This window comes from Flavobacterium ginsengisoli, assembly GCF_029625315.1.
Lineage (GTDB): Bacteria > Bacteroidota > Bacteroidia > Flavobacteriales > Flavobacteriaceae > Flavobacterium > Flavobacterium ginsengisoli.
On the sequence record NZ_CP121110.1, the window covers coordinates 519,043 to 634,385 of the forward strand.

The window sequence follows — 115,343 nt, forward strand, 5'->3', positions numbered from 1 at the left end:
ATGAAAAAACATTTATTGTTTCTTCTGTTGATATGCACATCTGTTTTTGCACAGAAGGATATTGACATTAACAATCTAAATTGGTCGCCTAATTCTCATTCCTTTTGGGTAAACAAAGATAATAATGTGGTGGTTTACGATGTTGATAAGCTTGATAAACAAACCGCAATTTTGTCTAAGGCACAATTGGATCTTGCCGGATTTACAGGAGAAATTGAGAATTTAGTCTGGAATGACTCAAAAACAAAAGTTTTGGTTTACACCAATTCTAAAAAAGTATGGAGAGACAATACCAAAGGTGACTATTGGTTTTTTGACTTGGCTACAGGTAAAGGAAAACAATTAGGGAAAAACTTAGATGCATCGTCGTTAATGTTTGCAAAATTTTCAAGTGATAGTGAAAATGTAGCTTATGTTTCCAACCATAACATTTATGTGGAGAATGTAAATTCAGGTAAAATTACGCCTTTAACTACAGACGGTACAGATAAAATCATTAACGGAACTTTTGATTGGGTTTATGAAGAAGAGCTAGCGGCACGTGATGGATTTAGATGGAGTCCAGACGGAAAAAGTATTGCTTTTTGGAGAGTAGACGCAACTTTGACTAAATTTCATTTCATGATCAATAATACCGATTCCTTGTATCCGGTGATTATTCCTGTAGAATACCCAAAAGCTGGCGAAAAACCATCGTCGGTTAAAATTGGAATTGTAAATATTGATTCGCTTCAAACCAATTGGTTGAATATTCCAGGAGAACCAGATAACAATTATTTGGTCCGAATGAAATGGCTAAGTAACGAATCTGTGATGGTGATTCAGTTAAACCGAAATCAGAATCAGGTTACAATGTACGATTGCAATACAAAATCTGGAGCAACTAGAGTTATTTATAAAGAAGAATCTAGTGCTTGGATAGATGTTTTTGATATTTCTTCGGGAGAATACGATACTTTTCCTTGCCAATTTGTAGACAACGGAAAAGCCTTTTTATGGAGTTCTGATGCTGATGGATGGATGCATATTTATAAAATAAGTTTAGACGGAAAATCAAAAGAATTAATAACCAAAACTAATTTTGATGCTTATTATAAAGCTTATAATGAAAAAACAAAAACAATTTATTTCATTGCTAGTCCAACTGATGCTACACAGCGTTATTTGTATGAAACGAATTTAGGTTCTAAAAAAACAAAAAGAGTAACTCCAGATATTTTTGATGGTTCAAACAGATATATTTTTTCTACAGATGCAGCTTACGCACAACATGCCAACGCAAGTATTTCGAGAGATTACAACCAGAGATTAATCGCTTTGTCTGGACATCAAAAAGTTTATCCAAAAGAAGCAGATGTTTTTACTGCTCCTGATAGAAATTATACTTTAGAAAAATTTAAAGTAAAAACAGTTGATGGTATTGATATTGACGGAATAATGGCAAAACCGTTAGATTTTAATCCTTCAAAAAAATATCCTGTTTTCTTTTACGTGTACGGTGAGCCAATGGCTACAGTGGCTAATGACAAACCTTATTTTAATGAATTTATTAGTGAATTGATTCCAAAAGGATATATCGGAATTGCAATGGACAATAGAGGAACTCCAGCAATGAAAGGAACGCAATGGAGAAAATCGATTTATAAAAACATCGGAATTATCAATACACGAGATCAGGCAATGGCTGCCAAAGAAGTTTTAAAATGGAATTTTATTGATTCTGATCGAGTAGCAATTCACGGATGGAGTGGCGGAGGTGCTGTAACTTTAAATTTAATGTTCCAATATCCAGACATATACAAAACAGGAATTGCCATTGCAGCGGTGACAGATCAGCATTTTTATGACAATATCTATACCGAACGCTATATGGGATTGCCAGACGAAAATGAAGCAACTTATGTTAAAGCTTCTCCAGTAACTCATGCCAAGAACTTAAAAGGAAATTTACTGTACATTCATGGAACAGGCGATGATAATGTGCATTATAAAAACGCTGAAGTTTTAATTAATGAATTAATTAAATACGATAAAATGTTTGATTTAATGATTTATCCAAATCGTTCGCATAGTATTTATGAAGGCGAAGGAACAACCAAACATTTAGTAGATACTTTTGTTCATTACATAGAAAAAAATTGTCCGCCTGGCGCGAAATAGAAAAAAAATATTTATAGAAAAAAGGAGGGTTTCATTAATTTGAAATCCTCTTTTTTGTTTTATAAAATTAGAATTTAAATGCACTTGAATTTAAAGTTTAAGATATTGTGCTTAGTTTATTGATTTTTAAATGATTATTTGTTTTTGTGAAGATGTTTTTTAAAATGTGAATTTGATAATTATAGGGTAATATAAGCAGGTTTTTCGGTAATATATTATCAGAAAAATTATCTAAAAAGCAAAATATTTGCCTCATTAATTATAAAACCATTTTATGAAATTGAAGATTAATTTTAGAAAAATTGCAGTACTCTTTTTTGTACTGTTGACCAAACTGACATTTGCGCAAGAACGGATAGTGTCAGGAATTGTATCAGATGAGAATGGAATACCTCTACCAGGTGTGGGTGTTCTAGTTAAAGGAACTCAAACTGGCTCTCAGACTGATTTTGACGGGAAATATTCAATAAAAGCTGATGCAAACGCTGTGTTAGTGTTTACTTTTATTGGAATGCAAACGAGAGAAGTTCAAGCGCGAGATAAAAGCATTAATATAAAAATGACTGCTGGTTCTACACAATTGCAAGAAATTGTTGTTACCGCATTAGGTCTTAAAAGAGAGAAAAAATCGCTGGGTTATGCTACCCAAGAAATAAGTGGCGACCAGCTTACAAAGATAAATACAGGAAACGTCTCTAATAATATTTCAGGAAAAATTGCAGGTGTAGAGGTTAGAAGAAATAATAATATAGGCGGTTCAACCAATGTTGTGATTCGTGGTACCACTTCATTAACAGGAAATAATCAAGCTTTATGGGTTGTTGACGGAATTGTATTGAATAATGACAACACCAATAAAGAAGATCAAAAATCTGGTGGAAATGTAGGCGGTTATGATTACGGAAATGCAGCGTCTGATATTAATCCTGATGATATCGAAACCATGAACGTTTTAAAAGGGGCGGCAGCTACGGCATTGTACGGTTCTAGAGCATCAAACGGAGTTATTATTGTTACGCTAAAAAAAGGAAGTAAATCTAAAGGCGGATTAGGATTTAGTTTTAGTTCGGGAGTTAATGTTGGGGTAGTAGATAAAAAAACATTGCCAGAATATCAAAATCAATATGGTGGAGGTTATGGTGATTTTTACGGAACAGTTGATCTAGGAAGCGGAGTTCACCCTTACGTAGCGACAGATGACGCAGCGTGGGGACCAAAATTTGATCCTTCATTACTGGTTTACAACTGGAACTCATTTTATCCAGAATTACCAACTTATGGAAAAGCAACTCCATATAAAGCGGTAAGAAACAATCCGAACAGTTTTTACCAAAACAGTCTTACTTATATAAATAATATCGCTTTTTCGGGAGGAAATGATCAGGGAGATTTTAGATTTGGTTATACCAATTACAATCAGCAACAAGGAATTTTGCCAAACAGTAATAACAGAAAAGACAATTTTAACTTTTCTGGAAGTTTTAAGGTTACGCCAAAAACTAGAATTTCGACTACAGCTAATTATCTAACATCAGATGCTATCGGAATGAACGAAACAGGATATGGAGATGGCGGAAATAACTATTTGAGTAGTGTGAGACAATGGTATACAACTAATGCCGATTTTAGAGATCTTAAAGAGGCTTATGAATTGACTGGTAATAATACAACATGGAATGTTGGTTCTCCAGATGATTTAAAAGTTCAATTTCATGACAACCCGTATTTTCAGCGTTACAACAATTATAACTCTCTAAAAAGAGATCGCTTCTTTGGTAATGTAGTCGTAAAAACCGATGTTACGAACTGGTTTGATATTATGGGAAGAGGTGCAGTAGATTTTTACCACCAATTGCAAGAAGAGCGTATTGCTGTTGGATCTAAAAGAACTCCAAACGCTCTTGGACAATATTCGAGATTTGATAAAAATTTTAGAGAAATCAACTTAGATTTAGTCCTGAACTTTAAAACTGGTATTGCAGAAGGAATTAGTTTTAATGGTATGTTAGGAGGTAATACAAGACGTTCTGTTAACAATTCGATTTACGCAGTAACAAATGGAGGATTGGTCGTGCCTGGAATTTATGCCTTAACCAACTCAATTGATCAAATTAATAGTCCAGACGAGATACAGCAGACTTTAGGTACAAATAGTGTTTATGGTATGGCAAGTTTCAATTTCCTTGACACTTATTTTCTTGAAGGAACTTATAGAATAGATCAGTCGTCTACTTTACCAAAAGACAATAATACCTATTCTTATCCATCAGTTACAGCTACTTATATTTTTAGCAATCACATTAAAAAAGAATGGCTGTCATTCGGAAAATTACGTTTGAATTATGCTGAAACCGGAAACGATGCACCATTTGCGGTGACTTCGGCACTTTATCCTAAAAACAGCAATTTTGGACCTGGCGGAATTCGTTTTTCTACAGAAAACAGCAGAAGTAATTCTGACTTGAAGAGTGAGTTGACAAAAGGAGTTGAAGCAGGTGTTGAACTTAAATTCTTTAAAAACAGATTAGGACTTGATTTTTCTTATTATAAAACCAATACCACAAATCAAATCCTTTCTATCGAAACACCAACTCAGACAGGATATACAAGAGCTTGGATTAATGCAGGAAATGTTCAGAATAAAGGTTATGAGTTAACCTTAAATGCAACACCAATAAAAACAACCAATTTTTCTTGGCAGGCAACAGTAAACTGGTCAACGAATAAAAACGAAGTAATTTCTTTAGGAGGAGCCAATCAAATTTCGTTAGGATCTTTTCAGGGAGTTAATTATGTAGCAGAAGTTGGCAAACCAGTTGGACAGTTAGTTGGTTCTGGTTATACCTATTTAAACGGAGAAAAAGTAATTCGTTCAAACGGAAGATATCTGCAAGCTGCGGGAGCTGTAATAGGCAATGTTGCTCCAGATTGGATTGGTGGTTTTAATAACGTTTTGACGTACAAAAATATCGCTTTCAATTTTTTAATAGATGTTAAAAAAGGCGGAGATGTCTATTCTCTAGATCAGCAATTTGGTCATGCGACTGGAATTTATGAAAGTACTGTTTCAAAAAACCATAATGGAGTTCCTCAGCGTGAGCCAGTTTCTCAAGGTGGTGGAGTGTTGTTAGATGGTGTTAAACAAGACGGTTCACGTAACGATGTTGTAGCAAGCGTGACAGGAACAGATGGTTATTATTTTTATAATTCTATGCCACAGCAAGAATATGTTTATGATGCTTCTTATGTAAAACTTCGTGAAGTAGGATTGAGCTATAGACTTCCAAAAAGATTTTTAGAGAATACATTTATCAGCAATATGGTTTTTGCTGTAAACGGAAGCAATCTTTGGATAATCCACAAAAACTTGCCTTATGCAGATCCTGAGGCAGGAGCTTCTTCAGGTAATTTGCAAGGTTTTCAAACCGGAGTGTTGCCAACAACAAAGGAGTATAGTTTTACTCTGAAAGTTCAATTCTAAAAAATTAAAGACATGAGAATTATAAAAACAATATTTTTTGCAGGCGCAGTTTTGTGTGCAATTGCTTCATGTGACAATCTAGATAACATGAATAAGAATGAAAAAGGTTATGAAACCGCTTTGCCAAGCGCATTAATGACTAGTGCACAAGTAAATTATGCTTATTTTTTAACGAATGCTTCCGTAAATTCAAACAACTTTAGAGCCTATGCACAGCATTGGTCTACATCTACTTATACAGATGAAGCCAATTATAATCAGGCAAAAAGAAATTTAGGAAGTTCGCATTCGGTGTTATTGTACAGAGATGTATTACAGGATTTGATCAATTCGCAAAAGCAGATTAAAGATAGCAAAGCATTAGGACCTATTGAAGAGGGAATCAAGAAAAACCGACTTGCTATTTTAGAAGTACAAATTGTAATGGCGTACCAAACGCTGGTTGATTTGTTTGGAAATGTAGCTTATTCTGAAGCTTTAGATATCAAAAAATTTCCGCTTCCTAAATACGATGATGCAAAAACAATCTATTTTGATTTGGCTACCCGTTTAGATGCGACCATTTTAGATTTAAATGATCAATATGATAGTTTCGGAAATGCTGATTTAATTTTTCATGGCGATGTGGCTAAATGGAAAACTTTAGCAAATAGTGTAAAACTAAAAATGGGATTGCATTTGGCAGATGTTGACGCTGCAAAAGCAAAAACAATGGTGGAAAGCGCTTTCAATTCAGGAGTTATGAGTAAAGAAACTGATACTGCTTTGTTTCAGTATTTTTCTTCAATAACAGACATGAATCCATTATATGATGATTTGGTTAACTCAAGCCAGATTAATATTGCCGCATTTTTTGTGAATGAATTAAACGGAAAAGAAGATCCAAGACGTGATTTTTTCTTCAATCCAAATTCAAAAATAAATGGAGAATACAAAGGCGCTCCATATGCGCAGACAAGTTAATTATGCTGATTATAGCAATACAGGTTTAAGACTTAGACAGAAAACAAATCCAGGTGTTATATTCGATTACACAGAAACTTGTTTTTTATTGGCCGACGCGGCAAACCGAGGCTTTAACGTAGGAGCAAATGCAGCAACGTATTATACAAAAGGAATTGAAGCTAGTATGAAATTTTGGGGAGTTTCAGACACTGATATCCAAACGTATTTGAATAGACCAGATGTCGCTTTTGCAACAGCTGCAGGAACAGACAAACAAAAAATCGCTTATCAGCTTTGGATTGCGTATTACAATCGTGGTTTTGAAGCTTGGACAGAATATAGAAGATTAGATTATCCTATACTTACAGCGCCTGTTACAGCAGTTCAAGAAGCTGAAGGCAAAGTTCCTGTTAGAAATATTTATTCTACATCTGATAAAACGCTTAATACAGCAAATTACGAAGCAGACTTCATCGGCTATTGGAGGAGATTTAATGACAACAAGAATTTTTTGGGACAAATTTTAATTTTGAGTTAGTTTAATTTGTTTTTTGAGACCAGCACTTTTAAGTGCTGGTTTTTTTGCTTGAAGTTTTTAGATTAATATTCTTATAAAGTTAAATGCGTGTTGTTATCTGTATTTTAAAATTGGTATTTTTTGATAGTATATTTTTTAAGGTTAAAAACATGATAATTATGTATTAATTCTGATTAAAATAATATCAGAAACATATAAACATGTAAGGTAATTTTGATTATTACTAATTATAAAACCTAAATAGATGAAATTAAAATTACTAATCTGCTTACTGATTTTCAGTGTATTGAAAGTTAGTGCGCAAGTTTTGCCCTGCAGAACAAGCGAAGAAAATGCCAAAGTGTATCGGAATAATCCACATGCACTTGAAGAAAAAAAGAACTTTGATGTTTTTAGTAAAAACTTTGTCGCACAACGCAAATCTCAAACCTCAAAAACGGCTGCCGTCACTTATACAATCCCGGTAGTTTTCCATATTTATGGCGATGTGCAAGGAGGTAAAACCGTAACCTACGAAAAAATTGTAAATCACCTTGCCCAACTTAATGATGATTTTAATGGACGCAATGCCGACTATCAAACCGTAGAACCATTCTTTCAGTCACGACGCGGAACTTTAAATATCGAATTTAAGTTAGCTAAAAAAGATCCTAATGGCGGTTGTACAACAGGAGTTGTATTTCATCCAACAAAAAACGGATATGGAAATGGCGGCGGTTACGACGATCAAATTGCCGCTGACGCTTGGGATAATACTAAATACATGAATGTTTATATTCAGAATGATTTGTATAATGATGGAGCTACAAATAATTCGGGTGTTGCTTGGTATCCAAGTTCAGATATGACAGCAAGCAATACTGCTCGTGTTGTTTTTAACGGAGCTTACTTATATGATAACTCCTATAGTAAAGAATTCTCGGCAACCTTAACGCATGAGTTTGGCCACTTTCTTAACCTGATTCATACTTTTGAAGGAGGATGCTCTGGCACAGATGAGGTTGCAGATACTCCAGCTGAAGACGGAAATCACACCTTAGGCTGTACTCCGGGGACAAACTGCAGCGGTGACAAAGTAAATTTTGAAAACTATATGGGATATAACGGCGCTCAAGGTTGTTATAAAATGTATACACAAGGTCAGATCGACAGAATGCTGGCGGCTTTAGAGCATCCTGCTCGAAAATCTTTATGGCAACCTCAAAATTTAATTGATACTGGTGTTAATTCAACAGGAAGTACACTAGTTGCTTCGGCAGTAACTTTTAAAGAAGCTATTATAAATGATGGTTCTTTTGATACTTCTTCTATCATAAACTTAAACGGAACAAAAACTTTTGCGGTATCTTCAGGAACTTTAACAGCTGGTACTCATTTTACACATACTTTTCCAGCAGGAATAACTCCTGTACTTACTGTAAATTCAAACAATCAAATTACGGTTACATTAACTGGAAAAGCCACTAATCATGCAGACAAGTAATAATGCTTCAGGAGGAATTAGTTTTTTACCTGCGGCTTTTACAGGCGGAACAAGTGGTTTATCATGTAGCTCTCTTTATTTTAACTTTAAATTTTCAGATCCTTACGGAATCTTTTTTGTAGATATGCCTGATGTTACTGTATCATCTGCACTGACATGGAAATATTTTGAAATTGCAAAAGGAGACGATAAAGCATTTGGAGGTTGGCGTTATGCGGCCAATGCTTTAAAAATAGAAACTTATGCAAAGAAACTAGTTTGTGAAACAGGCACTAGAAATATCTCATTATTAAATTCAAACACAGCTGTTGGTCCAACGAGTAATATGACTGCTCCAGGCGCATATCCAAACCAGTTAGATTTAAGAACGGCAAGTTACACAGCTTGGGATGGAAAAACAGGGTATGTTGGATTTGATTATTTAATGGATGGTCTTACTTGTTATGGATGGTTCAAAGTAAAAGTAAATGCTGATGGTGACGGATATACTATCTTGGAATATGCTTATAATACCAAGCCAAATACTCCAATTTATACAGGAATGACCGATAAGACTGCTACAACTTTATCAGCAGATACCTTATACGAAGCTGAAACTAATGACGGAAGCATTACATCTACTGCAATAATTGCATTGACGACTAATAATGGAACATTCACGAAAAGCAGTGGAACTTTTACTGCAGGAACAGATTATACCATTACAGGCGTTCCAGCTGGATTAACAGCAGTTTTAACTTTAGAAAGCAATACCAAAACAGTACTTTCTTTTACAGGAAAAGCAACTGCACATAATACAACAAATGATGCTGTTGTCACGCTTACTTTTAAAGATGCGGCAATTACAGGCGGTATAGCGACTTTAGATACTGCAACCAAAACAATCAATATGAAATTTGATGCTCCTTATGGTGTATTTTACGTAAATAATCCAGATTATACTGCCAACGCAAGCATCGACTTGGCAATATTTTGATTTGGGCATTGGAGATAATACAGAATATGGTGCATGGCAATATGCCGCCGCGGCTTTAAAAATAGAGACGTACGGAAAAAGGCTAGTTGCTGAATCTGGAACAAGAAATATTTCATTCTTAGCACAAGGAACTTCTATTGGCGCTTCGAGTAATTTTGTTGCTCCAGGAAATTATCCGAATCAGTTGGATTTGCGAACAGCCACTTATACTACTTGGGACAATAAAACAGGTTATGTTGGTTTTGAATATACTAGCAGAGGTCGTATTTGTTACGGATGGATGCATATTAAAGTAGAGGCTGGAGGAGTAGGCTATACCGTTTTGGACTATGCTTATAATACTAAACCAAACGAGCCGATTTTGGCAGGAATACAAACTGCAAATGTAGTATTGGCTCCAACAAGCTTGACAGCAACAGTTACTAATTTAGAAGCTTCTCTTACTTGGACAAATAATGCTACTAATGCCACAAATGTAATAATAGAAAGAGCAGGTTCAGATGATGTATATGCCGAAATTGTTACTTTGGCCAATACAGCATCTACTTATACCAATACAGCTTTAACAGCGGGCAGCACTTATAAATATAGAGTTAGGGCAAAATCAGGGACAGATTATTCGGCTTATTCGAATGTGGCTACGGTTACGATTCCCGCAGCTTCGCTATGCAGTGCGCAAGGAGCAAATAGTTACGAGTATATAAGCTCGATTGCGGTAGGAAGCTTTGTAAACACATCAGGAAAAGAAACAAATGGTTATGCCGATTATACTTCAAAAGTAATTACACTGACTCCAAATGCAAATACGAGTATTACTTTGACACCAGGTTTTACAGGATCTGCTTACACCGAATATTGGGGAGTTTGGATTGATTACAATAAAAACAATCAGTTTGAAGAATCTGAAAAAGTAGTTAATAATATTTCGTCAAATGGTGCTGTAACAGCAAGTTTTACTCCTGCATCATTTACAGGAACGACAAGAATGAGAATTGTAATGAAGTATAATGCCAATCCATCTTCAACTTGTGGAAATCTAGGAGATGGTGAAATCGAAGATTATACTGTTAGTGCAGGAACTTCTGTACCACCAAATCCAGCAACTTTAACAATTCCTGCTAATCTTGGTAATGCAGGTGTATACACATCAGGATTTTATGCTTCGTGGGCAACATCAACAGATGCGACATCTTATGAAGTGCAATTGAATACTTCTTCAGGATGGACATTAGCTGGAACTTCGACAACATATTATCTATGGATTCCAAAACAAGGAACTCAAACGGTATATGAATTTAGAGTGAAAGCAAAAAATGGCAATGCTTTTAGCGATTGGAGCGCATCGCATACTATTGATTTACAATCTGGAAGTTTAGGTTTGCCTGGCTCAGATATCAATACAGCAAAAACATTCACTATGTATCCAAATCCAGCTTCTGATGTGGTAAACTTTACTTTTGAAAATATTGATATAAATAAAGTTAAAGTATCAATTTACGATAGTACAGGACATTTAATTGCTACAATGCATAATACAACAGTTTATTCTCTTAAATATTTAAATAAAGGAGTTTATATTGTTGTAGCTACAGATGGTAAGTTTGTGGAAAAGAAAAAATTATTGGTTGAATAATAGTTAATTTACTCAAAAAGAAAGGGATGCTTGTTTTAGCATCCCTTTTTTATTAAAAAAATAAAGTGTTTAAAAACCTATAGCCCAAAAGGATTTTCAATACTCTGCATAGGTTCAGTAAACCATTTAGGACCATTTGCAGTCATATAAAAATGATCTTCATGACGAATACCGAATTGTCCTGGCATGCATATCATTGGTTCGTTGCTAACAACCATTCCTTCTTTTAGAACAGTTTGATTGCCTCTTACCAAATAAGGATATTCATGAATATCAAGTCCTGTTCCGTGTCCAACACGATGAGGTAGACCCGAATTTCATAATCACCGCTTAGTCCGGCTTGTGCCAGAACTTTTCGAGTCGCATCATCAACAGAACCACATGTTGCTCCAATTTGCGCAAGCATCAAAAGCGACTTTTTGAGTTGCCTTTTCAAGATTCCATATTCTTCGGTGCTCTTCATTTGGAGTTCCATAAACATAAGTTCTTGTAATATCAGACAAATAACCTTCTAAACGACATCCTGTATCAATTAATACAATATCATTATCCACTAAATTTTGTGGAGATGTAACACCATGCGGATATTGAGAATCTTCTCCAAAAAGAACAATGCAGAAATAAGAACCCGATGAAACACCAGCCTTAATATGCGCTCTATGAATAAAGTCGACAACAGTGCTTACTTCAATGCCTGGATATAAAATGCTTGCCGCCGCTTTTTGAACCGTCATGGTTATATTTTTAGCCTGCTGAATTATAGCAATTTCGTTAGCCGATTTATGCATTCTGCATCCTGCTGTAATAGGCTGTGCATTTACAAAACTAAATTTTGGATTCGCTTTTGCAACTTCATCAATCAGGAAAAAAGAAGCCGATTCGTCTAGTGCAATATTTCCATCAATGACATTTTTGTTTTGCAAAATGCTTCCAAATAGCTCGTAGGGACTTTCATGTTCTTCCCAGAAATTTAAGTTTCCTTCAACTTTCATAAAAGTCTTAAAAGTTCCTTCTTCAAATTTCGGAACAATATATTCAATCGTTTCATCGTCAAAAAGCACCGCTCCAACCATACGTTCAGAAGCATTCCATTTTGTCCCTGTAAAATAATACAGATTCGTTCCCGCATTTACATAAAGCGCTTTACAGTTATGCTCTTTCATTAATTCGACCGCATTTTTGATACGCTGTTTGTATTCTGATAAAGCAATTGGCACAACACCAAGTGTCATGTTTTGTATTTTTCCCAATTCGATATCTATAGTTGATCCGCCAACTCCAATTGTCATTTTTTATTTTTTAGTTAATATTAAATCGCTGTATGCTTCAATTTTTCAATAAAATTAAGGCATTATTTCGATTTTGTCTTATGTTGATGCAAACTAGATAAAATATTACATTTTAAGGGTAATATAATATCAGTTTCAGCTTAACATTGCGCTTACTTTTAAAAACTTAAATAATTAAGATTAAAATGAATTCAAAAACCTTTATTACCTCATTGTTTTTTCTTTTGTTGAACTATTTTACAATAGCTGCGCAAAAGATAGAAGAATCATCAGAGAATTTACAGCAAAGATTGAATGAATTATTTCCAAAAGCGATTGTAACTCGAATTGAAAATTTGGAAAATTATACCGAATCATATCAGATAATTTTAGATGAACCTTTAGATCATAAACATCCTGAGAAGGGAACTTTTCAGCATTATATTTATCTTTCTCATCTTGGTTTTGACAGACCAACGGTAATTGAAACTCATGGTTATAATACTGAAAATATAAAGAGTGAAGTAAGCAGTCTTTTGCAAGCAAATCAGGTTGCGGTTGAATATCGTTTTTACGGAAAATCAAGACCAAATCCGATTCAATGGGAATATTTAACCAATGATCAGGCTATTGCAGATTATCATGATATTGTAACTAAGTTGAAAAAAATATATTCTGGCAAATGGATTTCTACAGGAATTAGTAAAGGAGGAGAAACAGCTCTGATTTATAAATCTATTTATCCGAATGATGTAGATGTTGCAATGCCATATGTGGCTCCGTTAATTAATTCTTGTGAAGATCCTAGAACGATAAATCATACGAGAACAATTGGAACAGCAGAATGCAGAGCAAAAATAACCGCTTTTCAGAGAACTGTTTTGAAAGAAAAAGAAGCCGTTTTGGCCGTTTTTCAGGATTATGCAACTACAAAAAAAATGCAATTTACAGAAGTTCCTTTCGCTGAATCTTTAGAATATGCCGTTTTAGAATTTCCTTTTTCTTTTTGGCAATGGGGAGGAAAATGCGATGAGATTCCGCCAGCAAATGCTTCTGCAAAAGAATTATTTGATTATTTGAATAAAATTGTTGGAGTGGGAACTTACAGTGATAAAATGTCTTTTGTGTATTTACCGTCTTATTATCAGCATTTAAGTGAATTGGGTTACTACGGATTTGATCTAGAGCCTGTTGCCGATTTACTGACTATTGTAAAAAGCACTTCGAATGCAAGATTCGCGCCTAAAGATGTTGCAATTAAATACAACCCAAAATACATTAAAAAAGTTCGTAAATATGTTGAAAACAAAGGAGATAAAATTTTATACATCTACGGAGGTTATGATACTTGGTTCTCCTGTTCTCCAACTCCTAAACCAAATGTTGATGCTCTTAAAATGGTGCTTCCTAATGGAAGTCACTCTACCAGAGTAAGAGATTTTTCTGAAAATGATAGAACTTTAATTATGAATACTTTGAACAAATGGTTGAATTAGAAATCTAGATTGTATCGTACTAAAGTCTATTATAGTATTAAAGCCTGAGAATATACTTCTCGGGCTTTTTTTATTTATAGAATATATTTATAGGCTATTTTTCTTTTAAAAGATTAGTTTTTTCAATCTACGCGAGAATGCTTATTTTTACAGTCATAATATTATTTACTTCGTGTGTTATGAGAAAGAGAAACAAGTCACTACAGTATAAAATCAGAAAAAGATTTTTATTTTATCTGTTGCTGTTTTCCGTATTATCTTTCGGGAATATGCAGGCGCAACAGAAATTTACAATTGTGGCGGCGGCGAATTTAAAAGTCGCTTTAGATTCTATAAATAATGTTTTTAAAATTCAAAACCCAGATATAAATCCTCAGATTACTTATGGTGCTTCTGGAAAATTTTATGAGCAGATTTCTAGTGGAGCACCATTTGATTTATTCTTTTCAGCAGATATGGATTATGCTAATAAACTGGCAAATAAAAAAATGACAGCCTCAAAAGTAAAAATGTATGCTGTGGGTAAACTGGTTATTTGGAGCAAAAAAATGGATCCGAATAAAGCAAAAATGAATAGCCTTTTAGATGCTTCTATTCGAAAAATAGCTATCGGAAATCCTTCAACTGCGCCATACGGAGAAAAAGCAGTGGAGTGCTTAAAATTCTACAAAATATATGATAAAGTAAAAAACAAATTGGTCTTTGGCGATAATATTACACAAGCCACTCAGTTTGTAACTACCGGAAATGCTGATATTGGAATTACAGCCTTGTCTCTTGTGCTAACTCCTAATATGCAAAAAGAAGGAGGAAAGTATTATATTATTCCAGAAAAAAGCCATTCTTCGTTAGAACAAGGATGTGTAGTATTGAAACATGGAAAAGACAATGCAAATGCTGTAAAGTTTTATAATTTTATATCTTCTAAAAAAGCAATTGCTATTTTAAAATATTACGGATACGATACAAAGGCAAAATGAATGTACTAAAAGGAATTATAACTGAAATTCAATCGCATGAAGGCATTTCATTAGTTAAGCTGAAATCGAATGAAAATATCTTTACTTCGATCATTCTAGACGTGCCAGATTATTTAAAAGAAAATAATACAGTTAAAATCATTTTTAAGGAAACAGAAGTAATTATATCTAAAGATTTAAATCCTTCTATTAGTGTTCAGAATCAGATATGCGGCCGTATAGAATCTATAAAAAAAGGAGTAATTCTGAGTCAAATTACGTTATCGATTGGAGAAGATAAAATACAATCTATTATTACTACGAATGCCTGCGAACAATTAGATCTAAAAGAAAACCAAAACATATTGGCTTTAATAAAAACGAACGAAGTAAGCTTATCTGCCTATGATTAATCTAGACCCTTTATGGCTTACTGCAAAATTGGCTTTGATTACCACATTGATTCTTTTTATAGTCTCAATTCCGCTATGTTATTGGTTGTGCTACAGTCGATTTCGATTAAAAGCCATTATTGAGGCTCTAATTAGTTTGCCTTTGGTTTTACCGCCATCTGTTTTAGGTTTTTATCTTTTAATAGCTTTTAGTCCAGAAAACGCTTTTGGCAAGTTTCTCTCAGATTATTTTGATGTGAGATTGGTTTTTACTTTCGAAGGATTAATTCTGGCTTCAGTCTTATACAGTTTGCCTTTTATGGTGAACCCGATTTTATCAGGATTAAAAAATCTTTCTCCAACTTTGCAAGAGGCTTCTTTTACTTTAGGAAAATCAAGATTTACTACGATTACCAAAATTTTACTTCCAAATATTAGCGCTTCATTGTTTACTGGAATTATAATGACATTTGCCCATACTTTGGGAGAATTTGGAGTTGTTTTAATGGTTGGCGGGAGTATTCCAGAAGAAACAAAAGTAGTTTCTATAGCGATTTATGAAGAAGTAGAATCCATGAATTATCATAATGCCAATATATATGCTGGAATATTGTTTGCGTTTTCTTTTTCAATTTTGTTAGCAGTTCATTTAATCAATAATAAATCTAGAAAAACAACTCTTTATTAATGATACAGTTAGATGCTTATAAAATGTTGCAGACAGCAGATGGCGAATTGCCATTAGATATCTCTCTGACGATAAAAAAAGGAGAGTTTGTTTCTGTTTACGGAAATTCGGGAGCCGGTAAGACAACCATTTTGAGAATTTTGGCAGGACTTACTCGAGCAGAGAAAGCAGTTATAAAAGTAGGGGAATCAGTTTGGGATGATTCTATAAAAAAAATCCATTTCCCTGTTCAAAATCGTTCTATTGGCTTTGTATTTCAAGATTTTGCTTTGTTTCCAAATTTAACTGTAAAAGAGAATCTTGAGTTTGCTTTATCTAAAAATGATTCCAAAGAAATTATTCCAGAGTTGATAGAACTTATGGAATTGCAATCACTCCAGAATAGTAAACCGCAGAATTTATCGGGAGGACAAAAACAACGTGCAGCACTGGCAAGAGCAATTGTACGTATGCCTGAGATTCTTTTATTAGACGAACCTTTATCTGCATTAGACGATGAAATGCGATTTAAACTTCAAGATTATATTTTAAAAATTCATCAAAAATATAAATTGACTACTCTGATGGTCAGTCATTCTATTTCTGAGATTTTTAAACTTTCAGACAAAGTAATTGTTGTTGATAAAGGTAAAATCGTAAAAGAAGGAACTCCAGAAAATGTATTTTCTGAACAGAAAATTAGCAGTAAATTTCAATTAACGGGAGAAATTATCAGCATTACTAAAAGTGATATTATTTATATAGTTCAGATTTCTTCTGGTAACACTATTGTAAAAGTTGTTGCTACAGAAGAAGAGGGAAGGGAATATAAGATTGGGCAAAAGGTACTGATCGCTTCTAAAGCATTCAATCCTGTAATTCAGATTTTGAAGTGATCTTAAAAAGACCGATTAAAAACATCTTTTTTAAGTATTAATACTTATTTTAGCAATGTAAAAAAACTAAGTACTTAGGATTTTTCTAATCAGCAGTATTCATTTAAAAACATAATGAGGATATTGTGAATTACTAAACGGGCTCTTTTAAAAAAAGATAATGCAAATTAAATCGCATCATAAAAAAATTACATTATTTTTTATGTTGGCAACAGCTGTATTGTTTATGGCTGTTACCGATGTAGAACCTCCATATACAGATCCTTACAAGTTGGAATATCCAGATTATTTTGGAAACAGAATTAGTATTCCAGAAGATAATTTGACCACAAAACAAGGTGTTTTTCTAGGCAGAATGTTGTTTTATGAAACAAAATTATCTTCAAATAAAACAATTTCCTGTGCAAGCTGCCATCAGCAGAAACTTGCTTTTACAGACGGAAAAGCTTTTAGTCTAGGCGTGAATAATGTGCCAACTAAGCGCAGTTCAATGTCATTAGCCAATTTGCTTTGGGTTCGAAATTTTTTCTGGGACGGAAGAGCGAAAGGCCTGGAAGAACAAGCAAATTTTCCGCTTAATGATCCGCACGAAATGGGTGCTTATTTGGATAAAGCGACTAAGGAGCTTCAGAAAACAAAAGAATATCCGCCACTTTTTAGAGATGCGTTTGGCACAGCAGAAATTACATCAGATAAAATAACCAAGGCAATTGCACAATTTGAACGCACTTTAATATCTGCGAATTCAAATTATGATAAATATCTTAGAGGTGAATATAAACCTACTAAACAAGAATTAAATGGCATGGAACTCTTTATGAATTCGCCACAGCCAGAAAAAAATAGTCGAGGAGCCAATTGTGCGCAATGTCACGGAACACCCAAAATGTACATGGAATTGTTTCATAACAACGGCCTTGATGAAGAGCCAAAAGACATAGGACGTGAGGAGCAGACAGGAATGGCAAATGATAGAGGAAGATTTAGGGTGGCAACGCTCCGCAATATTGCACTTACTGCACCTTATATGCATGATGGCAGGTTTAAAAGCCTTGAGGAAGTATTAGATCATTATAATGAACATATTAAGCCAAGTAAATCGTTAAGCATATCTTTGAAAGGTAGTTCTAACAATTTGAATGGAAAAAATCTGGGACTAACGGCAAATGAAAAATCAGATGTTATCGCTTTTCTCGAAATGCTGACAGATTCTACTTTTATTAATGATCCAAAATTTTCTAATCCGCATTTAAAGAGAATTAAATAAATTAAAAACAACTAAAAATGAGAGAACGTTTTTTAGCTATTATTTTTTTAGCAACACTATTTTTTGCTAACATTTCAGACAGTTTGTATGCACAAAATTCTTCTAAAGAACCTGTCGTAAAAATTGAAGGAGAAGTTTTAAAAACACTTTCGATTAGTATTTCTGACTTCGGAAAAATGCCACATGTAGAACAAAACATGAAAGATCGCGATGGAAAAATACAGCATTATTCGGGAGTTCCTGTCATTGAATTGTTAAAAGAAGCTGGAGTAACACTTGGAAAAGAACTCAAAGGAGAAAACTTGACGAAATATATGCTAGTACGAGCAAGTGATGGCTACGAAGTTATTTTTTCGTTAGCAGAATTAGATCCAGCTTTTACAAACAGAGTAATTATTCTAGCAGATAAAAAAGACGGAAAACCACTAGAAGATGGGATAGGACCATTTCGTTTGGTTGTACCTGATGAAAATAGACCTGCACGTTCTGTTCATGAAGTTTCAAATTTAATTATTCGCTTTGCGAAGGAATAAATTAGGAATTATGCGTCTCCTTTTTGAATGACATTCAATTCTTTATTAAAAGAATTTCTATATTTTTTAATGTATTCTGAAGGTTTCATTCCAAACAGCTTTACAAACTGCTGACGGAAATAGCGCTGATCTTCTATGCCAACTTGAGGTCCAACCTGAGCGATATTTATATTTTCGGTAAGCATAATTACTGCAGCTCTGCGAATTCTTATCGATCTGATAAAAACATTTACGGTTTGTCCAGAAATGGCTTTAATCTTTTTGTAAAGGCTTGAATGGCTCATACCCATTGCAACAGAAAAACTCTTTAGATTAAACTCACTATTTTCAAGATTGGCTTCGACGATTTCGATACATTTATCAAGGAATTCTTTGTACTCAAGCGGAACTTTATTTATGTTTTCGCGAAGCGTTATGCTGTCTAGAAAATATTTGCGAAGCTGGCCTCTGTTTCGAAGAACAGAATCAACTCTTGCCAGAAGAATATCACTATCAAAAGGTTTGGTAACATAATCATCTGCACCTTCTGTAATACTTTGCAAATGAATGTCGTTACTGGTTGTAGCGGTAAGAAGTATTACGGTAATATGGCTCAAATCATCATTTTGCTTGATTTTTTTGCATAAATCTAAACCATTCATGCCTTCCATAGAAATATCGCTTAGTACAATATCTGGCATATGTTTTTCTACAAGTTTTAATCCTTCAAGACCATTAAAAGCAGAATAAACTATATAATTTTTAGAAAAAGTCGCACAAGATAGTGATTCATTTCAGGATTATCTTCAACGATTAGAAGTACTTTTTTTGTACTAATTAATTCTTCCTGAATATTTTCTGGCTGTAGCGGTTTGTTTCCTTTATCATACATATTTTGAGCTGGTAATCCTTCTAGAAGTTCTCCTACAAGAGGTGACATATGCGGATAATTTTCGTTTATGTTCATTTCTGCAAAATGGCTATTTCCTTTAGGAAGAGTAATGATAAAAGAAGTACCTTCTCCAACTTTACTTTTACAAGTTAATTGTCCATGATGCTTATTTACAAAATATTTTGCAACATAAAGCCCTATTCCAAAACCATTGCTGCTTTTAGACTGTATTTGTTTGAATTTTTCAAAAATAGTATCAATATCATTTTCATTAATACCGCTTCCTGTATCTGATATAATTATGGAAACGTCATTAACGTTTTCTGTTATTTCAATAGTTATCGATCCTTTATTAGGAGTAAATTTAAAAGCGTTCGAGATTAGATTAAAAAGAGTAATTTCTATTTTTTCGTAATCGCCATATATTTCGGTAGGTGCTTTTTCTTCGATAAAATTATAATTTAAGCTTTTTGCCGCCGCCATTTGTGTAAAGCTTTCGTAGATTTCACGGCAAAGTGCATTCAGATTAATTCTCGAAATTTTAAGTTCATCAAGATCAGTCTCTGCTTTTCTGAATAGTAATAATTGATCTGTAAGACTTAATAATCGTTTAGCATTTTTATAAGCGAGATTTAGATCTAGATCATCTTCAGACTGTTTTTTTCTTTCAATTGCGCTTTTAAGCGGATTTATAATTAAAGATAATGGAGTACGCAATTCATGAGCCATATAAGTGAACATAGAAAACTGCTTTTCAGCATGTTCCTTATCTTTTTTATGTTCCATTCGGGCAAGTTTTATTTCATAGCGAAGTCTTTCTTTATTTTTATGGTAATTTACATAAACATAAATCGCTGCTATTGCACAAATTAAATAGAATGTATAAGCCCACCACGTTCTGTACCAAGGTGGAAGAATTTTTATTGTTGCCAATGTCACTTCATTAGTCCAATTTCCAAAAACATCTGTTGTTTTAACTTTAAAGAAATAAGTTCCCTCCGTTAATCTGGAATAGTTTGCTCTATTGTCTTTTGTGGTATAATTCCAGTTTTTATCCCAGCCTTCAAGAAAATAAGCGGTACTGATTTTTTCGGAATTAACATAATCAAGATAAACAAAATCAAAACTTAGCGCCGACTTTTCATAAGGAAGTTCGGCAGCAGTTATCATTTCTAGTTTTTTTCCTGTTACATAAGGACTGCTTAAAGGCAAAGATTGGTTATTTACAAACAAATCATTCAATAAAAATTTACCTGTATTTTTTTTGTCTTTTATACTTTCAGGATAAAAAACGTTGAAACCGTTTAGACCGCCAAAAATAAATTCTCCAGTAGAAAGTTTTGTGCCGGCATTCCAGCTAAACTGATTGCCTTGGAGTCCATCTGTTACACCAAAATTCCTAAAAGTATTGTTTTTTGGGTTATATCTAGAGATTCCGTGATAGGTGCTCATCCATAAATTACCATCTTTATCTTCTAAGAGACGAAGTATTGTATTGCTCGAAAGACCGTTTTGAGTAGTATACTTTTTATAAGTTCCTGTTTTTCTATTAAACAAAAGAAGACCGCCTTCTACAGTACCAACCCAAAGATTTTTGTTTTGATCTTCGGTTATGCATCTAACGGTATAATCAGAATGGTAATTTTTTACTTTTTTGGTTCTTGGATCGATCTCAAAAAAAGAGTTGAATGTTCCTCCCCAGATTTTTCCGTCTTTGGTTTCGTATAAGCAAGTAACATCGCGTAATGTATTACTGTAGCAAATGAATTTTTTTGTTTTCGGTCAAATTGATATAATGCACCCGAATTGGTTATAGCAAGCCATAACGTATTTCTTGAATCTAAAAAAAGCAGACCATGATTCTTGCTCCGCTTTTTTAGTGTACTGATTATAAATTGAAAAATTTTGAATGGCTTTTGATTTGGGATCGATACGACAGACTCCGCCTTTCCACATGGCAACCCAAATGGCATTATCAAAATCCTTGACTATGCTTGTAACAAAATTGCTCTGAATTTTTCGTCCAGCAGATGATGTTGTTGAGTAAACATCATAGGTGTTTTGTTTTCTGTTCCAGTATCGCATTCCAGCGCCATCTGTGCCTATCCAGATATTTTTCTTTTCATCTTCGCAGAAAGAAAGCATAAAATTTGCAAGCAGGATCTTCGTCTTCTTTATGGGTTAGCGGATTTTTGCTTTTAAAATGATTAAAATAAAGCGGTTTTTTTCCCATCATACTTACGCCTCCGCGAAGAGTTCCAAACCACATTTCTCCAGTTTTGCTCTGGAATATATCATAAAGCGATTTACTGTTAAGCAATGAAACAGGACCGCTAGCACGATATAAAACAGGAGTGGTTTGATTTTTTGAAAGTGTAAAAAGACCTGCACCATCAGTGGCAATCCAAAGCCTGTTTTCTTGCTGAAAAAAATCACGGACAACTGTTTTTTCTTCGAAGTAATTTTTAGAATAGGTATTTAGACTGTGATTATATAGATAAGCTCCTTCATCAGATCCAATCCAGAGTCCTTCATTTGTTAGTTTGATACAATTTGCGCCAGTAATGGTATCGTTTAAGACTGTTATTCTTTTTGATTTGATATCGTATTGACAAAGACCAGTTCCTGTTATAAAAACATAGAAGATTTGTTTTTTTGCATTATAAGAAATAGATCTTGCAATGTAATCTAATTTACCATTAAATGGTATTGCAGTTCCAATTTGTTCGCCTTCTTTATAAACAACAATTCCTTCTTTTGTGGCAACAAGAATAATATGTAAAGAATGTACGGCAATTATTTCGTAAGCAGTAATTTTTAAAGGCTTGATCTTTTTGTTTGTATCATAATATTTCAACGGACTAAAAGAAGATCGTTCGGCATTAAAAACAACAGGGCCAGCAGTTGTTCCTATCCATAAATTATTTTCATAGTCACCTTCAATACAGCTAATTGCATTTCCTTGAATAGAATTTGGATCAGTATGAATATGACGGTAAATTTTAAAATCATTTCCATCATATCTGTTTAGTCCGTCAAAAGTTCCAAACCACATATATCCATTTTGATCTTGATATATTGTTGCAACTGAATTATTAGAAAGTCCTGATGAAATATCAAGATGCTTTATTGGGTAATTCTGTCCAAATGAAATTAGAGAAAGAAGACTAATAACTAGAAAAGACTTTAGCTTATTCATAGATTGTGGTTTAAAAAGCTGATGGCTCTTTTATATATGAAAAATAGAACGTTGCGACCTGAAAGCTGAATTGTTTTTTTGTTTCAATAAATGTTAAATCTGTATGCTTTGCGAAAGTAATAATTTATTGTATAATGTGTAGAAGTAACATTTGTTTTTTAATTGAAATGTACCAATCGCTTTTTTTGCCTTTTTCTTCTATTTTATAGATTAAAAATATGCGGTATTGTTTTAAGAATAGTGGTTTAAAAAATTACAATTTATGCGATTATTGAAAATGAGTTTATAAGGCTAATTATTTTTTTAATCGTTTTTTTTGGCGCTAAAAATTAGAAAATATGTTTTTATTCTATGTTCTAGATGAGCTTTTACGAAATTGTCCCCTTTTATAAATGAATTTTTCCCCGTCTTAAAAACTCCCTGTATCCTTAATTTGCAATGTGAGCTGATAAGCTATAACGTTTGAATAAGACTTTTTAATTTTTGTTCAAAGCGAGTCAGTAAAAAAACTTAACTAAATTATCTTAACCAAAAAAACTTAAACATGACCAACATTCCAATTAAGATTTATCGGAGAAACCTTTTCTCATTCTATTAAGAGAAACTTATTTAAAAGCAGTTTATAATTTTAATAGACGATACCCCCAAAACAGATATTAAAAGAATAAGCTTTGCTTTTTTATGAGTTTTTATCCCTACAATATTTTTGTAGGGACATTAATTAATAAAACTAACTTAAAACCAAACCAATTAAAAAGCATGAAAAGAATTAAATCCAAACTTTTACTTTTATTACTCTTGCTTCCTTTTTGTGTGTTTGCTCAAAGCACAATAAGCGGTGTAGTTCTGGAAAACGGGTCCAAGCAGCCCATACCAGGAGTAAACATAAAAGTAGCTGGGGCCAATATCAGTGCCTCTACAGACTTTGACGGAAAATTTCAATTGTCTGGTGTAAAATCAGATAGTAAATTGGTGTTTTCATTTACGGGTTATGTCACTCAAACCATTGCAGTTGGCACGCAAAAAAACATAAGTGTATATCTTGAAGAAGATACTAATCAACTAAAAGAAGTAGTTGTTCAAGTAGGTTACGGAAGCGTAAAAAAGAAAGATGCAACAGGAACTGTGACTGCTCTTTCTACAAAAGACTTTAATAAAGGAAATAATATTACAACAGAAAATCTATTTAGCGGAAGAGTCGCTGGTTTAACCGTAAATTCAACTGGAGCGCCAGGTTCTAGTTCTCAAATTAGAATTCGTGGAGGAAGTTCGCTTTTTGCGAGTAATGATCCGCTTATTGTTATCGACGGATTGCCTCTTGATAATACGACAAATACAGGATCTTCTTCGTTTTTAGCATCATTAAACCCTGCAACGGTAGAATCTATTACGGTTTTAAAAGATGCATCAGCATCTGCGATCTATGGTTCAAGAGCTTCTAATGGTGTTATCATCATAACAACTAAGAAAGGAAGCAAAACATTATCTGTAGACTATAATGTGCAATATGCAGCAGGTACATTGACTAAAACTGTTGATGTTTTTAGCGCAGACGAATTTAGAAGTGTTATTGCAGATAGAAGAAGCGATGATTTAAATAAATTAGGAACTGCAAATACAGATTGGCAAAAAGCAATTTATAGAAACACAGGGACAATCGATCAAAGTTTGGCTGTTAGAGGAAATTTGTTCAATATTATTCCGACAAGTTTAACTTTAGGAAATACCGATCAGCAGGGATTGCGTTTAACTAATAATTTTAAAAGAAATACGGTTGGTTTAGTGATGAACCCAACGTTTCTTGACAATCATTTAAAAATGAGACTTTCGGCTAATTATACAGACGAAAAAAACAGATTTACAGATGCTGTTGAAGGAGCAGCTATTGGTTTTGATCCAACACAGCCTATAAAAGTTGAAGGTGCGCCTTATGGAGGCTATTTTGAATATACTACAGGAGTTGATTCTAATGGAAATTATCCGTTAGTTTCGACAGCGACAAGAAATCCTGTTTCGCAATTGCTGAACACAAATGATAGAGGAACAAACGACAGAATTTTTGGAAATTTTGAAATTGATTATAAATTCCACTTTTTCCCTGCTTTAAGAGCCGTTGTAAATGTTGGATATGATGAATCGAATGGAGAAAGAAGAAGATTGGTTGGCGCTGATGCTGGTTCTGCTCCTTCAAATAACAACATTCCATACGGAACAGATGAATATACAGAAGCAACCAGAAAAAACAAATTATTAGACGGTTATTTAGTTTATAATAAAACTTTTAGTGCCTTAAATTTTGAATTGACTGGTGGTTATTCGTATCAAAAATTTCAAAGTTCAAAATTTGAAACGGGTAATATTTTAAATCCAGATTTACCGTCAACATTTCCTGAAACTACTCTTGATACAGATGTTGTCTTAATAGGATTTTTTGCTAGAACAAATTTAAACTTTAGAGATAAATATTTATTGACACTGTCATACAGAAGAGATGGTTCGTCAAGATTTGAAGAAGCTAATCGTTGGGGTAATTTCCCTTCAGCAGACCTTTGCATGGAAGATCAAAGAAGATTTCTTTAAAGACAGTACAACCTTATCAGATTTGAAATTAAGATTAAGTTACGGAATTACAGGTCAACAGGATATTCCTGAGCCAAACGGATATTTGCAAAAATATCAAGTGGGAAGCGGAAACTCTGAATACTATTTTGGTGATAGTCCTGTGCCGGTTGCACTTCCTTCAAAAAGAACAAACAATTTGAAATGGGAAGAAACTTCTTCTTACAATGCTGGTCTTGATTTCGGGTTTTTAAATAATCGCATTTCTGCTGGTCTTGATGTTTATTACAAAGAATCTAAAGATTTATTAGTAAATGCAACAATATCTGACGGTAGTAATTTTTCTAACCGTGTGTATCAAAACGTTGGAAGTTTTACAACAAAAGGTGTTGAGTTTACGGTTAATGCGAATGCCATTAAAACAGAAGATTTTAATTGGAATATGAACTTTAATATTTCAAAATTTGAAAGAAGAATTAAAAATCTGGTTAACGGAACTGATATCTTTTTAGGAGATAATATTGCAGGAACTGGAACTCCAGGACAAATTTTTAGAGAAGGCTATACTCCATATTCTTTTTATGTATATAAACAATTATACAACAACGAAGGAAAACCAATCGAAGGAGCTTTTGCTGATTTGAATGGAGATAATATTAAAAATGATTCAGATAAATACATCTATAACAACCCAGATCCAGATTTTACATTAGGATTTGCTTCTAACATGAATTACAAAAAGTTTGACTTTTCATTCAATTTAAGAGCAAGTATTGGTAACCGAATTTTTAATGCGGTAGATGCAAGTAGAGCGCAATATGATGCGATGGAAAACGGTGGAGTTTTGAGTAATATTCCATCTCAAGTTTTAGAAACTAATTTTCACACAACGTCAAATGTTGTGTTATCAGATCTTTATATTGAGAACGCTTCATTTTTAAAATTAGACAACATTACGTTAGGATATACATTAAGTAACTGGCTAAACAGTAAAACTACATTAAGAGTTTCTACAGGAATGCAGAATGTTTTTGTATTAACAAAATACAGCGGTTTAGATCCTGAAATTACAAATAATGGTGTAGATAAAACGATTTATCCAAGACAGCGATCAATTTTGTTTGGTCTTAATCTTAAATTTTAATAACGAAATCATGAAAAAATATATAGTAACAGCAATCGTTGCATTGACTTTGATTTTTCAGTCATGTACAGATGATTTGAATGTAGTTTCAAAAGACGACGACGTTCTTTCTTCTGATGTATTGTTTTCTACACCTGACGGATACAAAAAAGCATTTGCAGGAGTGTATGGAAATCTAACTTTAACAGGAGTGCTTGGACCAGATAATTCTTCGCTTGAAGGTGTAGATGCAGGAACAAGCCAGTTTACAAGATGTTTATTGTACATGCAGGAATTAACTACCGACGAATTGGTTTGGAGTTACGAAAATGACGCTGGAACAGCAGAGTTACAACGCAATATCTGGACAGTCGCAAATCCTATTATTTTAGGAATGTTTAGTAGAACGATGGTTTCTGTTGCCTATGCAAATGAATTTTTGCGTCAGAGTACACCAGAAAAATTAAGTTCAAGAGGTATTACAGATGCTGCAACTTTGACTGATATTGCGCTTTACCGCCAAGAAGTTCGTGTGTTAAGAGCATATGCTTATTATAACATGATGGATTTATTTGGAAAAGCACCTATGTATACTGAAAATGATCCTGTAAATTTTGCTGGACCAGAGTTTAACAGAAAGCAATTGTTTGAGTATATAGAATCTGAATTAAAAGCAGTTTTGCCCGATTTAAAAGCGGCAAGAACAAATGAATATGGTAGAGTAGATCAATCTATGGCACGAATGATTTTGGCTAAAATATATTTGAATGCACAAGTTTATATTCAGGCCAATCGTTTTGATGACTGTATTGCAATGTGTAACGCAATTATAGAGAGTGGTTATACTTTAAAACCAAAATATCTTGACAATTTCAAGGCAGACAATAATACTTCTCAGGAAATTATTTTCGGAATTCAGTCAGACGGAGCAGTTTCTCAAAACTGGGGCGCTACAACTGTTTTAACAAACGGACAAATTGGTGCTTGGGAAAATAATGGTGCCGATTTTGGAATTGGCGGCTGGACAGGAGCGCTTAGAATTAGAAAAGAGTTTGTTCAAAAGTTTGATGGTTCAAAATTTAGTCAAGATACCAGAAATACAATAGGAAAAGGTGTTCAGGGCGATCCATCAAAACAAAGATCTATTGATATTGATGATATTGGAGTAAAAACGCAAGGTTATATATTATCTAAATTTTCTAATAAAACTTCAACAGGAGTTAACGGTAGCAGTTCGACTTATGCAGATACTGATTTCCCATTATTTAGATTAGCCGATGTTTATTTAATGTATGCAGAAGCTACTTTAAGGGGAGGAAACGGAACAACGACTCAGGCTTTAAATTATGTAAACGCTTTAAGACAGAGAGCCAATTCGAATTCGACCGTTGGAAACATTACTTTAAGCGAATTAACGCTTGATTTTCTTATTGATGAAAGAGCCCGTGAATTGCATTGGGAAGCTCACCGAAGACAAGATTTAATCCGTTTTGGAAAATATACTGGAGGATCTTACAACTGGGCTTGGAAAGGAAACTCTTCAAAAGGAATTGCTATTCCTACTTACATGAGTGTTTTTCCAATTCCAGAAGGATCATTGGGAGCAAATAGAAATTTAACTCAAAACACGGGTTACTAATTTTTTTAACTTAAACGATATACAAAATGAAACTTATATATAAAATATTTATAGCTGTAGTATTGCTTACAGGATTTTGGTCTTGTGAAAACGAAGAAAATTTAATGATTTTAGAACCTCAAGAAGCAGCTTTTGGGCTTATAACTCCAGAAAATGGTTCTTCTATTATTCTAAATAAAGAAACGCCAAATAATACTGCGCTTACTTTAACTTGGGAAAAAGTAAGTTACGGAACTCCAACAATTGTTACTTATACAGTACAATTTGCGGCAAGCAATACTGAATTTGTCTGCACCGGTAGATATTACAACTTCTACAACTACTCATGCAACTATTACAGTAGCAGAACTTAATGCAAAAGCTTTAGCACTTGGACTTACTGCTGATACTGAGGGAACAATAGATATCAGAATTAAATCGACTGTTGGAACAACTCTTTCAGAACCAAAACTTTCTACTCCAATTACCATTGCAGTGACTCCTTATAGAGGTGAATTTCCTAAAGTTAATTTGTTCTTAGTAGGACCTGGTACTGCCGCGGGATGGAGTGTAGATAACAACAATATGCCAATTTTTAGAGATCCTAAAGAAAACGCAAAACAATATTATACAGGATATTTTAATGCAGATGGTTTTAAACTAATTGAGCAAATTGGCTTCTGGGCGCCGATGTATGGAACAAATGGTGCTGCAGTACAATACAGAGCAACAGAAAGTGATGCTGATCCAGGTGTGTTTCCAACGGCAGCTGCAGGTTATTATAGTTTTGAAATTAATCTAGAAGAATTGACATACAAAATTACTCCATATACAGGACCAATGACAACGTATGCAACGATTGGTTTGACAGGATCTGTTTTAACAGGTGATGATACTGGTTGGGATACTGAAGTTCCTTTAGTGAAATCTGATTTTGATGGACATATCTGGAAAGCTACTCAAACGTTGAAAGCAGGAAAAATGAAGTTCAAAGCAAACAATAGCTGGGATGTTAGTTGGGGAGATAACGGTGGAGACATTTTTGTTGAAGCAGGAAAATATGAAATCTGGTTCAATGACTTAGATGGTCGTTATATGTTCATAACAATTCCATAAGTTGAATTGAAAAATAAGAGAAGCCTCAATAAGCATGCTTCGAGGCTTCTTCTTACTTTAAAATCAAAACTTCACTAATTACAATTCATATCATGAAAAAATATATAAAGATTTTTGGATTACTTGCGGTACTTGCATTTCAAATCTCGTGCTCAAATAATGATTCTGCAGACACAGAAATTGTTAATCCGCCAGATGCAAGTGACACTTTTATTAGAGCATCAGACGTTTCTTTTCTTCCTCAAATGGAATCTTTAGGAACTAAATTCTACAGCAATGGCAAAGCAGAAGGAATGCTTACAACATTAAAAAATGCCGGTTGCAATACCGTTAGAATTCGTTTATGGAAAAATCCTGTAAATGGGCGTTCTGGCTTAAGCGAAGTAAAACAATTGGCTCAAAAAGCAAGACAAGTTGGTTTAAGAGTTTGGCTTACCGTTCATTATTCTGATGACTGGGCAGATCCAGGTATGCAGACAACTCCTGAAGAATGGAAAAATTTATCATTTACCGATTTAAAAAAGGCTGTTTCTGATTATACAGCAACTATAGTTTCAGAAATAAACCCAGATATTATTCAAATTGGAAATGAAATCAATAGCGGATTATTGTGGCCACAAGGACATTTAATTAATAACGAAGAGCAATGTTTAGCTTTATTAAGCGCTGCAAGTGCAACGATTCGAAGTAAAGCTCCAAACACAAAAATAATGATTCATTATGCAGGTGTTGATGGCGGTGCGACAGATTGGTTCTTCAATAAAATGAAAAGCATTGATTACGATTATATTGGGTTATCATATTATCCTGTTTGGCACGGAAAAGATTTGAATGTAGTAAAAAATACGATTGATGGTTTAGGGAAAAAATTCAGCAAAAAAGTCCTGATAGCAGAAACAGCTTATCCTTTTACTTTACTGCATAATGATCAGACAAATAATATTGTTGGAACAAGCGATCAGTTGGTGCCAGGTTATCCAGCAACTCCTGCGGGACAAAGAACTTTTGTAACAGATATTAAAAATATTGTAAAAACATCAGAATTTGGACAAGGATTTGCCTATTGGGGCGGCGAATGGGTTGCTTTTAAAGGACCACAATCAACAACAGGTTCTACATTCGAAAATCAAGCCTTGTATAGTTTTGATAATAATGCTTTATCAGTAATGCAAGCCTTCAGTAAAGACTAACACATGAAAAAATCACTTAAAATTATTTCTTTTTTAATTACCACTGCCATTTTATTTACTTCATGTAAATCTAAGATGGCAAGTGAAAAAGATTCTTTTTCGAAAGGAGCAGATGTAGGCTGGCTTCCGCAAATGGAAGCAACAGGCTATAAATTTTATGATGCAGACGGTTCTCAAAAAGACTGTCTGCAGTTACTAAAAGACCGCGGAATAAACACAATCAGGCTGCGCGTTTGGGTTAATCCAAATGATGATAAAGCTAGTGGACACTGTAGTCCAGAAGAAACGGTTGTTATGGCTGTGCGCGCAAAGAAAATGGGAATGCGTATCATGATCGATTTTCATTACAGCGATTCATGGGCAGATCCTGGAAAACAAAATAAACCTGCTGCATGGGCAAAACACTCTTTTCCAGAATTGTTGACAGATGTGTATCAGCATACTTATGATGTTTTAAAAATGCTTAAAAAAGCTGGCGTAACTCCAGAATGGGTTCAGGTTGGAAATGAAATACCAGGAGGTATGCTTTGGCCAGAAGGAAGCATAGATAACTTTAGTCAGTTGGCACAATTGCTTAATAAAGGATACGAAGCGACAAAAGCTGTCGATCCAAAAATGAAGGTCATTGTTCATTTGGACGAAGGAAATAAAAACGAAAAATTTAGATGGTTTTTTGATAAAGCAACCGAGAATAATGTAAAATATGATGTAATTGGTCTATCGTATTATCCGTTTTGGCTAAAAACCGATTATAAAGAAAATATTTCAGATTTAGAAAATAACCTAAAAGACATGGCTTCACGTTACAACAAAGAAGTTATGGTAGTTGAAGTTGGAGGAGATTATACATTAGAAGAAAACACCAAAGAAATGCTTGAAGCTACTATAAAAGCTGTAAAAAGTGTACCTAATAATAAAGGTCTAGGCGTTATTTATTGGGAACCACAAGGAGAAAAAAGCTGGAGCGGATATCAACTAAATGCTTGGCTGCCAGACGGAAAACCATCACCTGCATTGGATGCTTTCAAAAATTAAATAAATAATTTAAATTTTACGATTAAGCAATTTAAGTTTAATTGCTTAGTAGTAAGAGAATAGATAGAAAAATGAAACTAATTTTTAAATCAACATTATTCTTATTTCTACTCGTTTTTTCGCAAGAAAAAATGATGTCACAATCAACTACTGTTATTTTAAAGGACAACTGGCGTTTTTCTAAAGAAGTAAAAGGAGATGCTTTTTCGACAGATTATGACGCGTCTAAATGGGAAAAAGTTAGTGTGCCTCACGATTGGGCTATTTATGGACCTTTTGATAAAAAATGGGACATTCAGACTGGAATTATTGAACAAAATGGAGAAAAGGAAGCGACGGAAAAAACTGGAAGAACAGGATCATTGCCACATATAGGAACGGGTTGGTATCGTAATGTATTTTCTATTCCAGAATTCAGAAAAGGAAAAAAAGCGCTTCTTGTTTTTGAGGGAGCAATGAGTGAGCCTCAGGTTTTTTTAAATGGAAAAAAAATAGGAAACTGGGGGTATGGATATAGTTACTTTTTTATTGATATTACTAATGATCTTATTGCAGGTTCAGAAAATGTATTGGCTGTAAAATTAACTAACGAACCTTTTTCTTCAAGATGGTATCCTGGGGCTGGCCTTTACAGAAAAGTTAGTATTGTTGTAAAAGAGAACGAGAGTTTTGCGCAGTGGGGAACTTTTATAACGACTCCAGATACGAAAGATAATAATGCTATTGTTGATATTAAAGCAGAGTTTCATGGCGAGCAATGTTTCAATGGTAACTGAAATAAAGGATGCAAAGAATAAGCTTGTAGCAACACAAAAAAGCACAGAAACGGAAGATGGAAAATTTCACCAAACAATTTCAGTTGGCAATCCTCATTTATGGAGTCCCGAAACACCTTATTTATATACCGCAGTAACCAAATTATTTGCAGCTGATGGTAGCTTAAAAGATGAGCAAAATATAAAATTTGGTATTCGCTATATTAAATACGAATCTAACAAAGGATTTAGTCTTAATGGTAAAGTGACGAAATTTAAAGGAGTTTGTCTACATCATGATTTAGGGCCACTCGGTGCGGCTGTTAATAAAGTCGCACTTAAAAGACAGTTAACGATTCTTAAAGATTTAGGATGTAACGCAATCAGAAGTTCTCATAATATGCCTTCTTTCGAGCAATTAGAATTGGCTGACGAAATGGGTTTTATGTTTCTTGCAGAAAGTTTTGACGAATGGGCAAAGCCAAAAGTAGAAAACGGATATCATCGTTTTTTTGAAGAATATGCAGAAAAAGATATTGTAAATTTAGTTAGAGCTACACGTAATCATCCTTGTATCGTAATGTGGAGTTCAGGAAACGAAGTTCCAGATCAATACGGGGCAGAAGGTCTAACCAGAGCTAAATTTTTACAAGATGTTTTTCATAGAGAAGATCCAACACGTCCTGTTACAGTTGGAATGGATCAAGTAAAGCAAACTATGGCTTCTGGTTTTGGATCTCTTTTGGATATTCCGGGATTAAATTATAGAGTTCATCTTTACGAAGAAGCTTATAAAGCATTTCCGCAAGGATTCATTTTGGGTTCAGAAACAGCTTCTACAGTAAGTTCAAGAGGAATTTATAAATTTCCTGTTGTACAAGAAAAAAACAAACAATATGATGATTTGCAATGTTCGTCTTATGATTTAGAAGCTTGCAGTTGGTCAAATGTACCTGATGATGATTTTGTGCTTCAAGATGATAAATCATGGGTTATTGGAGAGTTTGTTTGGACAGGATTCGATTATTTAGGAGAACCTACACCTTACGATGAAAAATGGCCATCAAGAAGTTCTTATTTCGGAATTTCTGATTTGGCAGGATTGCCAAAAGATCGTTTTTATCTTTATAGAAGCAGATGGAATACTAAAGATAACACGCTCCACATATTGCCACATTGGAATTGGAAAGGTAGAGAAGGAGAAATTACTCCAGTTTTCGTTTATACAAATTATGACAGTGCAGAACTTTTTGTAAACGGAAAAAGTATGGGAATTCAGAAAAAGAATAATGCAACTCCTCAAAACCGTTACCGTTTGATGTGGAATGATGTTAAATATGAGCCTGGAACTGTAAAAGTTGTTGCATTCGATTCAAATGGTAAAATAGCCGCAGAAAGCACCGTTAAAACTGCGGGAGATCCTTATAAAATTGTTCTTGATGCAGATCGAAAAACGATTAAAGCGGATGGTGAGGATATATCTTTTGTAACGGTTTCGGTAGTAGATAAAAACGGAATTCCATGTCCTACAGCAGATAATGAATTGCAATTTAAAGTAACTGGTGCTTGCAACTTATCGAGTCGCATGTAACGGTGATGCAACATCATTGGAAATATTTCATGAGAATCATATGAAGCTTTTCAGTGGTAAACTTGTTGTACTTGTTAAATCAATCAAAACAGCAGGCAAGATTCAGTTAGAAGTAAAAGGAAATGGACTACAAACAGGAAAAATTAACTTAAAGGCTGAACTTTAATAACAAATAATATATTTTTTAGTAAACCAAATTAAGCACCAAGTCACACATAAAAAAAGCCACAAATGAATTTGTGGCTTTTTTTATGTGTATAGAGTGAAATTTAATTTAGCAAAAAACAGATAAACTTTTTTATTTTTTAGTTAACCAGTTGATATATAGAGAATAAGAAAATGGTTTCATTTTATAATTTGCAACATGATTACCTGCATTTATTTATGGTAAAATGTTTTTGTGAGATAACTTTGGCCCAGTCAAATTAATCATAAATTTTATAATGCGTTTTTTTCCTCTGTACAACCGAAGCCATAAAAAACAGAAATATTTTAATTAAGATAAAGGCTCGGAAAAAATAAATCACTTATTATGAATCTAAATTAAAAATTATGAAAAAGTATCATTTATTAATTGTTGTTTTTTTCTTGTCACTGGCGATGTCAGCACAAAGCGCTCAGTCATTTTTGCTTAATTTATATGGAGGTTATACCTTTTCGGATAAGGTAGATTTTGATTCCTCTTATGCGCGAGTAGAAGATGGTTTTGAATATGGTATAGGTTTAGAATATTTTATAATGGATAATGCCTCAATAGAATTAAAATATAATAGACTAGATTCAAGAATGCCTTTATATACAAAAGTTACTTTAGCTAATGGCGGTAACACTATTCCTGCAGGAACTCAACTTAATGCTGGCGACGATAAGGGAGCTATTAATTACATTCTAGCAGATTACACGTATTATTTTGGCTCAAGTTCACAAAAAGCTCTTCCATTTCTTGGTGCGGGCGCAGGGGTCGCAATTCTTGAAACGCCAAGGAGCGGCAGCGGAACATATTTTGCATGGGAAATTAAAGCAGGTGTAAAAGTAAAAACGAGTTCACCATTATCTGTTAATCTTCATGCATATCTGCAATCAATGTCGGCAGCTGTTGGATATGATTACTATTGGGACTATTATTGGGGGCCAGTAGCAGTTACCGATTATGCTTCGACGTTTCAATTTGGACTTGGTGCTGTACTTAGCTACGATTTCAGTAAATAGTAATTGTCCCGATAAAATTGCTAATAAAAAAGCCTGAGAATGCTCAGGCTTTTTTATTGCGATGATTATATAATGCACTATGAGAGCTTATGCCAGTGATTTATTAAAGTATTGTTTTCTTTGATTAGAGCAGATTGAAGTTTCAGCTTTACAGAAAGATCGATAGGCTGAAATTCTAAATTATTTAAAAAAGTTTTGATTTTGTTTTTTGATAGCTCATTTTCGCTAGCGAAATAAATATCATCTTTCTTTTCGGTCAATACAGCCGTTTTTCTTTGATTTAGCACGACAGGATTAAATAGTTTTACCACATTAGCATCAGGAAGGAGTGAAGCGGTGATTTGGTAAGTAAGAGAACTGGTAACACTAGACACCAAAAGTTTTGGATTAAAAATAAGTCCGCTCGTATGCAGTATGATTTTTCCAGACATATCTGGCAACTTGCTAATAGTATGTTCTAGACTTTCTCTCGGAACAAAAAGTATAGTGATATCAGTTGAAGCGACTTCCTCCAATGAAACAAGTTTTGCACCTTTTATGGTTTGATTTACTGTTTCTTGAATTAATGAATTGCCACGAGGATGATTTATGAGTACTTCATAGCCAGTAGATGTTGCTCTTTGAGCCAGTTCTAACGTCAGGCTTCCAATGCCAATGATTCCTATTTTCATACTTTTTTGATTTTTTCTGTATTGTTGCCAATTCAGAAGGTTAGATTAAAGATATGGTAAGATTCTGATTTACAGTAAGGTATTTCTACCTGTTTTTAGATTTTGTCTTGCATTATCTGTTTTTTTAGCCAACTGAATTGATGAATCATCAGGATTGTTCTAAATCCCCATTAATATGCCTAAGCTTTCAGACCTGTTTTTTCTTAATTTTTTTCATTTTCAATGTTGTTCAGTTTGAATAAAAGTGAACACTAAAAAATGAAGACATGCGTTTGGTTTAAGTATTTGACTAATTAAGTGTCGCTTCTAAAAGCTAAATTTACGGAAATTTCTTAAAAAATAAGCACAAGATTTAGAATTAGAATACAAAATATCTAGTTATCCATGCGATATTCTAAATAGTAAACATTTGGAACTAGGAATGACGCAATGTTATGAAGAGTTTCATAAGTTAGATCAAACATGTGAAAATCGTGTTAAAATTCTCTTATCTGCAATTTTGGAAAAGAAAAGTCAAGATTTGTGCTACTCAATTGTATTTCGCCTCCATTAAATTTGCAAGTATAAAAGGAACAATCCTTTAATAATTGAAGTCTTCCGATGAAGTTAGCTTATATTCTTTTTTTACAAATTTGTCTTTTAACTATCCCAAATAGTTATAGCAATGCTATTGTAACTAAGGCAAATAGTTATATCACAACAGAGTCGGTTTTTGAGATTCCAACCCCTAGTAAAGAAATTTTTGAAAAGGCACTTTCAGAGTCCAACCCATTAAAATTTGTCTTATTAGAGAATACTTCTGAAACGGAAAAATGTACTAGTACTGTACTTGCATCTCCACTACATTTAAATGGCAAAAGTTTAAGAGACAATTGTTTTGTTTACATAGAAAGTGTAAAATTAAACACCCAAGGATTATTGGAGCGAAACATAACTCCTTTTCGAAACATGTCAAGAAATATCCTATTTCATAGTTTAAAAATCCACATTTAATTCTCTTTACTGCTTAATTCAAATTTAGCGCATTGCGTTCCTGATAAAATCTATTTTTTTATCAGGAGTGAAAAAGCATGCCAATATTTTAATAGAAAAAAGATAAACGTTTTCTATTAAGTGCATAGTATATTTTGCAGTAAATAAGGCTGGTGTACGCCTTTATATAAAATGCACCGTTAGAGTTGTCCAACTAGTATTCTATTTGGATTGGGCAATTATTGCCTTGATTTCACCTCCTTCCATTTTATTACAAATGAAAAGCCATAATTGATTTAAAGAAATCAGTTATGCGGCTTGCAATGCCACATGTTATTTTTTAACTAAAATATTTTTATTATGCATTTAACACCTAGAGAAATCGAAAAGCTAATGCTGCATACAGCAGGCGAACTAGCTCAAAAGAGAAAAGCCCGAGGCTTAAAACTAAATTATCCTGAAACCATTGCTCTTATTAGCAGTGAACTAATGGAACGTGCACGAGACGGCAAGACCGTAGCCGAATTAATGCAATATGGAGCGACCTTGCTTCGAAAAAGAAGATGTAATGGATGGTGTTGCGGAAATGATTCATGACATACAGATTGAAGCCACATTTCCAGATGGTACCAAACTTGTAACAGTGCACAATCCTGTGCGATAAATCTAAAAAATACTAACAATGATTCCAGGAGAAATTATATTAAAAGATAATAATATTATCTGTAATGATAGCCGTGAAACGTTAACTATTAAAGTTACAAATACCGGAGACAGACCAATTCAAGTAGGTTCCCACTTTCACTTTTTTGAAGTAAATAGAATGATGTCTTTTGACAGAGAAAAAGCATTCGGAATGCGATTAAATATTATTGCCAGTACAGCAGTGAGATTTGAGCCAGGAGAAGAGAAAGAAGTTGAGCTGACCCAATTTGGAGGAAATCAAAAAATCTATGGTCACAACAATTTAGTGGATGGAGATTTATCACCGCATAATAAAGCTCTTGCATTAGAACGCTTAGAAGAAGGGAAATTTAAAAATGTGAAATCATGAGTTTAGAAGTAACTAGAAAAAATTATACAAGTATTTTTGGTCCAACAGTAGGAGATCAAATACGTTTAGGAGATACAGAGATTATTATTGAAATTGAAAAGGATTTCTGCTCTTATGGTGATGAAGCAAAATTTGGTGGAGGAAAAACGGTTAGAGATGGTATGTGCCAATCTTCGACAGCTTTACGTGATGGAGGTGTTCTAGATTTTGTAATTACAGGAGCTACAATTATTGATCACTGGGGAATTGTAAAAGGTGATATTGGTATTAAAGATGGAAAAATTGTTGGAGTTGGTAGAGCAGGAAATCCAGATACCATGGACAATATTACACCTGGCATGATTATCGGAGCTTCGACAGAAGTTCATGGCGGTCACGGATATATTGTTACAGCTGGGGGAATTGATACACACATACATTTTATCAGTCCTACTCAAATAGAAACAGCTTTGTATAGTGGAGTTACTACTATGATTGGTGGTGGAACTGGTCCTGCTGATGGGACAAATGCAACAACTGTTACTCCAGGGCAACACAACATTAAGAGAATGTTGCAGGCTGCAGAAGCATTTCCTGTAAATGTTGGTTTTTTTGGAAAAGGAAATGTAGCTACAGAAGCTCCAATTGAAGAGCAAATTGAAGCAGGTGCATTAGGAGTAAAAATCCATGAAGATTGGGGAGCAACTCCAGCTGTAATCGACGCTTCTTTAAAAGTGGCTGACAAGTATGATGTGCAAGTAGCCATTCACACTGATACACTTAATGAGGGAGGGTTCCTTGAAGATACTATGAACGCTATTGCAGGACGTGTTATTCACACCTTCCATACAGAAGGAGCAGGAGGTGGTCACGCGCCAGATATTATCAAGGCGGCAATGTATCCAAATGTATTGCCAGCGTCTACAAATCCAACAAGACCTTATACAACAAATACTATCGATGAGCACTTAGATATGTTGATGGTTTGCCATCACTTGAGTCCAAAAATTCCAGAAGATGTGGCTTTTGCAGATTCACGTATTCGCCCTGAAACTATTGCGGCAGAAGATGTGCTTCAAGATATGGGAGTTTTCAGTATCATGAGTTCTGATTCTCAAGCTATGGGACGTGTAGGAGAGGTAATTACTCGTACATGGCAAACAGCCGACAAGATGAAGAAACAGAAAGGATATTTGGCTGAAGATGCAGCAAACAAAAACGATAACTATCGTGCAAAAAGATATGTGTCTAAATACACAATCAATCCTGCAATTGCACACGGAATTTCTAATTATGTTGGGTCAATAGAAGCAGGCAAAATTGCTGACTTGGTAATTTGGAAACCTTCATTATTTGGGGTAAAACCAGAAATTATCGTAAAAGGAGGTTTTATTGCTGCAAGCAAAATGGGGGATGCTAATGCTTCTATTCCAACACCGCAGCCTATCATTATGCGTAATATGTTTGGAACGTACGGAAAAGCATTGACCAAAACAGTTTTCACCTTTGTTTCTCAAGCTGGTATCGACAATAATATTGCCGAAGAATATGGTTTGGAAAAGAAATTGTTAGCAGTTTCAAATTGCAGAAACATTGGCAAGGCTGATATGATTCATAACAATGCAACTCCAGAAATCATGGTAAATGCTGAAAACTATACCGTGACAATCGATGGAGAAAAAATCACTTGCGAACCTGTGGATAAACTTCCATTAGCACAATTATACTACTTGTTTTAATTAATAACTGTTATTCTACTTCTTACTGCGGCAATTTATCTTGTTGCAGTAAGATTAGATAAAAACACAAAAAGAATTTATGAATAGTTGGAAAATTAATTTGGGTTTAATTCTTCTCTTAGTATGCACGTCTTTAACAACGGTTCATGCACAGAAAGGATCTTTAATGCTTTATGGTTCTTTAACTTATAAAGACAATAATAATACAGGAAGTAGTTTTGGTGCAAACCCAATTGGAGTAGGATATTTTTTTAATGATCACGTTGTTGCAGGGATGAATTTTGCTTTTGATCAAGAGAAAAACGCGACAGGAAATCTTACCGACTCTAAACACGAAATTGGTCCTTTTTACAGTGACTCTTGGAATATTGGAGATCATTTTGCCATCATCGCTCAGGCTGACGCGCATTATGTATGGGGAAATACGCTTATGAATACTCCAGGATCTTATAGCTACAACGGTTATCTGGGAAGAATATACCCAATTGTTGCCGTACTTCTTGGTCATGGATGGGCGCTAAAAGCGAAGTTCTGTGAATTATCATATGAAAATACTACAGGAAATGATGCAAATAAAACGAGTAATCGAACATTTGTTGCCGGAATAAATGGATCAACATTCGGATTAGGAGTTTCAAAAAACATTTCCCTTAAAAAATCGAAATAATGATTATACAACAGACAATAGGTAATATAAAAACACATTCAATTGAAGGTCTTGAGATCGATCTTCTCGAAATTGAGTGGTTTGAAACTACTAAGAGAATTCAGCGCAAGCGAACAAATTCAGGGGTTGAAATTGCGATTAAGTTTATTCAGGAAGGACAACGATTGAATCAAGATGACATTCTTTTTCAAGATGATAAAAAAGCGATTGTTGTAAACATTAAACCTTGTGAAGCAATTGTAATGACACCTTCATCTTTATTAGAAATGGGAACCATTTGTTATGAAATTGGAAACAAACATCTTCCATTATTCATTCAGAATGATCAGATTATGATGCCTTTTGAAATGCCAATGTTTAGATGGCTTGAAGCGAGTGGTTACAAACCAGAAAAACAGGAGATAAAGCTCTTGCATTTGCTAAAATCAAATGTAGCGCCTCATGGTCACGGAAATTCGTCTCTTTTTACAAAAATCCTAAATATGGCTTCTTCAAATGACTAATATAGAAAACACTTATTTAGGAAGTCTTCTCCATCTGGCGGATCCAACTTTGCCAATTGGAGGATATACGCACTCAAACGGTTTGGAGACTTACGTTCAGGATGAAGCAGTAAATTCTGTGGCTTCGGCAAAAGAGTTTGTAACAAACATGTTAATGTATAACATTAAATATAATGATGCATCTTTCTTAAAGCTAGCTTATGTCGCTGCTGCAGAAAATGATTTAGAGACGATAATAAAATTAGATCAAGAATGCGGTGCTTTAAAGAGTCCGCGCGAAATACGAGAGGCAAGTCAGAAACTTGGAATTAGATTAATCAAGATTTTTCGAAGACAGAAAGCTTTTGATCTTATTAACGATTATGAACAAGCAATTGCCAATAAAGAAGCAACAGCACATTATTGCATCGCTTTTGGAATCTATGCACAGTTATTAGAAATTCCTCTAGATGAGGCCTTGTTCGCATTTTATTACAATGCCGCAATCGGAATGATTACCAATTCGGTTAAGCTAGTGCCTCTAGGACAATTAGATGGACAAGATGTTTTATTCGAATTGCAACCACTGCTTAAAAAATTAGCAAAAGAAACTTTAACAATAGACAGAGAACTTGTAGGTCTTTGCAAGCATCGCGTTTGATATTCGATGCATGCAGCACGAGAGACTTTATTCAAGATTATACATGTCGTAGAAATATAGAAAAGAAGAAAGAGAAAATAAAAAAATAAAGAAAATGGAAACTAGAAAATATGTTAAAGTAGGAGTGGCAGGACCTGTAGGATCAGGAAAAACTGCATTGTTGGAACGTTTGAGCAGAAAAATGCTGAACGATTATAATTTGGGTGTAATCACCAATGACATCTATACAAAAGAAGATGCCGAATTTATGGTGAAAAACAGTTTGTCGCCAAAAGAAAAAATCATTGGAGTAGAAACTGGAGGATGTCCTCACACCGCGATTCGTGAAGATGCTAGTATGAATTTAGAAGCGGTAGATGAATTGGTTTCGCGCTTTCCTGATATCGAATTAATTCTAATTGAAAGTGGTGGAGATAACCTTTCAGCAACCTTTTCACCAGATTTAGCCGATGTGACGATTTTCGTAATTGATGTGGCCGAAGGAGAGAAAATCCCTCGTAAAGGTGGACCTGGTATCACAAGATCAGATTTGCTTTTGATAAATAAAATTGACTTAGCACCATATGTAGGAGCTAGTTTAGAAGTGATGGAGAATGATGCACGTAGAATGAGAAAAGGGGCACCGTTTGTATTCTCAAATCTTAGATCTACAGAAGGAATTGATGAAGTTATTGGTTGGATCAAGAAATATGCATTGCTAGAAGATATTGAAGAACCAAATTTAGTTCGTTAATCAAATGGTAAGTACCCTAAAAATAGAAGTAGAAGAAAGGGATGGGGAATCATTTTTAAGAGATGCATACGTGACACAACCCTTCAGGATTATGCCTGTTGGACAGTATAAATCTGATGGAGCTTCGTATTTGATGATCATGAGTTCATCACCTGGAATTTTAAGCGGTGACGTTTACGATATACAGGTGAATGTAAAAGAAAAAGCCCGTTTGCAATTGCAGTCACAATCCTATCAGCGATTGTTTAATATGGATGGGAGTGCTTCGCAAATCATGAATGTCAAAATGGAAAAAGGAACATCTTTCTCGTATGTTCCTCATCCTGTGGTGCCTCATGAAGATTCAACATTTAAAAGTCATAATAAGATTTACATTGAAGATGATTGTGATTTGACGATAAGCGAAATTATTACCTGTGGACGCAAACACCACGGAGAAACTTTTAAGTATGCTCATTTTCAAAATCTTCTAGAGGTTTTTCATCACGATAGATTGGTCTTAAAAGACAATGTTCTCTTAAGACCAGATATTATGCCCTTAGCCGCGATGGGTTTGCTGGAAGGCTTTACCCATCAAGGAACTTTTGTATATCTCAATACAAAAGATGACGACTTAGAAGATCGTATAGAATACTTTTTTAAAGAACTTGAAGGACTAGAAAATGTATCATTCGGAATCAGTAAACTAGAAGCAAACGGTTTTGTCATTAGAATTCTAGGACATGGAGGAGAACAAATGTTTGATTTCTTTAGAAAAGTGCAAGATGTACTTTGGGAAGAAAAAGCAGTAATACAAATTTAAGCAGATTATGGATTCAAATTTAATAGCATTATCAATTACAGCGATCAGCATCAGCTTTTTTCATACAGCTTCGGGACCTGATCATTATTTGCCATTTATTGTTTTGTCAAGATCTCGCAAATGGAGTATGTCCAAGACAATTATGCTTACAATAGTTTGCGGTTTCGGACATATTCTGAGTTCGGTAGTTTTAGGATTTATTGGAGTTTTTTTAGGATGGCAAATCAATAAAATAACATTTTTCCAAGATTTTAGAGGCAATGTTGCAAGCTGGGCACTGCTGTTATTTGGTGCAATTTATCTTATTTATGGGCTTTGGGCTGCATACAAGAACAAAGCGCACAAACATTTTGACGTAATGGGAGAAGATGTATTTGTGTTTTCGCATAAACATGGAGAAGTAGTTATGCCTACGAATCGAGTAAAAGTAACGCCTTTGGTTTTGTTTGCCATTTTTGTAATGGGGCCAAGTGAACCTCTAATTCCTTTATTATTCTATTCTGGATTGAAACGTTCTGTTGGTGAAATTTCTACAATCATTGGTGTTTTTACATTAAGTACTGTTTTGACGATGCTTGGTATGGTGCTTTTAGGAGTATATGGATATTCTTTTTTCAAAACAGAAAAACTAGAACGTTATACCCCAGCAATTAGCGGAGCAGTAGTTTTAGCATGTGGCGTCGGGATGGTCTTTTTAGGCTGGTAATTCAAATAATTTTTATTTCTAGAAGTATACACAAATGAAAAAAATAAAATCAATAGTAGAAACAGTGCTTAAAGGCATTGGACAAATCATGCTTCAAGAAAGTGCTTGGACAGGATTATTATTTTTAATTGCGATATCTTATGACTCGATCCTGATGGGAGTTGCAGCTTTGCTGAGTTCTATAATTGGTACTGCAACAGCAAAAATTTGCAATTTCAGTGACGAAAATATAAAAGCAGGTTTATACGGATTTAATGCAACGTTAGTCGGAGTAGGATTAGCTTTCTTCTTTGAAACCAGTCCGTTAATATGGTTTTTACTTGTTTTAGGATCTGTACTAAGCACATTGCTAATGGAATTTTCCATTCGTAAAAAGATTCCCTTTTTCACCTTTCCATTTATTGTTATTACGGTAATTGCTGTTTTGAGTATTCAGCATTTTGGACTAGCGGTTGCAAGAATTCCTGTAGTTAATGTAGAAATGAAGGAACTTGAAGATTTCGCAGTAGCAGCGCATGCTTATAGTGAAGTGATTTTTCAGGGAACTATTGCTGCAGGTTTGCTCTTCTTTATAGGGGTTTTTCTCAATAATCCCACAGCAGCTTTATACGGATTCCTAGCGGCGGTAATTGCAGCGGCAATTGCACATTTTGATCAGGATTCTGTAAAATTAATAGAAGATGGAATGTTTAGTTTCAACGCTGTTTTATGCGGAATTGCATGCAGCGGAACAAAACCAAGAGATGGATTATATGTATTGCTATCAGTAATCATAGCAACATACTTTGACATTTTTATGATGCATAACGGATGGATTACACTTACGTTTCCATTTGTTTTATCGATGTGGGTAATTGTATTCCTAAAAAAATAGTAGGCCGTTTTGAAAATAAAACGGCAATTGTAGAAGAAAATTAATAATAATGAGAAACAAACTTTTTACAGCAATTGTAATAGTATTGTTAGCGGTGCAGAATGGATTTGCTCAAGAAGTAAATAAGCCAGAAGCAAAAAAAATAGAAGTAAACAAATCAGAAGCAGATACAGTGCATCTGAGTAAAATAGTAATTAGTAATATCGACTTCAGAAAACAAATAATGAAAGTCGATTTAAAAATGGCTCGGTAAATTCTGCACAGGATCTATTGCGAAAAGTTCCTGGACTTTTTATTGCCCAGCATGCTGGAGGCGGTAAAGCAGAACAAATATTTTTGCGAGGTTTTGATAATGATCATGGAACCGATATCAGTGTTATGGCTGACGGAATGCCAGTAAACATAGTCTCACATGCACATGGACAGGGATATGCCGATTTGCATTTTCTGATTCCGGAAACAATCAAAGATATCGATTTTGGTAAAGGATCTTATTATGCCGACAAAGGAGATTTTAATACCTCGGGCTATGTAAATTTTAGTACGTATGACAAATTAGAAAACAACCTTTTTAAAATTGAAGGTGGTTCGTTTAATACGATGCGCGCCGTTACAATGCTTAATCTTTTAAATAAAAATGACAAAGACAAAAGTTTCTATGTAGCAGGCGAATTCAATTATACCGATGGACCGTTTGATGTCAAACAGGATTTTACACGCGTTAATTTTTTAGCGAAGTACAGCCAATGGATTGATGAAAAACAATATATCTCTATTTTAGGATCTACCTTTTCTTCAAACTGGAATGCTTCGGGACAAATTCCTGAAAGAGCTGTAGAAGAAGGAATTATAAGCAGATGGGGATCTATAGATCCAACTGAAGGCGGAAGGACTTCGAGAACAAACCTTGCTGTAAATTATAAATACTTAGCCAATGAGAATGAAGAGTTTTCGAGCAATTTATTCTATTCTAAATATAATTTTAATCTGTTTTCGAATTTTACTTTTTTTCTAAACGATCCTGTTTACGGAGATGAGATTCAGCAAACGGACAATCGTTCTATTTATGGTCTTGAAAATAAGTATGTCCGAAGATTTGCATTTGAAAATAGCAACATGACTTGGACATCGGGAGCAGGGTTTCGTTTTGATGATATCAAGGATTTACAATTAAGCCATGTTTTTCAGCGTGATTTATTATTAAATAGATTATCTGATGGATCTGCTACAGAAGTCAATGTTCACGGCTATACCTCAATCGATTATAGAGTTGGGAAATGGCTAATCAATCCATCAGCTAGGTTAGACTATTTTACGTTTAGTCTTCATGATCGTCTTGCTAGTTTACCTGCGGCGAAAGAAGCTTCGGCAGCTAGAGTAAGTCCAAAATTGAATATTTCGTATACACAAAACCAAAATGTGCAATGGTATATTAAGTCTGGTTTTGGGTTTCATTCTAATGACGTAAGAGTTGTAGAGGCTCAGGATGGAAAAGATATTCTTCCTTATTCTTTTGGAAGTGATTTTGGTGTTATTCTGCGCCCAACAGCCAATATGATTATTCAGCCAGCGATCTGGCACATGTATTTGCAACAGGAATTTGTATATGTTGGAGACGAAGCTGTGGTAGAACCGTCAGGAAAAACACGTCGTTTAGGTTTTGATTTGAGTTTGAGATACCAACCGATTTCTTGGCTTTATTTAGACGGAGATCTTAATTATGCACATGCCCGTTTTATTGATGAGCCAAAAGGAGAAGATTATATTCCGTTGGTTCCAACATTTACAAGCACTGGAGGTGTAGCGGTAAAACTACCTTCGGGTTTCTCGGCAAATTTAAGATACCGTTATATGGATTCGCGACCTGCCATAGAAGACAATTCGGTAAGAACGCGAGGCTATTTTGTTAATGATCTTGTCTTGGCTTATGGAAAAAGAAACTGGGAAGTAAATATGCAGTTTCAAAACATCTTTAATACCAAATGGAATGAAGCGCAATTTGAAACAGAAACCAGACTTAGAGACGAGGCTAGTTCAGTATCAGAATTATGTTTTACTCCCGAACTCCGTTCGCTGTAAAAGCAGGAATAAGCTACAAATTTTAAAATTTAGAAAATATGAAAAACGTGTCTGCAAAAAGCAAATTGCTATTGGCAGTGGTCATTTTTGTGGTCACATTTAGTAATAAATCATACGCACAGTTAAGTCCACCAGGTTTAGGAGAAGGAAAAAACGCAACTTGGTTTGCCTTTGGCGTTAGGCAGTCTTTAGATTCACTTAAACAAAAAGAATCGACAACTTATGTAGGCTATGGATTAAAGAGCAGTCCAGATGAGAATAATCCATTTTCTAAAATGGCAATTTTGGTAATCAACGAGGAAATTTCCAACCGTTACAGTAAAAATTGGGAATACTCGTATGCACTTAGCTACAGAAGATCTAATAATTATAACTCTGAAGCGCCTTATGAAGAATTAAATCCTGCAATTGAACAGGAATTTAGAGTATACGGCCGTTATTCTTATATCACAGAAGGCAACGGGCTGAAATGGAAAAATACGATAAGACAAGAGTTTAGGAAATTTTTCAATCCTGATTTTAGTAATACCGAAGAGAATTTTCAGTTGCGTACTCGTCTTAAAACACAGTTAAGCCTAGATTTAGGAAGCACTAAAACACATCATATTATAGGAGGTGCCGAAGTTCTTTTTGCAATAAGCAAAGAAAATGAACCCGAGAAGGAATGGTCAAAATTTGATTATAAAGAAAGTAGACTCACTCTCTACTACTCACTTACTCCACATGAAATTCCATTTATTTTCGATGTAGGCTATATGTATAACCTCATTGGTAAAGGATCTGATATTTCAGACGTGAATTATCTGGCCTTAGATATAATTTGGAAAAATCCTTTTGGGGCATGATAAGTTATTAGCAAGACTAGTCCATAAAAGAGAAATAATTAAAACAGAAAAACAAATAAATTATGAGCGAAATTAAAAAGAACTCGAGAAACACAGAAAATGCGCCAAAAAGCCCATTTTCAACGCAAACAGTAGCGTTTTCTCATTACAACAATTTTTCGGCGCAATTGCCTATCGATCCTAAAACGGGAGAAATTGTTAGTGGCGGTATTAAAGAGCAGGCAAAACAATGCTTGACAAATATCCAAGCAATTGTAGAAAGCATTGGCCATGTTATGGATGATGCAGTAAAACTAACTGTTTTCTTAAAGAATATTTCTGATATAGAAGCAGTAGACGAAGTGTATAAAACATTCTTCAAAAGCAATCTTCCAACTCGTACAACGGTTGCTGTAGAAGCTCTGCCATTAGATGGCGCTTTAATTCAGATAGATACTCTTATTTCAAACGGTGAGGGGACAACTCCGCAAAAAGCTTTAGATCTTGTTAAAGTGACCAGAAATGCAGAAAATGCACCTAAGAGCATACATGCGCATAACGTAGCGTTTTCTCACTATAGCAATATTTCAGCACAATTGCCTATCGATCCACAATCTGGTAAAATTGTAGCTGGCGGTGTAAAAGAACAGACTGAACAATGTTTAGAAAATATTAAAGCTATTTTAGAAAGCATTGGACACGTTATGAATGATGTGGTTAAAACGACCGTTTTTCTTAAAGACATTTCAGATGCTGAAGTTGTAAACGAAGTTTTAGCAAAATTTTTCCCAAACTATGTTCCAGCTAGAACAATTGTTAGTGCTTCTGCTTTGCCAATGGATGCTTTGGTGCAGATTGATACTGCTGTATCACATGGTGACGGAACTCCTCCGCAACTTCCAGAAGATGCACGTTTTTTAGTTATTGAAGCAAATAACACAGAAAACGCACCAAAAGTTCCGTATTCGCACACAGTTGCTTATTCACATTACAATCATATTTCAGGTCAATTGCCTTTGGTTCCAGAAAACAATCAAATAGTTGGAAGCGGAATTAAAGAACAGGCTACACAATGTTTAAACAATATCAAAGCAATTGTAGAAAGTATCGACCATAAAATGGATGACATTGTTAAAATAAATATTCAATTAAAAAATATTGAAGACCTTGATGCTGTCAACGAAATTTATACTTCATTTTTCAGCGGAGATTTGCCTGCAAGAACGATAATTGGAGTTTCGGCAATTCCTGTGGATGCTTTGATCCAAGTTGATGCTGTTGTTTCTAATAGTGAAGGTACACCAGCTTAATTTATAAGCTAAAATTTATATTTTTTAAGTAGAGTCTTTTTTAGACAAAAAACGCTTATAACAGGATTTTTAAACATCCTGTTTAAGCGTTTTCTTTTTTTATGAATGAATTTTGAATTTTAATGTTTTAGAAACTGTGTTCGATAATCAGAAGGAGACTCTCCTGTCACTTTTTTAAACATACGTGAAAAATAAGAAGGCGATTGAAAATGCGACTCAAATGCTATTTCTGCTATTTCTTTAGAATTATCTTGCAAAAGAATTTGGCTGTGTTGAATTGTAATTTCGTTTATCCATTGTTTTGGTGCCTTTCCAGTAGTTTCTTTAACGCATTTGTTCAAATAATTATCTGATATTTTTAATAGATTGGAGTAATAATCGATGTTTTTATGTTGAATATGGTTTTTCTGAACCAGTTCCCTAAATTGAAAAGAGATAAAACTTGCACGGCTAAGTGATTTATTGTCTGTGTTTTCTGTTCGTATAATTTTTAATAATGCAGATTGAAGAAGAGCTGTAGTGATTGCATTAATATGTTCGGTTTGATTCAATTCCTCTTCCAGTAATTCAAATAAACGGATAAGCCAATTGATTTGGTTAGGGTTTAAAATAGAGAAAGGTGAAGTGTAAAAAAAGTTTAGATCACTTGTAGTCAACGCAATTTCAGTGATGACCTCGTTTTCATAGATAACAAAAAATCCTTCAACATCATCTGATAATTCTAAGGTTGCCGTAAAATTTCCCTGTTTAATACTAAGCGCTTGGTTAGCATTAATTTCAAAAACAGATGTTTCGAGTTGCTGTTTTACAAATCCTTTTGTAACAAAAATTAGAAAGTTGAAAGTGGTTTGATACGGATTAACTGGTATTACAATTTTCCTTAAATAGTTTTCAATGCGGTATAACTGTACGTTAGAATTATTAAAAAGATTGTGAGTGGTTATATCGGGAAGAAAGAACTTCTTGTATTCATAATTGCTAATTAGTTTGGGATTGTTTTTCATTCAAACTTGATTTTGTAACACAGATGTAAAAGCATTATATATTTGATTGTAATCTGAGATGAGAGGTTGATTTTTAAAACTGAAATAATAGGACTCAAAATTAAGTACTAAGTTAAGTTATATTTATCTATAATTATGATACTCTCTTTAATTATATATAGTGTCTTCTTAAAGACTTCATCTGCTTTTTGGGTTTGATAAAGTGTTTTCATTTAAAAATTATATGTACTTATATATTATTAAGATATGATAAAATATATTTTGGGTTATTTTATTTTATAAATTGATATAATGAATTTACACGGTTATAGTAATAGATACAATGAAATTTAGGTTTTAAATATATTAAGAAGCATTGGGGGCAGCAACATTAAGCTTTATTTTTAAAGTTGTAAAGCCTTAGCTAATTCGATTGTTTTGCAAGAACTTTAAATTTTGTTAAAAAAGCTTGATAGTTTCATGGTTAATTGACTTATTAAGGTGTTCTATCCAGATTTTGCTTCAACAAAAGATAATTTCTTATAGATGGTATTTAGCCTTAAATTTATAAAAGTAAGAAAAATCCTTATTATCTGTATTTTTTTTTGGAATTTAAATTATATGTTATCAGTTAGTTAAGAAAAAGTTTTAAAAAATATTGAAAATACTTTGAAAAAAAGCTTGCATAAGCGGAAAAAGGTCCTACTTTTGCACCCGCTTTGAAACACAAGCGATGAAGAAATAAAGACACGTTCGTAGACATATTGAATTGACAGCCGTTCTGAAAGAGATTTCAGAACATAAAGAATAAGAGCATTAGAATCGAGAGATTCGATAAAGAACCGCTAAGTTTAGCGCATCGCAATATAATATTAAAATATACGATGAAGAGTTTGATCCTGGCTCAGGATGAACGCTAGCGGCAGGCTTAACACATGCAAGTCGAGGGGTAGAGCACTTCGGTGCTTGAGACCGGCGCACGGGTGCGTAACGCGTATGCAATCTGCCTTTCACAGAGGGATAGCCCAGAGAAATTTGGATTAATACCTCATAGCATACTAAGTTGGCATCAACCTAGTATTAAAGTCACAACGGTGAAAGATGAGCATGCGTCCCATTAGCTAGTTGGTAAGGTAACGGCTTACCAAGGCGACGATGGGTAGGGGTCCTGAGAGGGAGATCCCCCACACTGGTACTGAGACACGGACCAGACTCCTACGGGAGGCAGCAGTGAGGAATATTGGTCAATGGGCGCAAGCCTGAACCAGCCATGCCGCGTGCAGGATGACGGTCCTATGGATTGTAAACTGCTTTTGTACGGGAAGAAACACTCCTTCGTGAAGGAGCTTGACGGTACCGTAAGAATAAGGATCGGCTAACTCCGTGCCAGCAGCCGCGGTAATACGGAGGATCCAAGCGTTATCCGGAATCATTGGGTTTAAAGGGTCCGTAGGCGGTCTTGTAAGTCAGTGGTGAAAGCCCATCGCTCAACGGTGGAACGGCCATTGATACTGCAGGACTTGAATTATTGGGAAGTAACTAGAATATGTAGTGTAGCGGTGAAATGCTTAGAGATTACATGGAATACCAATTGCGAAGGCAGGTTACTACCAATTTATTGACGCTGATGGACGAAAGCGTGGGTAGCGAACAGGATTAGATACCCTGGTAGTCCACGCCGTAAACGATGGATACTAGCTGTTGGGGGCAACTTCAGTGGCTAAGCGAAAGTGATAAGTATCCCACCTGGGGAGTACGTTCGCAAGAATGAAACTCAAAGGAATTGACGGGGGCCCGCACAAGCGGTGGAGCATGTGGTTTAATTCGATGATACGCGAGGAACCTTACCAAGGCTTAAATGCAGACTGACCGATTTGGAAACAGATCTTTCGCAAGACAGTTTACAAGGTGCTGCATGGTTGTCGTCAGCTCGTGCCGTGAGGTGTCAGGTTAAGTCCTATAACGAGCGCAACCCCTGTTGTTAGTTGCCAGCGAGTAGTGTCGGGAACTCTAACAAGACTGCCAGTGCAAACTGTGAGGAAGGTGGGGATGACGTCAAATCATCACGGCCCTTACGCCTTGGGCTACACACGTGCTACAATGGCCGGTACAGAGAGCAGCCACCTCGCGAGGGGGAGCGAATCTATAAAGCCGGTCACAGTTCGGATCGGAGTCTGCAACTCGACTCCGTGAAGCTGGAATCGCTAGTAATCGGATATCAGCCATGATCCGGTGAATACGTTCCCGGGCCTTGTACACACCGCCCGTCAAGCCATGGAAGCTGGGGGTGCCTGAAGTCGGTGACCGCAAGGAGCTGCCTAGGGTAAAACTGGTAACTAGGGCTAAGTCGTAACAAGGTAGCCGTACCGGAAGGTGCGGCTGGAACACCTCCTTTCTAGAGCCCTAATGTTAGTGCTTGCACACGTTTGGGAAATAAGATGCGCAGCATCGGTTTTTTGGATCTTGAAATTGTATTGCTCTTGCTGTTAATTTAAAAAAATGATAAAACTTAAGTAAAACAGAGTCTCGTAGCTCAGCTGGTTAGAGTACTACACTGATAATGTAGGGGTCGGCAGTTCGAGTCTGCCCGGGACTACTATTTGACTTAAAAGAAGGAAATTCTAGAGTTGAAAGGTTACGAATTACAAAAAAAATTCATAATTCATAATTCACAATTCATAATTAGATTGGGGGATTAGCTCAGCTGGCTAGAGCGCCTGCCTTGCACGCAGGAGGTCAACGGTTCGACTCCGTTATTCTCCACAGGTCCGAAAGGGCATAAGTTCATTGACATATTGGGATAAGAAAATAATAAGAAAGTAGAAAGCGTTTTCTGTTATGGCGAGCAATGCATATGATAGGAAACAAAACAAAACGGATCATATTAAATTATGATTTGGTGCAATAAGCAAAATAAGGGCGCATGGGGAATGCCTAGGCTCTCAGAGGCGATGAAGGACGTGATAAGTCGCGAAAAGCTGCGGGGACGGGCACACACCGATCGATCCGCAGATATCCGAATGGGGCAACCCGCTATGTTGAAGACATAGCACACCGATAGGTGGGCAAACCCGCTGAACTGAAACATCTAAGTAGGCGGAGGAGAAGAAAACAAAAGTGATTCCGTAAGTAGTGGCGAGCGAACGCGGATTAGCCCAAACCAGCATTGTTACGGCATTGTTGGGGTTGTAGGACCGCGACATTTCATGCGCAAGGAACCGGAAGCTTCTGGAAAGGAGCGCCATAGAGGGTGACAGCCCCGTATGGGTAACGAGTGTAATGGATAGCGGTATCCTGAGTAGGGCGGGGCACGTGAAACCCTGTCTGAATTTGGCGGGACCATCCGCTAAGGCTAAATACTCCTGAGAGACCGATAGTGAACCAGTACCGTGAGGGAAAGGTGAAAAGAACCGTGAATAACGGAGTGAAATAGATCCTGAAACCATGCGCTTACAAGCGGTCGGAGCCCTTTCGTGGGGTGACGGCGTGCCTTTTGCATAATGAGCCTACGAGTTAACGCTGCTGGCAAGGATAAGTGGTTAAGCCATGGATCCGCAGCGAAAGCGAGTCTGAATAGGGCGCTTTAGTCAGTAGTGTTAGACGCGAAACCGTGTGATCTACCCATGGGCAGGTTGAAGCTGTGGTAACACACAGTGGAGGACCGAACCGGTTGACGTTGAAAAGTCTTCGGATGACCTGTGGGTAGGGGTGAAAGGCCAATCAAACTCGGAAATAGCTCGTACTCCCCGAAATGCATTTAGGTGCAGCGCTGGATATAGTTATATAGAGGTAGAGCTACTGATTGGATGCGGGGGCTTCACCGCCTACCAATTCCTGACAAACTCCGAATGCTATATAATGTTTACCAGCAGTGAGGGCTTGGGTGCTAAGGTCCAAGTCCGAGAGGGAAAGAACCCAGACCATCAGCTAAGGTCCCCAAATATATGCTAAGTTGAAAGAACGAGGTTTGTCTGCCCAGACAGCTAGGATGTTGGCTTGGAAGCGACCATTCATTTAAAGAGTGCGTAACAGCTCACTAGTCGAGCGGACGAGCATGGATAATAATCGGGCATAAGCATATTACCGAAGCTATGGATTTGTATGCAAATACAAGTGGTAGGGGAGCATTCTGACAGGGCTGAAGGTGTATCGTAAGGTATGCTGGACCGGTCAGAAAAGAAAATGTAGGCATAAGTAACGATAATGCGGGCGAGAAACCCGCACACCGAAAAACTAAGGTTTCCACAGCTATGCTAATCAGCTGTGGGTTAGTCTGGACCTAAGGCGAACCCGAAAGGGACAGTCGATGGCCAACGGGTTAATATTCCCGTACTTCTTATTGCTGTGATGGGGTGACGGAGTGATGAAAGCGCCGCGAACTGACGGAATAGTTCGTTAAAGCACCTAGCTATAGGCTCTATAGGCAAATCCGTAGAGCTTGGCGAAATGCGATAGTACTCGGAGTCTTCGGACAAAGAGATAGTGCGCCTAAGGGCTTCCAAGAAAAACCTCTAAACTTCAGGCAATAAGAACCAGTACCGTAAACCGACACAGGTAGTTGAGGAGAGAATCCTAAGGTGCTCGAGAGATTCATGGCTAAGGAATTAGGCAAAATAGACCTGTAACTTCGGGAGAAAGGTCGCCCCGAGCAATCGGGGCCGCAGTGAAGAGGTCCAGGCGACTGTTTATCAAAAACACAGGGCTCTGCAAAATCGTAAGATGAAGTATAGGGCCTGACACCTGCCCGGTGCTGGAAGGTTAAGAGGAGATGTTATCTTCGGAGAAGCATTGAATTGAAGCCCCAGTAAACGGCGGCCGTAACTATAACGGTCCTAAGGTAGCGAAATTCCTTGTCGGGTAAGTTCCGACCTGCACGAATGGTGTAACGATCTGGACACTGTCTCAGCCATGAGCTCGGTGAAATTGTAGTAACGGTGAAGATGCCGTTTACCCGCAGTGGGACGAAAAGACCCTGTGCACCTTTACTATAGCTTAGTATTGACCTTGGATAAATGATGTGTAGGATAGGTTGGAGACTATGAAGCGGCGTCGCCAGGCGTTGTGGAGTCATTGTTGAAATACAACCCTTTGTTTATCTGAGGCCTAACCCCGCAATGTGGGGGACAGTGCTTGGTGGGTAGTTTGACTGGGGTGGTCGCCTCCAAAAGAGTAACGGAGGCTTCTAAAGGTTCCCTCAGTACGCTTGGTAACCGTGCGTAGAGTGCAATGGCATAAGGGAGCTTGACTGAGAGACATACAGGTCGATCAGGTACGAAAGTAGAGCATAGTGATCCGGTGGTTCCGCATGGAAGGGCCATCGCTCAAAGGATAAAAGGTACGCCGGGGATAACAGGCTGATCTCCCCCAAGAGCTCATATCGACGGGGGGGTTTGGCACCTCGATGTCGGCTCGTCACATCCTGGGGCTGGAGAAGGTCCCAAGGGTTGGGCTGTTCGCCCATTAAAGTGGCACGCGAGCTGGGTTCAGAACGTCGTGAGACAGTTCGGTCTCTATCTACTGCGGGCGTTAGAAATTTGAGTGGATCTGATTCTAGTACGAGAGGACCGAATTGGACTAACCTCTAGTGTATCTGTTGTCCCGCCAGGGGCACCGCAGAGTAGCTACGTTGGGAAGGGATAAGCGCTGAAAGCATATAAGCGCGAAACCCACCACAAGATGAGATTTCTTTTAAGGATCGTGGAAGATGACCACGTTGATAGGCTACAGATGTAAAGGCAGTAATGTCATAGTCGAGTAGTACTAATAATCCGTAAGCTTATGCACACCCTTTTCCCGATCCGCCCAGGCGGATCGGGAGGAAACTTTCTAAAATAAGGCTTATTTGTTTCTTTATCCCAGTATGTTAAAATATTTGCCCGTCGCGGGCAGGTCGCAAAGCGAAAATTTCAAAGCCTCAAAGTGAAAACTTTAGACTTTATGGCCTTCGGCTTTGGACTTAAAAACCTTAAGGTGGTTATTGCGGCGGGGCTCACCTCTTCCCATCCCGAACAGAGAAGTTAAGCCCGCCTGCGCAGATGGTACTGCAGTTATGTGGGAGAGTATGTCGTCGCCTTTCTTTGAAAACCCTATCCAAACCGGATAGGGTTTTTTGTTTTATACGCAGTTTTTAAAGCATTATCAAAAAAAATGAAATTTCATTTATGCTGTCTGGGCATATCGCTGATGGAACTGTTTCGTTAACTCTTTTTCTTTCATTAAAAAATCCAAGCATAAATTTTGAGTGAGATAGTAACTTCAATAAACTAATAATCTTTGGAGTATAAAATCAAATAAATTTTGACATTCTATAATAATTTATTTAAGAATGATATTTAAACTGTCTAAATAATAAAACGTAAACGCATTTTAAATGAAATTTCACAATCGTTTCAACGTACACGTTGACTTAATGGTGTGGTATTGTTTGGCTAGATATATAAAAAAAGGTGAAGATAGCAGTGGCTTATCATTTGACCAAATTAGAGAAGTCGAGACTTGATAAAACATCTTAAAACAGTATACTAAACAAAACGTTACAAAAAAAACGAGTTAAATAATGATTTGACTCGTTTTTTACTTTTGGAGTGTTTATATCGAGGATTTAAACTTATTTTTTACCTTTTAAGTATGATTAATAAATTAATGAAAATAAAAAAACTTCCGAGTCTGTGCGCAAAAATTGGAACGTAACAGACAGGGAAGTAAATGTTTATAAAAATAAAAGGATTCTTTTTATTAAATTTATATAATTAAAATTCGATATTACAAAATTGTTGCTCATTTAGAAAAGTATGATTTATCTATAACGAGTAGTATTATAAGTAATTAAGGATGTAAAAAAAGAGTTGCATAGATTTTATCTATTCTGTAAGAATTATTTATGATTCACAGCTGTATTTTTCTTTTTCATTAGTTAGTAATTTAGTAAAAAATAAAATTTTGAACTATGGATAATCAATCAAATGACATCAGTAAATGCCCATTTCACAATGGGAGCATGGACAAACAAGTCTGCTTCAGGAACGAAAAATCGTGACTGGTGGCCAAAGCAGTTAAAAGTAAATATTCTGAGACAGAATTCGTTATTGTCAAATCCGTTAGATAAGGATTTTAATTATGCTGAAGCTTTTAAAAGTCTCGATATTGAGGCGGTGAAGAAAGATTTACATGCTCTTATGACTGATTCACAAGATTGGTGGCCTGCAGATTTTGGTCACTATGGCGGTCTTTTCATACGAATGGCGTGGCATAGTGCAGGTACTTATAGAGTACATGATGGACGAGGCGGAGCAGGAGCAGGACAGCAGAGATTTGCTCCTCTTAACAGCTGGCCTGATAATGTGAGTCTTGATAAGGCAAGAAGATTGCTTTGGCCAATAAAACAAAAATATGGACAAAAGATTTCGTGGGCCGATTTGTTAATCCTAACTGGTAACGTTGCACTAGAATCGATGGGTTTTAAAACATTTGGTTTTGCAGGAGGACGTGCTGATGTTTGGGAAGCAGATGAATCTGTTTACTGGGGATCTGAAACTACATGGTTAGGCGGAGATGAGCGTTATAAAGATGGTTCTGAAGGCGTTCCAAAAGATCATGGAGTAGTTTCATCAGATGATAATGCAGATGGAGATATTCATAGTAGAAATCTTGAAAAACCTCTTGCAGCAGTGCAGATGGGACTTATATATGTAAATCCTGAAGGACCAGATGGAAATCCAGACCCGATTGCGGACTGCTAAAGACATCAGAGATACTTTTGGACGTATGGCAATGAATGATGAAGAAACAGTAGCGTTAATAGCTGGCGGTCATACTTTTGGTAAAACTCACGGCGCTGCTTCATCAGATCATGTTGGCGCAGAGCCTGAAGCAGACTGGTTTAGAATTGCAGGGGTTAGGATGGAAAAATAGTTTTGGCTCAGGAAAAGGTAGTGACGCGATTACAAGTGGACTTGAAGTTACTTGGACAACAACACCAACACAATGGAGCAATAACTTTTTTGAAAATTTATTTGCTTATGAATGGGAACTTTCTAAAAGTCCTGCAGGTGCGCACCAATGGGTAGCAAAAAATGCGGAGGCAATTATTCCGGATGCATTTGATGCTAACAAAAAACACTTGCCAACAATGCTTACTACAGATTTATCATTAAGATTAGATCCTGTTTATGAGAAAATATCTCGTCGCTTTTTAGAAAATCCTGATGAGTTTGCTGATGTTTTTGCACGAGCATGGTTTAAATTGACGCACCGTGATATGGGACCGCGTGCTTTATATCTAGGATCTGAAGTGCCATCAGAAGAACTTTTGTGGCAAGATCCTATTCCTGCGGTAAATCACACCCTAATAAACGATGAGGATATAGCACAGTTAAAAGAGAAAGTTTTAAACTCAGGATTAAGCATATCACAATTGGTTTCTACAGCTTGGGCTTCTGCCTCTACTTTTAGAGGTTCAGATAAACGCGGAGGAGCAAATGGTGGACGTATAAGACTCGCACCACAGAAAGATTGGGAAGTAAACAATCCAACTGCTCTTAAAGTGGTTTTAGATAAATTAGAGGCTATTCAGAAAGATTTTAATGAAGCAAATGGCGACAAAAAAGTTTCACTGGCTGATTTAATAGTTCTTGCCGGTAGCGCAGCTGTCGAAAAAGCGGCTAAGGATGCAGGGGCTTCAGCTAAGGTACCTTTCTCACCTGGACGTATGGATGCATCTGCAGAACAGACAGATGTTGAATCTTTTGGATATTTAGAGCCAAAAACAGATGGTTTTAGAAATTACAGAAAAACAAAATCTTCTGTTTTAACAGAAGAGCTTCTTATAGATAAGGCAAATCTTTTAACTCTTACCGCACCAGAATTAACAGTGCTTTTAGGTGGACTTCGTGTTTTAGATATTAATGCTGACGGAAGTAAAAATGGTGTATTTACCAATAGACCTGGTTATTTGACAAATGACTTTTTTGTTAATTTACTAGATATGAACACACAATGGCAATCTGTTTCAAATGATAAAGAACTTTATACAGGAAACGACAGAAGTTCAGGACAACCAAAATGGATAGGAACACGTGCCGATCTTGTTTTTGGTTCAAATTCAGAATTGAGAGCGATAGCAGAAGTTTACGCTGCTGCGGATGCTCATGAGAAATTTGTAAATGATTTTATCGCAGTATGGACTAAAGTAATGAATCTAGACAGATTTGACTTAAGAAAATAATGCAACTGAGAAGGATAGTAAACTAAAAAGACGCCCATTGTGGCGTCTTTTTTTATTAACTTTTAAGAACGTGGTTTAGACAAATTTCTATCGTACATTACAATAGTTCCTGCAACAGCCACATTTAAACTTTTTTCAGATTTAAATTTCACTAAATGATGGCATTTATCCATAACTTTTTTAGATAAACCATGATCTTCTGCGCCCAATATATAAACACAACGTCTAGGGTGTTCAAAAGTTTCTAAATCAGAGGCTTTTTCAGATAATTCAACTCCAACTAATCGGGCTCCTTTTGGTAAATTTTCAAAAAAAGCTTCAAAAGTATCATAGTGGAAGTAAGGAATTGCTTTTACAGCATCATGCGTATCACACGCCTGTTTAGCATATCGATTGCCTATAGTAAATATGAAAGTTGCGCCTAAGTTTTGAGCTGATCGCCACAAAACACCTAAGTTTTCGGGCGTTTTACCATTTTGTATTCCTATGCCGAAATATTCATTTATAAAGTTGTCATTCATATGGCAAAAATACAAAGTGTAAGTACATAAATCAATATTTTATTGAGATCAAAAGAATGTGTGGTCTGTAAAGATTGTTTCAAATCGCAAAATGAAACCTAAAAAGACACATTATTATATTTAAATTTATGGTAATAGTATATTTTTATAAGAGTAAAGAAATCGATTGTTGAAATCGTTCGGCAATATTTTACTCTACTGTTATTTTTATTGGAAATTATATGGAAGCAAACGAGCAAGAATTAATAGGACTAAACTTTAGTGAGGTGGATGAGTCTAGAAAAGAATTCGGGACTAATCAGTATCATTATAAGAAAGAGAATAGAATTTTAGCTTTTTTTAAAAATGTTTTTGCAGAACCAATGATTCTGTTGCTGCTTGCCGCTTCCGAATTTACTTTATTAATAGACAATATAGCGATGGATTTTTTCTTTTAGTTTCTATATTGTTGATTGCTTGCAATTTCACTTTATCAGGAAAAAAGAAGCCAGAATGCTTTGGCAAAATTAAAAGAATTCATAGAACCTTTATGTACAGTTATTCGTGATGGAAAATACCAGAACATTAAAACGCAAGATATTGTTGTTGGAGATTTGGTAGTAATTGAAGAAGGCGCTTTGGTTCCGGCTGATGGAATAATTATACAATCCAATGATTTTTCAGTAAATGAAGCAATACTAACTGGCGAATCAATGGTTGTTTTTAAAGATAGTAATCAAGAAGATAATAAGGTTTTTTCTGGAACTATTACAGCCAGCGGATTAGCCATAGTTAAAGTAACTGAAATTGGAAATGACACAAGATTAGGCAAAATAGGAAGCAGTTTAGAATCTATAGATACAGAAAAAACACCATTAGAAATACAGATTGGGAATTTCGTAAAAAAAATGATTTTTACTGGTGCTTTCGTATTCATTTTAGTATGGGTTTTAAACTACTTGCGAGTGGGAAATGTGCTTCAAAGTCTTTTATTGGCACTAACACTTGCAATGAGTATTCTGCCAGAAGAAATTCCAGTTGCTTTTGCCACATTTATGGCGCTTGGAGCTCGCAGACTTATGAAAATCGGGATTGTTGTAAAACAGATGAAAACAGTAGAAACATTAGGAAGCGCTACAGTAATCTGTACAGATAAAACTGGAACAATTACCCAAAATAAAATGGATTTGGCGGGACTTTATCTGCCATCTGGGATAGAGGCTGGAATTAATACATTCAAAGATATAAAAGAAACAGAAGAACTTCTTACGACTGCTATGTGGGCAAGCGAGCCTATTCCTTTTGATCCTATGGAAATTGCGCTTCATGACACCTATAAAAAATTTGCAGAAACAGATATGACGTCTCATTTTAAAATGATTCACGAATATCCTTTATCGGGCAAACCTCCAATGATGACGCATGTATTTGAAGATTCTTCAGGAAATAGAATTATTGCGGCTAAAGGTGCACCTGAAGCAATTTTAGAGGTTTGTAGTCTTTCTAAACAAGATGAACAGAAGATTATAACCGCGATGGATCAATTGACCGGTAAAGGCTACAGAGTACTTGGTGTGGGAGAGGGAAATTTGCAGGGAAATAATTATCCTGACAAACAGCAGAAAATATCATTTACTTTTAAAGGACTTGTTGCTTTTTATGATCCTCCAAAAGATAATATTGCAGAAGTGCTTCAGTCTTTTTATACAGCAGGAATTGCCGTTAAGATTATTACTGGAGACAATTTGAAAACGACTAATGCTATCGCGCAGCAAATTGGTTTTGTTGGTTCTGAAAAAGCTATAACTGGAGATGAACTAATGAAATGGAGTGATCAAGAACTGCAAAACAAAGTAATGGATATTAATATTTTCAGTCGGATGTTTCCAGATGCTAAATTGAGAATTGTAAATGCTCTTAAAGCTTGTGGGCAAATTGTTGCCATGACAGGAGATGGAGTTAATGATGGGCCTTCGCTAAAAGCGACTCACATCGGAATCGCTATGGGAAAAAAAGGAACGGCAATAGCAAAAGATGCCGCATCGCTTATCCTTACGGAAGATGATCTTTCAAAAATGGTTGATGCTGTAGCAATGGGGAGAAAGATTTATACGAATCTAAAAAAAGCAGTTAGATACATCATATCTATTCATATTCCAATAATTCTAATTGTCTTTATTCCACTTGCTTTAAGATGGATTTATCCTAATATATTCAGCCCGCTTCATGTTATTTTGCTTGAACTAATTATGGGGCCAACTTGCTCCATTATATTTGAAAACGAACCTGCCGAAGCAGATACAATGAAGAGAGGACCAAGGCCGATGCGAACAGATTTTTTTAATTTTAAAGAATTGACGGCAAGTATTATTCAAGGCATTGCGATAACTTTAGGATTGTTACTTTCTTACCAGTGGGCGATATACAATCAATGGAATGAAAACATTACGCGTAGTATGGTTTTTTTAACTTTAATTACTTCCAATATTGTCTTAACGCTGGTTAATAGATCATTTTATTATTCGTTATGGACAACATTCCAGTACAAAAATATCCTTGTCTCCATAATAATAGGCATTACTATTTTTTTGACGATATTGTTATTTGCTATTCCTTTTTTACGTTCTCTTTTTAATTTTGAACTTATTACACTTTCTCAGATGTTTTTTTGCATCGCGACAGGCTTAGTTTCAGTATTGTGGTTTGAAGTTGTGAAATATTTTAGGAGAAGATAAAAGACACATTTCTATAACAGACTCATTTTTTAATGTTTCGTAATTAATTTGCTTTGATCTCTAAACTCACTTGGTGTAAATCCCATTTTGCGTTTGAAAGTACGGTTAAAATTAGAAATGTTATTAAATCCGCTATCATAACATATCTCTTTAATAGACTGTTCAGATTCAAATAATAATCTTGCGGCAAGCCCCAATCTTAAATCAGTTACATAATCTGAAAAAGAACTATTAGTACATTTCTTAAAATAATGGCTAAATGCCGATTCTGACATATTAACTAGATCGGCAACTTCTTTTAGCTGAATTTTATTCTGAAGGTTGTCTTTAATAAAATCATTTACTTTTTCAATTTTATGGCTTTCAGAAAAACTGTAATAATCTACATAAGAATGTGAGGAAAGGCTTTTTGTATTTTTTGCAATCGCTAAATCATGTAATATAGACAAGAAGTTAAGCAAAGAGTCAAAATCTTGTGAATCTGATAACTGCAGTATTTTAGGCTTAAGCGCTTCAATAGTTTCTTTAGAAAAAGCAATTCCTCTTTTAGATCTTTCTAATAACTCGCGAATAGGAAGAGCTAATTTTCGATTTAAAGTCTTTTCCGAAAACAAATCTTCATGAAACTGTATCGTAACCACATGCGCCTCAGTGTTTTCTTTTATTCCTGTCCATAAATGAGGAGTGTTTGAACCTATAAGCGCCATATCGCAATCTGTATATTCTATGACAGAATCTCCAATAATTCTTTTTCCTGAAGAATTCAAAACCAAATTAAGTTCTATTTCAGGATGAAAATGCAGCGGAAAATCAAATTTGGCATTCTTATGATTTAATACTATAAAGAAGTCATCTTCTGAAATAGGTACTAATTCTCTTAGGATATTGCGTTTTTCGTTCATAATAGTATTATAATATTTCATTTGGAGAATAACAAACTTGTTCAAAAATAAATAATATTTTTCTGTTATATGCTATTTTGAGTGCAAATAAAAATTATTTGTTCATATAAAGAACATGTTTGTTGTTAAAAGTATTATTGTTTATTCATGAAAGTATTACTATTTGATGGTATTTACAAAATCGTTACGAAAACGAAGTAGTTAATTTGTCTCGAAACTATTAACTAATCTTTAACCAATCAAACAATGAAAAAAAATGGACAAAAAGTATACTTTTTTGTATTCTCTTTGTTAGCGCATTTTCAGCTTACAGTCAGAATATAATTAAAGGTACAGTTGCAGACGAAACAGGTCTCACTATCCCTGGTGTAAATATCACTGTGGAAGGATCTTCTAAAACCGCCTCAACAGATTTCGATGGAAAATTTGAAATTAATGCTCCGGCAAATGCAGTTTTATCTTTTTCTTTTATGGGTTTCGATACTCAAAAAATTTCCGTTTCAGGAAAAAATACTTTGAATGTTGTTTTAAGAGCAACTTCGCAAAATCTTAAAGAAGTTGTCGTTATCGGATACGGCTCTGTTAAAAAAGCAGATCTTACCGGTTCTGTAAGTACAGTAAAAACGAAAGCTTTAGAAGATATTCCATCCAATTCTGTAGAACAGGTACTGCAAGGTCGAGTTGCTGGGTTACAAGTAACAACTTCTCAAGATCCAGGATCGACTTCGACAGTAAGAATCAGAGGAGGAAGTTCACTTAGAGGTTCAAACGCTCCTTTAGTAGTATTAGACGGATTTCCATTAGGAGATGCAGGCGATTTAAAACAAGTAAATGTTGCAGACATTGATAAAGTAGACGTATTAAAAGACGCTTCGGCTTCAGCAATCTACGGTTCTAGAGGGGCAAACGGAGTAATTATTATTACTACTAAATCGGCCAAGAAAGGAAAAACACAAATTTTAGTGCGCGAAGCAATCTACATTTTCTGAATTTAATTCAGAGTTGAATTTGTGGCGCGATCCTGTTTTAATGGCACAATTGAGTAATGAAGGAAGAATCAATGGCGGACAGCAACCTTTATATATCGGAGCAAAGAATTCTAATGGTGTTTATTATCCGTCTATTCAGGAATTGCAGTCAGGTTCATGGCCTTATTTCACAAAATGGGACGATGTAACTTTTAGAAACATGCCATTAGGAAATAACACTATCGTGAGCATTAATAGCGGAACAGACAAAACAAGTTTCAATCTAAGCGGAAATTATTACAGTGAGCAAGGTGTTTTTGTAAAAGACGGTTATAGCAAAGGCGGTTACAACCTTCGTATCAAACACGATGTTTTCGACAATTTTACAGTAAGATTTTCAAATATTGTAAGTAAAGGAAAAAGAGATTCAAATGGAGGTTTAGCTTATTGGAGAAATCCTATTTTCCCAGTTTATGACGAAAATGGAGAGTATTACATGATTGGTCAAAACGATTATACACATCCGGTGGCAATTACAAATCTTCGTCAGAACGAAACCAAAACTATAGACGTAATTACTTCTGCGGCTTTAGAATGGCAAATTATACCAGAATTGCGATTAACATCAAGATTGAATTATAAATACGGTTCGTCTGTAAATGATCAATATTTTCCAAGTAAATATACCGAAACTGGTGATTTCAACAATGGGGCTGGTTACATCAATAACTGGGAAGGTCAGAATTTTGTTTCAGAGACTTTTGCCAACTTCAATAAAACATTCAATAAACATGATTTTGGTATAACAGGCGGTTATACATATGAAAGTTATGTATCGAGAAGTTCAGGACTTGGTGCATTTGACTTTGTGAATGAAACTTTAGGAAATGAAAACATGGGAGCTGGAAATCCTGAGAGAAATACAGTTTCTAACGGAAAAATTGAAACCAAATTAGTTTCTGGAATTTTCAGAATGAATTACGCTTACGCAGATAAATACTTGATGACGCTTACAGGGCGTGCAGATGGTTCTTCAAAATTTGGTAAAAACAATCAATGGGCATTTTTCCCTTCAGGTGCATTAAGCTGGAAAGCACACAACGAAGAATTCATCAAAAAGTTAAATGTATTTGATGAGCTAAAATTTCGTGCGAGTTATGGTATTTCAGGAAATCAAGGAATCAATCCATATCAGACTTTAAGTCGTTATGGTGTGAGCCAATATTACGATAACGGAAGCTGGGTTTCTGCAATCGGGCCTGGATATGTTGTGGGCACAACAGGGCAAGACGGAATTGAAAAACTTTGGGGCGGAATTCCAAATCCAGATTTAAAATGGGAAACCACAGCGCAAAGCGATTTTGGGGTTGATATTTCGATTTTAAAAAGCCGATTAAATATCGTATTTGATTATTATAACAAGCGTACAAAAGATCTTTTGAGAGAAAGAATCTTAACGCCTTCGTCTGGATATGATAGAATTTGGGTAAACGATGGAGAATTGACCAATAAAGGTTATGAAATTACATTAGACGGCGAAATCTTCAAAAATAAAGATTGGCAAATTAATGCTTCTGTAGTGTACTCTAAAAATAAAAATCAAATCGTAAGTCTTGGATCTGTTGAGCAATCTGGATTAAATGTTGATCCGAATACAGGAATGCAATATGAATATTCAGGGAACAGTTTAGAGCAGTTTAGACAATTTCCTAATCTTTTGGCAATTGGTCAGCCAGTAAATGTTTTCTACGGATATAAAACAAACGGAATTGTTCAAACGCTTCAAGAAGGAATCAATGCAGGTTTAGACGGTCAATTGGCGCAGCCTGGAGAATTTAAATATGTAGATATAAATGGCGACGGAGTTGTAGATACAAAAGACCAGACAATTATTGGAAACCCAAATCCTGATTTTATGGCGAGTTTCAATATGACACTAAAATACAAACAGTTCGATTTTAGTTTCTTCTTAAATGGCGTTTTCGGTCAAGATGTCTTAGATACACAAGCATTCAATCAGCCAAGCAATACACCATTACGTTGGACATTAGACAATCCGACAAATGATTATCCAAGTTTAAGAGACGGAAGAACAGTTAAATTTTCAGATTGGTGGGTAAAAGACGGCTCTTTTGTTAGAATTCAAAACATCACATTGGGTTATACTTTAAAACCAGTAAAAAGCGCATTTCAAAGTGTACGCTTGTACTTAAATGCAAACAATGTATACACCTTTACCAAATTTGATGGTTACGATCCAGAGGTTGGAACAGACGGAATTTACTGGGGAGGATATCCTAGATTGAGCAAATGGACATTTGGATTGGACTTAACTTTTTAAAAAACTATTATGAAAACAAGATATAAAATAGCAACAATGGCACTGTTGATGAGTGTGTTTGCTTGCGATTTGAATGAAGAGCCATACGGATTTTATTCAGAAGATAATTTCTATAAAAGTGCTTCTGATGCTGAGTCTGCTGTAGATTATGCCTATGATGCCCTTACATTTTTAGAATATTCTAGAGCTATATTTTATGTAGGCGATTTGCCAACAGAAGAATGTGGTCCAAAAGGAGATGAAACGGCAGATAATCAGAACTTAGATAAATGGCAGGTTGGAACTTTTAGCACCAACAGAATGCTTGGGAATTATTTTAAATATGCTTACATCGCTATTAATAGAACCAATGCGGTTATCAAAAATGTTCCAAACGGAAAATTTGAGCAAGATTTAAAAGATAAATTCTTAGGAGAAGCTTATTTCTTAAGAGCTTGGAATTATTTTAATCTGGTAAAGAATTTCGGAAAAGTGCCAATGCATACTTCGGTTGTAGAAACAGTAAGTCAGACTGCAGCACCAATGGCGAAAAACCTAGATGAAGTTTACGATTTTATAATTGCTGACGCCGAAAAAGCAATTGAACTTTTAAAAGTAAATCAAGCTTTAGGACGTGCAGATAAAGTAGCCGCACAAGCATTATTGGCAAAAGTATATTTGTATATCGCTTCTTCAAAAGAACATAATGTGCCACAATATGCTGAGATGAATAAAGATGTAGCAACTATGTATCAATTGGCGACAAAAAATGCAGGAGATGTTATTACAGGTCAAAGTGTTTATGGTTTTGAAAACAATCTTTTGAGTATTTACGATGTCGAAAAACCTTTAGGAAAAGAAAACATCTTTTTGCTTTCTATGGATAGAACAGGAGCAACAGAAGGAGATTATTCTAAAATTTCAAAACTGTTTATCCCGTATATCGATGGTGCTACAATTTATTTGAAAAATCCAGACAATACCTATACAAAATCGCATGATGGATGGAGTGTTTTTCAAACTTTAACGGGGTTCTTCAATAGTTTTGACAATTCAGATAAAAGAAAAACAGACTTATTTGTAACCACAACTTACGATGCTTCGGGAGTTGTTTCTGCACAGTATCCTGGAAAAATTGTATATCCGTTTACACGAAAATACATTGACCCAAACTTCATAGGAGACAAGACAAGTACCAAACCTTTTTTAATTCGCTTTAGCGAAGTAGCATTAACATATGCAGAAGCTGCAGGACCAACTACAGAATCTTACGCTTTAATCAATCAAATTAGAAACAGAGCAGGTTTAGGAAACTTAACACCTGGATTAAGCGTAGATAATTTCAGATTGGCAGTTTTAAACGAGCGCTCTTTCGAATTGGCTTTTGAAGGAAATCGCCTTTATGATTTGCGCCGTTTCAATAAAGTATCTCAAGTTGTGCCAGAAGCTTCTGGAATAACGGCAGAACAAGCTGCATTCTATCCGATTCCGCAGACAGAAATTGATTTGAACACAGGATTATAATTTTAAAAATATACAATTATGAAAAGAATACTATACTTCTTGTGTGTTGTCACAGCGCTGGCGCAAACAAGCTGTCAGAAAGATCCTTTGGAAGATATTGAAGAAGGAAAGTGGAATAATGAGCGCAATGTTTTGGATATAAAATTTGAGAACCAAGTAGGAAATGCTTCAATTGTACGTGTTGATGATTTGACTGGTACAATCAATTTAGCAATCAATGTTGATGCTGTTCCAGACTTAAGCCATATCGTGATCAAAGAAATGGTTTTGTCTTACGGTGCCAATTCATCTATTAAAGAAGGTGAAGCTTTAAATTTTGAAAACGCGCAAAAAAGTGCAGAATTAACAGTAACATCTCCAACAGGAAAATCTAGAAAATATACGGTTGTAGCAAGCTCTTTTAGAGAATCACTTATCGGAACTTATGATATTGATAATTTGATTGTTTACGGAGGTACAGGTCCAGAATATGGAGGAGGAGCTGTTATGGCAATGACAGATAAACCTTGGATTTGGTCGGCAACATTAGGTCCAGATAAAGAATTAGACAATCAGCTGATTTTTGAAATGACAGGAATTACAGAAGATGGAAATACTTACGGAACTGTAACTAATACAGCTGGAGCCGATGGTGCATATGCAGATTTTATTTATATCGGAGATCCTCAAACAGATGTAAAGAAATTCTACAGACAAATTCCAGAAGGAGAAGGAAAATGGCTGAGAAACTATGCTACAGGAACCATCACTTTCACTTTTGCTGACGGTACAACGAAAGTTGGAACATTTGAAAATGCAGGTACAGAAAACCTTGGAAATGGCAGTACTAAAACAATTGTACACAACGCTTTCGCCTTCAACTTGAATGGTACAGATGATTGGGATAAAATTTATTCTGATTATGACAAGTTCGTTAAAAAGCCAAGACGTTTTTGGATAGATGTAACCAAAAAAGAATAGGCAAAAAGATTGTAAATCACTTATATGAGACAAATAGTTTTAAAACTTACAGTATCATTTTGGTTAGTGACAGCAGTAATCAGTTGCTCGGCTTTGCCCGACGCAACTGTTGCTGTTGATAACAATACCATTATAAATGAAAATTACATTGGCAACGGAGTTCAGTGGGATCCGTACCAATTAGATTATGGAGAAAAACAACTAAGCATTTCTAAATCGGACTGGCAGAAATTGTATGATCGTCTAGATTTTATGAAACCCCAATTTATAAGAGTCATGATCAATACAACTTCGGTAATTGAAAATGGGACTTTAAACGAAACTAAAAATTACCAGAATATTGCCCCAATTCTTGAATATTGCCAGTCCAGAAATGTAAAAGTTGTTTTAGGCGACTGGGGAGATCGTATGGTAAATAGTAAAACCAATACAATCACCGAAGCCAATTTGAAATTAGCACCAAAATATCTTGATTTTCTGGTAAATCAAAAAGGATTTTCGTGCATTCATTATTACAATATGATCAACGAACCTAACGGTTTTTGGTCTTCTACTGATGAAAATTATGAACTCTGGAAAAATGCGGCAAGTTATTTTTGGTTAGAATTAAAAGCTTTAAATCTAGATAAAAAAGTTTCTTTATTAGGTCCCGATATTGCCATTTGGAAGGCAGATAAAGTAGATTGGATTTCCAATTCAGTTAAAGATTTAGGTGACGCAATCGGCGTTTATGATATTCATACGTATCCTTCTAAAATTACAGTCAATTCAGGTGAATATACTTCAATTCTAAAGGCTTACAAAAATGAGGTTCCCCCAGGAAAACCAATTGTAATGGGCGAAATCGGGTTCAAATTTGTAGAAAAACAAGACGAAGCTTTAATGAATGAAAATATCAAAAGAGCCAAAGCTAAACCGTATGCATCAGTTGAAGATTCGCAGATGTTTGTTTACGATTATGTTTATGGTTCTGATATGGCCGATGCTTTGATTCAAACCATTAATGCGGGCTATTCTGGCTCTGTTGCTTGGATGTTAGACGATGCGATGCATGCAAAAGAGCAGAAAAATAAACTCAAAGTCTGGGGATTCTGGAATATTTTGGGAGAAGAATATTTTGGAAAAAGCGAAGAAGAGGTTCGTCCTTGGTTTTATGCTTGGTCTTTACTAACCAAATATATGCCTTCGGGAGCTAAAGTGCATCACGTTTCGGTTGAAGGAAATCCAAATTTAAAAGCAATTTCGGTTTCAAAAGACGGAAAAAATATGATTGCCATTGTCAATGTTTCTCATCAGGAAACCAAAGTTAAATTGACCTCTCAAAATATGCCTGTTTTAAATCAAGTCAAAAAGTTTGTTTATGCAAAAGGCCATTTAAAACTAGAAGGCGATCATAACATGCTTCCAAATCAGACCAATATCTCTTTAGATCTAAAAAAGAATAAAACAGAAACAATTCCAGCCGAAGGGCTTTTGGTATTAACCAATTTCGATTATTAACCTTAAAAAGAAAATGATGAAATCATTATATACAATTCTGGTTGCCATGAGTCTGTCATTCGTAGGATGTTCTTCGGATGATAAAAATGATTCAGGCGGAAACGAGCCCGAAGTTCCAACTTCGGTAGAATTAAAACTGAGTGACCCAAATGCAACTGCAGAAACCAAAGCGTTGTACTCTAATTTATGGAGAATTCAAGAAAAAGGAACAATGTTCGGGCATCACGATGATTTGCTTTATGGCAGAAATTGGATGACGGAACAAGGAAGATCAGACATTAAAGATGTCTGTGGAGATTATCCAGGAGTTTTCAGTGTCGATTTAGCCGAAATTATGGATGATAGAAGTGCAACTTCAACCTTAAACAATGACAGAATTCGAGTAATAAAAGAAGCTAGAGAACGAGGCGAAGTAATTACAGCTTGCTGTCATTTAAATAATCCTTTGACAGGCGGAGATAGCTGGGACAATTCTAACAATACTGTTGCAAAAGAAATCTTGACAGACGGAAGCGCTACAAATTTAAAATTTAATTCTTGGCTAGATAAACTAGCAGATTTTGCCACTAATTTGAAAGACAAAAACGGAAAACTAATTCCAATTGTTTTTCGTCCTTTTCACGAGCATACGCAAGCTTGGTCTTGGTGGGGTTCGAGCGCGACTACACAAGTAGAATTCATTAGTTTATGGAAATATACGATTGATTATTTGAAGAACAAAAAAGGCGTTCACAGCTTTATTTATGCTATTTCACCTCAATTAGATTCACAAGGCACGGTTGATAATTTCCTTTTCAGATGGCCAGGCGATAATTATGTAGATTTTATTGGTTGGGATAGTTATCACGGAACCAATACTTCAGCCTTTAGTACCAATTTAAGAAACCTTGCAACACTTTCACAGCAAAAATTAAAACCTTGTGGAGTAACAGAAACAGGAGTTGAAGGAATTGTAAAAAATGGTGCTCCGTATGATACCTATTGGACAAACGAAATCAGTATTCCGCTAACAGGAAAAAAAGTAAGCATGGTAGTTATGTGGCGTAACAAGTACGATCCGTCTCATGAAGGAAACCATTTTTATGCTCCATTTGAAGGACATAGTTCTGCAAAGCAAATTTTAAACTGCTATATGCAAGTCCAAATATGATCTTTAGTAAAAAATTGCCAGATATGTACACCTTAGCAAAGAAACACAACAGTAAAATAAAAACCAAAATACAAATCTAAAAATGAAATTAATTAAGTGCACTCAAAATCCAGTTTTAAGCCCAAACCCTAATAATTACTGGGAAAATCTCGTTGTTTGTAATCCAGGAGTCTGGTACGAAAACGGAACATTTTATATGCTTTACAGGGCAGCAGGAGATGATGTGGATCATTATATCCGTGTGGGATTGGCAACAAGTACAGATGGAATCAATTTTAAAAGAGAATCTGATGAACCTGTTTTTGGACCAAGCAGTAACGGTCCAGATATGGGCGGAGTAGAAGATCCGAGAATCATTAAATTTGGAAACGAGTATTATGTTACTTATGCCTACAGACCTTATCCTCCGGGCGTTATTGGACATTTCCTCATGATGTGATCAATCTTCCAGAAACAGGTCCAGATGCGCCAGCCGTTTACAAGCATAATATCGCAAATTCTGGTTTAGCGGTAACAACCGATTTTAAAACCTACAGAAGGTTAGGAAGAATTACGACTTCTAATTTAGATGATCGTGACGTAATCTTGTTTCCAGAAAAAATCAACGGAAAATATGCTATGCTGCACCGTCCAAAACAATGGATTGGAGAAGAATATGGTTGCGATTATCCTTCAATCTGGCTTCGATATTCTGATGACTTAATGGTTTGGGAAGAAAAAAGCACCCTTCTTTTAAGTGGCAGAAATGGAACTTGGGAAGAAAAAATTGGCGGAAGCACACCACCTTTGCGTACAGATGATGGCTGGTTGCTTATTTATCATGGAGTTGAAAATGGCGGAAATGGTTATTACAGAGTAGGCGTTGCACTTTTAGACTTAGAAGACCCAACAAAAGTAACGGCAAGACTAGAAGATTGGATTATGGAACCCGAATATGATTATGAAATAGAAGGGTTCTATAAAGGCTGTGTTTTTCCTACAGGTAATATGATTGTCGATAATATTTTATATGTTTATTACGGCGCAGCTGATAAATACGTTGGTTTAGCAACTTGCGACATCAATGAATTGTTACAAACTTTAAAAGATTCTCAAAATGAAAATTCAAAATAGCTTTTTACTGTTTTGCGCTTTAGCCAGTTTTTCGGCTCAAAGCCAAAACAGCATTCCTGTCGTTTCTATTAATCCAAGCGAAATTATTTCGAATGAATTTATTGGAAATGGAATTGAATTTTCAGCCTATCCGCACGCTGATACTGAAAGCTCGGAATGGGGAAAATTGATGACTGACGAAAAATGGAAAATGGTTTTTGACCGAGTTTCATTTATTAAGCCTAAAATTGCTCGAGTAATGGATCAGGCAAATTGGCGCTATCTAAAAGGATTTGATGCTTCTGGAAATCCGATTGTTGATTTTGAAAGTGATCAAATGCAGGCTCTTTATAAATTGTTAGATTACTGTGAAAAAAACAAAATCACGGTAATTCTAGGAGAGTGGGGACAGCCGTACAAAGTGCACGACACACATTTAAATCTTCAAAACAGTTTTACTGGCGCAAACGATCAGAGATGGATTGATTTGATTATTAAAAATCTGAATCATTTATTAAATGTAAAAAAATATACTTGCATTAAATATTACAATCTGGTGAATGAGCCAAATGGTGATTGGGCAACAACAGACGGCGATTTTGAACAATGGAAAGAAGGAATTACAATGCTTCATAAGTCTATTCAAAAGGCAGGTTTAGATAAAAAGATTTCGATTATTGGTCCAGATGCAACTTCGTTTAATAATCCGAGATCAAAATATAAAGGTCTTGATTGGGTAAAACAGACCGCACTTCAAATTCCGAATTTAATTTCTGCTTATGATGCGCACGATTATCCTTCTAAAGAAAGCATTCGTTCTGGAGAATTTCAGAAGACATTTGGAGACTTAGTCCGTTTTACCGATTCAGTTCATAAAAAGCCTTTTATTTTGGGCGAATTGGGTATAAAAGGAGATCCTTCTTCAAAAGAACATTTAGGAGATAAATTTACTAGTGTAGACAGTCAACTTTCGGTTTACGATTACGATTATGGAGTAGATATGGCAGATGCTTTAATTCAGGCAATGAATGCAGGATTTGATGCCGTAATTGCTTGGGATTTAGACGATGCAATGCATACAAAAGATGACAAAGGCGACAAATATCAGCTCAAGCGTTGGGGAATGTTTAATAGTTTAGGTAAAGAATTAACAGACAAGAAAGAAGATGAAAATCTGCGTCCTTGGTTTTATACTTGGTCTATTATGACACGTTATTTTACCAGCGATATGAAAATTGTTAAACTAGATCATTTAAACATCGAAAAAGTACGCGCCACAGCAGGATTTACAGCTTCAGGAGAGGCAACAATTGCCATTGCAAACAACAGTGATAAGGAAGCTAATTTTACAATTGATGCTAAAAAACTAAAACTGAAATCGAAACTTAATAAATATTTATACACCGAGAGCAAACGCCCAGTTGACCAAAATGGTTTTCCTATTCCTTCTGAAAAAATGAGTTTGAAAGAAAACAGCATTAAAGTTTCGATTCCAGCCAAAAGCGTTATTCTTTATACCACATACCAGTAGTAATTATGATAAATTTAAATATAATTGACTTAGTTGTCTTGGTTTTATACATCATCTTTATTGTTTGGTGGGGATTAAAAAATAGTAAATCAAGCGATTCAGATGCTTACTTTTTGGCAGGGAGAGATTTAAAATGGCCAATGGTCGGATTATCACTTTTTGCGGCCAGTATTTCGAGCTCGACTCTAATGGGAAATTCTGGAGAAGGTTTTATCAATGGAATTGCGGTTTTCAATTACAACTGGATTTCGATTCTGGTAATGGTCTTTTTTGCCATCTTTTTTCTTCCATTTTACATTAAATCGGGAATCTTTACAATGCCAGAATTTTTGGAAAGAAGATTTGATGCGAGATCAAGAACTTATTTTTCGTTTATAACCATTATCGGAAACATTTTTCTTGATGCTGCAGCGACACTATATGCAGGAGCATTAATCATCAACATGATTTTTCCGGGAGCAGACATGATGCTTATTATTGTCGGAATGGCTGTTGTTGCAGGAAGTTATACTATTATTGGCGGACTTTCGTCTGTTATTAATACAGAAGTAATTCAAGCTTTTATTTTAATAATCGGATCGACTTTATTGGCTTTTTTCGCAATGGATAGCATTGGAGGTTGGGATGCATTTTATACGCAATTTCACGACGGAATTTGGCTAAAATTGACAAGACCAATGGACGACCCGACTGTACCTTGGTTAGGAATGTGGGTTGGAATTCCGATTCTTGGTTTCTATTTCTGGGGCAATAATCAGGTTATGGTACAACGAGTTTTGTCTGCAAAATCTATAGATCATGGACGAAAAGGCGTTTTACTAGTGGGATTTTTGTATTTATTTACACTTTTCATTTTTATTTTTCCTGGTGTCATTGCCAGAGGAATTAATCTTTTTGGTGTAGAGAATTTACCGCACGAAATCATTAGCGGAAGCGAATTAAAATCAAAATACGGAATCAATACCGATCAAGTTTATCCAAGATTAATCAATAAAGTGCTTCCTGTTGGATTAATCGGAATTATTCTTTCAGCAATGATTTCGGCTTTAACATCAGCTTTGAGCGCAACTTTAAACTCTGTTTCTACTTTGTTTACAATGGATTTTTACAGCAAGTTTGATAAAAATGCGTCAAGCGAAAAAAAGGTAAGAGTTGGTAAAATAACTGCTGTTGTAACTTTGATAATCGCTATTTTATGGGCTCCGTACATTGGTAAATTTGACTCGCTTATTGCTTATTATCAAGAAATCTTATCTTATTTAGCACCGCCAGTGGTTGGCACTTTTTTCTGGGATTGTTCTGGAAACGTTCTAATGCCGTTGGAGCTTTCAGTGGTTTAATGTCAGGATTGTTTATTGCAATCGTCATTATGTCTGCAAAATATATTTTTGGTATGCATTTAGGGCTTCACTTTTTATTATTGGCGCCAATTATTTTAGTTTTAAGTATTTTGGTAAATGTGACAGTGAGTTTAACAACAGCTCCTCCATCAGAAAAAAAAGTAAAAGAAAACACTTGGACAAAAGCACTTTGGAGAGAAGAAACGATCGCTTTACAGAATGTAGTTTGGTATAAAAACTTCCGTATACAAGCTCTTTTGCTTGTTTTAGCCTGTTTCGGAATGTACGCTGACGTTTTTCTAATGAAATAATTTACAAAATGAAAAAGCTACAATTTTTAGCGCTGTTTCTACTCTTATCAGGATTAGAAACAAGCGCTCAGGTTTTTGATGCCTCAATAGAAAAAAAGATTGATGTTCTGTTAAAGAAAATGACTTTAAAGGAAAAAATCGGTCAGATGAATCAATTGTCTGCAGATGATATGGAAACCAATTATAAAGTTATTCAACAAGGAATGGCAGGTTCGGTTTTGAGTATTACCAATCCCGAAATAGCCAACAAAGCACAAAAAATAGCGGTAGAACAAACCAGATTAGGAATTCCGCTAATTATTGGGCGCGACGTAATACACGGTTTTAAAACCATATTTCCAATTCCGCTAGGACAAGCGAGCAAGTTTTAATCCAGATTTGGTAGAAAATGCAGCTAGAATTGCTCGCAATAGAAGCATCAGAAACTGGAATTCGTTGGACATTTGCTCCTATGATTGATATTGCGAGAGATCCTCGATGGGGAAGAATTGCAGAAAGCTGTGGAGAAGATCCTTATTTAACTTCGGTTATGGGAGTTGCTATGGTTAAAGGTTTTCAAGGAAAAAATTTGTCGGATCCAACTTCGATTGCAGCTTGTGCCAAACATTTTGCTGGATATGGAGCAGCAGAAGGAGGACGTGATTATAATACGACTAATATAACTGAAAGGCAATTTAGAAATACTTATTTAGTCCCGTTTGAAGAAGCCGTTAAAAAAGCCGATCTGGCTACAATTATGACCGCTTTTAATGCTAATGACGGAATTCCTTCTTCTGGAAATGAGTTTCTTTTAAAACAAATGCTCCGAAAAGAATGGAATTTTAAAGGTTTTGTAGTTTCTGACTGGGCATCGATTACAGAAATGGTCGATCATGGTTTTTGCACGGATAACAAAGAAGCGACTCAAAAAGCTATAAATGCAGGAGTAGATATGGAAATGGTTAGCGGTACATATGTTGCTTTTGTTGAATCTCTTTTGAAGGAAAAGAAAATTAATATAGAAACTATAAATGATGCTGTTCGTAATATTTTAAGAATAAAATTTAAACTAGGACTTTTTGAAAATCCTTATGTAAAAGGAAATACTGAAGCTGTTTTTTATAAAAAAGAACATTTAGAAACGGCTCAAAAAACGGCAGAAGAATCGGTAGTTTTATTAAAGAATGAAGCACAAATTTTACCGCTTAAAAATCCTAAAACGATAGCTGTTTTTGGTCCGTTGGCAGATGCGCCTCACGATCAATTAGGAACTTGGGTTTTTGATGGAGATAAAAATCATAGCGTAACGCCTCTTCAAGCTTTAAAAGATCAATACGGAAAAAATATAAAGATTCTGTATGAACCAATTTTAAAATATTCAAGAGACAAAGATTCTACTGAATTCTATAAAGCTAGAAAAATAGCAAAAGAAGCAGATGTTGTGTTACTATTTGTAGGCGAAGAATCGATTCTTTCTGGTGAAGCACATAGCCTTTCTAATCTGAATTTGCAAGGCGTGCAATCGCAACTTTTAGCAACTTTAGCTAAAACAAAAACGCCAATAATTACTGTTGTTCTAGCGGGAAGGCCTTTAACAATAGAAAAAGAAGTTAAAGGATCTAATGCTGTTTTATATGCGTGGCATCCAGGAACGATGGGCGGACCAGCACTTGTAAATTTATTATTTGGGAAAGCAAATCCTTCGGCAAAATTACCCATTACGTTTCCTAAAAATGTAGGACAGATTCCGATGTATTATAGTCATTTAAAAACGGGTCGTCCTGCAAACGGAAGTGAATTAAATGTAGAAAACATTCCTATTGAAGCTTCTCAAACATCTTTGGGAAATAAATCTTATTATTTAGATAGTGGGAACGAACCTTTATTTGCATTCGGATTCGGGCTTTCTTATACCACATTTGAATATGGAAAAACAACACTTGCAAAATCAGTTTTGAAACAGGATGAGACAATTGAAATTTCCTTTTCATTAAAAAATACTGGTAATTATGATGGTGCTGAAGTTGTACAACTTTATATGAGAGATATTGCAGGATCTATTGCATTGCCAGTTAAAGAATTAAAAGCTTTTAAAAGGGTTGAATTGAAAGCTGGCGAAAGCAAAAATGTAAAGGTTGATTTAAAAATTAGTGATCTTGTTTTTTATGGAATTGATATGAAAAAGAAAGTAGAGGCAGGAAAATTCGATTTGTGGGTAGGAAGCAGTAGCGTAACTGGAGAAAAAGTATCATTTGAAGTGCAATAAAAAGATGAAAAAAATACTATATCTATTGTTTTTGGCTTTATCACAGCTGAATTTACAAGCTCAGGATTTTGTCAAGGTGCAAAATGGAAAATTGGTTAAGGATGGAAAACCGTATCATTATCTAGGAACCAATTTTTGGTACGGAATGAATTTGGCTGTTTCAGATAAAGCAAGGTTGGTTCGCGAATTGGATCGTTTGAACAATTTGGGAGTTAAAAATCTTCGCATTATTGCAGCTTCAGAAGGTAATCTTGAAACTCCCTGGACTGTTCAGCCAACAATGCAAAAAGAACCTGGAAGTTATAATGAAGAACTTTGGAAAGGGCTTGATTTGCTATTAGCTGAAATGAAGAAAAGAAACATGACAGCAGTTGTTTGCCTGAATAATTTTTGGCCTTGGTCTGGCGGTTTTGCGCAATATGTTTCTTGGGCAAATCAAAATGAAGCAATTCCATATCCGCCACCAGCAGAAAATGGCGATTGGAGAAAATATCAGCACTATTCTGCTCGTTTTTATAGTGATAAAACGGCTCAAAAATGGTTTGAGAATCATATCCAGAAAGTAGTTACACGAGTAAATTCGGTTACTAAAATACCATACAAAAAAGACCCAACTATTATGGCTTGGCAATTGGCCAACGAACCAGAAGGAAGCAATAATATCGAGGCTTACAGAAAATGGATTGATGATACAGCAGGATTTATTAAGAAATTAGATCCTAAACATTTGGTTTCTATTGGTTCTGAGGGAAATACACCCTCTCCTGAAAACGGAACCAATTTCGAAATTGATCACCAAAGCAAAAATATTGATTACTGTACATTTCATCTTTGGGTTCAGAATTGGGGTTGGTTTGATCCGCTTAAAGTGAAAGAAACGTATCCGATGGCATTAGAAAAAGCAGAAAAATATATCGATGAACATGTAAAAACAGCTCAGAAATTAAATAAACCTCTTGTCTTAGAGGAATTTGGAATTTCAAGAGATGAAAATAGCTATGATGCCAACTCATCAGTTGAAGTAAGAGATCAATATTATACTTTTATTTTCGAAAAGATTTATGCTTTAAGTCAAACTATACCACAAGTTTCGGGAGTAAATTTTTGGGCTTGGGGAGGCGAGGGAAGACCTAAATCTAATAGAAGCATTTGGAAACTGGGCGATGATTTAGTGGGAGATCCTCCTCACGAATATCAAGGTTGGTATTCTGTTTACGATCGAGATTTAAGTACACAAAAGATAATTAACGAATATGCATTAAAACTAAATAACGAATGATTAGAAGAAAGAGTTAGCAATGCATTAGAAAGATAAAAAATCGGAGTTCTATTTAAACTCCGATTTTTTTATAAATGCTGATTTTGCTTTTCTGCTTTTTAAATCTAGTTTATGCGACTCCTTTATGATATTTCTTTTTGTATTCGATTGGAGGAATTCCAGTGATTTTTTTAAATGCATCTCGAAAAGCTTTAATATCAGAGTAGCCCACTTCGTACATTACTTCATTTACTGTTTTACGATCTGTTTCAAAAGCTTTTTTAGCGGCTTCAATTTTTACTCTTTGCAGATATTCGCTAGGAGTATTTCCAGTGGCTTTTATAAATCGTCTATCAAAATTTCTTCTGCTGACATTAAACTTAATCGAAAGATCGCTCATTGATAATTTTTCGCCCAAATTATTTTCGATATAAGATTGTGCACCAAGTACCATTTCGTCTTCATGTTTCTTTTGTCCTGAGAAAATAATAAATTGTGATTGAGATTTTCTATTCATTTCAATCTGAAACACTTTGGCACAATAAACTGCGGTTGCTCTACCGTAATATTTTTCGATAAGATAAATCATTAGGTTAAGAAAAGAGTATGCTCCGCCATTCGTATATATTCCATTTTCATCTGTAATTAATTCATCAACTCTCAGATTTATTTGCGGAAACATTCTAGAGAAATTTTCTCTAACAGACCAATGTGTCGAACAATTTTTTCCGTCAAGAAGTCCCGATGCAGCAAGCATAAATGCTCCTGTACAAATCGTTGCAATTTCTGCACCTTTTTGATATTGTTTTTGCAACCACTGCACAAGTTGGTCATTATGCTGAAGGGCAAGATTGTAATTGTGGTTTAATGAAGGAATTATAATAAGATCGGTTTTAGCAATCTGGGAAATATAGACATGGGGCTTTACAGTAAAAATACCGCCATTAAATTCTATTTTTTCAGAAATTCCCGCCAGTTTGATTTGAAACAATTCTGTTCCGCCGTTCATTTTAGCAAAAGCATTTGCTTTGGTAAAGATTTCGTACGCACCAGATATACTAGAAAGATTATTATCTCCTTCGGGAACTATTATGGTAAGCTGTTTCATTATCTTTTTTGTATAAAGATACTAAAAGTTGATGTCCAAATATACCAGTAAGAATGTCTATTTTGCATATTAGAAAAGTCTGTAGTTGCTTTTAAATTTACGTTAGATAATTTTCTAACGTATTAAACAAAAAACTATTATGGCAAAAATGACTGTTATTTATAAAACACCAAAAGACATTTCTTTTTTTGAAAAACATTATTATGAGGTTCATATTCCGTTGGCAAAAAAACTTCCTGGAATAATAAAATATGAAGTTAGCAAAGAACCCGTCATATCATTGACTGGACATTCTGATGTATTTCTTGTGGCTAATTTATATTTTGAATCTTTAGATGCAATGATGGAGTCTTTTAAAACCGATATTGGGCAACAATGCGCTGCAGATCGTAGAATTCTAGCTAGTGATGATGAAGTGCAAATTTATGTTTATGATGTAAAAAATACCTGATTTTACCTTGTTGCATTTTAACGGCTGTGGGTTCATTTTACTATTTCTGGTTTCAGATTATAATCTGAAACCATTTATAGAGGTTCAGATAGAAAGATTAAGCTTTTTCATTATAATTTTAAATATCTTTTCGATACAAGATGTACGAATAGAGAAGTAAATTAAAATGTAGAATACTTAAAATTAATTGTTTGAACTTTTAAGGTAAAATTCAGTATTAATTTAAATATGACCCAACCTATGGCCGCTATCCCTGACGAATTATATAATGTTAAGTTTGCTCGCGTACTTCGATTCTATGAAAGAGTTGTATATACTCGATGAGAAATTTAAGGTTATTTGTGATGCTTATTGTATAAGTACCGCCAAAACGGAGCTTTACAGGGATAAAAGCGATAAAAATCACCGACGCAGAATGAAGTTCGAAAATTTATCAAGAGAACTAGAAGAAGAAATACTGTTTTATATTATGAGAAATAGGTAATTATTTTTTTTCTTTTTTAGAAAGTGCTATTTGAGATACGGCTCTCCATTCGGCCATTTTTTCTGCTCTTGTAAGGCCAGCATTTAATCCGCTGGTAGAAGGGAGAGTTACATAGGTAATTCCTTTTTGTGCAATAGTATGTTTCTGAAAATACTTTGTAGCGGCTTTACTTTCAAAAAAGACATGTTTTATATTAGGATATTGTTTGTGCAGACTTTCAAAATCGTTTATCGTTTCTTCGGTAATTGCAGGCATCACTGCTTCCTTCTCTTTTACAGCTTTGCAAAACATTCCAAAGACCAATTTTATATTTTGTTAATAGAGCTTTTCGATCTTCGTACAAATCGCTAAATTCTTCTTCAAAAATAGCAAACATAATTTTCCAAAAAAGATTTCCTTTGTTGGCGTAATATTGCTGTTTGGCAATAGACTGTTCGCCAGCCATAGTGCCCATAATTAGAATAACAGTAGAATTGTCAATTAATGGTTGGAGGGCTTTTTTATACATGTTTTTGCTTTTTTTTCCTTTATTGTAAAATTATCAATAAAGATTTGAAATGAGTAAAAGAGTTCCTTATTACAATTTTCTCTTGTCCCATTCCCGTTTTAGCATTGCATACTGAAATTCGCTTCCCCATTTTCCTTTAAAGAAAATATTCTCAATAAAGTGCCCTTCTTGTCTAAAACCGATACTTTTCAATAGGTTAATCGAAGCAATATTTTCAGCATCTACAATTTCAACAACTCGATGTATTTGTTTGGTGTCAAATAGAAAATCCAGAATGCCAACAAAAACCTCTTTTGCAAAACCTTTTTTTTGCTCAAGGTGCGAAATTGTTATTCCGATTTCGGCAATTCTTGTATCGTATTGATCAAGTTTAATTGCACAGTCGCCAATGAGTTGTTTGGTTTTAGTATTTTCAATTCCGTATTGTACCCATTCTCCAGCTTTGCCAAAATGTTTTGTTGCGTTTTCTTTAATAAATTCTTCAGCCTCTTCAATTGTCATAACATCAAAACCTTGATATTTTGTAACTTCTGGATTAGACCGATAGATATGAAAATCAGATAGATCTGATATTTTAAGGTGTCGTATGTTAAGTTGTGCCGTTTGTATATTTAATATTTCCATTATCTGAATTTCTGCTTGCAATAACGCTTTTCAAATATATTTAATTATTTTCTGAAATATGCCCCGCTTTGCCAAGAGATCCAAATTGAAAAAAAACTGCGCATCCTCAAACATTTTTAGAGTTGCGCAGTTTTTTATGTTTTTAAGTGTTTTATAGTTTCAAAAATATCTTTTAAACCACAGAACAGCTACTTTTTCTTTCTTTAGTTAAAGGTTTAAGTCCAAGATTTTGAAACATTTGCATATCTTCTGATAGTCCTGGGTTTGGTGTTACTAGTAAAGTTTCGCGTTCTCCAGTAAAAATAGAATTGGCACCAGCCATAAAACACCAAGCTTGCTCTTCTTCTGTCATTTCAATTCTTCCTGCACTTAAACGTACAACAGATGCTGGCATAGTAATACGCGCTGTGGCAATCATTCGAACCATATCCCAAAGAGGTACTTTCGGATTATTTTCTAATGGTGTTCCTTTTACTCTTGCCAGTGCGTTTACAGGAACAGATTCTGGATGAGTAGGCATTGTAGCTAAAGTTGCTAACATAGAAACACGATCGGCGGGAGTTTCTCCCAAACCAATAATTCCGCCAGAACAAACCGTAATACCCGCTTTTCTAACATTATTTATAGTATCAAGACGCTGATCAAATTTACGTGTGCTAATAATTTCATCATAGTAACTTTCAGAAGTATCTAAATTATGATTATAAGCATACAAACCTGCTTCTTGAAGTCTAATAGCTTGCTCTTCGGTAAGCATTCCTAGTGTACAGCAAACTTCCAATCCGAGATCATTAACGCCTTTTACCATTTCAATAACACGATCAAAATCTTTGTTATCTCGTACTTCGCGCCAAGCCGCAGCCATACAAAAACGGGAAGAACCTCCATCTTTTGCTTTTTGTGCGTGTTCAAGAACAGTTTCTGTTGGCAAAAGAGCCTGAACTTTTATATCGGTATGATAACGTGCTGCTTGTCCGCAATAGGAACAATCTTCTGGACAGCCACCTGTTTTTACAGAAAGTAACGTGCAAACTTGTATTTCTGAAGGTTTATGCCAATTGCGATGTACAGTTGCTCGCCTGATAAACTAACTCAAGCAAAGGCTTATCATAGATGGCTTGAATTTCTTCTTTGCTCCAGTCATTTCTTATTTCCTTGTTCATTTTTTATTTTAATGCTTTATGATTTTTAGTCAAAAGTATCGTTTTGCTGTATCATCAAAATGTACCACTTTTTATATTCTGAGTAGTCCGGTTTGAATATTGCTTTGAAAGTGGTTTTGGAAACTATTGAAAATCAAACGGTTAAATAATGCTAGAATATGTACTAATTTTCGTTAAATATTGTTTCATTTTATAAAATGAAACATAAAATACCTGTTTTGAAACCTCTCAATTGAATAGTGTTTATAGTTTTGTAGGAAATTAAATAGTTTTATTTAATAAAAAAATAATGTTAAAATACTGTATATCAATATATTTTGTATATTTTTGTAAGATGTTTAATACTATTGTGTATTTTAACATGTAAGAAATTAGATTGTTGTGTGCTTCTGAAATTAATTTAAAAACGAATATAGAATTTAGAAGCTAGTAGTAACAAATTCTCATTTTAAAAGAAATGTATGAGAATGAAAAGACCATATTTATCTGATCAATAAATTAGGTCTAAAAAGCAGATTTCTGCTTTTATTTTTATTTTGGTCTATGCCATTAAACAAATAAAATTGTGATATTTTTTTCAAATTATAATGCAATTTTTTCCTTCCTAAATCTGTTTTTTTAGTCATTCGGTATTTTCTACGATTCAGACTTTGAATCTTTATCAGCCAGACCATTTAACAGCCATTTAATTAAAGCATTACGCTTTAAATTTTTCTACCAGATTTCTATACTCTTAAGTTTAATTATTTACAGTCGTTAAGATTTGAGATACTTGATTTTACAGTATCTGCTAATCTCGAAATTCTATTATCCATGCGAAGAAGTTAAGGAGCAAAAGTTCTTATAACCGACTTGTCATGTCCATAAGTTAAATATTTAAAAAATTAGAAAATGAGTAAAAAACTACTTCTTTGTATCGTTCTACTAGGTTATTGTATTGGTTATGCACAGCAAGATGCGCAGTATACGCAATACATGTACAACACAATAAACATAAATCCTGCGTATGCTGGTTCTCGAGGTGTTTTAAGCATTTTTGCTTTGCATCGGGATCAATGGGTTGGGTTAGATGGTGCTCCTAAGACTAATAGTGTTTCTGTAAACACCCCGATTAATAATAGTAATATTGGTCTTGGTGTGTCTTTAGTAAATGATAAAATCGGTCCTACAACAGAGAATCAATTTTCTGTTGATCTTTCTTATACAATACCAACTTCAGAAACTTGGAAACTCTCTTTTGGTATAAAAGGTACAGCAGATTTTTTTAATCTAGATGTTACCAAACTAAATCCAGAAACAGCTGGAGATCCACAATTTCAAAATCTGGATAATGATTTTTCGCCTAATGTTGGAGCCGAATTTATTGGCATTCTAATAAGGCTTATATCGGATTTTCTGTTCCAAATTTTATTCAAACCAACCGCTATGATGATAATGATGTCGCGATTTATAAAGACAAAATCAATTATTATTTGATTGGTGGTTATGTTTTTGATTTTTCTCAAGAAGTAAAATTTAAACCTGCGCTTTTGACTAAAATGGTTGAAGGTGCGCCGCTTCAAGTAGATGTTTCTGCCAATTTTTTATTCTTTGAAAAACTCACTCTGGGAGTTGCTTATCGATGGGATGCCGCGATAAGCGCAATGGCAGGATTTCAGATTACCGACGGATTATATATTGGTTATGGATATGATAATGAAACAACCAGATTAAGAAACTACAATTCAGGCTCACATGAAATCTTTCTGCGCTATGAATTCTTCTCAAACAAAAGTAGAATTACAACTCCTCGTTTCTTCTAAAAATAGGGCATCATGAAAAAATCTATACTACTACTTATAAGTATTACTTCTTTTTCGTTTAGCAGTTATGCACAACAGGCAAAAGTCAATTCTGGAGACAAGAAATATGACAATTACGCTTATATCGATGCCATAAAAACGTTTGAAAAAGTTGCTAATAAAGGCTACAAATCTGAAGATATGTTTAAAAAACTAGGTAATGCCTATTACTTTAACTCAGAGTTTGAGAACGCCGCAAAATGGTATAAAGAGCTATTTGCAATGAACACAAGTGTTGAACCAGAATATTATTATCGATATGCACAATGTCTAAAATCTATAGGACAAATTACCGAGGCTAATAAATTTTTGGATGAGTTTAATGCTAAATCAAAAAATGACAGCAGAGGAAAGCTCTATAAAGAAAATCTGAACTACTTGGATCAGATAAAAGCAAATTCGGGAAGATATAAAATAGAGGATGCAGGAGTTAACAGTAAATACTCTGATTATGGTTCATTTGTTTATAACAATAAACTTTATTTTGCTTCTGCGCGAGATACAGGAAATTTTGTAAAGCGAAAACACACGTGGACAGGAGAATATTTTACGAATATTTATAATGCCGATCTCGATCCTTCTACAGGAGGCGCATCAAAAGTAAATAAATTTAAATCGGCCATTAATACTAAATTTCATGAGGCTTCACCACTTTTTACTAGAGATGGCAAGACGGTTTATTTTACCAGAAATAATTACATCAACGGAAAAAAAGGTAAAGATGATAATAAAACCACTTTAATAAAACTTTACAAAGCGGAACTTGGAAAAGATAATAAATGGATCAATATCGCAGAACTTCCGTTCAATAGTGATAATTACAGTACGGCACATCCTGCTTTGAGTCCAGACGAAAAAACACTGTATTTTGCTTCTGATATGCCAGGATCTATTGGGCAGTCTGATTTGTATAAAGTCAGCATAAATCCAAATGGAGGTTATGGTGCGCCAGAAAATCTCGGAAATACAATTAATACAGAAGGGAAGGAGACTTTTCCGTATCTAACTTCTGAAAATGAAATTTATTTTGCTTCAGACGGGCATCCAGGACTTGGAGGTTTAGATGTTTTTGTTGCTAACATTGACAATAACGGAAAAATAAGCAATATCCAGAACGTGGGATCAGATGTCAATTCTCCAAAAGATGACTTCGCTTATATTATTGATCCCGAAACAAGAAGAGGTTTTTTCTCTTCCAACAAAGAAGGAGGGCAGGGATCTGATGATATTTATAAATTTTTAGAAACCAAAAGATTAAAGTGTATTCAGGAACTTGAAGGGATTATTACAGATGCCGAAACAGGAGTAGTTCTTTCAGATACTAAGGTCTCATTATTTGGTAGCGATATGTCACTCAAAAGTTCCGCAATTTCTGATGCATCTGGCAAATACACTTTTTCTGTCGAATGTGGGAAGATGTATTTTGTAAGAGCAGAGAAACCAGAATATAGCACAAAAGAACTAACTGTCACGATTGGAACAGAAAGCGGAAAAACTACTCTTCCAATCCAATTGGAAAAATCAACATGTAAGGTTACTGTAGGCGATGATTTAGGAAAATGCTTTGGCATCAAGATGATTTATTTCGATTTAGACAAGTCGAACATCAGAAGAGAGGCAGCATTAGATCTCGAAAAAATACTGGCTGTTATGAACGATTATCCTAATATGAAAATAGATGTTCGTTCGCATACAGATAGTAGGGCTTCACATCAGTATAACGAAGCTTTATCTGACAGAAGAGCTAAATCGACGATTCAATGGTTGGTTAAAAATGGAATTGCTCCAAACCGATTGACTGGAAAAGGATACGGAGAAAACCAATTGGTTAATAAATGCGCTGACGGTGTAAAATGTACCGAAGAAGAACATCAAGCCAACAGACGAAGCGAATTTATTATTACAGCTTTGTGATGACTAAAGACTATCATAAAATAGAAATATTATTATCATTAAAATTTATGGATAATGAAAAATAAAATTAAAATCATTTTGGTACTTATTACTTTGCTTTTGTTGACAAGTGCATCAGCGCAAACAAATTATAGTTTTTCTATTGCCGATATTTTAAGCTCAATGCCAAACGGTAAAAGATTGCCTGATGGGACTATTGTAAAAGCAGAACTTATAACGACTGGTGGAGCGACACATTCTACTGGTCCTTCTGGCTCAGGAACTGCTGGACCAGATATTGGAGGATTGTTTACAGGAAATACACTTCCTGCCTATGTTGGAGATAAAACACCAACTAATTTTACAAAAATACAAATGGCAAATACGTTGAATGCAGATAATGGAATGGCAAATAATTGTTCTGCTAGTATTGGATTTAGAATTTATTTTGACCGACCTGTTGAAAGTATAAATTTTCTCGCTTTGGATATTGATGGGGTTCATGGAACTCCAAATGGAAATGCTGAATGGGTAACCTTTTTTGGTTATAATGGAAATACTTTTGTGCCTTATGCTAATGCTGTTAGTGGAGGAAATACACAGCTTGTAAATCAAACTATTAATATAGGAGCAAGCCATAGTTGGAGAACTTTAATTAATAATTCACTAGGAACAATAGCGGGTGCAAATCTTCCTAGCACAATAACCATTCGAAGACAAACACCAAACGGAGGGTCTGGAACACCAGACGATTTAAATCATCAAGTTTTATTTACCCCTCCGTTATCTACTACTCATGTTACAGATTTTTTCCTAATGACTGGTATTTGGAGCGTCACTGCTCAGGCCAATGTACAAGCATCGGGGTTAAGTCCAATTGTAATCACAATTAGTTCTGATTTTGGAGATGCGCCAGATAGTTATAAAACGCTTTTGGCATCTGATGGAGCTTCACATGGAGTTGTTGGAACTCTTTCATTAGGTAACACTAATTTTGCTGAACCAGACGGACTTCCTTCTGTTCTGGCCGATACTTCTATTGATGATGATGGAGTTCAAGTAATTCCACCATTGACAAATAATGGACAAAATATAAGTAGTTATACAGTTGCGGCAAACTTTAATAATAATACTGGACTGCCCGCGAACTATGTAGCTTGGATTGATTGGAATAATGATGGTGTTTTTCAAGCATCTGAAGGAACGACAGCTACATCTCCTGCCGGTACTTTATCAGGAAGTGTTAATCTTACTTGGAATAATGTTGCTTTAACCAATACAGGTGGTCATGCACAAACTTATCTTAGAGTTAGAGTGACAACAGAAGCAATAACAACGTCAGATTCTGGGAGTTCTTTTATGAATGGTGAGGTAGAAGATTATGCAATTGGTATTCCTGCTACAACACCTGATTTTGCATGTTTTAATGTTGGAACTTCTTCGGGATTTATTAATGTTCTTGCAAATGATACTTCAGGTAGTACAATTGTTCCTGAAACAGTTGGTTTTGTTAATCCTGGTACTGGAACTAATCTTATTATAGATGGGTTTGGTGATATTGTTGGAATAACTATCCCAGGAGAAGGTGTATGGAAAGCAAACTCTGTTGGATTGATAAGTTTTGAACCAGAATCTGCTAGCGTAATAAATCCGACCCCAATTGCTTATTTAGGAAGAGATGCTCAAGGAAATATTTCAAATAGTGCTTTGATTACTTTAACGGCTGCAAGTATACCTACTAATACTACAACGGTAACTGAAGGATGTTTTCCAACAACATTAACGGCAACGGCTAGTGTTCCGGCTGGTCAATCTGTTGTTTGGTATGATGCTCGCTTTAGCTGGAAACATTGTTGCATCTCCTGTTTTAAGTACAGTAGGAACAGTTACTTATTATGCTCAAGGAAACAACGGTAGCTGTACCAGTGCTGTTAGGACACCGGTCACTTTAGCAATAGCGGCTCCACCAAATCCTGGAACTTTATTAGGTTTTCAAAACATATGTCAAGGGACTTCCACCAATTATGTTACAAATGGAGATGTCGGTGGAATATGGTCAAGTAGTGATCCAACAATAGCAACTGTTAATGCTAGTGGAGTTGTTACAGGTTTAATGCCAGGTGTAGCAACTATAACTTATACGGTAGCTGGAACAGGAGGATGTTCAGACTTATCATCAACTCGAGCAATAACAATTGAAGATGCTCCTGATTCTGGTACTTTAACTGGAAATCAAAATATTTGTGTTGGAGGAACATCTGCCTTTAGTTCAGATGGAGCTCCTGGAGGTATATGGGAAAGCGATGATTTAGCTATTGCTACAGTAGATGTAAATGGTGTCGTAACAGGGGTTTCACGTGGTACAACCCTCATAAATTATACGATAGTACAAACAGGAAGCTGTTCTGTAATTCCTTCAACAATAAGCGTAACCATTATAGAATCTAATCCGGGAACTTTGTCGGGTAATCAAAATGTCTGCGTCGGAGAAACAACAACGTTTACTACTGATGGAGATTCGGGTGGAGTTTGGACAACAGATGATGCAGGTATTGCTTCTGTTGATGTAAATGGTGTAATAACAGGCAATGCTACCGGAAGTACTATAATTACTTATACTGTAAATGGCTCTAGTGGTTGTCCATCTGCATCGACAACTAGAACAGTAACGGTTAATGTTAATGCACCTGCAACAGCTGCCGATATTACGGGAGCTGATACAGAAATTTGTCCTGGGGATAATGCTACACTAAGTGTAAGTTCTGCTACCGTAATAAATCCTGTATTTACTTGGTATGCAGATCAAACAACTTCTACTATTCTTAATAATGGAGCATCATATAATGTTTCTCCAACAGTAACCACAACTTACTACGTAAGTGTTAAAGGAGATGCAACATGTGAAAATGATCCCAATACAAGAAAACCAATTTTGGTAACAGTGAATGCATTAGGAATCGCTTCTGATATAACTGCTGCTGACGCTATAATTTGTTTGGGATCTACTGCGTCATTAACAGCCTCTTCATCTACGGTAACAAATCCAGTTTTTAGATGGTATGCGAGTCAGACGTCAACGGCTGTTTTAAGTACTGGAGTTTCGTATAATCCGTCTCCAATAGCTACAACGACTTATTATGTTAGTGTAAGCGGAGATGGAGTTTGTGAAAATGTCATTAACACTAGAAAAGCGGTAGTCGTCAATGTAACTCCTCTAGCTACACAATTGGATTTAACCGCGAATGATCGAACAATTTGTAATGGTTCATCAGTTTCACTGACAGCTTCGTCGTCTAATGTAGTAAGTCCCGTCTTTAGATGGTATGCCGATCAGACCTCCACAACTGTTCTTAATACAGGGCCTTCGTATAATGTTTCACCAATAACCACTACAACTTATTATGTGAGTGTAAGTGGAACAGGAATGTGTGAGAATCTTCCAAATTTTAGAAAAGCGGTTACAGCTAATGTAAATCCGCTAGGGCAGGCGTCAGATATTACAGCATTAGATGCTATTACCTGCCCTGGACAAACAGTTGCTCTTACTGCTTCTTCAGCTACGGTTACATCACCTATATTCAGATGGTATGCCGATCAGACAACTACAATAGCCTTAAGTACAGGAGCTTCATACAGTCCGTCTCCAACAGTTACGACAACTTATTATGTTAGTGTAAGCGGAACTGGAGTTTGCGAGAATGCTCCAAATACTAGAAAAGCAGTAACAATTTCTATGAATCCGTTGGCAACTGCGGCAGATATTAACACTACACATCAGACAATTTGTATAGGTGATGCGGCACTACTAATTGCCACATCTGCAATTGATAGTCCTGTATTTATTTGGTATGAAAGCCAAACTTCAACGAATCCTCTTTTCGTTGGAGATTATTACGACCCTACACCAACAGTTACGACAACTTATTATGTTAGTGTTAGAGGTACTAATATTTGTGATAATGCTATTAATACAAGAAAAGCAGTAACGGTAACGGTAAATTCTCTGGGATTGGCCTCAGACATAACTGCGGCTGATGTCACAATCTGTTCAGGCTCTTCAGCTTCTTTGACGGCTTCGTCTGCAACAGTCACTACGCCAGTTTTTAGATGGTATGCCGATCAGACAACTACAACAGTCTTAAGCACGGGAGCTTCATACAGCCCTTCGCCAACAGTGACAACTTCCTATTATCTTAGCGTAAGCGGTGACGAGGTTTGCGAAAATCTTCCAAACACGAGAAAAGCGGTAACGGTAACGGTAAACTCTCTGGGATTGGCCTCAGACATAACTGCTGCCGATGCGACAATCTGTTCGGGTTCTTCTGCTTCTTTGACAGCTTCGTCTGCAACCGTCGCTACTCCAGTTTTTAGATGGTACGCCGATCAGACAACTACAACAGTCTTAAGCACGGGAGCATCATACAGCCCTTCGCCAACAGTGACAACTTCCTATTATCTTAGCGTAAGCGGAGATGGGGTTTGCGAAAATCTTCCAAACACGAGAAAAGCGGTAACGGTAACGGTAAACTCTCTGGGATTGGCCTCAGACATAACAGCCGCAGACGCGATGATCTGTTCAGGCTCTTCAGCCTCTCTGTCGGCTTCGTCTGCAACAGTCACTACTCCAGTTTTTAGATGGTACGCCGATCAGACAACTACAACAGTCTTAAGCACGGGAGCATCATACAGCCCTTCGCCAACAGTGACAACTTCCTATTATCTTAGCGTAAGCGGAGATGGGGTTTGCGAAAACGTTCCGAACACCAGAAAAGCGGTAACCGTAACGGTAAATTCTCTGGGATTGGCTTCAGACATAACAGCGTCTGATTCCACAATCTGTTCGGGCTATTCAGCCTCTCTGTCGGCTTCGTCTGCAACAGTCACTACTCCAGTTTTTAGATGGTATGCCGATCAGACTACAGCGACAGCATTAAGCACGGGAGCTTCCTACAGTCCGTCTCCAACAGTGACAACTGTCTATTACGTTAGCGTAAGCGGTGACGGGGTTTGCGAAAATCTTCCAAACACGAGAAAAGCGGTCACGGTCACAGTAAATTCTCTGGGATTGGCTTCAGACATAACAGCGTCTGATTCCACAATCTGTTCGGGTTCTTCAGCTTCTTTGACAGCTTCGTCTGCAACAGTCGCTACTCCGATTTTTAGATGGTATGCCGATCAGACAACTACAACAGTCTTAAGCACTGGAGCTTCATACAGCCCTTCGCCAACAGCAACTACAACCTATTACGTTAGCGTTAGCGGTGACGGGGTTTGCGAAAACCTTCCGAACACCAGAAAAGCGGTAACTGTAACGGTAAATTCTCTGGGATCGGCTTCAGATATAACTGCGGCAGACGAGACAATCTGTTCGGGTTCTTCAGCCTCCTTGACGGCTTCGTCTGCAACTGTCGCTACTCCAGTTTTTAGATGGTATGCGGATCAGACAACAACTACAGCTTTAAGCACTGGGGCTTCATACAGCCCTTCGCCAACAGCAACTACAACCTATTACGTTAGTGTTAGCGGTGACGGGATCTGCGAAAACCTTCAGAACACGAGAAAAGCAGTGACTGTAACGGTAAATTCTTTAGGGCTGGCCTCTGACATAACAGCGGCTGATGCGACGATCTGTTCAGGCTCTTCAGTTGCTTTGACGGCCTCGTCTGCGACCGTCAATACGCCAGTTTTTAGATGGTATGCGGATCAGACTACAATGACAGCATTGAGCACGGGAGCATCATACAGCCCTTCGCCAACAGCAACTACAACTTATTACGTTAGCGTAAGCGGAGACGGGGTCTGCGAAAACCTTCCGAACACGAGAAAAGCGGTGACGGTAACGGTAAATTCTTTAGGGCTGGCCTCAGACATAATTGTAGCAGATGCGACAATATGTACGGGTTCTTCAGCCTCTTTGACGGCTTCGTCTGCGACCGTCACTACTCCAGTTTTTAGATGGTATGCCGATCAGACCACAGCGACAATCTTAAGCACGGGAGCATCATACAGCCCTTCGCCAACAGTTACGACAACTTATTACGTTAGCGTAAGCGGTGACGGAGTTTGCGAAAATCTTCCGAACACGAGAAAAGCGGTGACGGTAACGGTAAATTCTTTAGGGTTGGCTTCAGATATTGCAGTTGATATATCGAACGCAACAGTTTGTACTGGCGGTACATCAACAATTACTGCCTCAAGTGCGCTTAATAATCCGATATTCAATTGGTATCAAGATCCTAATTTATCCGTATTACTTTATACAGGAGCAGTCTTTGTTACCCCTTCTTTAACAGCAAATACATCGTATTATGTTACGGTTCAGAATAATGCAGTTTGTGAAAATACTATAGGAAATGCCCTTAAAGTGGATATTAATGTTATCTTATGTTCTGATATTGCTTTGACTAAAACTGCGAGTAATCTTTCTCCTTATGTAGGAGATCAAATTGATTTTACAATAACAGTAACAAACTTTGGGCCTGATGACGCAACAGGAGTAAGTGCAAATGATTTGCTTCCATCCGGCTATACTTTCATCAGTGCAAACAACGGAGGTCTATTTGCAGGAAATACAATTACATGGCCAGTTTTAAATTTAGCATCTGGTGCTTCTGCTCAGCTTACTTACATTGTTAAAATTAATGCTTCTGTTGGGATTGTAGATGAATATAAAAATGTGGCTCAGATAATTACTTCAAATAATTTTGATCCAAATTCAACTCCCAATAATAATGATCCTAGCGAGAACGATCAAGATAGCGTAACTGTAACGCCAATTGTACCGATACCTTCAATTGAGGTACTTAAAGATGGTGCATTTACGGCAGCCAATGACACAAATGGAGATGGTTTTCCAGAAGCAGGAGAAACAGTTACATATACATTTAGTGTGAAAAATACAGGAAATATTAGATTGGAGAATGTAAAAATAAACGATTCGTATATTGGAGTAGTAAACCTTGCAATGGTGCCGAGCACACTTGATCCTGGACAAACTGGAAATGCCCAAGTGACATACACTATCACACAAATTGATATTCAAAATGGTGTAATTTACAATAGCGCACTTGGTCAAGGGAATACGCCACCTACAGTAGACGATCCTGATGGTACGACGGTTAATGATACTTCTAAAGATCCGACTAATCCGTCTACACCTGGAGATCCATATTATGACCCAACTTGTCCTGATTGTACTGTGATACCATTGCCAAATAACCCAAAAATTGCAATTGTAAAAGAAATAGCTTCTTTTAGCGGAGATCTTAATAATGCAAAAGTTGGCGATGTAATTAGTTATTTATTTACAGTTACTAATATCGGAAATACAGTATTGACGAATGTTAGAGTAAACGATCCAATGCCAGGATTAACGACTCCTTCTTTAGATCCTGCCAATGTAGCAAATAGTACAGGAGATCTTGATGGTAACGGAAGTTTGGATTTACACGAAAAATGGCTTTACAGAGCGAATTATACCATTACCACAACTGATATCGCTAAAGGGAAAGTGGTAAATCAAGCTTTAGCAGAAGCAACGGGACCTCCAACTCCTGTAGATCCAACAGGAAAAGATGTTTCAGATTTGTCTGATGGTTCTTCTCCAACAGGTGATGATCCAACGGTTCTCGATATAAACGGTTGCAAAGTAATTCCACATAATGCATTATCACCAAATGGAGATAGTAAAAATGATATTTTTAAAATCGATGGAATCGAATGCTATCCTCAAAATACGGTTGAGATTTATAATCGTTGGGGAGTAATAGTTTTCCATACAAACGGATATGATAATACAGCCAATGCGTTTAATGGTTATTCTAATGGTAGAGCAGTTGTAAAACAAAGTGCAGGATTGCCAACAGGAACTTATTATTACATCATAAAATATGTTGATTCTGATAGTAAAGAGCAGAGCTCGGCTGGCTACCTTTATTTGAGTATGCAATAAGATATCATTAAACAAAATTTAACTGGCTTCATCTATAAATGAAGCCAGTTTTTTTATAAATAATAAGCTCATTTTGAGATTAATCGTTTTTTTTCTAATATCGTAGTCAAATTGGAACCTAATGAAGAAAGTGTTAGTTACAGGCGGAAATGGAAACTTAGGGAAATATGTTGTTGAGGCACTAGTAAAGAAAGAGATAAAAACAGTTGTATTAACAACAAAAACAAGTATTACAACTCAAAATAATATACAATTTTTTACTGGAGACTTACTTGAAAACATTGGTTTAAAAGAAGCAACAGAAGATGTTGAGGTAATCATTCACTGTGCGAGTAATCCAAGAAACTTTCTACAGACAGATATTGAAGGAACTAAAAATTTGCTAAATGCAGCAGATAGAAATTCACTTAAACATTTCATATACATTTCTATTGTCGGAATAGATAAAAACGATTATCCATACTATCAAGCAAAATTGCAAGTAGAAAATATCGTAGCTAATAGTGGCATTCCCTTTACGATCCTAAGAACAACACAGTTCCATGATTTTGTGCTTAATATGATTAAAACATTAGATCAAAGCGGAAAAAGTGATTTTATAACAATTCCATCAGGGTTGAGGTTTCAGTCTGTAGCAGTACAAGAAGTTGCAGAATTACTTGCGTCCATTGCATTAGAGCAATCAAAAGGATTAATAAAAGATTTTGGAGGTCCAGAAGTACTTCATTTTGAAGAAATGACTAAATCTTACTTAGAAACAATTCAAAGTGATAAAGATATAATACTAGAAATACCAGAAGATATTCGCCATAAATTGTTCACTACCGGAGTAAATCTATGCCCAGAAAATAATACTGGAAAACAAACTTGGAAAGAGTATTTAAATATACTTATCTGAAATCATTACGTAGCAGATTAACGTTATTTAGTTAAAATTTAACGTTTAATGTTGTTGTTTTCAGATATTTATAATATCTTTAACTTATGATATGGGAATTGTATAAACTTTGTGTATAATTTTGCAACATTAAATTTATATTTGTCCCAAATTATAATTATTAACTTAACCGTCTGCCTGATATGAGAATATTTTTAGTGGCGCTGCTTTTTTCCTTGAGTTCCTTTACTACAATGAATGTATGGGATGATGATGAAATATTAAGCGAAGTTGAATTTGCACGTCTTACAGAACATGTAAATGAAATTAAAGCTTTTACATCTGGAAATCACAAGTTTAATAACAAAATTGCTTTTCTTGTTGATATGAAAATTAAATCAGGAAAAAACCGCTTTTTTGTTTACGATCTAGAAAATAACCAGATCCTTGACCAAGGGCTTGTAGCGCATGGTTCAGGTTCTGAGACAGGAATTAAAGGAGATATTCTTCAGTTTAGTAATGCACCAGAATCTAATTGCACTTCACTTGGAAGATATTCAGTAGAGAAACCATATAAAGGTATATTTGGTAAAGCTTTTAGACTTGCTGGATTAGACGAAACCAATAATAATGCAATGAAACGCGCCATTGTATTACACTCTTACAAAGAGGTTCCATCAGATGAAAAAGAATACTATATAATCAATAGCCACGGCTGTCCAATGGTTAGTCAAGAATTTTTAAATAGACTTTCAAAATATATAGAGAGTTCAAATTCAAAAATCTTATTGTCTGTTTATTATTAAAATTAAATTACCGAGCAATTAGCTTTTGAACCGATATAATCTAGCTGATTTTAAATAGTATAAAATAAAATTTAAAAGAGAACTTTGGTTCTCTTTTTTTATATCTATACACTAGATTTTACCATTTTTTATTTCGCCCTTTTATCTAAACCTCCTATAAATGCTCATTAAAAGCAATAAATTAGGATAAACTTAACTTGCTTAATAAACTATATAGAAAATACAAGTTGTAAATTAGTAGAATAGTAATCAAAAGTTTATTTTATGAAAGCAGTACGTTTTTTTGGACACAAAGATGTCCGCGTTGTTAATGATCTTGAAAAACCTGTTCCTAAAGGTGATGAAGTTTTATTAAAAATTGGCGGGGCAGGAGTTTGCCACTCAGACCTGCATATTATAGACGAAGGAACTGTTGTTGGAACAGTCTTTACTCTAGGACACGAAAATGCTGGATGGGTTGAAGAAATTGGCGAAAATGTTGAAGGTTATAAAAAGGGAGACGCCGTTTTAGTATATGGCCCTTGGGGATGTGGTCATTGCAAACCTTGCCAGCAGTCAAAAGAAAATTATTGTGATCATCAATCTGAGCAAGCTTACGGCGGAGGTTTAGGATTAGATGGCGGTATGGCAGAATATATGCTGGTGCCATCTTCGAGACTTTTAGTGCCTATTTTTGATTTAGACCCAGTTATTGCAGCTCCATTGACAGATGCAGCACTTACACCTTATTCTGCGATTAAACGTTCGCTTCCGAAATTAATGCCGGATGAATTTGTGGTAGTAATTGGAGTTGGCGGACTAGGGCACGTTGCTTTGCAGATATTAAGAGAAATAAGCGGAGCAGCTATTATTGCTTGTGATGTTACCGAAGATAAATTGGCTTTCGCTAAAGAATTGGGAGCAACTTTTACGGTTAATTCTAAAGATGCTGATGCAGCAGAACAGATTCAGAAAATTACAGGAATCAAGAAAGCTAAAGTTGTTATTGATTTTGTTGGCGCAACTTCTACAATAGATTTAGGAACAAAAGTAGTAAGCCTTGACGGAGATCTTACTATTGTGGGGCTTGGCGGAGGACATTACCAGTATAGCATGAATGTTTTGCCATTTGGAGTTAGTATGACCAATCCGTATTGGGGATCACGAACTGAACTGATGGAAGTTGTAGGCTTGGCAAGACAAAAGAAAATCCATATAGAAATTGAAAAGCATAAACTAGACGATGCAAATGAAGTTTATGATAGAATGAGACAAGGAAAAATAAAAGGTAGAGCCGTTTTAATACCTTAAAATTCAAAATAAATAAATCCGTCCAACAGTGACGGATTTATTATTTAGAGATTAAAAAATATTGATATATTTGTGCATCAAATCAAACAAATGAAAAATACAATTAACATCAATGCTATTATTATCACAATTATCATTAGATAATGGTGTAGGGATGTTATATAAATAAGTAAAAGATACAATTTAGAAAAACCTCCCTGCAACGGGAGGTTTTTTTGTTTAAAGCAATTATGAAAAATTCAATTCAGAATAGCATTATTATTTCAATTATCATTATTCGTATTACATGACGAGTCAGGATTCTATTGTCTATTCAAAAAAGCCTTTCTCAGTCCAAATGTGAAAGGCTTTTTTTATTTCGATTACGAACAAAAAAAGCATATATAAAAATCAAACAATGAAAAACGAATTTACCCTTACCATTTATTCTGAGGATCAATTAAGATTAATGAACAAATTAAGCTCAATGTTTATAAGAAAGCAAATAGACATTTTGAGCCTTAATATGTCTATTTGTGAGATTGATAAAGTATACAGACATACAATTGTAATAACTGAAACATTGAATACAGTGGTAAATTTAGTTGCACAAATAGAGAAAATTATTGAAGTTTTTAAATGTTATTATTCATCAAATGATGAAATTGTTTCAAAACAAACCGCATTGTTTAAAATGTTTACAGAAGTATTTATGACTAATTCGAAAATGGAAAATTTACTTCGTGAAAACAATCTTAAAGTTTCAGAAATTCAAAAAGAGTATACAATATTAGAGGCTACAGGAACAAATGAAGAAATACTAGATTTAACAAAAAAGCTAAATCAAATAGGATTAATTGAATTTGTCAAAAGTTCCAGAATTGCTCTTATGAAATCTTATGAAGGCTTTTGCATAGAAAATTAAAAAAAGGCAATGCAAATAACTTGTAATTCTGCTATATTTCTTATTTTTAATAGTCTAAGTTACTAAAGCAAAAAAATATGATTTTAGGTACTAAACGTTTATTCTCTTTTATACTGTTGATTTCAGTATTAATATTAACTCCTTGTAAATTAGAAGCACAGCTTTTAGGAGGAGCAAAAACTACTACTGAGGAACCTGTAAAAACTCCCGATGATTCTTTAGGAAGGAGAACACCTCAAGGAACTGTCAACGGTTTCATAAAAGCAATTGGCGATCAGAATTATCTGCGTGCGAGCCAGTATTTTATGCTTAGTAAACGTTCGTATCGTAAAACGTCTGAAAGAATACGAATAGCCAAAACCTTTCAACAGCTGTTGGATCAGGGAGGTAATTTCTCTCCATCATCTATTCTTAGTAATAAAGAATTAGGTCGTATAGATGATAATCTGGCAACTGGTGTAGATTTGGTTGGAAATATATCTACCGATAAAATAAGCATTCAACTTTATTTAGAAAATCAGTCAGATGATAGTGAGCCAGCCTTATGGCTTTTTTCTGCTGAAACTATAGAAGCAATTCTTGCAAGCAGATATTAGTGGCGAAAAGACTTTTTTAGACAGGGTATTGCCAAATGCTTTAAAAGTAAGAAAACTAGGAAATGTACCAATTGGACATTGGGGAGTAGTGGTTGTAATGACAGTGCTTACGTACCTGCTTTCCAGATTATTGATATTTGTGTTTATATTTTTATTGCAAAAAATATGGAAGAAAGCAGATAGTGAGAAAGGTAATGCTATAATAGAAGCTTTTACGCTTCCAGTTCAGATGTATCTGACGGTGATTTTGTTTGTCACTTTAACACAGCGAATGGGAATTTCTATAATAGTTCGCCAGCGATTTAGCATTATAATAATTACAATCGGAATTGTAGCTTTTTTAATTCTGCTTTGGAGATTGACCGATTTTGTGAGCATGTTTACAAGAAGCAGAATGAACAATCGCGGACGTGCTTCTGCAGTATCTGCGGTATTATTTTTAAGTCGTACCATGAAAGTTGCAATTGTTGTAATCGGAATTATTGCAATATTAGGAATTATTGGAGTAGATGTTACAGCTGGACTTGCAGCACTAGGAATAGGAGGGATTGCACTGGCGCTTGGAGCGCAAAAAACTATAGAAAACTTTGTAGGGAGTGTCAGTCTTATTGCTGATCAGCCACTTCGTGTAGGCGATTATTGTAGAGTCGATGATATAAAAGGAACAGTAGAATCTATCGGGATGCGTTCTACAACACTTAGAACCCCTGCTCGTAGTATTGTAACAATTCCGAACGGTCAGTTGTCAGCTAGTAAAATCGAAAATTATGCACATCGCGATCGATTTATATTCAATCCAATTTTTGGATTTAGAATGGAAACTACACCAGATCAAATGCGTTATCTGCTTGTAGAATTAAGGTCATTGCTTTATGCACATCCTTCTGTTTTAAATACAAATCCAATAGTTCGTTTTACTGGTATTACAGCAGATTCTTTAAAGGTTGAGATTACAGCTTATATTGAAGCCATAAATGTAGAGACATCACAAGAAGTGCAAGAAGATCTTTTATTGCGAATGCTGGACATTATAGAAAAAAGTGGCACCTCTCTGGCTTATCCTTCGCAAACGCTTTATATGACTAGAGATACGCCTGTTTCTAATGAAAAAGCGAGCAGAAGTTTCTAAAATAGTTAAAAAATGGAAAGAAAATAATGAATTGCAATTACCTAAGTTTGATCCAAAACGAGTAGAAGAACTAAAGGACAGCATTAAATATCCAGATGAAGGAAGTTTTGATCCTAATGCGGATGAAACAATATTTTAAATAAAAGAGCTTCATAAATTGAAGCTCTTTTCATTATAAGTTTTTGTCTTTTAAAATTTGAGGATATTGAAGGCTCGTATGTACAATCATTTCTCCAAACAAAGTATTTGCCCATGCAAACCATTTACGTGTAAATTTGGTTACGTCATCTTTATGAAAAGATTCATGCATAAATCCTGTATTGGCATTGGTTTTAATTAAAGTGCTTATACAACTTTTAATTTCTTTTTCATCAATGCTTGTAATGGCTCTTAAAACAATACTCATGGGCCAGATCGTATCAACGCCAGTGTGAGGGCCTCCAATTCCTTCTCCGGCTGTTCCTTTATAAAAAAACGGATTATTTTCTGAAAGTACTACTTTACGAGTATTTAGATACAAAGGATCATCGGGAGAAACTGCGCCGAGATAAGGCAATGATAAAAGAGAAGGAACATTGGCATCATCCATCATATGAAAACTTCCATATCCGTTTACTTCAAAAGCTATGATTTTTTCAAATTTAGGGTGATCTATAATTCCATATTCATTTAAACCTTTCTGAACTTGCGCTTGAAGTTCTTTAGCTTCAGCTGCCAAATCATTATCTTTTAAGGCGGGACTTGAAAACATTTCTACAAGATAACCTAGAATTTCAATTGCAAACATATTGCTCGGAATTAGATATCCAAACAAAGTCGAATCGTCGCTTGGTCTAAAAGTCGAAACAATCAGCCCGCATGGTTTTACAGGATAACCATAACCGCTTAAAGGAACTCCATCTGTTGCCCAAGCTGTTTGTCGCATAAAACTGTATGGTCCGCCTTTTCCGTCCATTCTCTGCTGTTCTTTGAATGTTTTCAGAATCAATTTCATGGCATCTTTCCATTGTTTGTCAAACATGCTAATATCTCCAGTTTCTTTCCAATAGCCATGAGCCAATCTAACAGGATAGCATAAGCTGTCTATTTCCCATTTTCGTTCATGAATTCCTGGTTTCATATCGGTAATATCATTTTTCCATTCACTTTCTTTATTGAAATCTTTATAAAAAGCATTTGCATACGGATCAAGGAGAATGCATTTTGTCTGACGATTTATAACGCCTTTTACCAATTCGGCAAGTTTAGCATCTTCTTTTACAAACGGAATATAAGGCCAGATTTGAGCAGTACTATCACGAAGCCACATTGCATCAATATCGCCTGTAATGACATAAGTATCGGGTTTGCCATCTATAATTTCAAATTCGACAGTTGTATCTAGTGTATTTGGAAAACAGTTTTCAAAAAGCCAAGCCAATTCTGGGTTTGCAATTTGTTTTTTAATTTTTACAATTGCGACTTCAATAGCTTTACTAGTAAATTTTCTTTCTGCAAGAGGAGGTCTTTTGGTTATAAAATCTTTTAAAGGAAATTCAAAAAGATTAGAATTTAGTCCAAAAGCATCAGTTTGAACAGCCAATAATCCTGCTGAAAAAATACTGGCATTTTTTATAAATTTTCTACGAGACTGCATATGTTTTTTTAGTTTTAAATAGAATGAGAATAGTTAGATCTGTATAGCATTATAAATAAACGACTTTTTTTTATTATTCTATTGAAATTTAGACCAATGACATTTGCAACGCTTTAAATGGCAGAAAGAATTCGTAAAAATGAACTAATTAAAGAGATATGAAAAATATGTCTATTCTTTTGATTGATTCGTCCATCTTGAAGAATAACAATGCGAGTAATTTTATTTTCGATCCAAAACCCAATTGAATCGCAGTAGTTTTCAAAAAGAAAACACAAAAAAAGATAATAAATTGAAGGTGATTGATTAGTAAATATTTGTTAGTTTTTATTAGTTAGGGAGATTAATGAGAGATTTAATCTCCCTTTTTTTATTCAATTTTTAAAGAAAGAAATTTATTAAATACATGATTATATGAAAAGAGTGAATCTTAAAATTAAAAATGCTGTACCATTATTTGTACTGTTATTTTTTTGTGCTTTAAACGGATATTCTAAAAACGACGAAAAAACAAAAAGCGCTTCTGCTGTAATAGAGCGATTAATTGGTAGTCGTGTCAATGAGTTTGAACTGACTATAAGTGAAAATAAAAATCAAGATAAAGATTGGTTTGAAGTGGAAGCAACCACCAATCTTGTAAAAATTAAAGCTTCAAATAATACAGCACTTTGCTATGCGAGCATATAATTTTCTTAGAGATATCGGTGCAGTTTTAATTAGTTGGGAAGGAAACAGAGTCAATTTACCTAAAGATTGGCCAAAATATTCCAAAAAAGGAAGTACGCCATTTGAGTATAGAGAATATTTAAACGCCTGCACTTTTGGCTATACAACTCCGTGGTGGGACTGGAAACGTTGGGAACAAGAAATAGATTGGATGGCTATGCACGGCATTAATCTTCCAACTGCAATGGAAGGTCAGGAAGCGGTGTGGCAGGAATTATGGAAAGAATATGGTTTGACAAACAATCAGTTAGAGGCACATTTTGCTGGTCCAGCTTTTTTACCTTGGCAAAGAATGGGAAATATTAATAGTCTAGAAGGTCCTTTGCCACAAGAATGGTTTGCTAAAAAAGAAGAACTGCAAAAGAAAATATTGGAGAGAATGAGGACTTTGGATATGCACCCTGTTGTTCCTGCTTTTAGCGGATATGTTCCTAAGGCTTTCGCCGAAAAACATCCTGAAGCTAAAATTACCGAATTAAAATCGTGGTCTGGCGGTGGTTTTGCGAGCACTTTTCTTTTAGATTCCAAAGATCCTTTATTTAAAAAAATCGGAAAACGTTTTATAGAAATTTATACCAAAATGTACGGAAAGTCAGATTTCTATTTGGCAGATTCATTTAATGAAATTGAACCGCCAGTTTCTGAACATAATAAATATGAAGAACTTTCTAATTACGGAAGTGCAGTTTATGAGACTATAAATGAAGCAGCTCCTGGTGCAACTTGGGTTATGCAAGGATGGCTTTTTGGAGACAATAAAGAATTCTGGACCAAAGAAGCTACAAGCGCATTTTTAAGTAAAGTTCCAAATGATAAAGTAATGGTTCAGGATTATGCCAATGACAGATATAAAGTATGGGATAATCAGGAAGCTTTTTACGGTAAACAGTGGACTTACGGTTATGTACATAATTATGGCGGATCGAATCCTGTTTATGGCGATTTGAATTTTTACAAAAATGAATTGACAAGTCTGCTTAAAAATCCGCATAGAGGAAATATTGCAGGTTATGGAGCAATGCCTGAAGGTTTAAATAATAATTCGATTGTATACGAATACATTTATGATCTTCCGTGGACTAAAGGAGAGCAACCTGTAAATGATTGGTTAACTAAATACTTAAACGCAAGATACGGGCAAACGACTTCTAAACCTGTTTTTCTAGCGTGGGAATTATTATTAGAATCTGTCTATAATGTCAAATATTGGGAAACACGTTGGTGGAATGATAGGGCTGGAGCGTATTTGTTATTTAAACGTCCAACAGTAACCATTACAGAATTTAAAGGAAATCCTGGAGATAAGAAAAAACTAAAAGAGGCTTTGGATATTTTAACCAAAGAAGCAAAGAAATATGATAAAAAGAATTTTATTCAATATGATTTAATAGATGTTACAAGACATTATTATTCATTATGTATTGATGAAGATTTAATAGAATGCGTAAAAGCATATCAACAAAAAGACATTGATCAAGGCGATCTATTATTTAAAAAGATAGAAAAACAAGTTTTGAATATCGATGCTGTAATGTCAGGTCAGCCATTAAACAGTTTGGATCAATGGGTAAAATCGGCTTCAGATTATGGTAGTTCGCCAGAGGTTTCTTCATTATATGTAAAAAATGCCAAAACATTAATTACGCTTTGGGGCGGAGAAGGACACTTGAACGATTACGCTTCTAGATCTTGGAAAGGAATGTACAAAGGATTTTATTGGCCAAGATGGAAAATGTTTTTAGAAGCTTTAAAAAAATCTGTTGCCACAAATACTCCTTTTGATGAAAATAAAGAAAGAGAATCAATTAAAAATTGGGAAATTAATTGGACAAAAAGCAAATAAAAAGTTACCAAGATTATAATTGTTACGTATATAGACAAAATTTAACTTAATATTTATAACATAACCTTAAACCACACTAAAAAGATGAATAGAAAATTTTACGAAATCGATTAATTAATAAGTTTTTAACTATATAATTTTAGAAAAAATACTTTGCGAAGCCTTGTCATTATTGATTTTAAAGAAATTATCCATGTTTATGAATAACTTGTCCATTTGTTAACATTTCTTTGGCACTAATTTCGTCAATACTATTTAACCAATTAACCAATATACAATGGAAAAACTTAAACTTTTATTATTAGCCTTTTTCTTTGGCTTCTCAATTAATACTTGGGCACAAAAAACAGAAGTGTCTGGTGTTGTATTAGATGACAAAGGTATTCCTCTGCCAGCCGCTAATATCCTTGAAAAAGGGACGACTAATACTGTAACGACAGATTTTGATGGAAAATTTAAATTTTTAGCGTCAAACAAAAATGCGACGTTAATAATTTCTTTCATAGGATTTGATGATCAGACTGTAAAATTAGACGGAACCAAAACTAATTATTCGATTAAATTACAATCTACCACTACAAACTTAGAACAAGTTGTAGTTGTGGGGTATGGTAAAGGATCTCGTAAAAACTTAACGACTTCGGTTTCTTCTGTTAAAGCTGAAGATTTAAACAGAGGTGCAATTAGCGACGTTGGACAACTTTTACAAGGTAAAGTTTCTGGTTTGAATATTTCTTCAAGCGGTGACCCAACAAAAACAGCTTCGGTAGTTTTACGTGGAGCTTCAACATTAAACAGTTCGCAAGGACCTTTTTATGTAATTGATGGTATTCCAGGAGTTGATATTTCGGTTATATCACCAGATGATATTGCAACAATCGACGTATTAAAAGATGCGGCTGCAACAGCAATTTATGGTAACCGTGCAGCAAATGGAGTTATCATGGTAACAACAAAAAAAGGAAGTAAAGGAAGAACACAAGTTGCCTACAATGGATATTTTGGTTTTGAAGAAGTTTCTAATAATTTGGATATGATGAATGCAGATCAACTTAGAGCTTTTACAACTAAAAACAATTTGAATTTTACTCCAGAAAATGACAAAGGTGCTAACACAAATTGGCAAAAAGAAATTCTAAGATCAGGGCGTGCAGCGTCAAGCAGTCATAACTTATCTATGAGTGGCGGCGGAGATCACGGAAGTTATACCGCAAGTATTACTTCTCTTAATAAAGAAGGAGTTATGCTAAAAAGTGACTTTTCTCGTATCATTGCTCGTTTATCTGTTGAACAATATGCTTTTAATGATAAAGTAAAGTTTGGTTTAAATGTTACTAATTCTAGAACAAAATATCAAAATGTACCGCAGCGTAATACAGTTCTTTTACAAGCAGCAAGTTATCTTCCTGTTTCTCCAGTAAGAAATGATGATGGCAGTTTTTTTGAAAACTTTGTAAGTCCTGGATACTTTAACCCAGTAGCTTTAATTGAGCATGGTACAGACGAAACTAAGACAAATAATCTTGTAGGTAATCTTACCGCAGAAGTAAAATTGCCTTTCGGATTAACGTATAACTTGAATTTGGCACACCAAAGACTAAATACATCTCACGGAGAATTTTATGACAGCTATTATTCACAATATAACAGTGCCAACTTTTACAACAACCCAGATCCGCCTTTGACAAAAACATTGGTTAACTTTGGAGTAAATGGTTCTGCATTGAGAAATGCTTACGAGAACACAAACAACATTATTGAGAGTTTCTTTACTTGGGATAAATCAATTGGAGATCATAAAATAAAAGCTGTTTTAGGTTACTCTTGGCAAGAAAACACTTTAGGAGACGGTTTTCAGGCTACGACAACAAATTTCCCAGTTGACAATGTTGGGTATAACAACTTAGCTTTAAGTAACTATACTTCTGTTAATGGTTATGTGGTGAATTTTGGAGATAGCAAAGCATATCAAAAAACACGTTTAATTGCTTACTTCGGACGTTTAAATTATAATTATAAAGATAAATATCTTTTACAAGGATCACTTAGAAGAGATGGTGGATCTATGTTTGGTGCAAACAACCAATGGGGATACTTTCCTTCTGTAGGAGGTGCATGGAGAGTTGACAAAGAAAGTTTTATGAAAAACCAAAACTTTTTTAGCGATTTGAAATTTCGTGGTAGCTGGGGAGTAACTGGAAACTCTTCTGGATTTAATGCTTACACAGCTCAATTTATTTCTGGAAGTTTAGGAACTTTCTATTACAACGGACAACAGATTGGAGCTTATGGACCAAACCAAGCAAGCAAATCCTGATTTAAAATGGGAAAAAACTGCAACAGCAAATATTGGTGTTGATTTCTCTATCTTAAAAGGAAAAGTAACAGGTTCTGTTGATGTTTACGATAAGAAAACAACAGATATGATTTTTAACTACAATGTTAATCCAGTATTGGTGCCAGTAGGAACAATTGTAGCAAACGGAGGAACAATGTCTAACAAAGGTATTGAAGTTAGTTTAGGCGCAACTATTGTTAAAACAGCAGATTTTAGCTGGAATACTAATTTGAATTTGGCGCATAACAAAAATGAAATTGTTAAATTAACTAGTCCATTCTTTGTTGGTGGAGATTCAATTCGTCGTGTACAACCAGACGGAGGAGGACAAACAGGAAGTACTTTACAAATCTTTAAAGAAGGAAAACCATTAGGACAATTCTTTACATTGAAATATGCTGGAAAAAATGCTGACGGAGTTTCTCAGTATTATGACAAAAACGGTGATCTAACAACTACACCTCAAATTGGAGTAGATTATCATTATGCAGGAAGCGCACAGCCAAAATTATTGATGGGATGGGCAAATAATTTCCAATACAAAAAATTCGATTTAAGTATTTTCTTTAGAGGAGTTTTTGGTAATAAAATTTTCAATGCAACTCGTGCAGACTTATTTAGACCAAGTACCGCAATGACCAATAACATTTTAGTAGATGCTGGTAATGAGTCGCCAAATGATTTAAACTCTTATAAATATTCAGATCGTTTTATAGAAGACGGCAGTTATATAAGATTAGATAACATGACTTTAGGTTATAATTTTGGAAAAGTTGGAAATTACATCAGCAGTATCCGTATTTATCAGACTGTAAATAACGTATTTGTTATTACTAAGTACAAAGGAATTGATCCAGAGGTTGAACAAGGAGGAACGGCTCCAGGTGTAGATTCTAATAACTTCTATCCAAAAACCAGAACATATATGTTCGGTGTAAATGTGATTTTCTAAAAATTAAAGCTAAACATTATGAAAAAGATATTAAAATATTTAGGACTTCCAGTACTTTTAGCTGGTTTGGTATGGTCTTGTGATGATCTAGAAGTGCCTATCACAACTCAATTGACACCTGAGGTATTTCCTCAAAACTCAACACAATATATTCAGACAACAGGACCAGTCTATGCAGCATTTAGAGGTGAGTTTTCATTTGCTTGGTGGTGGTCGCAGTCATTATCTACAGACGAAGCTATCTTACCAGCAAGAGGAGGTAACTGGTTTGATAATAGAAACTATATTTCAATGCATTACCATGACTGGAATCCAGATAATGGTATCATAGGAAGCCTTTGGGATTGGTCATCTAAAGTAATTGGGACAAGCAATCAGGCTATTTCGATCTTAAGACAGACAATGCCCGAAGGAACTGATAAAAAAACTTTGATTTCAGAGTTAAGAACAATGCGCGCTATTTCTTATTTCATGTTAATGGATAGTTATGGAGACGTGCCATTAGATACTTTATATGGAGACTTTACTTCTCATGCTAAAACTCCAAGAAAACAAGTTTTCGAGTACATTGAGAAAGAACTAAAAAGTTCAGTTCCTAATTTGAATCCTGCTTCGGGCGTTACAACTTACGGTAGACCAAATAAACAAACCGCTAATGCAATGTTGGCTAAATTGTATTTGAATGCCGAAGTATACACAGGAACGGCACGTTATAACGAATGTATCGCAGCCTGCGATGAAGTAATCAATTCTAATTTATATGTTGTAGAACCTAGAGCGACTTACCTTCAAATGTTTTACCCGACTAACGGACCAGCAATGAAAGAATTCATCTTTGCGGTTCCTTACGATCCTGCAGCTGTTACAGTGGGTTTCAACGGGCAAATGTATCACGCACGTTATGATGTCCCACGTTCAGAAAGAGCTAAGTTCGGACTTTCTTACACGCCAAGTGCGCCTAGAAGTACACTGCCAGAATTTTATGCCTATTTTAATGATGCCAATGATATACGTAACAAACAATGGCTTACGGGACTTCAATTTATGAATGATGGTGTAACTCCAGTAATGGTTACCACAACTAAAAAAGGTTACGATCAGTTCTACACAGGATCTGATGGTGGAGCGGCATATACTTATCAAGTAAACTTAACTCCAGATATTGAACTTCGTCAGAGCGTAACATTATTCGATTGTGGTAATGATGAAATCGCTTGGAATATGGGATACAGAAACGTTAAGTTTTATCCTGACGCATCTTCAACAAACCGTAATCAAAACAATGATGTTCCTTTCTTGCGTTACTCTGATATTCTTTTAATGAAAGCAGAAGCAATTTTACGTGGCGGATCTGTGACTTTAGGTCAAAGTGTTGATGCATTAGTAAACATGGTTCGTTCTAATCGTACAACATCTGCTGCTTTAAGCGGAGTAACTTTAGAAGATCTTTACAAAGAAAGAAGCCGTGAATTTGCTTGGGAAGCTTGGCATAGAAACGATATGATTCGTTTTGGAAAATATGAAGGATCTTGGGGATATAAAACTAATACAGACACATACCGTCGTGTATTCCCAATCCCGACAAATGCAATGGTTTTAAACCCAGCCCTTACTCAGAATGATGGTTATTAAGAATAAGAATTTAGTTAAGTACGCATTTGTAATTCAATTTTAATTGCGAAAAGGAGAAGAGCGTAAAAAGCCTTCTCCTTTTTTCTAAAAAAACCGATTTTTTTCAGTTGCTCGTAAAAATCAGTTCAGTTTATTTTTTGAATGAAAACAAAGCTTAATCAAAAGTATTTCGGACAATTCTATACAGATTAAGCTTTGTAACATTCTGTCATTTTTTTGAGAATAATTCTATAATTCTCACAGCCATCCTTATGCTTAATATTTTCGATTTTGTGATAAATCAAAAACATAAAATCGTTCTAAACCAATATCGCCCCATTCAATACAGAAAATAAATGGAACTAAACAAAATCTATAAAATTGGACTCCTAGGAATAAGTTTAAGTCTTATTTTTTTAGTGTCATGCAACGCCCAAAAAGCTGTTTCTTTAAAAAAGAAACAAATCTCAGATATGGTTTATCCGTTGTTGGACACCGAAAATTCAAGATGGTTTTACTTTTCTTCTGCAAGTCGTCCGTTTGGTATGGTTAACTTAAATCCCGATACAGAAATCAATGGCGATTGGGGAGGCGGATATAAATATACTACAGATACAGTAAAAGGTTTTAGTCATGTTCACGAGTGGCAAATGTCTGGTGTATCAGTAATGCCAGTAACAATCTCAAGCACAAACAAACAAACTGTTTTTAAAGATTTTTATTCCAAATTCAGTCATAAAACAGAAATTATTACACCAGGTTATCATTCGTTAAGACTAGATAGATATCAGATAAAAGCAGAAATAACGAGCACGCCAAGAGTTGGTTTTCATAAATATACATTTCCAGCAAAGGCACAAAAAGCAATTCTTTTTAATCTGAATACCGTTTTAGGTCCTTGTGAAAACACCAATGGAAAATTAGAAAAAAACAATGATTTCGAACTTTCTGGTTCATTAGTTTTAAGCACCAATTTTAGGCGTCCAAAACCTTTGACAGTATTTTTTAAAGTTAAAACAGAACAACCAATAACCTCTATAGAGAAAGACAACGCAACAGGAAATTATTTAATTCATTTTAATAAAAAGGGAACGCAAGTACTAATGAAAGTTGGTATTTCGTATACTTCAATTGAAAATGCCAATAACAACATCGATACCGAATTAACCCACTGGGATTTTAATAAAACTGTTGAAGATTCTAGAAATGAATGGAGTAATTTATTGGGAAGAATAAAAGTAGAAGGAGGAACAGAAACAGATCAAAGAAGATTTTATACTGATTTATGGCATGCTCTCCAAGGCAGAAAAATGATCAGTGATGTAAATGGAGCCTATCCTGATAATACAGGGGACAAATTCAGGATAGGACATTTGCCTTTAAAAGCAGACGGAAAACCAAAATTCAATCACTACAATTCTGATGCTTTTTGGGGTGCTCAATGGACAATTAATAATCTCTGGGGATTGGTATATCCTGAGATCATGGAAGAATTTGTGTATTCTCTAATGCAGTATTACAAAGATGGAGGTTCTATTCCGCGCGGACCTTCAGGCGGAAATGACACCTATGTAATGACAGGAGCTTCGGCAACACCTTTTATTGTAAGTGCCATTCAAAAAGGAATTGTAAAAGATGATTTAGAAGCTATTTATGTGGCGCTAAAAAAAGGACACATGGAAGGCGGAATCATGGCAAAAGCAGGTTATGAACACAAAACCAGTATTGGCGGAGGATTAAAATATTATTTAGAAAAAGGATATGTGCCGTATCCGCTGCCTGATGGAAATTTTGGAAGCCATGAAGATGGAGCCAGCCAGACTTTAGAATACGCTTATCAAGATTGGACTTTGGCGCAATTGGCAAAAAAACTCAATCACGAAGACGATTACAAGTATTTCATGAAAAGATCCAAAAACTATCAGAATGTTTTCGATCAATCAACTGGATGGATGCGTCCGAAAAATGTAGATGGAAAATGGAGAGAAAACTACGATCCGTATCAATATGAAAACGGATTTATAGAATCAAACGGAGCACAGTCGACTTGGTTTGTGCCACATGACATTCTTGGTTTAGCTGATTTAATGGGTGGAAAAGAAAAAGCTGTAACTAAATTAAATCAGCAATTTGAAACGGCTAAAAAGCAAAACTATACTTCTGGCACTTCTCATGACGCAGAATTGCATCCGGAGTTTAGTAGAATTCCAGTCAATTTTGGAAATCAGCCATCCATGCAGACTTCGAATATTTTCACCATTTTAGGAAGACCAGATTTAACGCAATATTGGACAAGAGACGTAGTAAAAAGCACCTTCAGCGGACTATCGCCAGCAACAGGTTACAACGGCGATGAAGACCAAGGATTAATGGGAAGTTTGAATGTTTTACTTAAATTAGGTTTGTTTCAAATGAATGGAGGAACCGACCAAGATGCTGTTTACCAAATAGGAAGCCCAATCTTCAATAAAATCTCGATTGATTTAAATTCGAAATATTATTCAGGAAAAACATTTGTCATCAAAGCCAATAATAATAGTTCCGAAAATGTGTACATAAAAGACATCAGATACAACAATAAAGCGGTAAAAGATTTTACGTTGTCGCATCAGGAAATTACCAATGGAGGCGAATTGATTTTAGAAATGTCAAAGTAAAATTTTGCCAGATCTTTCAAAGATTAAATAGATTAATTTCAGCCTTAGTAAAATCATTTTAATTCTTTTAATCAGTGGTAAAAAAATAAGTTTTTTAGTTCTTAAAGAAATAAGTAAGTAATGAAAATATACAGTAAAAATATACTTTTAGGAATATCATTTTTGTTTACCGTAATCACAAACGCTCAAACAGTCCATCACTATGTTGATCCAATGATTGGTTCAGAAGGAGTAGGGAGAGTTTTTATCGGGCCGTCATGCCCTTACGGTATGGTAAAACCAAGTCCAGACTGCACCTCGAGTCCAAACAGCGGCTGGCTTCCAATGCCAAAAGAAGTAACAGGATTCAGTCAGGTTCACGTAAGCGGAACAGGCGGAGGTCCAAAATACGGGAATATCCAGATTATGCCATTTTCTGGTGCTTTAGACAAAATAGACCAGACTTCTTTTAGAGCAGAAGAAAACGTAAAACTGGGGTATTACGAAACGGTTTTCAAGGAAAATAATATTAAAACCGAAATCACTACTGGCGAGAAAGTTTCTTTTTACCGTTTTACCTACCCAAAAAATAAATCAAAAGAATTAAAGATAGATCCTGGATTTTTTCTTGGCGAAGAAAAAATTCCAGAAGCTAGAGAAGCACAACAGTTTGTGGGTTCACAAATCGAAATAGTTTCAGATACAGAAGTTAGAGGTTACAGCAGAATTCGTGGAGGATGGAACAACGGACGCGCTTACACCGTTTATTTCTATGCTATTTTTGATCAGCCAATTGCTAAATATGTCACTTTCAAAGACGGAAAATTTTATAACAATCAAAAAGCGCAATTTGATTCAGGAAAGAAAACAGCGAGCTTTACTTTCTTTTGAAAATGGAAAAGAGGAGCTGAATGTAAAAATCGGAATTTCATTTTTAAGCGAATTAAAAGCAAAGAATAATATAGAAGTTGAAATTCCGCATTGGAATTTTAATGAAGTTTTAAAGGCTTTAGAAAACAAATGGGAAAATTTATTAAGCAGAATCCAGCTTTCTAAAGATACCTCAGACGAATACAGGAAAATGTTCTATACAGGTTTATATCACACGATGATTATGCCTGTAGACAGAACAGGAGAAAACCCTTTATGGACAAATGACGAGCCTTATTATGATGATTTTTATACCATCTGGGATACATTTAGATCATCAAGCCCTTTAATTACATTGATTGACAGCAAGCGAAAAGTAGAAATCATTAATGCAATGCTGAACATTTACAAACGCGAAGGTTATATGCCAGAAGGAAGAAGCGGTAATGACAATGGAAGAACTCAGGGAGGATCAAACGCTGAGGTAGTAATTGCTGATGCTTTTGTAAAAAACTTAAAAGGAATAGATTACGAATTAGCACTTCAAGCAATGCTGAAAGATGCAACAGTGCCTCCTGGTGGAAATGAAGAGAAAGAAGGAAGAGGCGGACTTTTAGATTATCTTAAACTAGGATACGTTCCTTATGGCACAGACAGAGCAGGTAACAGAACCATAGATTACTCCTACAACGATTATAATATTGCAACAGTTGCCAAAGGTTTAGGCAAAACAGATTTGTACAATCAATACATAAAACAAGCTGAAAATTGGCAGAATCTATGGCGAGCAGATTATGAAAATAACGGAGCAAAAGGATTTATCATGCCAAAAGACAAAGACGGAAACTGGCTGGATGATGTTGTTTTTGGCGAATCAAAAATCCAAAAGCCAACTTTTAAATATACGCCTGTCATTATCGAATCGCCTTGGTATGTTTGTCATTGGTGTGTTTTCTTTTACGAAGGAACTTCATGGGAATATTCATTTAGTTTGCCGCACGATATTCGGAATTGGTAAAAAAATCAGGCGGCGAAAAAGCATTTGAAAACAGATTGGATATTTTCTTTGACAATAATTTATTTAATGTTGCCAATGAACCTTCATTCTTAACCCCGTGTTTATATCACTGGATTGGGAAACCGTATTTAAGCAGTGACAGAATCAGAACGATTATCAAGGATAATTTTAATACTTCAAGAGAAGGACTTCCAGGTAACGACGATTCAGGAGCAATGTCTTCATGGCTGGCTTTCCACATGATGGGATTGTATCCAAATGCAGGACAACCTTATTATCTAATCAATACGCCTTTGATTAAGGAAGTATTTGTAAAATTAGAAAACGGCAAAAGTTTTAAAATCATCACAAAAAAAATGAATGATAAAAACAAATACATCAAAACCGCTTTGTTAAACGGAAAACCATACAACAAAGCATGGATTACGCATGATGATATTATGAATGGAGGAGAACTGATTTTAGAAATGGATTCGAAACCTTCAGCTTGGGGAACGACAATTTTACCACCGGCAAAATAAAAAGATAAGTAAGATGAAAAATATATTTTTAGTTATTCTTTTCTGTGCTCTTTATCAAACCACAATAGCACAGAATTATATTCCGACATTAAAAAATAATACCCAACTGCATTATGTCTGTAAACTGCATGGACAAACGAGAACTTTACAGCTTACAGCCGAAACGTCAAATAATGCATTGGCTTTTAAATTGGAAACAAGAGGCGTAAACAGTAAAATAGTAATGCTTCCTGAAGCAGTAAAAAATGGAAATGCCTTAAGCTTTAATCAAGGAGAATATGCACCAATTCTAAACTTAAAACCAACAGAAACTTTTTTTATGATTTCGCAATCAGCTTATCAGGATTTAGTCAAAAACAATTCCTTTGTTTACAACAATACAACTTATGTTCTAGATAAAAGTGAAGATAAAAACGACGTTTCTATTGATGGAAAAATAATCGAAACATTGCATGTAAGAGCGCAAATAGACGAAACCGAAATGTGGATTGTAAAAAATCCAGAGTTCCCTT

81 protein-coding genes, 2 tRNA genes, 3 rRNA genes and 9 pseudogenes (1 of these 95 running past the window's edge) are annotated in these 115,343 nt (G+C 35.3%); 79 read left to right on the forward strand and 16 right to left on the reverse strand.

Annotated elements, in window-relative coordinates; translation table 11 throughout:
* The 6 genes and pseudogenes from P5P87_RS02185 to P5P87_RS02210 all read left to right on the forward strand — a co-directional run bounded on the left by P5P87_RS02185 (nucleotide 1) and on the right by P5P87_RS02210 (nucleotide 11,216).
* Nucleotides 1-2,160 carry a S9 family peptidase gene (locus tag P5P87_RS02185; protein ID WP_278021403.1) on the forward strand — a complete coding sequence of 720 codons (2,160 nt, stop codon included), beginning with the start codon at nucleotides 1-3 and terminating at the stop codon, nucleotides 2,158-2,160.
* Nucleotides 2,161-2,434: 274 nt separating this feature from the next.
* Complete coding sequence (locus tag P5P87_RS02190; RefSeq protein ID WP_278021404.1) at nucleotides 2,435-5,641, forward strand: SusC/RagA family TonB-linked outer membrane protein; 3,207 nt, start codon at nucleotides 2,435-2,437, stop codon at nucleotides 5,639-5,641.
* 135 nt (nucleotides 5,642-5,776) lie between these two features.
* Nucleotides 5,777-7,124: pseudogene (locus P5P87_RS02195) on the forward strand (SusD/RagB family nutrient-binding outer membrane lipoprotein).
* A gap of 244 nt (nucleotides 7,125-7,368) precedes the next feature.
* Nucleotides 7,369-8,607 carry a M43 family zinc metalloprotease gene (locus P5P87_RS02200; protein WP_278021405.1) on the forward strand — a complete coding sequence of 413 codons (1,239 nt, stop codon included), beginning with the start codon at nucleotides 7,369-7,371 and terminating at the stop codon, nucleotides 8,605-8,607.
* A complete protein-coding gene (locus tag P5P87_RS02205; RefSeq protein WP_278021406.1) occupies nucleotides 8,594-9,583 on the forward strand; it encodes a hypothetical protein in 990 nt (329 codons plus the stop codon). Before P5P87_RS02200 ends, P5P87_RS02205 begins: the two co-directional genes overlap by 14 nt.
* Nucleotide 9,584: 1 nt before the next feature.
* Nucleotides 9,585-11,216, forward strand: coding sequence for a T9SS type A sorting domain-containing protein (locus tag P5P87_RS02210; RefSeq protein WP_278021407.1), 1,632 nt, complete (start codon nucleotides 9,585-9,587; stop codon nucleotides 11,214-11,216).
* Nucleotides 11,217-11,293: 77 nt separating this feature from the next.
* Here P5P87_RS02210 and P5P87_RS02215 read toward each other — a convergent pair.
* Nucleotides 11,294-12,505: pseudogene (locus P5P87_RS02215) on the reverse strand (M24 family metallopeptidase).
* Between the two features lie 185 nt (nucleotides 12,506-12,690).
* Between P5P87_RS02215 and P5P87_RS02220 the strand changes: the two are divergent.
* From P5P87_RS02220 to P5P87_RS02250, 7 genes are all read left to right on the forward strand, one after another.
* Nucleotides 12,691-13,980: a S28 family serine protease gene (locus P5P87_RS02220; protein ID WP_278021408.1), complete on the forward strand. Its 1,290-nt coding sequence runs from the start codon at nucleotides 12,691-12,693 to the stop codon at nucleotides 13,978-13,980.
* A 179-nt stretch (nucleotides 13,981-14,159) separates the two neighbouring features.
* Entirely contained in the window at nucleotides 14,160-14,960 is an 801-nt protein-coding gene (gene modA / locus P5P87_RS02225; RefSeq protein WP_278021409.1) for a molybdate ABC transporter substrate-binding protein, read from the forward strand.
* Entirely contained in the window at nucleotides 14,957-15,352 is a 396-nt protein-coding gene (locus P5P87_RS02230) for a TOBE domain-containing protein (protein ID WP_278021410.1), read from the forward strand. The genes modA and P5P87_RS02230 overlap by 4 nt, the downstream gene beginning before the upstream one ends.
* Complete coding sequence (gene modB, locus P5P87_RS02235; protein ID WP_198857258.1) at nucleotides 15,345-16,019, forward strand: molybdate ABC transporter permease subunit; 675 nt, start codon at nucleotides 15,345-15,347, stop codon at nucleotides 16,017-16,019. The genes P5P87_RS02230 and modB overlap by 8 nt, the downstream gene beginning before the upstream one ends.
* A complete protein-coding gene (locus tag P5P87_RS02240; RefSeq protein ID WP_278021411.1) occupies nucleotides 16,019-16,894 on the forward strand; it encodes an ABC transporter ATP-binding protein in 876 nt (291 codons plus the stop codon). Before modB ends, P5P87_RS02240 begins: the two co-directional genes overlap by 1 nt.
* A gap of 160 nt (nucleotides 16,895-17,054) precedes the next feature.
* Nucleotides 17,055-18,161, forward strand: a complete 1,107-nt coding sequence (locus P5P87_RS02245) for a cytochrome-c peroxidase (RefSeq protein ID WP_278021412.1) — start codon at nucleotides 17,055-17,057, stop codon at nucleotides 18,159-18,161.
* Nucleotides 18,162-18,178: 17 nt separating this feature from the next.
* Nucleotides 18,179-18,694, forward strand: a complete 516-nt coding sequence (locus tag P5P87_RS02250; protein WP_198857255.1) for a molybdopterin-binding protein — start codon at nucleotides 18,179-18,181, stop codon at nucleotides 18,692-18,694.
* A gap of 8 nt (nucleotides 18,695-18,702) precedes the next feature.
* Here the strand turns inward: P5P87_RS02250 and P5P87_RS02255 are convergent, their stop codons facing one another.
* From P5P87_RS02255 to P5P87_RS02270, 5 genes and pseudogenes are all read right to left on the reverse strand, one after another.
* On the reverse strand, nucleotides 18,703-19,428 hold the full coding sequence (locus tag P5P87_RS02255; RefSeq protein ID WP_278022848.1) for a response regulator transcription factor: 726 nt from the start codon (nucleotides 19,426-19,428) through the stop codon (nucleotides 18,703-18,705).
* A complete protein-coding gene (locus P5P87_RS02260) occupies nucleotides 19,425-21,122 on the reverse strand; it encodes a sensor histidine kinase (RefSeq protein ID WP_278021413.1) in 1,698 nt (565 codons plus the stop codon). The genes P5P87_RS02255 and P5P87_RS02260 overlap by 4 nt, the downstream gene beginning before the upstream one ends.
* Before the next feature lie 42 nt (nucleotides 21,123-21,164).
* Nucleotides 21,165-21,329: pseudogene (locus P5P87_RS26045) on the reverse strand (two-component regulator propeller domain-containing protein); the annotation flags it as partial.
* A gap of 18 nt (nucleotides 21,330-21,347) precedes the next feature.
* Nucleotides 21,348-21,710, reverse strand: coding sequence for a two-component regulator propeller domain-containing protein (locus P5P87_RS02265; RefSeq protein ID WP_278022851.1), 363 nt, complete (start codon nucleotides 21,708-21,710; stop codon nucleotides 21,348-21,350).
* Nucleotides 21,688-22,764, reverse strand: coding sequence for a ligand-binding sensor domain-containing protein (locus tag P5P87_RS02270; RefSeq protein ID WP_422854085.1), 1,077 nt, complete (start codon nucleotides 22,762-22,764; stop codon nucleotides 21,688-21,690). Before P5P87_RS02270 ends, P5P87_RS02265 begins: the two co-directional genes overlap by 23 nt.
* A 759-nt stretch (nucleotides 22,765-23,523) precedes the next feature.
* Here P5P87_RS02270 and P5P87_RS02275 point away from each other — a divergent pair.
* The 9 genes and pseudogenes from P5P87_RS02275 to P5P87_RS02315 all read left to right on the forward strand — a co-directional run bounded on the left by P5P87_RS02275 (nucleotide 23,524) and on the right by P5P87_RS02315 (nucleotide 34,960).
* Nucleotides 23,524-25,344 (forward strand): SusC/RagA family TonB-linked outer membrane protein, encoded by a 1,821-nt coding sequence (locus P5P87_RS02275; protein WP_278021414.1) that lies wholly within the window; start codon nucleotides 23,524-23,526, stop codon nucleotides 25,342-25,344.
* Complete coding sequence (locus tag P5P87_RS02280; RefSeq protein WP_278021415.1) at nucleotides 25,271-26,467, forward strand: TonB-dependent receptor domain-containing protein; 1,197 nt, start codon at nucleotides 25,271-25,273, stop codon at nucleotides 26,465-26,467. The genes P5P87_RS02275 and P5P87_RS02280 overlap by 74 nt, the downstream gene beginning before the upstream one ends.
* A 10-nt stretch (nucleotides 26,468-26,477) precedes the next feature.
* Nucleotides 26,478-28,085: a RagB/SusD family nutrient uptake outer membrane protein gene (locus tag P5P87_RS02285; protein ID WP_278021416.1), complete on the forward strand. Its 1,608-nt coding sequence runs from the start codon at nucleotides 26,478-26,480 to the stop codon at nucleotides 28,083-28,085.
* 26 nt (nucleotides 28,086-28,111) lie between these two features.
* On the forward strand, nucleotides 28,112-28,438 hold the full coding sequence (locus P5P87_RS02290) for a SusE domain-containing protein (RefSeq protein ID WP_278021417.1): 327 nt from the start codon (nucleotides 28,112-28,114) through the stop codon (nucleotides 28,436-28,438).
* Nucleotides 28,371-29,180 (forward strand): SusE domain-containing protein, encoded by an 810-nt coding sequence (locus P5P87_RS02295; protein ID WP_278021418.1) that lies wholly within the window; start codon nucleotides 28,371-28,373, stop codon nucleotides 29,178-29,180. The genes P5P87_RS02290 and P5P87_RS02295 overlap by 68 nt, the downstream gene beginning before the upstream one ends.
* Before the next feature lie 92 nt (nucleotides 29,181-29,272).
* On the forward strand, nucleotides 29,273-30,370 hold the full coding sequence (locus tag P5P87_RS02300) for a glycoside hydrolase family 53 protein (RefSeq protein WP_278021419.1): 1,098 nt from the start codon (nucleotides 29,273-29,275) through the stop codon (nucleotides 30,368-30,370).
* Between the two features lie 3 nt (nucleotides 30,371-30,373).
* Complete coding sequence (locus P5P87_RS02305) at nucleotides 30,374-31,405, forward strand: glycoside hydrolase family 53 protein (RefSeq protein ID WP_278021420.1); 1,032 nt, start codon at nucleotides 30,374-30,376, stop codon at nucleotides 31,403-31,405.
* Between the two features lie 71 nt (nucleotides 31,406-31,476).
* Nucleotides 31,477-33,917: pseudogene (locus P5P87_RS02310) on the forward strand (DUF4982 domain-containing protein).
* Between the two features lie 386 nt (nucleotides 33,918-34,303).
* Complete coding sequence (locus P5P87_RS02315) at nucleotides 34,304-34,960, forward strand: outer membrane beta-barrel protein (protein WP_198857248.1); 657 nt, start codon at nucleotides 34,304-34,306, stop codon at nucleotides 34,958-34,960.
* Nucleotides 34,961-35,037: 77 nt separating this feature from the next.
* On the opposite strand, the gene P5P87_RS02320 is transcribed toward P5P87_RS02315, so the two are convergent.
* A complete protein-coding gene (locus P5P87_RS02320) occupies nucleotides 35,038-35,631 on the reverse strand; it encodes an NAD(P)-binding domain-containing protein (protein ID WP_278021421.1) in 594 nt (197 codons plus the stop codon).
* Between the two features lie 1,332 nt (nucleotides 35,632-36,963).
* Between P5P87_RS02320 and ureA the strand changes: the two are divergent.
* The 14 genes and pseudogenes from ureA to P5P87_RS02390 all read left to right on the forward strand — a co-directional run bounded on the left by ureA (nucleotide 36,964) and on the right by P5P87_RS02390 (nucleotide 48,513).
* Nucleotides 36,964-37,267, forward strand: a pseudogene (ureA, locus tag P5P87_RS02325) (urease subunit gamma).
* A gap of 18 nt (nucleotides 37,268-37,285) precedes the next feature.
* The gene (gene ureB, locus P5P87_RS02330; RefSeq protein ID WP_198857245.1) at nucleotides 37,286-37,657 is read left to right on the forward strand and encodes an urease subunit beta; all 372 of its coding nucleotides are present in this window, start codon (nucleotides 37,286-37,288) and stop codon (nucleotides 37,655-37,657) included.
* Complete coding sequence (ureC, locus tag P5P87_RS02335; protein ID WP_198857244.1) at nucleotides 37,654-39,375, forward strand: urease subunit alpha; 1,722 nt, start codon at nucleotides 37,654-37,656, stop codon at nucleotides 39,373-39,375. Before ureB ends, ureC begins: the two co-directional genes overlap by 4 nt.
* A 79-nt stretch (nucleotides 39,376-39,454) precedes the next feature.
* Complete coding sequence (locus P5P87_RS02340; RefSeq protein ID WP_278021422.1) at nucleotides 39,455-40,042, forward strand: hypothetical protein; 588 nt, start codon at nucleotides 39,455-39,457, stop codon at nucleotides 40,040-40,042.
* Nucleotides 40,042-40,545: an urease accessory protein UreE gene (ureE, locus tag P5P87_RS02345; RefSeq protein ID WP_278021423.1), complete on the forward strand. Its 504-nt coding sequence runs from the start codon at nucleotides 40,042-40,044 to the stop codon at nucleotides 40,543-40,545. The genes P5P87_RS02340 and ureE overlap by 1 nt, the downstream gene beginning before the upstream one ends.
* Nucleotides 40,538-41,185 carry an urease accessory protein UreF gene (locus P5P87_RS02350; protein ID WP_422854086.1) on the forward strand — a complete coding sequence of 216 codons (648 nt, stop codon included), beginning with the start codon at nucleotides 40,538-40,540 and terminating at the stop codon, nucleotides 41,183-41,185. Before ureE ends, P5P87_RS02350 begins: the two co-directional genes overlap by 8 nt.
* A gap of 94 nt (nucleotides 41,186-41,279) precedes the next feature.
* A complete protein-coding gene (ureG, locus tag P5P87_RS02355) occupies nucleotides 41,280-41,918 on the forward strand; it encodes an urease accessory protein UreG (protein WP_278021424.1) in 639 nt (212 codons plus the stop codon).
* Nucleotides 41,919-41,922: 4 nt separating this feature from the next.
* Nucleotides 41,923-42,720 carry an urease accessory protein UreD gene (locus tag P5P87_RS02360; RefSeq protein ID WP_278021425.1) on the forward strand — a complete coding sequence of 266 codons (798 nt, stop codon included), beginning with the start codon at nucleotides 41,923-41,925 and terminating at the stop codon, nucleotides 42,718-42,720.
* A gap of 7 nt (nucleotides 42,721-42,727) precedes the next feature.
* On the forward strand, nucleotides 42,728-43,426 hold the full coding sequence (locus P5P87_RS02365; protein WP_111424813.1) for a hypothetical protein: 699 nt from the start codon (nucleotides 42,728-42,730) through the stop codon (nucleotides 43,424-43,426).
* A 34-nt stretch (nucleotides 43,427-43,460) separates the two neighbouring features.
* Nucleotides 43,461-44,300 carry an urea transporter gene (locus tag P5P87_RS02370; protein WP_278021426.1) on the forward strand — a complete coding sequence of 280 codons (840 nt, stop codon included), beginning with the start codon at nucleotides 43,461-43,463 and terminating at the stop codon, nucleotides 44,298-44,300.
* A 49-nt stretch (nucleotides 44,301-44,349) separates the two neighbouring features.
* Complete coding sequence (locus tag P5P87_RS02375; protein WP_278021427.1) at nucleotides 44,350-44,553, forward strand: hypothetical protein; 204 nt, start codon at nucleotides 44,350-44,352, stop codon at nucleotides 44,551-44,553.
* Nucleotides 44,554-44,570: 17 nt separating this feature from the next.
* Nucleotides 44,571-46,379, forward strand: coding sequence for a TonB-dependent receptor (locus tag P5P87_RS02380; protein ID WP_278021428.1), 1,809 nt, complete (start codon nucleotides 44,571-44,573; stop codon nucleotides 46,377-46,379).
* 38 nt (nucleotides 46,380-46,417) lie between these two features.
* Complete coding sequence (locus P5P87_RS02385; RefSeq protein WP_278021429.1) at nucleotides 46,418-47,224, forward strand: DUF2490 domain-containing protein; 807 nt, start codon at nucleotides 46,418-46,420, stop codon at nucleotides 47,222-47,224.
* A 62-nt stretch (nucleotides 47,225-47,286) separates the two neighbouring features.
* Entirely contained in the window at nucleotides 47,287-48,513 is a 1,227-nt protein-coding gene (locus P5P87_RS02390) for a RidA family protein (protein ID WP_233074140.1), read from the forward strand.
* A 119-nt stretch (nucleotides 48,514-48,632) separates the two neighbouring features.
* On the opposite strand, the gene P5P87_RS02395 is transcribed toward P5P87_RS02390, so the two are convergent.
* Complete coding sequence (locus P5P87_RS02395; protein ID WP_278021430.1) at nucleotides 48,633-49,517, reverse strand: helix-turn-helix domain-containing protein; 885 nt, start codon at nucleotides 49,515-49,517, stop codon at nucleotides 48,633-48,635.
* 860 nt (nucleotides 49,518-50,377) lie between these two features.
* Here P5P87_RS02395 and P5P87_RS02400 point away from each other — a divergent pair.
* The 6 genes and pseudogenes from P5P87_RS02400 (at nucleotide 50,378) to katG (ending at nucleotide 58,719) form a co-directional block, all read left to right on the forward strand.
* Nucleotides 50,378-51,891, forward strand: a 16S ribosomal RNA gene (locus tag P5P87_RS02400).
* Nucleotides 51,892-52,018: 127 nt separating this feature from the next.
* Nucleotides 52,019-52,092, forward strand: a tRNA-Ile gene (locus P5P87_RS02405).
* Nucleotides 52,093-52,185: 93 nt separating this feature from the next.
* Nucleotides 52,186-52,259 (forward strand) — tRNA-Ala (locus P5P87_RS02410).
* A 138-nt stretch (nucleotides 52,260-52,397) separates the two neighbouring features.
* Nucleotides 52,398-55,280, forward strand: a 23S ribosomal RNA gene (locus tag P5P87_RS02415).
* Between the two features lie 182 nt (nucleotides 55,281-55,462).
* Nucleotides 55,463-55,572, forward strand: a 5S ribosomal RNA gene (gene rrf / locus P5P87_RS02420).
* Together the 16S, 23S and 5S rRNA genes with 2 tRNA genes alongside form the textbook arrangement of a ribosomal RNA operon.
* A gap of 870 nt (nucleotides 55,573-56,442) precedes the next feature.
* Nucleotides 56,443-58,719, forward strand: a pseudogene (katG, locus tag P5P87_RS02425) (catalase/peroxidase HPI).
* A gap of 62 nt (nucleotides 58,720-58,781) precedes the next feature.
* Here the strand turns inward: katG and P5P87_RS02430 are convergent.
* Entirely contained in the window at nucleotides 58,782-59,240 is a 459-nt protein-coding gene (locus tag P5P87_RS02430) for an RNA methyltransferase (protein WP_198858494.1), read from the reverse strand.
* Between the two features lie 221 nt (nucleotides 59,241-59,461).
* Here P5P87_RS02430 and P5P87_RS25745 point away from each other — a divergent pair, with 221 nt between their 5' ends.
* Together P5P87_RS25745 and P5P87_RS02435 are read left to right on the forward strand one after the other, a co-directional pair.
* Nucleotides 59,462-59,677 (forward strand): cation-transporting P-type ATPase, encoded by a 216-nt coding sequence (locus P5P87_RS25745; protein WP_340696621.1) that lies wholly within the window; start codon nucleotides 59,462-59,464, stop codon nucleotides 59,675-59,677.
* 15 nt (nucleotides 59,678-59,692) lie between these two features.
* Nucleotides 59,693-61,954, forward strand: a complete 2,262-nt coding sequence (locus P5P87_RS02435; protein WP_340696622.1) for a cation-translocating P-type ATPase — start codon at nucleotides 59,693-59,695, stop codon at nucleotides 61,952-61,954.
* A 29-nt stretch (nucleotides 61,955-61,983) separates the two neighbouring features.
* Here the strand turns inward: P5P87_RS02435 and P5P87_RS02440 are convergent, their stop codons facing one another.
* Nucleotides 61,984-62,877: an AraC family transcriptional regulator gene (locus tag P5P87_RS02440; RefSeq protein WP_278021431.1), complete on the reverse strand. Its 894-nt coding sequence runs from the start codon at nucleotides 62,875-62,877 to the stop codon at nucleotides 61,984-61,986.
* Between the two features lie 359 nt (nucleotides 62,878-63,236).
* Here P5P87_RS02440 and P5P87_RS02445 point away from each other — a divergent pair, with 359 nt between their 5' ends.
* The 14 genes from P5P87_RS02445 (at nucleotide 63,237) to P5P87_RS02510 (ending at nucleotide 79,076) form a co-directional block, all read left to right on the forward strand.
* Nucleotides 63,237-63,845, forward strand: coding sequence for a TonB-dependent receptor plug domain-containing protein (locus tag P5P87_RS02445; RefSeq protein ID WP_278021432.1), 609 nt, complete (start codon nucleotides 63,237-63,239; stop codon nucleotides 63,843-63,845).
* Between the two features lie 13 nt (nucleotides 63,846-63,858).
* The gene (locus P5P87_RS02450; protein ID WP_278021433.1) at nucleotides 63,859-66,165 is read left to right on the forward strand and encodes a SusC/RagA family TonB-linked outer membrane protein; all 2,307 of its coding nucleotides are present in this window, start codon (nucleotides 63,859-63,861) and stop codon (nucleotides 66,163-66,165) included.
* Between the two features lie 9 nt (nucleotides 66,166-66,174).
* The gene (locus P5P87_RS02455) at nucleotides 66,175-67,668 is read left to right on the forward strand and encodes a RagB/SusD family nutrient uptake outer membrane protein (protein ID WP_278021434.1); all 1,494 of its coding nucleotides are present in this window, start codon (nucleotides 66,175-66,177) and stop codon (nucleotides 67,666-67,668) included.
* 18 nt (nucleotides 67,669-67,686) lie between these two features.
* A complete protein-coding gene (locus P5P87_RS02460) occupies nucleotides 67,687-68,628 on the forward strand; it encodes a hypothetical protein (protein ID WP_278021435.1) in 942 nt (313 codons plus the stop codon).
* Nucleotides 68,629-68,652: 24 nt separating this feature from the next.
* Nucleotides 68,653-70,128 carry a cellulase family glycosylhydrolase gene (locus P5P87_RS02465; RefSeq protein WP_278021436.1) on the forward strand — a complete coding sequence of 492 codons (1,476 nt, stop codon included), beginning with the start codon at nucleotides 68,653-68,655 and terminating at the stop codon, nucleotides 70,126-70,128.
* A 13-nt stretch (nucleotides 70,129-70,141) separates the two neighbouring features.
* On the forward strand, nucleotides 70,142-71,278 hold the full coding sequence (locus P5P87_RS02470; protein ID WP_278021437.1) for a glycoside hydrolase family 26 protein: 1,137 nt from the start codon (nucleotides 70,142-70,144) through the stop codon (nucleotides 71,276-71,278).
* An 82-nt stretch (nucleotides 71,279-71,360) separates the two neighbouring features.
* Entirely contained in the window at nucleotides 71,361-71,717 is a 357-nt protein-coding gene (locus P5P87_RS02475; RefSeq protein WP_278021438.1) for a glycoside hydrolase family 130 protein, read from the forward strand.
* Nucleotides 71,714-72,391 carry a glycoside hydrolase family 130 protein gene (locus P5P87_RS02480; protein ID WP_278021439.1) on the forward strand — a complete coding sequence of 226 codons (678 nt, stop codon included), beginning with the start codon at nucleotides 71,714-71,716 and terminating at the stop codon, nucleotides 72,389-72,391. The genes P5P87_RS02475 and P5P87_RS02480 overlap by 4 nt, the downstream gene beginning before the upstream one ends.
* The gene (locus tag P5P87_RS02485; RefSeq protein ID WP_278021440.1) at nucleotides 72,375-73,901 is read left to right on the forward strand and encodes a hypothetical protein; all 1,527 of its coding nucleotides are present in this window, start codon (nucleotides 72,375-72,377) and stop codon (nucleotides 73,899-73,901) included. Before P5P87_RS02480 ends, P5P87_RS02485 begins: the two co-directional genes overlap by 17 nt.
* A gap of 5 nt (nucleotides 73,902-73,906) precedes the next feature.
* Nucleotides 73,907-75,241, forward strand: a complete 1,335-nt coding sequence (locus P5P87_RS02490; RefSeq protein WP_278021441.1) for a sodium:solute symporter family transporter — start codon at nucleotides 73,907-73,909, stop codon at nucleotides 75,239-75,241.
* A 29-nt stretch (nucleotides 75,242-75,270) separates the two neighbouring features.
* Nucleotides 75,271-75,552, forward strand: a complete 282-nt coding sequence (locus tag P5P87_RS02495) for a hypothetical protein (protein WP_278021442.1) — start codon at nucleotides 75,271-75,273, stop codon at nucleotides 75,550-75,552.
* Nucleotides 75,553-75,560: 8 nt separating this feature from the next.
* On the forward strand, nucleotides 75,561-75,923 hold the full coding sequence (locus P5P87_RS02500) for a glycoside hydrolase family 3 N-terminal domain-containing protein (protein WP_278021443.1): 363 nt from the start codon (nucleotides 75,561-75,563) through the stop codon (nucleotides 75,921-75,923).
* A gap of 29 nt (nucleotides 75,924-75,952) precedes the next feature.
* Nucleotides 75,953-77,797 (forward strand): glycoside hydrolase family 3 N-terminal domain-containing protein, encoded by a 1,845-nt coding sequence (locus P5P87_RS02505; RefSeq protein WP_278021444.1) that lies wholly within the window; start codon nucleotides 75,953-75,955, stop codon nucleotides 77,795-77,797.
* A gap of 4 nt (nucleotides 77,798-77,801) precedes the next feature.
* Nucleotides 77,802-79,076 (forward strand): glycoside hydrolase 5 family protein, encoded by a 1,275-nt coding sequence (locus tag P5P87_RS02510; RefSeq protein ID WP_198858505.1) that lies wholly within the window; start codon nucleotides 77,802-77,804, stop codon nucleotides 79,074-79,076.
* Between the two features lie 109 nt (nucleotides 79,077-79,185).
* Here P5P87_RS02510 and P5P87_RS02515 read toward each other — a convergent pair whose 3' ends face one another.
* Nucleotides 79,186-80,163: a GlxA family transcriptional regulator gene (locus tag P5P87_RS02515; RefSeq protein WP_278021445.1), complete on the reverse strand. Its 978-nt coding sequence runs from the start codon at nucleotides 80,161-80,163 to the stop codon at nucleotides 79,186-79,188.
* Nucleotides 80,164-80,302: 139 nt separating this feature from the next.
* Between P5P87_RS02515 and P5P87_RS02520 the strand changes: the two genes are divergently transcribed.
* Complete coding sequence (locus P5P87_RS02520; RefSeq protein ID WP_278021446.1) at nucleotides 80,303-80,614, forward strand: EthD family reductase; 312 nt, start codon at nucleotides 80,303-80,305, stop codon at nucleotides 80,612-80,614.
* A gap of 484 nt (nucleotides 80,615-81,098) precedes the next feature.
* On the opposite strand, the gene P5P87_RS02525 is transcribed toward P5P87_RS02520, so the two are convergent.
* The 4 genes and pseudogenes from P5P87_RS02525 to bioB form a co-directional block, all read right to left on the reverse strand.
* Nucleotides 81,099-81,353 (reverse strand): uracil-DNA glycosylase family protein, encoded by a 255-nt coding sequence (locus P5P87_RS02525; protein ID WP_278021447.1) that lies wholly within the window; start codon nucleotides 81,351-81,353, stop codon nucleotides 81,099-81,101.
* Nucleotides 81,316-81,606 carry a DNA-deoxyinosine glycosylase gene (locus tag P5P87_RS02530; protein ID WP_278021448.1) on the reverse strand — a complete coding sequence of 97 codons (291 nt, stop codon included), beginning with the start codon at nucleotides 81,604-81,606 and terminating at the stop codon, nucleotides 81,316-81,318. Before P5P87_RS02530 ends, P5P87_RS02525 begins: the two co-directional genes overlap by 38 nt.
* 69 nt (nucleotides 81,607-81,675) lie before the next feature.
* The gene (locus P5P87_RS02535; RefSeq protein WP_278021449.1) at nucleotides 81,676-82,230 is read right to left on the reverse strand and encodes a GNAT family N-acetyltransferase; all 555 of its coding nucleotides are present in this window, start codon (nucleotides 82,228-82,230) and stop codon (nucleotides 81,676-81,678) included.
* 172 nt (nucleotides 82,231-82,402) lie between these two features.
* Nucleotides 82,403-83,393: pseudogene (gene bioB, locus P5P87_RS02540) on the reverse strand (biotin synthase BioB).
* An 891-nt stretch (nucleotides 83,394-84,284) separates the two neighbouring features.
* Between bioB and P5P87_RS02545 the strand changes: the two are divergent.
* The 11 genes and pseudogenes from P5P87_RS02545 (at nucleotide 84,285) to P5P87_RS02595 (ending at nucleotide 100,819) form a co-directional block, all read left to right on the forward strand.
* A pseudogene (locus P5P87_RS02545) lies at nucleotides 84,285-85,195 on the forward strand (PorP/SprF family type IX secretion system membrane protein).
* 12 nt (nucleotides 85,196-85,207) lie between these two features.
* A complete protein-coding gene (locus tag P5P87_RS02550) occupies nucleotides 85,208-87,148 on the forward strand; it encodes an OmpA family protein (RefSeq protein WP_278021450.1) in 1,941 nt (646 codons plus the stop codon).
* A gap of 54 nt (nucleotides 87,149-87,202) precedes the next feature.
* Entirely contained in the window at nucleotides 87,203-89,044 is a 1,842-nt protein-coding gene (locus tag P5P87_RS02555) for a GEVED domain-containing protein (protein WP_278021451.1), read from the forward strand.
* On the forward strand, nucleotides 88,953-95,078 hold the full coding sequence (locus P5P87_RS02560; protein WP_278021452.1) for an Ig-like domain-containing protein: 6,126 nt from the start codon (nucleotides 88,953-88,955) through the stop codon (nucleotides 95,076-95,078). The genes P5P87_RS02555 and P5P87_RS02560 overlap by 92 nt, the downstream gene beginning before the upstream one ends.
* A 121-nt stretch (nucleotides 95,079-95,199) precedes the next feature.
* A complete protein-coding gene (locus P5P87_RS02565) occupies nucleotides 95,200-95,976 on the forward strand; it encodes an SDR family oxidoreductase (RefSeq protein ID WP_278021453.1) in 777 nt (258 codons plus the stop codon).
* Between the two features lie 182 nt (nucleotides 95,977-96,158).
* Nucleotides 96,159-96,761: a murein L,D-transpeptidase catalytic domain-containing protein gene (locus P5P87_RS02570; RefSeq protein ID WP_198858003.1), complete on the forward strand. Its 603-nt coding sequence runs from the start codon at nucleotides 96,159-96,161 to the stop codon at nucleotides 96,759-96,761.
* A gap of 264 nt (nucleotides 96,762-97,025) precedes the next feature.
* Nucleotides 97,026-98,051 (forward strand): NAD(P)-dependent alcohol dehydrogenase, encoded by a 1,026-nt coding sequence (locus P5P87_RS02575; protein WP_198858004.1) that lies wholly within the window; start codon nucleotides 97,026-97,028, stop codon nucleotides 98,049-98,051.
* A 397-nt stretch (nucleotides 98,052-98,448) separates the two neighbouring features.
* Nucleotides 98,449-98,955 (forward strand): acetolactate synthase small subunit, encoded by a 507-nt coding sequence (locus P5P87_RS02580; protein WP_278021454.1) that lies wholly within the window; start codon nucleotides 98,449-98,451, stop codon nucleotides 98,953-98,955.
* A gap of 77 nt (nucleotides 98,956-99,032) precedes the next feature.
* Nucleotides 99,033-99,551 carry a hypothetical protein gene (locus tag P5P87_RS02585; protein WP_278021455.1) on the forward strand — a complete coding sequence of 173 codons (519 nt, stop codon included), beginning with the start codon at nucleotides 99,033-99,035 and terminating at the stop codon, nucleotides 99,549-99,551.
* A complete protein-coding gene (locus tag P5P87_RS02590) occupies nucleotides 99,535-100,680 on the forward strand; it encodes a mechanosensitive ion channel family protein (protein WP_278021456.1) in 1,146 nt (381 codons plus the stop codon). Before P5P87_RS02585 ends, P5P87_RS02590 begins: the two co-directional genes overlap by 17 nt.
* Entirely contained in the window at nucleotides 100,655-100,819 is a 165-nt protein-coding gene (locus P5P87_RS02595) for a hypothetical protein (protein WP_278021457.1), read from the forward strand. Before P5P87_RS02590 ends, P5P87_RS02595 begins: the two co-directional genes overlap by 26 nt.
* A gap of 33 nt (nucleotides 100,820-100,852) precedes the next feature.
* On the opposite strand, the gene P5P87_RS02600 is transcribed toward P5P87_RS02595, so the two are convergent.
* Nucleotides 100,853-102,316, reverse strand: coding sequence for a glycoside hydrolase family 125 protein (locus tag P5P87_RS02600; RefSeq protein WP_278021458.1), 1,464 nt, complete (start codon nucleotides 102,314-102,316; stop codon nucleotides 100,853-100,855).
* A 414-nt stretch (nucleotides 102,317-102,730) separates the two neighbouring features.
* On the opposite strand from P5P87_RS02600, the gene P5P87_RS02605 reads away from it, so the two are divergent.
* The 9 genes and pseudogenes from P5P87_RS02605 to P5P87_RS02645 form a co-directional block, all read left to right on the forward strand.
* Nucleotides 102,731-103,003: an alpha-N-acetylglucosaminidase N-terminal domain-containing protein gene (locus P5P87_RS02605; protein WP_278021459.1), complete on the forward strand. Its 273-nt coding sequence runs from the start codon at nucleotides 102,731-102,733 to the stop codon at nucleotides 103,001-103,003.
* On the forward strand, nucleotides 102,990-104,885 hold the full coding sequence (locus P5P87_RS02610; RefSeq protein ID WP_278021460.1) for an alpha-N-acetylglucosaminidase: 1,896 nt from the start codon (nucleotides 102,990-102,992) through the stop codon (nucleotides 104,883-104,885). Before P5P87_RS02605 ends, P5P87_RS02610 begins: the two co-directional genes overlap by 14 nt.
* A gap of 277 nt (nucleotides 104,886-105,162) precedes the next feature.
* Nucleotides 105,163-107,202 (forward strand): SusC/RagA family TonB-linked outer membrane protein, encoded by a 2,040-nt coding sequence (locus tag P5P87_RS02615; RefSeq protein ID WP_278021461.1) that lies wholly within the window; start codon nucleotides 105,163-105,165, stop codon nucleotides 107,200-107,202.
* A complete protein-coding gene (locus P5P87_RS02620; RefSeq protein WP_278021462.1) occupies nucleotides 107,174-108,175 on the forward strand; it encodes a TonB-dependent receptor domain-containing protein in 1,002 nt (333 codons plus the stop codon). The genes P5P87_RS02615 and P5P87_RS02620 overlap by 29 nt, the downstream gene beginning before the upstream one ends.
* Nucleotides 108,176-108,193: 18 nt before the next feature.
* Nucleotides 108,194-109,807: a RagB/SusD family nutrient uptake outer membrane protein gene (locus P5P87_RS02625; protein WP_198858010.1), complete on the forward strand. Its 1,614-nt coding sequence runs from the start codon at nucleotides 108,194-108,196 to the stop codon at nucleotides 109,805-109,807.
* Nucleotides 109,808-110,142: 335 nt separating this feature from the next.
* Complete coding sequence (locus P5P87_RS02630; RefSeq protein WP_278021463.1) at nucleotides 110,143-112,443, forward strand: GH92 family glycosyl hydrolase; 2,301 nt, start codon at nucleotides 110,143-110,145, stop codon at nucleotides 112,441-112,443.
* A gap of 120 nt (nucleotides 112,444-112,563) precedes the next feature.
* A complete protein-coding gene (locus P5P87_RS02635) occupies nucleotides 112,564-113,313 on the forward strand; it encodes a hypothetical protein (RefSeq protein WP_278021464.1) in 750 nt (249 codons plus the stop codon).
* A pseudogene (locus tag P5P87_RS02640) lies at nucleotides 113,225-114,831 on the forward strand (glycoside hydrolase family 92 protein). The gene P5P87_RS02635 and the pseudogene P5P87_RS02640 overlap by 89 nt, the downstream one beginning before the upstream one ends.
* A gap of 13 nt (nucleotides 114,832-114,844) precedes the next feature.
* Nucleotides 114,845-115,343 carry the 5' portion of a hypothetical protein gene (locus P5P87_RS02645; protein WP_198858013.1) on the forward strand. 65 nt of this gene lie beyond the right edge of the window, so only the first 499 of its 564 coding nucleotides appear in the window; the start codon lies at nucleotides 114,845-114,847; its stop codon lies off the right edge, out of view.

Coding starts and splice junctions, on each gene's coding strand:
- P5P87_RS02185 (WP_278021403.1), top strand. CDS start 1: ATGAAAAAACATTTATTGTTTCTTCTGTTGATATGCACATCTGTTTTT.
- P5P87_RS02190 (WP_278021404.1), top strand. CDS start 2,435: ATGAAATTGAAGATTAATTTTAGAAAAATTGCAGTACTCTTTTTTGTA.
- P5P87_RS02200 (WP_278021405.1), top strand. CDS start 7,369: ATGAAATTAAAATTACTAATCTGCTTACTGATTTTCAGTGTATTGAAA.
- P5P87_RS02205 (WP_278021406.1), top strand. CDS start 8,594: ATGCAGACAAGTAATAATGCTTCAGGAGGAATTAGTTTTTTACCTGCG.
- P5P87_RS02220 (WP_278021408.1), top strand. CDS start 12,691: ATGAATTCAAAAACCTTTATTACCTCATTGTTTTTTCTTTTGTTGAAC.
- modA (WP_278021409.1), top strand. CDS start 14,160: ATGAGAAAGAGAAACAAGTCACTACAGTATAAAATCAGAAAAAGATTT.
- P5P87_RS02230 (WP_278021410.1), top strand. CDS start 14,957: ATGAATGTACTAAAAGGAATTATAACTGAAATTCAATCGCATGAAGGC.
- modB (WP_198857258.1), top strand. CDS start 15,345: ATGATTAATCTAGACCCTTTATGGCTTACTGCAAAATTGGCTTTGATT.
- P5P87_RS02240 (WP_278021411.1), top strand. CDS start 16,019: ATGATACAGTTAGATGCTTATAAAATGTTGCAGACAGCAGATGGCGAA.
- P5P87_RS02245 (WP_278021412.1), top strand. CDS start 17,055: ATGCAAATTAAATCGCATCATAAAAAAATTACATTATTTTTTATGTTG.
- P5P87_RS02250 (WP_198857255.1), top strand. CDS start 18,179: ATGAGAGAACGTTTTTTAGCTATTATTTTTTTAGCAACACTATTTTTT.
- P5P87_RS02265 (WP_278022851.1), bottom strand. CDS start 21,710: ATGCTTTCTTTCTGCGAAGATGAAAAGAAAAATATCTGGATAGGCACA.
- P5P87_RS02270 (WP_422854085.1), bottom strand. CDS start 22,764: ATGAATAAGCTAAAGTCTTTTCTAGTTATTAGTCTTCTTTCTCTAATT.
- P5P87_RS02275 (WP_278021414.1), top strand. CDS start 23,524: ATGAAAAGAATTAAATCCAAACTTTTACTTTTATTACTCTTGCTTCCT.
- P5P87_RS02285 (WP_278021416.1), top strand. CDS start 26,478: ATGAAAAAATATATAGTAACAGCAATCGTTGCATTGACTTTGATTTTT.
- P5P87_RS02290 (WP_278021417.1), top strand. CDS start 28,112: ATGAAACTTATATATAAAATATTTATAGCTGTAGTATTGCTTACAGGA.
- P5P87_RS02300 (WP_278021419.1), top strand. CDS start 29,273: ATGAAAAAATATATAAAGATTTTTGGATTACTTGCGGTACTTGCATTT.
- P5P87_RS02305 (WP_278021420.1), top strand. CDS start 30,374: ATGAAAAAATCACTTAAAATTATTTCTTTTTTAATTACCACTGCCATT.
- P5P87_RS02315 (WP_198857248.1), top strand. CDS start 34,304: ATGAAAAAGTATCATTTATTAATTGTTGTTTTTTTCTTGTCACTGGCG.
- P5P87_RS02320 (WP_278021421.1), bottom strand. CDS start 35,631: ATGAAAATAGGAATCATTGGCATTGGAAGCCTGACGTTAGAACTGGCT.
- ureB (WP_198857245.1), top strand. CDS start 37,286: ATGATTCCAGGAGAAATTATATTAAAAGATAATAATATTATCTGTAAT.
- ureC (WP_198857244.1), top strand. CDS start 37,654: ATGAGTTTAGAAGTAACTAGAAAAAATTATACAAGTATTTTTGGTCCA.
- P5P87_RS02340 (WP_278021422.1), top strand. CDS start 39,455: ATGAATAGTTGGAAAATTAATTTGGGTTTAATTCTTCTCTTAGTATGC.
- ureE (WP_278021423.1), top strand. CDS start 40,042: ATGATTATACAACAGACAATAGGTAATATAAAAACACATTCAATTGAA.
- P5P87_RS02350 (WP_422854086.1), top strand. CDS start 40,538: ATGACTAATATAGAAAACACTTATTTAGGAAGTCTTCTCCATCTGGCG.
- ureG (WP_278021424.1), top strand. CDS start 41,280: ATGGAAACTAGAAAATATGTTAAAGTAGGAGTGGCAGGACCTGTAGGA.
- P5P87_RS02360 (WP_278021425.1), top strand. CDS start 41,923: ATGGTAAGTACCCTAAAAATAGAAGTAGAAGAAAGGGATGGGGAATCA.
- P5P87_RS02365 (WP_111424813.1), top strand. CDS start 42,728: ATGGATTCAAATTTAATAGCATTATCAATTACAGCGATCAGCATCAGC.
- P5P87_RS02370 (WP_278021426.1), top strand. CDS start 43,461: ATGAAAAAAATAAAATCAATAGTAGAAACAGTGCTTAAAGGCATTGGA.
- P5P87_RS02375 (WP_278021427.1), top strand. CDS start 44,350: ATGAGAAACAAACTTTTTACAGCAATTGTAATAGTATTGTTAGCGGTG.
- P5P87_RS02385 (WP_278021429.1), top strand. CDS start 46,418: ATGAAAAACGTGTCTGCAAAAAGCAAATTGCTATTGGCAGTGGTCATT.
- P5P87_RS02390 (WP_233074140.1), top strand. CDS start 47,287: ATGAGCGAAATTAAAAAGAACTCGAGAAACACAGAAAATGCGCCAAAA.
- P5P87_RS02395 (WP_278021430.1), bottom strand. CDS start 49,517: ATGAAAAACAATCCCAAACTAATTAGCAATTATGAATACAAGAAGTTC.
- P5P87_RS02430 (WP_198858494.1), bottom strand. CDS start 59,240: ATGAATGACAACTTTATAAATGAATATTTCGGCATAGGAATACAAAAT.
- P5P87_RS25745 (WP_340696621.1), top strand. CDS start 59,462: ATGGAAGCAAACGAGCAAGAATTAATAGGACTAAACTTTAGTGAGGTG.
- P5P87_RS02440 (WP_278021431.1), bottom strand. CDS start 62,877: ATGAAATATTATAATACTATTATGAACGAAAAACGCAATATCCTAAGA.
- P5P87_RS02455 (WP_278021434.1), top strand. CDS start 66,175: ATGAAAACAAGATATAAAATAGCAACAATGGCACTGTTGATGAGTGTG.
- P5P87_RS02460 (WP_278021435.1), top strand. CDS start 67,687: ATGAAAAGAATACTATACTTCTTGTGTGTTGTCACAGCGCTGGCGCAA.
- P5P87_RS02465 (WP_278021436.1), top strand. CDS start 68,653: ATGAGACAAATAGTTTTAAAACTTACAGTATCATTTTGGTTAGTGACA.
- P5P87_RS02470 (WP_278021437.1), top strand. CDS start 70,142: ATGATGAAATCATTATATACAATTCTGGTTGCCATGAGTCTGTCATTC.
- P5P87_RS02475 (WP_278021438.1), top strand. CDS start 71,361: ATGAAATTAATTAAGTGCACTCAAAATCCAGTTTTAAGCCCAAACCCT.
- P5P87_RS02485 (WP_278021440.1), top strand. CDS start 72,375: ATGAAAATTCAAAATAGCTTTTTACTGTTTTGCGCTTTAGCCAGTTTT.
- P5P87_RS02490 (WP_278021441.1), top strand. CDS start 73,907: ATGATAAATTTAAATATAATTGACTTAGTTGTCTTGGTTTTATACATC.
- P5P87_RS02495 (WP_278021442.1), top strand. CDS start 75,271: ATGTCTGCAAAATATATTTTTGGTATGCATTTAGGGCTTCACTTTTTA.
- P5P87_RS02500 (WP_278021443.1), top strand. CDS start 75,561: ATGAAAAAGCTACAATTTTTAGCGCTGTTTCTACTCTTATCAGGATTA.
- P5P87_RS02510 (WP_198858505.1), top strand. CDS start 77,802: ATGAAAAAAATACTATATCTATTGTTTTTGGCTTTATCACAGCTGAAT.
- P5P87_RS02515 (WP_278021445.1), bottom strand. CDS start 80,163: ATGAAACAGCTTACCATAATAGTTCCCGAAGGAGATAATAATCTTTCT.
- P5P87_RS02520 (WP_278021446.1), top strand. CDS start 80,303: ATGGCAAAAATGACTGTTATTTATAAAACACCAAAAGACATTTCTTTT.
- P5P87_RS02525 (WP_278021447.1), bottom strand. CDS start 81,353: ATGCCTGCAATTACCGAAGAAACGATAAACGATTTTGAAAGTCTGCAC.
- P5P87_RS02530 (WP_278021448.1), bottom strand. CDS start 81,606: ATGTATAAAAAAGCCCTCCAACCATTAATTGACAATTCTACTGTTATT.
- P5P87_RS02535 (WP_278021449.1), bottom strand. CDS start 82,230: ATGGAAATATTAAATATACAAACGGCACAACTTAACATACGACACCTT.
- P5P87_RS02550 (WP_278021450.1), top strand. CDS start 85,208: ATGAAAAAATCTATACTACTACTTATAAGTATTACTTCTTTTTCGTTT.
- P5P87_RS02555 (WP_278021451.1), top strand. CDS start 87,203: ATGAAAAATAAAATTAAAATCATTTTGGTACTTATTACTTTGCTTTTG.
- P5P87_RS02560 (WP_278021452.1), top strand. CDS start 88,953: ATGATGCTCGCTTTAGCTGGAAACATTGTTGCATCTCCTGTTTTAAGT.
- P5P87_RS02565 (WP_278021453.1), top strand. CDS start 95,200: ATGAAGAAAGTGTTAGTTACAGGCGGAAATGGAAACTTAGGGAAATAT.
- P5P87_RS02570 (WP_198858003.1), top strand. CDS start 96,159: ATGAGAATATTTTTAGTGGCGCTGCTTTTTTCCTTGAGTTCCTTTACT.
- P5P87_RS02575 (WP_198858004.1), top strand. CDS start 97,026: ATGAAAGCAGTACGTTTTTTTGGACACAAAGATGTCCGCGTTGTTAAT.
- P5P87_RS02580 (WP_278021454.1), top strand. CDS start 98,449: ATGAAAAACGAATTTACCCTTACCATTTATTCTGAGGATCAATTAAGA.
- P5P87_RS02585 (WP_278021455.1), top strand. CDS start 99,033: ATGATTTTAGGTACTAAACGTTTATTCTCTTTTATACTGTTGATTTCA.
- P5P87_RS02595 (WP_278021457.1), top strand. CDS start 100,655: ATGAAAAAGCGAGCAGAAGTTTCTAAAATAGTTAAAAAATGGAAAGAA.
- P5P87_RS02600 (WP_278021458.1), bottom strand. CDS start 102,316: ATGCAGTCTCGTAGAAAATTTATAAAAAATGCCAGTATTTTTTCAGCA.
- P5P87_RS02605 (WP_278021459.1), top strand. CDS start 102,731: ATGAAAAGAGTGAATCTTAAAATTAAAAATGCTGTACCATTATTTGTA.
- P5P87_RS02610 (WP_278021460.1), top strand. CDS start 102,990: ATGCGAGCATATAATTTTCTTAGAGATATCGGTGCAGTTTTAATTAGT.
- P5P87_RS02615 (WP_278021461.1), top strand. CDS start 105,163: ATGGAAAAACTTAAACTTTTATTATTAGCCTTTTTCTTTGGCTTCTCA.
- P5P87_RS02620 (WP_278021462.1), top strand. CDS start 107,174: ATGGACCAAACCAAGCAAGCAAATCCTGATTTAAAATGGGAAAAAACT.
- P5P87_RS02625 (WP_198858010.1), top strand. CDS start 108,194: ATGAAAAAGATATTAAAATATTTAGGACTTCCAGTACTTTTAGCTGGT.
- P5P87_RS02630 (WP_278021463.1), top strand. CDS start 110,143: ATGGAACTAAACAAAATCTATAAAATTGGACTCCTAGGAATAAGTTTA.
- P5P87_RS02635 (WP_278021464.1), top strand. CDS start 112,564: ATGAAAATATACAGTAAAAATATACTTTTAGGAATATCATTTTTGTTT.